The following is a 115,343-nucleotide window of genomic DNA, read 5'->3' on the forward strand; positions in this document are numbered from 1 at the left end:
TACAACAACCCTGAATACGATAAGCTAGTAGATATAGCTAAAAACGATCCAGATCCAAAGGCTCGTTTCGATGCCATGAGAAAAGCTGAAGTTATGATTATGGAAGATATGCCTATAGTGCCAGTTTATTTCTATACTCAACCATATGCTCAGAAATCCTATGTAACAGGAGTATATAAACCACTTGTAAACTATCCAAAGATGACTTATGCTGATATGAATAAATAAATTTAAAGGTGGGCAGGTATGGAAACCTGCCCTATTTAAAATAGTAAGGAGGGAAAAAATGAAAAAGTACCTTTTAAAAAGAATTATTATGTCCATTATTACTCTTTGGTCTATTGTTACTATTACCTTTTTTCTAATGCATTCCATACCTGGAAATCCCTTTAGAAAAGAAGGAAAAATGCCTGCTGTAGTCTATGAAAATCTTTTGAAAAAGTACGGATTAGACAAGCCAAAATCGGAGCAGTATGTAATCTATCTTAAAAACTTACTTAAAGGAGACTTTGGTGATTCCATGAAATCAAGAGTTGAAACTGTAAATGATATGATTAAACGTGGATTTCCAGTTTCAGCCTATTTAGGTCTAGAGGCCTTACTTATTGCCTTAATATTTGGACCTGCCCTAGGTGCTTTTGCTGCCTTATATCAAAATAAGTTTCCAGACTATATATCGATGATTATTGCCATTATAGGTATTTCTGTCCCTAGCTTTATAATGGGAACAATACTTATACAATTTGTAGCTAAAAATATATCTTGGCTTCCTATTGGCGGTTGGGGAGAATTTAAACATACTTTACTTCCTGCCTTAGCCCTATCTCTAATGCCCCTTGCATATATAGCAAGGCTTATGCGTTCCAGTATGTTAGAGATTTTAAATCAAGACTATATTAAGACTGCAAAATCTAAGGGATTATCTAAATCTATAGTTATATTAAAACACGCTGTTAGAAACGCCATACTTCCAATAGTATCCGTTCTAGGAACTTTAATATCTAATCTTTTAGTAGGTAGCTTTGTCATAGAAAAAATCTTTGGAATACCGGGTCTCGGAAAGTTTTTTGTTCAATCTATTAACAACAGAGACTATACCCTTATAATGGGTACAACTATTTTCTATGCTATTATACTAATAATCTTACTCCTATTTGTAGATATTGCCTATATGTTTATTGACCCACGTATTAAGCTTACTAAGGAGGGACGATAATGACAACTCAAAGTAATTCAACGAAAGATATTACTCCTAATATGTTTCAGCCTGCTTCCTATGAAGACAGAAATGCAGAAACAATTAGACGTCCAAGTATAAAATATTGGCCTGATGTATGGCGTAGATTGAAGCAGAATAAATTAGCCATTTTTGGTCTTATAATAATATTACTTTTAATCTTCATGTCTATTGTAGGACCACTTATAAATGGGTTTAAATATTTTGAACAGGATTACAATAAGATCAACTTACATCCTAATAGTACTCACTGGTTTGGCACTGACGAACTTGGCAGAGATCAGTTTACAAGAGTATGGTTTGGCACTAGATATTCCCTAATAATTGGAATTCTCGCTGCTGCTATTGACTTTATAATTGGCATTATATATGGAGGAATTTCTGGTATAGCCACAAGGCGTATAGATGCTATTATGATGAGAATTGCAGAGATTATCTATAGTATTCCTTACTTACTTATAGTAATTCTCTTATCAGTAGTCTTCTCCAGTGAAGGTTCTGGTACTTCCTTATTTGTCCTAATATTGGCAATGACTCTTACCGACTGGGTCCCTATGGCAATCTTAGTAAGAGGTCAAGTCCTTCAGCTTAAAGAATCGGAATACTCCTTAGCTGCTGAATCCCTAGGAGCTCCTAAGGAATGGATACTTAGAAAACATATAATTCCAAATACTCTAGGACCTATTTTAGTAAATATAACTCTTACTATTCCCAGAGCTATATTTGCTGAGGCCACTCTTAGCTTCTTAGGACTTGGACTTCAAGCACCAAGGTCAAGCCTTGGTTCTTTAGCAAATGACGGATTAGCAGGACTTGCTGTAGGTAACGCCTATCAAATAATTATACCAGCTATATTTATTTCCCTTATTATGTTTGGATTCAATGTACTAGGAGATGGCCTTCGTGATGCACTGGACCCAAGACTACGTAAATAGAGAGGTGGAAAAATGAAAAAACTATTGGAAGTAAAAAATCTATCGGTGTCCTTTAAAACTTTCTTTGGAGAAGTAGAAGCAGTTCGAGATATTAGTTTTAATGTAGGCAGATCTGAAACTGTTGCCATAGTCGGAGAATCAGGTTGCGGAAAAAGTGTTACAGCAAACTCTATAATGCAGCTACTCCCAATGCCACCTGCCTTCTTTAAAAGCGGAGAAATAATATTTAACGAAACAAATTTATTAGATAAATCAGATAAGGAAATGGAAATCGTTCGTGGAAATGAGATATCCATGATATTTCAAGATCCTATGACCTCTCTAAATCCCACTATGAAGGTTGGAAAACAGATTGTAGAAGGTCTAATAAGACATCAGAGATTATCTAAATCAGAAGCAAAAAAGAAAGCCGTAGAAATGTTAAACTTAGTGGCAGTACCTGAACCCGAAAAAAGAGCTCAACAATATCCACATGAGTTTTCAGGTGGTATGAGGCAAAGAGTTATGATAGCCTTGGCCATGGTATCTACCCCAAAGCTACTAATAGCCGATGAACCCACTACAGCCCTTGATGTCACTGTACAAGCACAAATACTAGAACTTATGAAGGAAATCCAAAATAAATTAGATATGGCAATTATTTTAATCACCCATGATCTAGGAGTTGTGGCAGATATGAGTGACAAGGTAATAGTCATGTATGCAGGACAAATTTTAGAAGAAGGTTTAACTGAAGAAATATTTAAAAGTCCTAGTCATCCATATACAAAGAAACTTCTTGCCTCAGTTCCAAGTTTAAACATGTCTAGAGATGAGCCGCTTCACTCCATAGATGGAACACCACCAGACCTTTATATTCCACCCCAAGGCTGCTCCTTCTATGATAGATGTGAAAATGCCATGAAAATATGTAAGGAATATATGCCTGAATTTCATGTCCATAGCCCAACACATAAAAGCCGTTGTTGGCTAGATCATCCCATGGCGAAAACTTCTGAAAGGAGTGACGACTAATGGTTGAACCATTAATCTCTGCAAGAAATATAAAAAAACACTTTGATGTAAAGGAAGGAAAACTTAAGGCTGTAGATGGACTTACCTTTGATATATATCCAGGTGAAACCTTTGGATTAGTTGGAGAGTCTGGCTGTGGAAAGTCTACTGCTGGTAGAACTATCATAAGATTGTATGACCCTACAGACGGACAATTAATATTTAATGGAAAAAATATATATGACCTTTCTAGAAGTGAAATGAGAGAAGTGAGAAAAAACTTCCAAATGATATTTCAGGACCCTTATGCATCCTTAAATCCTCGAATGACTGTGGAAGATATAGTAGCAGAACCTCTAGATATACACAAAGCCTATGAAAATAAGGAAGAACGTAGGGAAAGAGTAATAGAGTTGCTTAAATTAGTAGGACTAAATGAAGAACACGCCATGCGTTTTCCCCATGAATTCTCTGGAGGTCAAAGACAGAGAATAGGAATTGCAAGAGCCTTGGCATTGAATCCAAAATTCATAGTATGTGATGAGCCTATATCCGCCTTAGACGTATCTATTCAAGCACAGGTAGTCAATCTATTGAAGGAATTGCAAATACAATTTGGTCTTACTTATTTATTTATCGCCCATGACTTATCAATGGTAAGGTATATTTCAGATAGAGTTGGAGTAATGTACTTAGGCCATATGATGGAGGTTGCCAGTTCAGAAGAACTATATGAAAATCCACTACATCCTTATACAAGAGCTCTACTATCAGCCATACCAATACCAGATCCAGATATACAAAGAAACAGAAAAAGAATAATGCTCCATGGAGACGTACCAAGTCCAATCAATATAAAAGAAGGCTGTAGATTTGTAGATAGATGCGATTATGCTCTAGATATATGTAAAAAACAAACACCAAGTTTTGAAGAAAGAAGAAAAGGACATTTCGTAGCCTGCCATAATTTATAGTGAATAGTTATGGAAGCTTTGAATGAATTCAAAACTATCTAACAAAAGACCTTAAATCTTCGATTTAAGGTCTTTTAACTCTTCACTATTCACTATCTTTTAAATATCATTCCAAGTTCCTTTACCTTAAAGACTATACAAAGTCCAAAGTAAACTGCTGCTCCTATAGCTACAGATCCTAATAATAATCCCATTTGTATTATCTTTGTAGTTCCTATAATTGCTCCTAGCTTATAATATATTAAATACACTACTATTCCCATAACTAAAGAGGCTGCTAGAGTCTTTCCAAAGCATAATAAGTATTTAAATAATCCTATTGGTCCTATTTTGTTTCTCAAAGATATAAATAACATAATTGTAGTTACTGTAGCCGATATACTAGTTGCTAAGGCTAATCCTACATGACCCATTGGTTCTATAAGGATTAAGTTTAATACTAAATTTATGACTACTGCTATGACTCCATTTATCATAGGTGTTTTTGTATCCTGTAATGAATAATATACTCTATTTAACATTAGCCTAAGGGATGCACCTATAAGCCCTATGGAATAAAATATAAGAGCCTGACTTGTCATATAGGTTGCCAGCTCGTCAAAAGCATTCCTCTCAAAAAATAAATACACCATAGGCTCTGCTAATATAAACAATCCAATTGTTGCAGGAACAGTTACAATAAGTATAATATTGATTCCTTGTCCTAATATTTCCTTTACCTTTTCATTATTATTTTGTGAAAAGGCTTGAGATAGCATTGGAAATATTACTGTAGTTATGGCCATTATAAATACTGCTATGACCATATCGTTAATCTTTGAGGCATAGTTTAAGGCAGATATACTTCCTTCTATTAATCCTGATGCCAAAGTTTTGTCTATGATTATATTTATCTGCTGAACTGCCGATCCAATTAAAACTGGACCTATAAGTACCATTGCCCTTTTTAAATATCGATCTCTTAAATTTATATTTAAACTATACCTATATCCCATATGGTGAACTGCAGGTACTAGGATTAAAAACTGTAAAAGAGCTGCTATTACAGATACTATCATTAGAGTAACTATATTAGCTTCCTTTGCAAGGAAAAATAAGTAAAATAAAAATACGAAATTATATGGAAGTCCAGATATAGCAGGAGGTCCAAAGATTTGACTACTATTAAGCAGCCCTGAAAATACATAGTTAAGCCCTAAAAGTACTGCTATGGGAAGACCTATTCTATTTAATTTTACAGCTAAATCAAATTGTTCCCCTTCAAATCCACTAGCTAAAACTTTAATTATCAGTGGAGAAAATATATATCCAAATATTACTATAACTACGGTAATTATAAGGACTAGATTCAGTATATTATTTAAATATTTTAATTTACCTTTTCTACCATATTTCTCATCTATTTCAGAGAATATAGGTATTAATGTAGTGTTTAAAGCCGCTCCCAAAGTAGACATTATAATTACTGTAGCAGTCATAGCTACAAAATAAGTATCTGTTTCCTTACCAGAACCAAATTTATTAGCAATCATAACTTCCCTAATGAAGCCTAAACCCTTCGACATCAATGTAAATATGGAAATCATCAGTGCATTTCCTGCAATTTCTCGTTTTTTACTCATGGTTAGTCACCTTTTTATCGTTTAATAGTATTTCTTCAAATGATTTTGCTTCTAATGGTTCAGCTAAATAATACCCTTGACCATAATCACATCTTACTTCTGAAAGAATATGTCTCTGTTCTTCAGTTTCTATACCTTCCGCTGTTATTTTAAGCCCTAAGGTATGGGCCAATTCTATTATGGATTTAACTATTACCGCTTCTTCACTATGTCTCTCCATGGTTCTAATAAACTCTCTATCCATTTTTACATTGTGAATAGGAAGTCTTTTTAATTGAGCCAAGGAAGAATATCCTGTCCCAAAATCATCTAAGGATATTCCTATACCTAATTCTTCTAATTTAGTTAAAACCTTTATGGATCCATCTATATTATCCATAAAAGAAGTTTCTGTAATCTCCAATATTATTTCATCAGGTCTTAGATTATATTTCTCTAATAGTTCTTCTATTTCATCATCTATATTTCTATTTACTAAAGATTTACTTGAAATATTTAAAGATAATTTAATATGGGAATACCCCTTATTATTCCAAATCATCTTTTGACTAAGTCCCATTTTAAGAACTAAAGAAGTCACATCAAAAATTTGTCCTGTTTCCTCTATAAGTGGTATATATTCTAAGGGTGGTATATATCCTCTTTCTGGATGGAACCATCTAAGCAGAGCTTCTGCTCCATAAACAGTGTTTTTTTCTATATCTATAATAGGTTGATAGTAAAGGCTAAATTGCTCCTCCTCTATGGCTTTTCTTATTTGATTTACCATAAATGTATTTTCAACTATCCTTTTACCCATTTCATATTCATAGAAGGCATAACCATTTTTGCCCTTATTTTTCATATGATACATTGCCATATTGGAATATCTCATTAGTTGAGAAAAATTGTCTCCATCATTGGGATATATGGATATTCCTATACTTGCTGACACAATAAATTCCTCTTTATCAATTTGCCAAGGTTCTTGAATTTCTTGTAATATTTTCTCTGTTTTAAATTTTATATCTTCCCTATCCTTTATATCATATAGAATGATAGCATATTCATCTTCACTTAATTTATATAGATAGTTTTTATCTTCTTTAAATTCTCCAAGTACAGCCGATATATGAACTAACAGCTCGTCCCCTAGATCATGTCCCAAAGCGTCATTAATCTGTCTAAAATTATCTATATCTATATATAAAAGTGATAACTTTGCCTTATTGACCCTTGCTTCTTCCAGTAACCTTTCCCCTTCAGTTTTGAACATACTCTTATTTGGAAGCCCTGTTAAAGCGTCGAAATATGCTAAGTCCTTTAACTTCTTTACCAGTTTTTTCTGTTCTGTTATATCAGTACCAAAGGAAATTATTTGCACTACATTTTTATCATTATCATAGACAGGACAATCTGTCCATATAAACTCTAGAAGTTTTCCTTCCTTAGAAGTCCATCTATCTCCTATACTATTTTTAAGGGATTTCCCCGTTTTAATATATTTAATAAGCCCTTCAACTTTAGACTTATCTTCTTCAAATAAAAATAAATCTATCCAGCTCCTACCAATTAATTCTTCTTCCTTATATCCTGTGATTTCCTCTCCATAGGGATTAAAGCTTGTGATTCTTCCTTCTAAATCCCAAGTAAATATCACGATAGCAGAATTTTTCAATATATTATCAGATAGATTTTTTTCATCATTCAATTTTCCTTCTATCTCTATAAGTTCTCTCTTAGTTGTATCTAATTTCTCCATGTTTTTATGTAAAATAGTGGTTATATCTTTCATCTTATTTAATCTTTTATAGATTAAGAAGTATATTATAATAGTAGTTATAAATATGAAACCCAACCCATTATAAAACTGTATAGAATTATAGGTCTCCAACTTATTATTTCTATATAAAAACAAATGGGACAAATATATCCCCGCAGAGCCTAGGACTAAATATATAATAGAAATCCTTAGGGATTCTCTTTGGGGTGATAAATATTTTAAATCCAATAAGTCTTTTAAGTCTTTTTCATCTATTTCCACACTATACCCCCTATCTATATTGAAGTATATTAATTGTATCAAATTTTTTTCTTAGTGTCACTAATATTACCATTATATATGAAAGAAAAGCAATCTATATGCGAAATAGATTGCTTTCTAAACCAATTATATTGAAAATATATGGTGGAGTCATTAGTTTGTCCTTTGGAATCTCTATAGTCATAGTCTTATAAGTTATAACCTGAAGTTGCATCATTCCTTCTTTTGGTGGTTTAATATCTAAGTATATTTTATAGCCCTCTCTTCCATTGACTATTTTCCCAACATCAAGGGAGTATCCTGGAGTTGGGAACTCCTTGGTAATGGTGACTAGTACCTTATCATTGTCTTCCTTTACTATTACCGATTCCTGATTATTATAAGACTCAACTATGCCTGATACATTAAATGATACCTCTCTTATTCCTCTCATTTCTTCCAAGACTCCTTTCAGCCTTTGTAAGATTATTATGGATTCTATCTTTGTTAATTCTTTATCTGGCATAAATATAGTATCTGAAACACCATAGATAATCTTCAAATTAAATAGTACTCCTAATAATTCTATGCTTTCTTTATTCATTGTATTAATATCTTTGAAAGGAAGTTCTTCTTTTTTGTCTATTATATTCTCTAATTCAGTTAATCTTTTACCAATGATTTCTACTGCTTCTTTTCTAGTTAAAATTCCGTCTACTATGGTACTATTTGTAAATTCAAAATCATAATCCTTAAAAAGTGAAGCTACTGAAAGGGCAAAATCCTTTCTAGACATGTCTTCATCTGGTTCAAATTTGCTGAAGTTATCCTTAGCAAAATAGGGAAAATAATAAGAAATGAATTCCTTATCTACTAAATCCTTAGCCCAATGATTACTTAACCTATCCTCCATAGTAGCAAAAGATGTAGTACTAGTTAGAATAATAATTACTAATAGTAGTGAAGATATAATTCTTTTCATATACTTACCTCCTCTGTTTGAATTGACAATTTTTAGTTATTTATATTATACCCTAATAAAGTAAGAAAGAGGTTACATTACTATTACAAATGCAATAATTCCGATTTTTGAAGCCAGGCTTCAAAAATCGGAGTTATTCATTATTCACTGCCTAAATATGCTTCCTTCACCTTAGTATTATTTAGTAGTTCTTCTCCCTTTCCTTCTAGTACTAAAGATCCTGTTTCTAATACATAGGCATAGTCTGCTATTTCTAAAGCTTTCTTTGCATTTTGTTCTACTAATAGAATTGTATTTCCCTGACTGTGTATCTCCTTTATAATGTCAAATATATCTTTAACTAGCAGTGGTGCCAAACCTAAAGATGGTTCATCTAACATCAATACCTTTGGTCTTATCATCATGGCTCTTCCCACTGCTAACATTTGTTGTTCTCCACCAGATAAGGTTCCTGATTTTTGCCACGATCTTTCCTTAAGCCTTGGGAATAAATTGTATACTTTTTGTATATCTTCATTTATACCAACTTTATCCTTCCTTGTATATGCTCCTAGAATAAGGTTTTCTTCTACAGTAAGGTTGGCAAATACCCTTCTTCCCTCTGGAGATAAGACTATGCCCTTTTTAACTATTTCCATGGTTTTCAGATTAGTTAGATCCTCACTATCATACTCTACTATACCTTGCTCCTTCTTTACTAAATTCATAATCGCTCTAAGGGTAGAAGATTTTCCTGCTCCATTGGCACCTATTAGAGTAACTATTTTATTTTCTGATATATCAATATTAATTCCCCTCAAGGCCTTAATTCCACCATAGCTGACATGAAGGTTTTTTATACTTAGCATTAATCCACCCCCAGATATGCTTCTATAACTTTAGAATCATTTTGGATTTCTTCTGGACTTCCCTCTGCAATTAGAGTTCCATGATCTAGTACATATATTTTCTCACAGATTCCCATGACGACCTCCATATGATGTTCTATTAAAAATATGGTTAAATCAAATTCCTTCTTGATCTGAGAAATAAACTCCATTAATTCTTGGGTTTCCTGAGGGTTCATTCCTGCGGCGGGTTCATCTAAAAGTAATAGCTTAGGATCTGTAGCCAAAGCTCTAGCTATTTCAAGCCGTCTTTGTTTTCCATAGGGTAGAGAAAATGCCTTTTCGTTTCTTTCCTCATATAAACCTACCTTCTCAAGAAGATAATTGGATTTTTCCAACATCTCTTTTTCTTCTTTATTATAATTTGGTAGTCTTAGGACAGAAGAAAATATACCTGATTTTAACCTTAAATGTCCTCCTATAAATACATTGTCCAAAACAGACAATTCCTTAAACAATCGTATATTTTGAAAAGTTCTACATACTCCAAGATATGCTATTTCATCTGGTCTTAAGGTGGATATTAGTTTTTCATTAAATAAAACCTGTCCCTCTGTAGGCTTATATACTCCTGTAACTACGTTAAACACTGTGGTCTTTCCAGCACCATTAGGCCCTATTAAACCTACTATCTGCCCTTTATCTATATTTGCTGCGAAATTATTTACAGCCACTACTCCACCAAATTTCATAGTTACATTATTAATTTTTAGCATATCTACCCCTCACTTTCTCTAGGGCATTTTTCATAAATCCGTCCTTTTTAAATATAACCACCAACATCAAAATTAAAGAAAACACTACCATTCTAAGACCTGGCAACGCTGGTGTTATAGTAAATCCTAAGTTCATAGGCTCATCTAAGAATCTTAGAGCCTCCATGGCTACAGTTATAACTATGGCAGATACTACATTTCCGTTTATATTACCCATGCCACCTAATACTACCATCAATAGAATATTAAAAGTTAAGGCAAATTTAAATTGAGTTGGATCTATAGTTCCCAAAGAAGTAGCCAAAAGCCCTCCACCAATTCCTGCCAAAAATGAGCCTATGGTAAAGCTAAGTACCTTATGCTTAAATAGATTAATTCCCATGGATCTTGCTGCAATTTCATCTTCACGAATTGCTTTAAATGCCTTACCATAACTGCTTTTCATAAGGAACTTCATAAATACAATAACAAGTATGGCTATTCCCCATGACCACAAAAGATTAGGCTTTTGATTTATAGTAAGCTTTGGTATACCCTTAAGTCCAAGAGAACCATTAGTTATGGTTTGAAGATTGACTATTAAAATTCTAATTATCTCTGAAAAACCTAAAGTAGCAATGGCTAAATAGTCATCTGTTAATTTAAGCACTGGTGCACCAATTAAAAAACCAAATAATGCAGCAAATAATCCACCTATTATTAAAGCCAATATAAATGGAAGATTAAGATTTAATAAAAATGGCATCATTGGTTTCATATAAAAATTCATTTCCTTAGTGGCTACAGGCATAGTGAGAATTGCCACAGTATAAGCACCTATTGCCATAAATCCTGCATGACCTAAAGAAAATAGCCCTGTAAAACCATTGATTAAGTTCATACTTAAAGCTAGGACTACATAAATTCCACAAAGGTTTATAATGGTAACTTTATAATTATCTAGAAAGATATTCATAAAGACTAATACTACAAGAATTACTGCAATTAAGATTATATTAAAAATAGTATTTTTCTTCATGGCTACACCTTCTCCGCTATTTTTTCTCCCATTAAACCTGTTGGTTTCACCAGGAGTATAATAATAAGTAATACAAAGGCAAATGCATCTCTATATCCTGTTAAACTCGGTAAAAATGCTATAAGAAGTATTTCTCCAAGACCTAAAATAAATCCACCAAGAACAGCACCTGATATACTTCCTATTCCACCTATAACTGCTGCTATAAAGCATTTCAGTCCAGGCAATACACCCATATGTGGCATAAGTTGAGGGTATTTTATTCCCCACATAATACCACCTACTGCTGCTAAAAATGAACCTATAAAGAAAGTAATAGATATAGTATTGTTAATATCTATACCCATAAGACTTGCAGCTTCATAGTCCTTAGATAAAGCTCTCATTGCCATTCCTGTCCTTGTTTTTTGGATAAAAAAGTTTAAGACAACTAAAAGAATTACTGTAACTATTGGGATTATAAAATTGACTAAGGCCACAGAAACTTCTCCAATATTTATCACCTTATTGAATACTTCAGGAGTAGGGAAAGCCTTTGGCCTTCCCCCAAATAATAATACTCCTAAGTTTTGTAATAAAAATGATGCACCTATGGCAGATATAAGAACAGTAATCCTAGGTGAACCTCTTAAAGGTTTGTAAGCAAGTCTCTCTAAAATTACTCCCAAAATTCCAGTAATTATTGAAACAAGGATAAATACTATATACCAAGGTATGGAAGTGTATGTTAGACCATAAAAAGCTAAATAGGTACCAAGCATAAAAACATCTCCATGGGCAAAGTTAATAAGCCTTAATATCCCATAAACCATAGTATATCCAATGGCAATCAGAGCATAAAGACTCCCCAAAGAAATACCATTTGCCATATGTTGTAGGAATTCTTGTACGCTCATAGTTCTTCCTCCATAGTTTTATTTTATTGGTTCTACTGTAGTTAAATAAACAAATTTACCATTTTCAACTTTATTGATAACAGCTGATTTAACAGCATCACCATTTTCATCTAAAGAAATATTTCCTGTTGCCCCTACGAAACCATCAGTAGCTGCAATTTTATCTCTTATAAGAACTGGATTAGCTTCTCCTGCTTTTTCTATAGCTTCTATAATAACCATATATGCATCATAGCCTAAAGCTGCAAATGCATTGGCATCTTTATTATACTTCTTTGTATATTCTTCTAAGAAAGACTTAGAAACATCAGTAACTGGGGATTCTGCTGTAAAGTGAGTACTATATACTGCACCTTCTACTGCTTCTCCACCTATTTCTATAAATTCTGGGGCTTCCCAAGTATCTCCACCAAGAATTGGTACAGTAATACCTAGTTCTCTTGCTTGTTTAATTAGTAATGCTGACTCTCCATAGTTTCCTGGAGCAAATATTACATCTGGATTAAGGGATTTTATATTGGTAAGTTGGGCTGAGAAATCTTGATCTCCTGTATTATAGGATGATTCCCCTACTATGGAAGATTCTGAACCAGTTAATTCTATAAATGCCTTTTTAAAATATGAGGAAAGTCCAACTGAATAGTCTTGTTGTACGTCTTGGATTATGGCAGCTTTCTTCGCACTTAAATCATTAAATGCATAGTTAGCCATAACTGTACCTTGGAATGGATCTATGAAACATACTCTAAAATAATAATCATTGTTTAAAGTTACAAGAGGGTTAGTAGGTGAACAACCTACTGCTGGAACCTTTGCAGTCTTAACTATATCTCCTGCAGCCATGGATAATGAACTGCCATAACTACCTATAATGGCAACTACCTTATCCTTGTCTACAAGACGAGAAGCTGCATTGGCTGCCTCAACCTTGTCAGATTTATTGTCTACTATAACTAAATCTACTTTTTTGCCTAAAACTGTACTTACCTTTTCATTGGCAAGTTTGATACCTTCTACAGTCATTTCTCCGCCTGCTGCGTTAGCACCTGTCATAGGCTCAAATACACCTATTTTGATTACATTACTTGAATCTGGACTAGATGTTTCCTTAGTACTGCATCCTGATAAAACCGATAATACTAAAACTGCTGACAAAACAAATAACAATACCTTTTTCTTCATAAAAATTCCTCCTTTTTTAAATTAAAACCAATTAAAATTTTGTAGGAGTCATACTGTCAAAGTTTCATGGTAATAGTATACTACTGGAACTTCTTAAAGTCAATAAATTCTATATCTTCAAATAATTCCAAATAATTAAATCTCCCTTTAATAATTGTAATAACTATTATAATTATAATTATATTTAGAATTTTACGTTTTATGTGACTTTGTGGTAAATTTGGTATATAATTGTTTTAATACAATTTTATTCAGGGAGTGAGGAATTTGATTAAAAAAAAAGAGACAAGCAAAAGCATAAGTACTGCTTTAATAGTAACTGTTAGTTCAGTAATCATTGCTATTTCTGTTGCAGTAAGCAGCACAGCTTATATGATTGGAAAGAATTCCTTAATGAAAACTACCCACGAGTTATTACTTAATAAGGCAGTAGATTCAGCAAGCATTGTAAATGAGCGAATAAGGAATTATACTATTTCCATTGAACCCTTGGGCAATCTAGAGATTTTAGGAAACCCTGAAGTATCTTGGGAAGAAAAGCTTAGTCTCCTCAGGACAGAAAAAGATCGATTAAAACTTTCTGGCATTGGTATTGCTGATACAAGGGGAAATTTAATTTTAGATGATAATGTAGAATTAGATGTACATGATGCTGAGTATTTTAAGGCCTCAAATGGGGGTAATTCTTTTTTCTCAGAACCCTTTTATAGAAATGAATCAAAAAATGTAGATATCGCCATATCTGTACCCCTTAAATATGAAAAAACAATAGTAGGTTCAATCATTGCTTTTAAAGATGCAGATGAATTCTATAAAATTGCCAGCGACATACATATAGGAGAAAGTGGTTTTGCTTATATATTAGACAGAAATATAGATGTTATATCTCATCCCACCGTAGTGTCAGGTGCCACTATAGGAAATGGGTCCAGTATAAATTTTAGCTCTCTAATAGATAGAGTATCTATAGATTCCAGACCATCAGTGGAAAAAGTAATAGAAGATATATCTAAAAATAAAGTTGGTATAAGCAGCTACAATGAAAACGGTGAAACTATACATTTAGGCTATGCCCCTATTACTTCTAAGAATTGGAGTATTGTTGTAAATACTACAGAAAAGGATATATTAGAGGGGTTAAATTCATTAAAACATACTTTGTTGTTAATAGGAGCTGTATCCTTAGGTATTGGCCTTGTTTTATCCTATTTTTCCAGTAAAAAGATAACCAGTAGAATCATGGATATAAGTCAAAAGACTAAAAATCTATCTAATCTTGATTTAAGCTTTACCATAGACGATAAATCATTGAATAGGAAAGATGAAATTGGATTAATGGCTCGGTCTATTCAAAGGGTAATAGACAGTATCAAAACCTTTGCCTTAGAAACTCAAAACTCCTCAGAATCCTTAGCTGCATCATCAGAGGAATTGGCAGCTATTACACAGGAATCATCAGCTGTATCTACCTCTATATCTGAAACAGCCAATGAAATCTCTAACAAATCTCAAGTTCAATTGGAAGAAATGCTTAATATATCAAATATGATAGATAACATACAAGAACAATTTGGACTAGCACTAGATGAAAGTAATTCTGTAGAAGACCTTAATGAAAAGGCTTTGGTTAGTATAGAAGAAGGTAAAATCGTAGTAGATGAAGTAACACACCAAATGAGTAATATTAAATCTAGTACCTATAGGGTAAAATCCTCCCTAGAAAATATAAGCAACAGTTCTAAGCAAATGGATGATATTCTTGTAGTTATACAGGGTATAGCAGAACAGACTAATTTACTTGCTCTAAATGCGGCCATAGAAGCTGCAAGAGCAGGAGAAGCAGGTAGAGGTTTTTCAGTAGTTGCAGGTGAAATAAGAAAACTTGCAGAACAGACTAAAAACTCCACATCTGAAATAGGAGAAATCATTACACATAACCATGATTTAATCATAGGTGCAAATGAAAATATGGAGTTTAGCAATAAAGAAGTAGAAAAAGGTATAGATAAAGTCAATGATACAAAAAAAACCTTTGATTATATAGCAGAAGTCATAGGAGATATGAATTTAGCAATGTCAAAGGCAATAGATGCCATTGGTAATGTTTCCAATAGTGTAGAAGAAGCTGTTAGTTCCATAGAACAATCTGAGTCCATATCGAAGGAAGTAACAGAACAAATCCATAATATATCAAAAGCTACAGAAGAACAAATGACATCTATGGAACAAATCACCTCATCAACAGAGGAATTAGCAAGTCTAGCTGATTCTCTACAGGGAATCTTAAGAAATATAAAACTTTAATAAATAAATTAAATAACTCCGATTTTTGAAGCCTGGCTTCAAAAATCGGAGTTATTTATATCTCATATACTATTTTTCCACCAAGGATAGTCATATGAACATCTACATCTTTTATCTTATCTTCATCTATATGGAAAACATCCTCTGATAGTACAACCATATCTGCAAGCTTACCTACTTCCAATGATCCCTTTATATCTTCTTCAAAGGAAGCATATGCTCCTCCCATGGTATAACCATATACAGCTTCTTCTACTGTTAGGCTTTGCTCAGGCAGCCAGCCACCCTTAGGATTCCCATCTAAATCCTTCCTTGTGACAGCTTCATATATTCCCTTCATTACATTAAATATCTCCACAGGGCTATCGGACCCACAGGCTATGGATACTCCTTTATTTACCATGGTCCTCCAATTATATGAAGTCTTTTCTCTTTCTTCTCCAACTCTATCCTTTACAATCTTCCAATCATAATCTAAGAATATAGGTTGAATATAAGCAATAGCATTTAATTCTTCAAATTTATTTAATAGATATTCATCTGTTATTTGACAGTGGACTATTCCATGGCGATGATCGTCCTTTGGACTATTATTTAATGACTTCTCTATTGATTCAAATGCCATATACATGGCTTTATCACCTATGCCATGTATGGCTACTTGTATATTATTTCTATGAGCTAAATCCACTAAATCATCTAATTCTCCTTGAGTAGCTGTAGTAATCCCCCTAGTAGTAGGATCATCTGAATAGGGTTCTACTAATGCTGCAGTTCTAGCCCCTAGGGAGCCATCTATTAATAATTTTAATGGACCTATTTTAAATAAATTATCTCTCATGGAAGTTCTATAGCCCTTTTCTATGAATGTCTCTAATTTATCCAGACTTGGCAGCAAACATTGCTCATATATCCTAACATTTAATCTATCTTCATTTTTTAATTCTCCATATGCCTTCAAAATATTTTCATAATTTCTATCAGGTAATGCCTCAAAATCATCAGTACCCACAGAGGTAATACCTACTTTATTCATATCTTTTATTGCATTTATCATCATATTTTTTATTTCTTCCACCATAGGAGTCGGTAGATTATCATAAATTAGTCCAACAGCATTCTCTCTAAATACACCTGTAGGTTCCCCATTTTCGTCTAAATCGAAGTGTCCACCTTCCACTTGTTCAGTAGACTTCCCTATATTTAATAGCTTCAAAGCCTTAGTATTTACCGCTACTACATGACCGCAGGCCCTTGTGACTACTATAGGGTTTTCAGTAGATATTTTGTCTAAGTCATATCTGGTGGGAAACCTTTTTTCTCCTATGAAATAATCTTGATTCCACCCTCTGCCTCTTATCCATTTACCTTCTTCTATTTGATTTTCTTCAATAAATTTAACTACTCTTTCATTTAATTCTTCTAAGGTAGATGCACCGATTAAATTTACTTGAGTTAAGGCATAACCATAGTTTACTAAATGCATATGACTATCGTTAAAACCTGGCAATAGAGCTTTGCCATTTAAATCATGGATTATTGTATTATCTCTTTTTAACTTTAATATTTGTTCAGTACTGCCAATAGCCTTTATTATATTATTTTTTATGGCTATGGCTTCAGCTACAGTTCTATTTTCATCCATGGTATAGATTTTTCCATTGATTAAAATTAAGTCCATTAAACCCCCTCCTTATATAATTATATTATACTATAATAAAATAAAAAATAACTCCGATTTCTGGTGCCAGGCACCAGAAATCGGAGTTATTATTCAAATATAGTTCCTTTTCTAAATGGAGCAGCTTTCTTCATATTTTTCATTAGGAAATAATACAATAATCCTGTTGGTAATAAACTTGCATACCATGATATTTGAACAAAGAATAGGGATACTATTGAACCACCAATTATTGCTATAACTCCAGCCCAGTTTATTCCTTTAAAAGCTCCATCTGCATTATAATAATCATTTAAGTTTAATTTTCTCTTTCTAATGATAAAATAATCTACTACAAGTACTGCAAATATAGGTCCTAAGAACGCTGAATATATTTGAACGAATAATGACAATCCACCCGCTGATTCTGGTCTTACTAGCAACCATGGGAATGTACATATAGATAAAATTCCAACTAAAATCGCGGATTTCTTATAAGATATATGGAATGTATCCATAAGTACATAAACAGGAGGAACTATATTGTTTAGTACATTTGTTGTAACTTGTGCAAATGCAACAAATAGAAGTGTCATAATTGTTAGAAACTGATTATCCATAGCAGTTGAAAATACAGCTACTGGATCATTATTACCTGTTGCGCCCGAAACCATAAGTCCAATTAATCCCATAAATAATGTAGCTGGAAGAATAGACAACCAATAAAGGCTACCTGTCATAAATGGTTTAGTCTCTCTTTTTAACTCTCTAGAGTAGTCAGAACCATTTAAAATCATAGTAGAATAGATACCTAGAAAAGCTGTAGTTCCACCCCAGAATGGCAATCCCCATGTACCTTCAATATTAGTTATAGTAGCCGCTACTTCTACCCCATATTTTGTATATACAGTATAAAACATATATCCAAGAGTTCCTAATATAAAGAATACAGCTATATTTTCCAGCCATTTGATTCCGTGGAATCCATTTATAGCTAGAATAACTTGTAATGCAGTGAAAAGAACAAATACTACTGGTAAATTGTCAAATCCTGTTAAAGTTTTTAAACTTACGTTTATAGCACCGGCACCTACCCAAGATTGAAATCCAAACCAAACAATTGCAGGTATTCCTCTAAGAAAACCTGGAATCTTAACACCTTTAAAACCAAAAGAGCTTCTAGCTTGAACAGTAAAAGGTATCCCATATTTATGTCCAGCAGATCCTGATAATACAAGTGCAATAGCTATAACAGAGCATCCAATTGCCATAGCAAGAATTGCTTGAGTTAAATTTAAAACTCCAATCAAACTAGCTCCCATGGAAAAAGTTCCTATGGAAACACATCCTCCTAGGAAAGTTGCTAGATAAGAAAGATTATCCATTATTCTTTCTTTCGTTGGTAATAGTTCTGGCTTAGCCCTCTCCACATATTCCTGATTCAATTCACTCATCTCATGCTCGATTGTAGGCATTGTTTTCCCTCCATATTAGTTTTCTTTTTTTACTAACTGTCCATAACCCTTTTGACCAACTACATTATTTTCTTCTGCTACAACTTCTCCTCTTAAAATAGTACAAACTGGTAATCCTTTTCCTTTTAAACCTACAAATGCTGAAATCTTGTTGACATATTGTAAAGATTCAGAGGTAATCTCCCACTCCTTCTCTGGATCTAGAATTACAAGATCTGCATCAAAGCCTACTTCAATTGCACCTTTTCTTCCATATAGTCCAAAAGCCTTAGCTGGTCCTTCACTTAATGTGCGTGCTAATATGGTTGGAGAATATCCTCTCTTAGCAACTCCTTCGCTAAATGTAACCTGCATTACATTTTGAATACCACTGATTCCACCCCATGCACCAAATATGCCATGAGTATTTTCATCTTTTTCTTCAGGAGTACAAGGAGAATGGTCTGAACTAACACAGCTTAAAGTTCCATTGTCTACATATTCCCACATCTTTTCAACAGCCTCTGCCTCTCTTAGAGGTGGCGCACATTTGAACAAGCTACCATTCTTCACAACATCATCTCTATTAAAAGCTAAATAATGACTACAAGTCTCCCCAGTCACATCTACACCTTCTTGTTGTGCTTTTTGAATAACCTTTGCAACTGCAGGATGACTTACATGACAAATATGAACCTTTACTCCTATTTCTTTTGCTAAATCAATAATATTTTTAGTAGCCATTACTTCAGCTATTAGAGGACGGGAATTTAGAAAATCCTCCCATGTTTGTTTCTCTTTTTTCTTTGCTCTTCCTTCTTCCCATTTAATAATGGAATAGTCTTCGCAGTGGAATCCTGCTCTTGCATCAACAGTCTTTAATAGTTCCAGTGCTTCTCTTACTTGACCCATGGTTAAAGAAACATAGTCTGGTGATACAGGCCCAATAAAAGATTTAAATGCAACACATCCCTTTTTGTCCAACTCAATTAATGAATTTAAATTATAGTCTACTAACCCTCCCCAAAAACAATAGTCCACATAGGCATTTGGCGAAACAACCTTATATTTATCATCAAAAATCTTTCCGTCAGTTAATGCAGGTTCATTTTGTAAAGGCATATCTATAATAGTGGTAATACCTCCAACAGCAGCAGCTGATGTTCCATGTGAATAATCCTCCCTCCATGTATAACCTGGATCATTTAGATGGGCATGAGTGTCAATCCCTCCTGGAAATATGTATTTTCCATTAACATCGATAATCTTACTGGCAATTACATCATCTTCTGATGAGATTATTGCAGCTATTCTACCATCTTTTACACAAATGCTACCCTTATAAATTCTCTCTGAAGTAACTATAAGTCCATTTTTTACAGCTAAGTCAAACATTGGCATTCTTCCCTTCCATAAGTAATAGAGTGCTATTATTTTGAACCGTAAACATTAACTAAATCCTTTCCCCTTTTTTATTTTTATAAAAACCTATATTACTTATATGCTAAATAATATAGAGTCTCTATTAATGCATTGATTCCTTCTACTAAATCCTTAGTTTTTGTAAATTCATCGGGATTATGGCTTATACCTTTGTGACTTGGAACAAATATTAATGCTGTTGGATACCTTTTTGTAAATATTTGAGCATCGTGGCCTGCACCACTATACATTAATTTGTAGTTGAGTCCTTTATTTTTACATTGTTCCTCAATGATTTGTACCAGCTCACTGTCCATAGCTGAGGGTTTACAGCTCATATACATTTCTATGCTGGTCTTTAAATCCATTTTATTAGATACTTCTCTTACAATGTTCTCTATATCTTCTGTAAATTTAACTAGCATTTCTTCACATATATGTCTTACATCTAAGGAGAATATTGTTTTGCCAGGGACTACATTTACAGTATTAGGAACTAGTTTCATACTTCCTATTGTGGCTACTAAGGGCTCTCCATACTCTATGGATCTATCTAAAATTTGTTGTATCATTTTAGTTGAGCCATGAAGAGAATCTTTTCTATATTTCATAGGAGTAGTACCTGCATGGTTTGACTCTCCTACTACTTCTATTGTGAATCTTCTTTGTCCTACTATATGCTCCACTATACCAATAGATTTTCCTTCAATCTCCAATACTCCCCCTTGCTCTACATGGAGTTCTATAAACGCCTTTATATCATTTCTTCCTTGATCTTTTGCATCCTTGAAATCAAATCCTGCATTATGCATGGTATCTACAAAGCTTATACATTTCACATCTTTTAAATCCTTTACATCTTCTCGACTTACATTACCAATAATATTTCTCGAACCCCAGAATGTATATGGAAAACGACTTCCTTCCTCCTCTGCTATGGAAACTACCTCTATATTCCTAAGAGGTTCTCCATAGATGCTTCTTAAATACTCCATTGCAATAATTCCACCAATAATACCTAATTGACCATCAAATTTTCCTCCATTTACTACTGTATCTATATGAGAGCCTGTTAAAATAGTTTCGTCCTTATATGTTGTTCCTTCTAACCTTCCAAAAGTATTCCCTACTTCATCTTGATAAGCTTCAAAGCCTTTTTCTCTCAATAATTCTAATAATGAATTTTGAGTTTCTACCCACTCCTCTGTATATAATAGTCTTGAAATTCCTCCCTTATGGTCTTTACCATATTGGCTTATCCAATCTAATAAATTGACTATTTCAGTTTCCATATAACTTGAGTCAAGTTCCTTAATGCTCACCCGCTCCCCTCCTTCTTCATATATTTTTCTATTTAAATAGATTATATTATTTTTAACAAAGTTTTCCTTATCCTTTATGGATAAAAGAAATTTATCCTTTTATCTTGTTAATATAAAAACAATTATCTACAAAAAACACCTTATGCTTTTAAAGCATAAGGTGTTTTTTATTTATCTATTATCTTAAATTGTCTAGTAAAGTACCTACGCCTTTACCAACTTCAAAATCAATTCCACATCTTATTAATGTTCTCTCTATAGCTCCCATAACTGATATTAGATAATGTTCATCTATATTTCCCATATGTCCGAACCTAAACATCTTACCTGCATAAGCTCCAAGCCCACCTGCTACAACAGCACCTTCTTCTGCAAGTATTTTTCTAAACTCTGCATCATCTATACCATCCATATATAACACATTTGATAAAGTAACAGCTCTATATTCTTTATTTGCAAGAAGAGTGAATCCTAAAGATTCAAGACCTGCCTGTGTTGCCCTTGCAAATTTAATATGTCTATTATATCTATTTTCGATGCCTTCTTTTTTAATTATGTTCACTGATTCCTTAAGAGCCCAAATAAGGTTTACCGCTGGAGTTGCAAAATATTTTGATGGATCTTCCATTATTGGTATCCATTTTTCAAAGTCAATATAATAATCTGGAATGGTACCAAAGGACTTTCTTCTAGCTAAAGCCTTTTCACCTGCCCAAAGAATTGCCAATCCTGGACATACTCCAAAGGCTTTTTGTGATCCTGTTAGAAGAATATCTATATTCATAGAATTTAATTTTTCCGGTTCAGCTGCTGTTGCACATACTCCATCTACAATATATAAAGTATCAGGGAATTTTTTCATCATCTCACCTATTTCAGCTACTGGCGCAGCTACTCCCGTTGAAGTATCTACATGAGTCACTGTTATGGCATTATAATGCTTTTCTGATAACTTTTTTTCAATATCAGAAACTGACACTATCTCTCCCCACTTTGCCTCTATTACATCTACATTAATTCCTCTTCTTTCGCAGATTTCAATAAATCTATTTCCAAAAAATCCATTCGATATAATAAGTATATTATCTCCACTTCTCATGGTATTTGCTATGGACATTTCCATAGCCATAGTACCTGTACCAGCTATTACAAATACTTGCCCTGTTGCATCCCATAGCTCCATCATATCATTCAAAAGCTCTTTATAATCCTTTACGAAATTAGGATCTCCAAAGGCAACAATTTCTCTTCCCATTTCATCTTGAATACTTTTAACTACAGGTGTTGGACCTGGTATTGCTACTAATTTTTGTACCATAACTATACCTCCTAATATTTTATAATTTAACTATATAAAATTAACATAATATATTCTAAATCCTCTTCCCCCATTGATTCAATTGAATGTGCATCACCATCTCTACATATGGCTAAGTCTCCTGGTTCAAGAACTGTCTCTTCCCCATTATCATTATATAATGCCTTACCTCTTATTATAAAATATGCCTCTTGATCCCCTTCATGAGTATGATAGCCAATAGAGTTACCTGGTTTTATAATTGATTTTCCATATAACCTTCCCTTCCCTAAAAAGTCCTCATGTTCAAAGAAGTTGATTACAGTTACATATCCTTTCCCGCCTTTGAGTCCATCTATTACCTCTATATTATAATCATTAAAACGTCTTATCACCTTCTCGCCCCCTTATTTTATTGAGTAGGTTTGTTTCTATATATTAATTGTACATCTTAGTCAAATTAAATTAAGGATAAAAAGTTGTTTTATTTTTATCAATATTTGATAAAGCCTTTTATTAGTAATAAGTTTAATATTATACTTAGTAAGTATCAATAAATGTAATAAATATCGAAAGGAGAATTGATAATGGGTTATCGTAATGATTTATTAAGTAGTAGATCAATTATAAAACACGGCAGCTATGCCTTAATTACACCAGAAGGACTTGTTAATAATGTTATTCCATATTTTGAAAAATGTACGATTAGTATAGTGGCTTCTCCCAAATTAGGTGCAAGTTTCGTTCAGTATCTAGTAAAAATGGAAGCTGACGGAAAAACTACTAAAGGCTTTGGAGGCAATGGTATTGAAACCTTTGTATATGTAGTATCAGGAAATCTAACTGTTACTGTAGATGGAGTTAAGTATGAATTAGCTGAAGGGGGATATGTATATTCCCCACCGAATCTCAGTATGATCCTTGAAAACAATTCAAATAATACTACAGAGCTTGTACTTTATAAACAAAGATATATCCCTGTTGAAGGAATAAAAGAACCTTGGGTTGTATGTAATAATGTTAACAGCTTAGAAGCAATATTTTATGATGGAATGGAAGATGTTACAATGATAGATTTACTCCCCACAGACATATCCTTTGATATGAACTTCCACATACTTACATTTAAACCAGGAGGTTCACACCCATTTATTGAGACCCATGTTCAAGAACATGGAGCATATTTATTGTCAGGAGAAGGTATATACAACTTAGACAATAATTGGGTTGGAGTTAAAAAAGGTGACTTTATATGGATGGGACCTTATGTACAACAAGCCACTTATGCCGTTGGCTATGAACCTCTATCATATGTTTATTCTAAGGATTGCAACAGAGACCCAGAAATATAGTTTAATCCATAATAAATTAAAATGGCTTCCTCAATTTAGGAAGCCATTTTAATTTATTATACGAAGTATCTTTAGTCCTATTTCCATTTCAAGCATATTTGCCCTATCATCTATATCTAATTTTGTTAATTCCCTTATCCTATTTAATCTATATAACACAGTCTTATAGTGAACGTATAATTCCTCGGCAGTTTTTACTGCATTTAAATTACAAGATAAATATTTTTCCAGAGTATTCAAAAGCTCATTATTCTTATCTTTGTCATAGTCTCTAAGTACTAATAAAGAAGGATGAACAAACCGTCTTAATGCTTCTCTATCTTCATATCCACATAAAAGCTTGTATATTCCTAATTCATCAAATACCGTAATAGAATTAGTTCCTAGTATCTTGTGCCCATAATCTACTGCATCCTTAGCCTCAGAATAAGATTTACTTATTTCAATTGGATTGTTTGCTACCCCACCTATACCTATTGATATATTTACATTGCCTATTTCATTATGAATAACCTTTTTAAGCTCTAAACTAAAATCCTTAATTGTATCATAAGTTCCCTTTAAACTTATGTCATTTACCAAAGGCCATAACATAATTATATAATCCCCTTTATTAATAGAGATATAGTCCGTAACATAATAATAAGATACCCTCTCTATCCTTTTTTTTATCTTTTCCATTAAAGAATGGAGTCCTTCTGATGGAGTTTTCCTACAAGAAATATAGTTTTCGTATTCACTTATACCTATAATATTTACTATGAATTTTCTCTTTAGATTCCAACCTAATATATTTGCCCTATTAAAAATACTATCTTCAGATTCAAATCTACCATTGATTAAATCATCCATTAAATCCCCTTTATATTTTAATTCCACTTCTTTAACTGCTACGTCTTTTAACATCTCTAGCTTTAAAGTGGTTGCTGCAGTCTCTAAGGCAATAAAATCTAAATCCTCCATTATTCTATTTTTTTCCACTACCCCTAAATATCCATTTATTCCATTTAGCAATTGAATTGGCTCTATTATTACAGGGTGTACCTCATCATTTTCATCTAAAAATTTTATCCTTAGACTATAGATTGGATATTCTTTTTCTACTAAACCCTTGATCTCATCATCAAGTATTTCTATATTCCTATATTTATCATTATTCCATGCTATAGGATTGAATTCACTATTAAAAATCATTACTGGGTTCTCTACTAAATCACCAAGGGTCTTGGCCACAGAGGATATCCCTTTCATTTCAAGGGATAGCTTAGTAAACCTCTTATGACAATCCTTATAATAATTAAGCTTATTCACTTGATCATTAAATATTTCCCCCATTACAGGGTAGGTAATATCTATATACTTCGTATCTCCTGTTATTTCAATGATTGGAAAATCTAATTCATCTGCCAATTCAATTACTTCATTAGGTATAGAAGTTAAAAATCTAGACGTTTTAATTATTAGCGCGGCAGCTCCCTTTTCCGCTAGTTTTTGTACAAGACTTTTTTGCGTTTCTATATCCTTATCAATTGAATAAAAACTAGTTAATAGAAGTTCTCCCCCTTTAATCCAATTGACTATATCCGGCCTCTCTATTATTGTAATGCCTTCCACATAGATATTTTTATTTTCAACTGTTCCTGCCACTAATCTTGCATTCTTAAAACAAGACATCTTGATTAATCCACTAAGTAGTATGCCCATGGCGCACCTCTCTTTAATCTAGTAATCTCTTAATTGTTTCTTATTTAATGCCACCAAGTATCTTTCTTATTGCCCCGCCTGTAATATTTATATTTTTACTTATTTCCTCTGTGGTATATCCATGACTTAATGCTTCACAAGCATACTCTTGCTTATATTTTACTAAATATCTTTTTCTGGAACCTTCTTTAATTAATTTGTAATCTGATATTGTTTTACAAACTGATTTTAATATATCATCAAGAGAAATTTTTTTTTGGCGCTTATTCTCTTTATTTAATGCTTCCTTAAATTCTTCATTACCTATAAATTCTACTTGTTCAAACTCTTCTTTTAGTATTTTATAATCTTCTAGAGGTTGATCCATCAATTCCTCATACTTTTTTATAGCTTGTAGCCTATCTATTGAAAGCATCTCTAATAATTCTTCAATATTTATTAGATTACCTACATTCATTCTATAAAACACATCTGAGCTCCATTTATATTTGGTCATGGAATTACAGATACTATTATATACTGGGTTATTATGTATATATCTTATTAGTCCTATAAGATATGATTCATTTTGAACTAAAATACTTCTATATCTACCTTTAAAGGGAGAGCCTGTTCTTTCTTTTTTCCTATTATAATATTTAGCATATCTAGTATTTATCCTATGCATTATACGACTTATGGAAATGTTGTGGGTTTTTATGACAAAATGGTAGTGATTATCCATTATAGCATAGGCTAATAAATAAAAATCAAACATCTCCTTTACTTCACCCATGATCTTTAATAGTTCTATTTTATCTTCGTCTCCCTCAAAAATAAAAGCCTTATTATTACCCCTATGAATGATATGATATATTGCACCGTAATATTCTATCCTCGGCCTTCTTCCCACAATACTCCCTCCTACAATAAACACTACATTATATATTCAACAAAAATTTCTAAAATCCTCTATTTTTATTAATAAAATTTAAAATAAGTAACAAAAACGGTGCCAGGCACCGTTTTTGTTTTAAAACTATATTCTTACTCATCTCCATTATTGTATATCCATACCTTAAGGCTTTCTCTGAATATTTTTAAATAACTCCGATTTCTAAAGCCAGGCTTCAAAAATCGGAGTTATTTTTATAATCTATGGAACTAATATTACCTGATTTGGGAATATTAAGTTTGGATTTTTTAAGCTATTGAATTTTGCTAATTCTTCCCAAGTTGTGTTAAACTCTTTAGCTATTCTCCAAAGAACGTCTCCAGATTTTACTGTATATTTCTTTGCTTCTGGTTTAACTTCTGGAGCTGGTATTTGTTCTGATGCTTCTTCTTTTTCTTCTTCTACAGGCTCTACTACTTCTTGAGTCTCTTCCACAGGTTCTGCTTCAGTCGTCTCTAATGGTAAGCCTATTACTCTACCTTCTACTTCAGGTGCAATTTCACCTAATTCAGTTATATATTCTGCTATAACTTCTGATAATAGTCCGTATTGAGCTAATACTGGAGCACCTTCAAACATTGTATATCCGTCTCCACCTACTGACATAAAGTCATTAGTAACTACTTTGTATTTCTTATCTAAATCTAATTTTTCACCATTTACTAATAAATCTACTATTCTATTTCCAACTTCTTTATTTGGATCTATTTTATAAGTCATTCCAGCAACATGAGGGAATTTTCCTGCTACTTCTGGATATGCATCATTACCAAATTCTAAAGCTTCTAATAATGCTTTTCCTGTTACTTCTATAACTACTGGATAGTTAGAGAATGGGAATACAGTGTGAATATTATCAAGAGTAATATCACCTGCTTCTATTGAAGCTCTAATTCCACCACCATTGGTAATTGCCACATCTGCACCACTTAAATTAAGCATTGCATCTGTTAAAAGGTTTCCTAAGTTGGATTCATTTCCTCTAACTACTGTTCTTTCACCTTCTAATTTTACTGTTGTCTTTCCTATAACAGTTTCTAATACCTTCTTATTTTCTTCTTCAACTTTTTCTATTTCTGCTTTTATTTCTTCATTTGGTGTTACTTCTTTAGTTCCTTCATAATCTAATAGTTTTGCCGTCTTATTAACAACTTTACCATCTGCTATTTCAAGTTCAGCTATACCTATTCTTTTCATATGCTCATTAGCTTGAACTATTAGTGTATCTTCTACTAATTTACCTTCTGGTAATTCAGTATGGCTATGACCATCAACTATAACATCTATTCCCTTTACTTTTTCTGCCACATCTGAAGATAAAGTAGCACCAGCCTTCTTAGATTCTTCATCTAAGCCAAGGTGAGTTAAAGCAATTATTATATCTACCTTTTCATCTTGTAATTTTTTAACCATTTTTTCTGCTACTTCTACTGGAGAGCTAAATTCAATATCTTTGAAAAATGTTGGGTTAGCTTTATATACTGTTTCCTCTGTAGATAAACCAAAAATACCAACCTTTAGTCCTTCAAATTCTTTGATTACATATTCTTCAAACTCTGCTTTACTACCATCTTTTTTAACTATATTTGCTCCTAAGAAAGGAAATTTAGCTTTTTCTTTTAATTCTACTAATCTTTCAGTATTATAATCAAACTCATGATTACCTATAACTGAAGCATCAAACTTCAAAGCATTCATTAAGTTTATCATAACGTCACCTTTACTTAATGTTACTAAGTTAGTTCCATGGATCATATCTCCACCACCCAATAAAAGAACATTTGGGTTTTCAGCCTTTAAATTATCTACTACAGTCTTTAGTTTTGCAAATCCAATGATATTCTCTCCATCATCAGTTACATTACCATGTACGTCATTTACGTGTACAATAGTCAATTTCGTTGTACTTTCAGCTGATGCTGGTACTGCTCCTACCAATATACCTATTACAAGGGCCATTGATAAGAAGAAACTTAAAATTCTTTTGTTTTTAAAGTTCATAAATAAACCCCCTAAATTTATTAATTATTCAATTTATATCCATTATAACCTAAATCTAACAAACTTCCTACTCCTTTTCCGCAATAACTCCGATTTTTGAAGCCAGGCTTCAAAAATCGGAGTTATTATAATTTATGGAACTAATATTACCTGATTTGGGAATATTAGGTTTGGATTTTTTAAGCTATTAAACTTTGCTAATTCTTGCCAAGTTGTATTAAATTCTTTAGCTATTCTCCAAAGAACGTCTCCAGATTTTACTGTATATTTCTTTGGCTCTGGTTGTTCTTGTGTTTCTGTTGTTGTCTCTGTTGTTTTCGCTTTTTCTTCTTTTAATTTTTCTGTAGGCTCTACTACTTCTTTTACTACAATATTATGTTCTTTTAATACTTCTTCTGGAATTAATCCTTTTTTTATCATTTCTTCTGCATTTATTGCCTTTGCATTATAGCTTCTTCCATCTTCTGATACTGGAAGCTCTAAACTTCCTTTATTTATTTCACCTATTAAATAATCTCTTAGAGGATGGTTTAAGTCTATTCCTACTACTTCCCAGTTATTATCAATCTCTGGTATTATTTCTTTATTTTCTCTAATATATTCTGCTATATATGTTCTTAAAGCTTTTGGATCTGATTCAAAATATGGCTCTAAATCTTCATCTATAATACCCATACTCTTTAGTCCGCCATATCTATAATTATTTACAGCAAGTTTAAATATATCTGTATCTTTAACAAGTTCGCCATTAAATCTTAAATCAACTATTCTTTCTCCCTCTGGCTTAGATATATCTACTTTATAATCTACTCCTTGGAACATATCATAATTATATCCTCTAATATCAGGATTAAAGCTAATGTTTATATCTCCAGGTGTAAATGTATTATAATATTTTGCTGACCATTCCATATAGTTTTTTAATTGTTCTCCATTTATCTCTATACCTACTAAAGTATTAGGATATTTATAAATATCAAATATACTTGCATAAGTTAAGTTTCCAGCCTTTAAGTTTGAATCGGACTTAAATAAAGCAGCACCTGCTACATCTGCCCCTGTAGCTTCTAATTGTATATTATTAATTAAATCCATTACAGCTGTATCTCTTATTTGTGCCTCTGGAATTCCTTTTATTTCTGACTCTGGATGAAAATCTTCTTTAGCAGTACCTATTACTTCCTCTAAGAATTCTAAAGTTTTTTCATGGGCTTCTTTAGAATGTTCTACTAATTCCTTTGAAGCTTCATATTCTTTTACTTCTATGATTTCAACTTTATTATCGGCTAAAACCCAATTATCATTTTCTTTTTTAAGGTTTAGGTCAAATCTAACTACTTGTCTACCTTGATCTCTCGCTGCTCCTACTACTGTATTACCAAACTTCTCGTTTACTGTAACATGACCGTGTCCTACCATTAATGCAGCAATCTCAGGGAACTTTTCTATAATTGCCTTTGCACCATCATTTCCGTACTCTGTTTCAAATCCAGCATGGGCAGATGCAATTATAACATCAACTTTTTCTACTTCCTTTAATTCTTTTATATGCTTTTCAGCAGCAGTTGCCATATCTTCGAATTTTAATTCTGTTACCTTTGGTCCATCCCATTTTGGAATATTTGGGTTCGTAAAACCAAGGATTCCTACCTTAACTCCTGATACTTCCACTACAGTATAAGGCTTTACTAAATAGCTTCCATCTTCTTTATAAGTAGCATTTGCAGCTAAAAGTGGAAACTCTGCTTCTTTTTCTATTTTTTTAATCAAATCTATTCCAAAGTTAAACTCATGATTTCCTAGAATCATAGCATCATATTTCATAAAGTTCATAGCATCTATTACAGGATTAGCTAAGTCTTCTCTAGTATTATATAAATCATCAGAAAGTATTGTACCTTGAATAGTATCTCCATTATCTATAAGGATTGTATTAGGGTTTTCTTCTCTAATTTTTTGTATAACTGAGAAAACCTTTGTCATACCAATATCTTCACTTTCTACTCCATCTTCATAAGACCAATTATAAATATTGGCATGTAAATCTGTAGTTCCTAGAACTGTAATATTTATAGTTTCTCCATCGGCAAATGCAGTTCCTGGAACTATAATTCCAAACACCATAAATAGTGCCAATAATAAACTATAGATTTTTTTGTTTCTTAACATAGATACATCCTCCTCAAATTTTTCTATATTATATCTATATTCTACAAAGAATCAAAAACTCCTTCTTTAATTTGGTAAATTTTTCTAGATAATTAAAATATAACCAACTTATGGTCACTAAAGGTGGAAATTATATTTTATTTTTATGACTAATTTCTATATCTACCTTATCGCCCAGACTAAATTCACTATTGTCCTTCCCCGATAAATGAACTTCTAATATCTGTTGATTATTTTGGATTTTATATTCTGTATGTTGCCCCATAAAGACCTTTTCTTTAATAATATATTTTCCGTTAATACTTCTTTCCATTTTTATATCTTCAGGTCTTAAAATATAGTTCTTCTCATCTTCAATAAATAAATTAGATTTACCAATAAAAGATGCCACATATTCATTTGCTGGATAAAAATATATTTCTTTGGGAGAACCTATCTGTACTATATTTCCCTTCTCCATGACTACAATTTTATCTGATAGGGAAAGAGCCTCCGATTGATCGTGGGTTACAAATATCATTGTGATATTTAACCTTTTTTGAAGCTCCTTTAATTCCTCCCTCATTTTCACTCTAAGGCTTGCATCTAAATTACTAAGAGGTTCATCTAGAAGTAAAATTTTAGGATTAGTAGCCATGGATCTGGCTAAAGCAACTCTTTGCTGTTGTCCACCACTTAAATTTCCTACTTTACTTTTTTCATATCCTTCAAGTCCAACTATATTAATATAGTCTTTAGCTATTTCCATGGCTTTTCTCTTTTTTTCTTTCCTATAGAATCTAATCCCATAAGCAATATTTTCTATTACATTCATATGAGGAAATAGAGCATAGTTTTGGAAAACTGTAGATATAGGTCTTTTTTCTGGTGGAAATTTAGTGATATTTAATTCATCTAGTAAAATTTCTCCTTTATCAGGATATAGAAAACCGCCTAATAAGTTTAATGTAGTAGTTTTACCACAGCCTGAAGGTCCTAATATAGTTACAAATTCCCCTTCTTCTACTTTAAGATTAAATTCTCTTACTCCATTATCCTTATCAAATAGTTTAGTTAAGTCCTTCATCTCTAAAAACATTTTCTCACGCCCTTTCCTTACTAAGAAGTTTTATAGCAATTAGATTTACTGAAACTGTTATAACAATAAGTATACTTGCCATCACTGCTCCTAAACCATATTGTCCATTTGAAATATCTTTAAACATTACAATACTAGATACTACATTTCTAGGAGATACTAAAAATATAATAGCTCCTACAGTGGTCATACAAGCAGTAAATGTATTTATAAAGCTAGTAAGAAAAGTTGGCTTTAATAGAGGAAATATAATAGTCATAAGTATTCTAGTTCTTGATGCTCCTAAATCTCTAGCTGCATCTTCAATTTTACTATTCATAGTTGTAAAATAGGCATTGGCAGCTTTATTCGCAACTGAAATATGTCTAAAAGTATTATTCAATATTACAATTAAAGTAGTCCCTGTCAACAATAAGGGTTCATTATTAAATGCTACAATATATCCAAGTCCAAAAAATATTCCTGGAATAATATATGGTAAAGAAGATATAAATTCAATATATTTCATAAAGGGTAATTCTCTTCTATGTGTATAATAAGATAATAATATTCCTATTATGGAAGAGATAATCCCTGAACTTATGGCGAAAACTATACTTCTATATATACTAGGTAAATATCCGAATCTAACTTCTTTAAAATGTTTTAAGGTAAATTTAAGACTTCCAGAAGAATTAATAGATATTGCAGATAAAAATATATTTCCATATTTCAATATCATTAAAAGAAAAAATAATCCTGTTATAAATGACAATATACACCTAATTCCAAAAGGAAGATTAAAATCATAATTATCTCCTCCAACAGCCTTAGTCCCACTAGATAAATTATTTAGTTTCGTCATATTTTTTCTATAGAAATAAAAAGCAATTATTGCTGGTGGAATAAGGAGAACTGACATAGCCGCAGCCTTGCCTAAATCTCCAGAAGAAAAAATCTTCATATAGGCTTCAGTTGCCAATACTTTAAACCTTCCACCTATGATTATGGGAGTACCAAAGTCTGCTAGATTTATAGTAAACTGTAAAAATAAAACAGACATAATTCCTGGAAAACTGGCAGGTAAAATTACATTGATTAAAGTACTCATGGGAGATGCTCCCAAATCTCTAGATGCTAATATCTGTCTATTGTCTATGGAGTCTAAAGTCGAAATAAGCATCATGGAAGCAAGGGATACTTGTCCTAAAGTTTGAAGCAAAACTATCCCCTTCCAACCATAGGGGTTTACACTTAAACCCAATAGATTATAAGTTATAAGTCCTCTTCTTCCAAATAATAAAATCAATGCCAAGGCTGAAACAAAAGGTGGAGATATCATAGTAATCATCAATGATTTCAGGATTATCTTCTTTAACCTTTCTCTTTGCAAAAAAGTAAATAAACTTATGATTAATGCAAAAAAAGTCCCAAGTATTGAAGATAAAGTTGAGACAAATAAACTATTTTTTATTAATTTAATATTTTCATTTTTAAGTAAGTCCTTGTAGTTATCTAAGGTAAAAACACCTTTACTATAAAAACTTGTAGATATTACCATAATAATCGGATATAGAATAAACATAAGTAAACTTATTATAACTGTAAATAGAATTAATTTGTCTATAACATAGTCAAAAGAAAGAGCTGAAAAATCAACTCTTTCTTTTAATTTACTTCTATTTATCACCAACTAAATCCTTCCATCTTTCAAGGATACTATCTCTGTCTTTACCCATTAATTCTAAATCAAAGTCTATAAGTTTACTCTTATCTAATCCGCTCATTAATTCTGGTGCTTCCACATCATCTCTAGCCATTATTCTAGCATCTGCTTCTCTTAAAATAGTCTGACCTTCTTGAGATAAATACCAATCTATAAATACTTTTGCAGCATCTAAATTTTTAGTATTTTTAAATATAGCTATAGGTGCAGGAGTCCAAGGAATTAAGTCCTCTGGATAAACAACGCTAGTAGGGTTAGTCTCACCAATATTGAAAGTACCACCAGTAATAGCCACAACACCTATGGCAAACTCACCTGCTCCTACCTTTTCAAGTGGTTCTCCGCCACCTTTAGCATAGAATTCTATATTATCATCTAATCTATTAAAGTAATCCCAAGCCTTTTCTTCTCCCCATGCCTGAATAAGTCCACTTACTATGGCATAGTTAGTACCTGAAATAGCAGGATCAGCCATCATTACTTCTCCCTTATACTTTGGATCAGCTAAATCTTCCCAAGTTTTTGGAGCCTCAAGCCCCTTTTCCTTAAGAATATCATCGTTTACAATAAATCCAGCTGGAACTAAAGCTAATCCTGAGAAATTTCCATCTTTATCATTATATTGTGGATTTATAGCTTCAGCTTCTGGTGATTTATATGCCTCAAGATATCCCAAATCCCTAGCATTTAAATAGGAATCTACTCCACCCCCAAACCAAATATCAGCAGTAGTCTTTCCATCTTCTGCTTGCAACTTAGCAAGAGCAGCACCTGTTGACATACTTAACCACTCAATTTTAATTCCTGTCTTTTCAGTGAAAGCATCAAATGAATTTTCAGCTCCACCATAAGCAACTAAAACTTCTAAAGTCGTTCCTTCAAATGGCTTTTCCACAACCTCTGTCGTATCTGCATCTTGTCCAACTTCTGGATTTATAGATGGTTGTTCTGATTGTTCTTTCTTGGTACATCCTGTAAAAGTAAAAGCCATAATAATAATTAATAATAAGGCTACAAGTCTCTTCATATCATTTCCTCCTGTACAATTTTTAACCAATTCAGTTTAACATAGTAGTTTTTTGAAAGCAAATTAATTTTATCTATAACAGATTGTTAATTTATAGATAAAATTAATACTTCAATAATTCCAATTTTATTAAAATCACCTCCTTACCTATTCTATATATTAGGCGAGGAGGTGATAAAATGGCTATAACAACTATTAAAAAGAAAATATTCTTGAGGCTTGAGCTTTATAGTGGATCGGGGTTACTGATTAGAATCTTACTTGAGAAACTATTTCCTCTAATCTATCTGATATATATTTATTTCTTTCTATTATTTTACTTATATCATTTACTGCCTCTACAATATTCATATTCTTATCTGCAATATTTGTAGTAGCTAAAGTTGATTCTTCCACTGTAATAGATACTTCCTTAATTGCTATGGAAATTTCATTTATAGTTGCTGAAAGCTCTTCTGCTGTGGCACTTAAATCTGATATTACATTGTTTAAGTGGGAACCATCTTCTCTATATTGATTTACTGCATCTACCATCAGCTCATAATCTGTATATATATCTTTTTCTATGAAATCCATTACAAGAGATATACTTTTGATTAAATTTTCCACTGACTTTGTAATACCTTCAGTTACAGTTTGTATTTCTCCTATTGTTGAATTAGAATTCTCTGCTAGCTTTCTTATTTCATCTGCAACTACTGCAAAACCTCTACCAGACTCTCCTGCTCTAGCTGCCTCAATAGCTGCATTTAATGATAGTAAGGAAGTTTGTTCTGATATTTCCAGTATTGCATTGGATAATATATTTATTTTCTCCACTTCTTTAGATGAAACTATAGCATTATCTATTTCCTTTCTTGCATCAGAATATATATTCATAGTTTTATCTTTTGCAGTAATAAATTGATGACTTAGTTTATCTGCCTTTATACTTATTTCATTAGATGTGTTTGCACCTTCTTCTACCTTCTCTGCAAAGTCCGATAATGCTCTTTCTATCTCCTGTGAGGACTCGTTTATAGATATGGTAGTAGCTGAGGTTTCCTCCATACCTGCAGATAATTCTTCAGTTGTAGCAGAAGTATCCTCTGCCTCATTTAATAAATAATGAACTTTGTTTAAAGTTTCTTCACTTACTTCATTGCTTATATCTATAGACTCTTTCATATCCACCATAAAAGCCTTTAACTTTTCTATAATAAGATTGAAAGAACCATATATTTCTCCTAATTCATCTTTTCTATTTAAATCCTTTTCACTTATGGATTTAGATAAATCTAAATTGGATATATCTTCAGCAATTTTTACAGAATCCTTAATAGGGTTTGTTATGTTATTTGCCACATATAATACAAGTATTATGGATATAAGGATTACACCTATTGTAGCAGCTAGAGTAAGGAAAATAACCCTATTTATAGTACCCATTACATTATTATTTTCCACGGATACTCCTACTGTCCAATTACTTTCCTCCACAGGACCATAGAAAAACAATCTATCTACTCCATCAAAATCTTGTATCTTTCTATCTTTAAGCTTTAATCCAACCTTTCCGACTAACTCTGATACTTTTCCTAAATCATCTATTTTCTTAAAGCTGCCATCTTTATTAGGCTTATATTCATCATTCAAATGAGTCAGTATATTACCTTTATCATCTATTAAAAATGCGTAGGATCCTTCTCCATAATCAGCTTGAGCTATGAAGTCTACTAAATAATCAATAGATATATCAGTTCCCATTACACCATCTATACCACTTAATGTTTTAAACTTTTTAGATATGGTCATTACCATTTCATTAGTGACAGCATCTATATATGGTTCTGAAATAAAGAAGTCTTCAGTTGCCATTGCTCCTATATACCAGGGTCTAGTTGTAGCCTTAAATTCTTCTACACTTATACCTTCTGAAAAATAGGTATTGTCTCCATAGGAAATATAGTAAGTGTTGTCTGGATTTTCCTCTGTTAATTTAGTTACCAATCCTTTTATATAATCTTTTTCGTGGTTATCATTGTATATAATTCCATCTAATATTCCATTTATGAACTCCTTCTCACGAATCATCCACTGATTCACTTCTCTAGCAGTGGCATATGCCTCCAATGTAGTATTTTCATTAATCTTAGATTCAAGATTTTTGATTGCTAAGGTATAGTTAATAACTGAAATAAGTAAAATTGAAAAAATACAAATAAATGCAGTAAATACAAGTAACTTTGCCTTTAGTTTCAATTTTTCTCCCCCCCTTTTTTCTCTATATATACCCATATATAGACAAATAACTCCAATTTCTGAACCAAGGCTTCAAAAATTGGAGTTATTTAAATTTATTAGAATCACCCTAGTAACTTTATCTTACCTATTCTATATATTAGGCAAGGAGGTGATAAAATGGCTATAACAACTATTAAGGAAAAAACATCCTTGAGACTTGAGCTTGACGGTGGAATAGTTGACGGTAAACAAAAAATCCACCCAAAATCCTTTACACAAATTAAAACCACAGCAGAAGACCAAGACTTATACAATGCAGCCGCAGCTATTGCTGGCCTACAGGATAAGAATTTGTTAAAGGTACAAAGAGTGGAAACTACTACTCTTATTGAGTAATTAGGTTTCTCTAATAGAAAGGTGGTGATACAATGGAAAAAACTAAATTAGAAATGGAATTTATTGATGAAGCAAATAAAAAATTTGTCCTATCAATAGATGAGCCAAAGGCAGAGCTAGATTCTGAGGAGGTAAGATCTGCAATGGATACAATTCTTGCATCCAATATATTTATGTCCTCTACTGGAGAACTTGCAGATGTTTCAGAAGCTAGAATAGTATATACATCAGTAAGTAAATTTGATATTTAATAAAAGGGGACATTAAGTCCCCTTTAACCACATAAAAGGATGGTGATATAATGGAAGAAATATATTCTGGTATAGCTAATCTAGGATTTCCCATAGTTCTTTCCATATATTTATTAGTAAGAATAGAAGGCAAATTAAATCAGCTATCAGAAAGTATTATTGAGTTATCTAAAACCATAGGTAATCTATAATAACTCCGATTTTTGGTCACCAAAAATCGGAATTATTCTTTTTCAAACTTTAATATAGCTCCTGTTATGGCGTGGATTTCTATCTCATATTCATAATCATCGTTATACATTTCTATTTCATATTTTGGTGGATTATCATCTTTATCTAACTCCATCTCTTCCAAATCTGCATCTCTGCCTATTTTATCAAGGGCAATTTTTATGGCCTTATCTCTACTGATAAGATTTGTTTTTACCACTTCTTTTTCTTCTTTTTTGTGTTTTTTATCTGAATTTTTATTTCCCTCATGTTTATTTACTTTGTCTTTATTTACTTTATCTTTATCTTTATCTTTATCTTTATTATTTATAATTTTCTCCACATCTAAATCTTCTATTTTTCCAGTAACACCGTCAACTTTAATAGTAAATATCTTTGTAAGGTTTTTATTTAATACACTGGTTATTTCAACATTATAATGAGGATCCTCATAGCCAAGTAATGTTTCAACCTTAGTGACTTCTGATTTGTTTTTAGGTGCTTTTTTCATAGCTATGGCTTTCGCTTCTTCTTGAGAAATATATTCAACAGATTTCTTATTTGTTACTACACTTGAACTAACTCTAGGAATACTATATCTTATTCCATTAGCAGCCTCTGCTAATGTAGTAGGATTCACAGCAGATACTACCATAGTAACTGCTAAAGTTCCTATTAACATAGGTACTACTTTTTTAATCATTTTCTTTGTCATTAAAACCAACTCCTTTTGTTTTTCTTGATTTTATTTTATATGGTTTTATGACAATTAGAAAGTTTGAATACCATTAAAAACAAGTTTTTCAACATATCAAACATGTAGAATACTCTATGTTTGTTTTTTACATATCCAGTGTTTCCAATGGTTTAGTCCACTTCATCTTTCTCAAAATCAATCACTGCTCCAGTTATGGCATGGATTTCTATTTCATATTCATATTTACCTAAAATAATTTCTAATTCATATTTAGGTGGATTATCATCAAGATCAGATTGAATTTTTATTAATTCTGCTCCTTCTCCTACTTTACTAATTCCAATTTTTATTGCCTCATCTGAAGATATATAATTAGATTTGACAATTGATTTTTCTTCCTGTTTTTTGTTGTTCTTATTATTTTTGTTATTCTTGTTATCTTTATTATTTTTATTGTTTGTATTATTTTTATCTTTTTTATCTTTTTTATCTTTTTTGTCCTTATAATCCTTATTCTTTTCAGGATTTTTTTCTTGATTGTTTTTGCCCTTTACTTCTTCTATTTCAGGTTCCTCTACTTCTTCCTCTATGGGTTTTTCTATTGGTTCTTCTATTGGATTTTCCACAGGCTTTTCTATCACATTTTCTATGGGCTTTTCTACAATAGGTGTTTCCTTCTGGTTTTCTACAATATTTCCTGAATTGTTTTGCACTAGGTTGGAAGTAGTATTAAGTTTAATTACAGTAGTAATTAGTCCAACAGATAAAACTACTATAATCAATATAAGTATCTTTACTAACTTATTGCTTTTCATAATACTCCTCCCTTCCCTGTTTTCTAAATTCTTCTGTAGTCATACCAACTTTTTTCTTAAATATAGTATAAAAATATCTATTATCATAATAACCTACAGCTTCTGAAATATCTTTGGCAGTATCTTCAGTATTTATAAGAAGCTCCTTTGCCCTTTGAATTCTGCAATTAATTATATAATCATTAAGAGTAATACCCTTTTCTTCTCTAAATATCTGTCTAATATATCCTAAAGATAAGCCTATATCCTTAGATATTTCATCTGCTGCGAAACCTTGTCTAGTAAAGTTATTATTAATATATTCCTCTACCTTGTCTGCTATGGAATCCTTATTGGCACTGGCAGCCGCTTTAGTATCTTCTATTTCATTATATAAGATTATTTGATTTTCACCTATGGATAAGGCATATTGAGCAGCTAATAGAGAATATCTATGACTTAATCTAATACTTTCCATAGTATTTACTACAGTTCCAATTCCTATGGAAACTGTCACATCTAATTTATCCGCTATAATGTCTTGAATATTTATTAAATCCTCCATTATCTTTTCCATCATATTATCCTGGAAATTATCTTCATTTATAATTCCGCCCATAGAATTAGAAGAAGTTATGGCCCATACCCATTCAGTATTATCTTCAAAGATATTGATAAGCTCCTCCAGTAAATTTGAAGAAGAATTTTCATCATTCATAATCCCTAAGGTTAAAAACTTCTCCTTAGAAAATCCTAAAGCTTCCCTAGATAAGTCATTATAATTTCCATTGAATATCCTAGCAGTATAGGACCTTCTATTTTTTATAATAAGACTCTTATAGACATCACCTAAGAAAGTATATTCATCTACCTCCATGGAGTTTCCAAGGGAAGGTTCTTCCTTTATATCCTTTATTAAATCATTTAAGGGTCCATAAATTCTTTTAATTGAAATTATACTAACTATTAAACTAATAAACATCGCAATAATAAAAAGCAAAGCTATAACTCTATTAATTCCAGCAGTCTCTTCTCCTATGACCCAATAGGGAATTATACTAATAAATGCAAAACCAATATTCCCAGCCTTTTTAAATGTAATAAAGGATTTCTCTCCTAAATAATCTCCTATAAAACTATCCTCTTCCTTAGGATTATTAGCTATACCATTGTAGAGTTCTCCCCTAGGTAAGCCCTTGCCGAAACTTCCTCCCTTAGAATCCGATATAATTTCTCCACCACTATTAACAATAATCATGGTTCCTTCTTTATTTTCTATATTAACTAATTTTGATAGTTTGTTCTGATCAATATTAACTATTATTCCAGATTCGATATTGCCAAATTTATCATTGGAAGCATATACAATGGATATATAGTCCTTCTTATAATCAGTACCATTAGTATTGTAGTGAACCTTTCTAGGAAAGAATACTTCATTTTTATATGAGTCATAATTCTTCTCGAAATCCTTAAATAATTTTATGGCTGATCTATCATAAAAATTCTCAATAGTCTCCGGTGGATAAATATTAGATAAAACTAAATCTGTCTTTTCATTTATTATATATACAGAATCCACTAGATCATCTCTAAAGGCAGCACTATCTATAATATCTGAAGCAGTTTTAATATCCTCACTTGTTATCTTTCCTTCTCCTAGCACCTTTTCTATATCCTTATTCCTAGACCATAAAGCATAAAAGTCTCCATATATATTGGTTAAAGCATAATAAACAGTATTATAGGACTGTTTCATTATATCCTGCTCAGATTCAGTAATCCTTTCCTTAGTCCTAGAGGATACAAAATAGGATACTAGACCCATTAATATACTAGTGAGCAATATGGAAGTTATTAAATATAAAATTACCAATCTAACTAATAGCTTATTATTTGTAAAAATCTTTCTCAAATTCATCTAATCATCCCTAAAATTCTTCATTTATTTTAGTATAACATCTATTTATTTGTTTTAAAATAAGCTTTTGTTGTTTTCCCGGAAGATATGTAGAAAAAAATCGCTGTAACACTGTTGTTTTACAGGTTTTTCGACCATGACTTTGAGAAAGTCCCTGTAATTTCCTTTTCTATTGATTTGAAACTTACGTTCTGATATTATGGTCTTAATATGGAACGCCCGTTTGACTTATGAAGGAGGTAGAAAACTTATGGAGAGATTATTTAGAGAGGAACTCATGGCAGTATTACCAGAATATATAAGGTCAAAAGGAAACTGCACTGTGGTATATTTAGAAAAGATGGAACCATTCGTAATTGAAAGATCTATTAAAACAGTGATTAAAGCATTGGAGAAACACTACAAAGTAACCCCTAGGGAAGTTAAGAGAAAATATCAACACCTTATATCATCATCTAATCTAATACCTATGCCCCTTAGTGAAGAGAATATCTTTGTTCCCATTAAAACTAGAACCCCTATCTGTAAGAATGATGGAGCTTTTAGCTATATAAATATAAAACATATTTATATAGTGACAGATAAAAAAGATCATAGAGAAGTCTGTCTTAGTGATGGAAAAATAATTAAATCAATATCAACCTTGCCTACATTACAAAATCATATAAGAAATGGCTACATAATAAAGAGTTTCCATAAGGATTATTCTATAAATGTAGCGGAAAATGAGGGAGATTATGTGGGATAAATTAGTTAGTAAAGCCAAAGAAGGAAATAAGTTCTCTATGGAAGAAATCATCGAAAGACTAAGACCCCTATTGATTAGTTCCATTAGGAGATACTATAACAAACCCAATGAATATGATGACTTAATTCAAGATGGAGTTATTTGCATATTAGAGTCCATAAAGGACTTCGACGAATCTAAGGAAGTCCATTTCTTAGGATATATACAATCAAAACTTAAATACCTATATCTAAACAAACATAAAGTAAAATTTCACCTATCCCTTAATGAGCCCATCGGAGATAATGACGGAGAGATTATGGATTTTTTAGTATCAGATAGTAAAGACACCATTGAATTGATTATAGAAGATGAAACCAATAACTTAATTAAAGAATCCCTAGATAAATTAACAGAAAGACAAAGAGAGATTATACTTCTCTTTTATATGGAAAATATGAGTATGTATGAAATAGCAGATAAATTAGGCATAAGCTATAGGACTGTAGTTAATCTAAAAACTACGGCAGTGAACAATCTAAAAAAATGGATTAGGTGAATTTAAATCCTATAATTAGATGAAGCAAATGAAAATAAGCCCAGGGGGCTAACTCCTTGAGCTTATTTTTTTATTTATTTTGATGATTTTGAGAACGTTTTTTATATTCTCTTTTTCAATCCATTAAAACTAAGGTATTAATATTTCTTGTCCTGGATAAATTCTATGTGGATTTTTAATCTTATTATATTCTGCTAGTTTTTGCCATGTTGTTTCAAATTCTAAAGCTATTCTATATAAAACATCTCCAGATTTTACAGTATATATTGTTTGTTCCTCTGGAGCAGGTTTTTCTTCAGGCTTTTCTACCAATTCTTCCACTGGTTCCTCTACTAGCTCTTCTGTTGGTTCTTCTATTATCTCTTCTACGATTTCTTTTCTGGAAGCATTAAGTTTTTCATAGAACTCTCCCTTATTTTCTATTCCTTTAAATAGACTTGGGTCAAGACCTACTTTTTCTGATAAAGTATTTATTTCTTCCTCTGTTACTGGTTCTTGAATATTTATAGATGCAATATTTGTATATTTACCGTCTTCAGTTTTTGGCACTTCTAAGATTCCTTCATTTATTAGTTCTACTATATCTTTTCTCACTGGAGCATCTGTATCTACTCCAACTATCTTCCAAGTATTATTTAACTTTCCTTCATATACTCCATTCTTAACATCTTGAATATATCTAGCCGCTAAATTACGAATTCTTCCTTCAATTTCACCATAGGCAGCTTCGTCTTGAGTTGAATATATTTGTTCAAATTCTCTATCTTCTAAAGGACCACCTTTACCTATAAGTGCCTTCATCCTATAAGCATTTAGACCTAGTTTAATTTCGTCTTCTGGGTTTATAGCTGTATCGTCCAAATGTCTTAGATTTACGATTCTATTTCCATAGTCCTTGCTTAAATCTATCTCATATTTTACTCCACCAAATATATCATTAGTGCTATACTTTGAAGCACGACGTTCTTTATTAAAGCTAACTGTTACATCACCTGGTTTTGATGTATTAAAATAGTCTACTGACCATTCCATATAATCCTTAAGATCTTTACCAGTTACTTTATATACAGTTACTTCTCCACCAGCATATTGGTAATTATATGAAATATCTTTTTTCTTTATAGGTCCAACATTTAGACCTGCTTTGTCGTTATCAATTTGATGGGCAACTACATCTGCACCATTACTATAGTGAAGCATAACCTCGCTAAAGAAATTTGTAAGAGGTGTTTCTTGAATCTGTACAGTGGGAATTCCTTTTATTTCATCTTCTGCTACAAAATCCATTGTTTGTAACTCTCCAATTATAGTGTTAGCATCATCTCTAGCAATTTCATGGAAAGGGTTAAGAACTTTTTCTAACTCTGGATCTACATCATATTCCCCTACTTTTATAGCAGAACCTTTTTTATCCTTTAGTATAAATTTATCATTTTCTTTTACAAATGTTAAATCTACTCTAGATATATCTGTAGCATATTTATTTGGTTCAACTATTAATACTCCATTTACCATGTCTTCTTCGTGTAGTTTGTGCATATGCCCTGCAAAAATAGCAGCAATTTCTGGACAGGCATTAGCAAGGTCTGCAACTCCTGTATCTGGGTTATTGTTTTCATTGTCCATTCCCATATGCATAAGTCCAACTATAACATCTACTTTTCCTTCTAATTCTTTTATTACTTCTTTAGTTTCTTCCACTGCATTTCTAACTTCTTTTCCTTCAAAAGTATCCGTATCTTCTTTAAATTCTACTACCATTGGAGTAGTCATTCCTATTATACCTACTTTAATTCCTTCTCTTTCAACAATGGTGTAGGCATCAAAATAACGTGCTCCATTATCTTTATAAACATTTCCTCCTAGAACAGCACCATTGAATTGTTTAGTAATATTATCAAGTATATCAAATCCATAATCAAATTCATGATTTCCCATGGTCCATGCATCATATCCCATAGTATTCATAGCTAACATAGCAGGATGCTTGTCCATTTCCTTAAATAATTCGGCAGAATTGTCCTGAATAGTATCTCCTGCATCTAATAAAATTGTATTTGGATTTTCCTTGCGAACTTCCTTAACTGCTGTGCTAATTTGAGCAAAGCTTCCACTAGGATTAGAACCATCTATTGCATAATCCCAAGGCATATACCTTCCATGTACATCTGAAGTTGATAATAATGTAATTGTAATTTCTTCATTTGCTTCTGCATATGCAGGAACAAAGTTTGATACTAGCATGGTTAATACCATTGCTACAACTAAAACTATACTAAAATGTCTCTTACTTTGATACCTTTTCATTTAATTTCCCCTTTCTTTAAATCCATATAGATACGCACATTTTGTCGAATTGTCGAATCCGGCAACTAAAATATACCATTTATGGACATTCTTTGCAATAGCACTACATAGTATATTAGCAAAATCAAGGCAAGCTCAGAGAAAAGCTATCTATATTAGTTCCTTCTTCATGAATATGGAAAATCTTATAAATCTTTAATTATGTTTGATATATTCATAGTGAATAATTAGAAGAGATAGTTAAGGTAATGCTATGGATAGTAATGATTTAAATCATTGAAAATAGCATGTATATAATATATAATATTAATGTCGAAAATAAAGAGAAATTAGGTGAAATCATGCTTTTTAATTCTTTACAATACTTAATATTTTTCCCCTTAGTAGTAGGTGGATATTTTTTGATTCCATATAGGTTTAGATGGGTTCTACTACTTATGGCTAGTTATTATTTCTATATGGCATGGAAACCAGTTTATATTGTCCTTATTGTAATCTCTACATTAATTAATTATTTTGCAGGATTAGTGATGGGAAAAACAGAAGATCAGAAAAAACGAAAGAAATACCTTATACTCTCTCTAGTATCTAACCTGTCTTTGTTGTTCCTATTTAAGTATTTTAATTTCTTTAATGCTTCAGCTAAAACTGTATTGGAATATTTAAATATTCCTTTCTATCTTCCACAATTTAAGCTATTGCTACCTATGGGTATATCATTTTATACATTCCAAACAATGAGTTATTCCATTGATGTGTACAGGGGTGTCATAGAACCAGAAAAACATCTTGGAATATTTGCATTATATGTGACATTCTTTCCACAATTAGTAGCAGGACCTATTGAAAGATCAGAAAACTTGTTGCCTCAGTTTAGAGAAAAGCATGACTTTGATTATGATTTAGTTACCAATGGTCTAAAGCTTATAGCTTGGGGATTATTTAAAAAAGTAGTTATAGCTGATAGAACAGCTATATTAGTCAATACAGTATATAATAATGTCCATGACTACACAGGATTTCCACTTATATTTGCTACCCTATTATTTGCGTTTCAAATATACTGTGACTTCTCAGGATATTCAGATATAGCCATTGGTTCAGCACAAGCCATGGGATATAGATTGATGGAAAACTTTAGAAGACCTTACTTTTCAAAGTCCATATCGGAATTTTGGAGAAGATGGCATATATCACTATCTACTTGGTTTAAGGATTATATCTATATACCACTAGGTGGAAATAGAGTATCTAAATGGAGATGGCAGCTAAATTTACTTGTTGTATTTTTAGTATCAGGACTATGGCATGGAGCTAGCTGGACCTTTGTTGCCTGGGGAGCAATCCATGGATTTTATCAGATGTTTTCCATATGGACATCTAATATAAGAAAGAGAATAGTAAAATTAACTGGATTAAATAAGATTCCTTTAATACACAAGATTTTACAAATAATTATAACATTTATATTAATATGTTTCGGATGGATATTCTTTAGAGCAAATAGTATGTCAGATGCAATCTATGTTATAAAAAATATGTTTACAGATATAGGTAATTCAGTACCAATAGATCAATTAGGATTAGATAGTTTCCAACTTAATGTAGCCTTTTTATCCATAGGACTAATGGAATTAGTTCATTTAATACAAGAAAAGAAAAGTGTTAGAGAAATCATATCTACTAAGCCAATTTGGATAAGATGGACCTTATACTATGTCTTAGTATTATGGATAATCCTTCTAGGCAGCTTTGGTTCTCAGGAATTTATCTATTTCCAATTTTAGAGGTGATTAGATGCTTCGATTTATAAAGAAAAGTATAGTATTTTTACTAGTCCTTTCTATAATGGTGGGATATGTAAATGCTAGATATAAACAAACAAATATATATAAGTCTATAAATGGAACAGACAAGTTTTATTATGTTCCACAAAATATAGACATAGGTAACCTTGGTACATCTCATGCCCAGTATGCCTTTGTATATGAGGACTTAGACCTAGTAGGCTTTAACTTTGCCCTACCTGCCCAGAGAGTTTACTATGATGAAAAGATTTTTGAAAAATATATAGAAAACTTTAAAGAAGGTTCTACAGTTATTATTCCCATATCCTATATATCCTTTTATTTAGGATATGATAATGAAAACTTTGAAGATTTTAATAAAATGTATTATCCATTTTTAAGTATTAAAGATATTAAGAAACCAAAGCTTAACGAATACTTAAAATATAAGGCATTACCTATAATTACAGCAGAATCAAATATTAAATATGCCTTTATAAAGGAAGAAAAGGCATATGAACCAAAACCAACCTATAGAGTCTCTACAATGCCTATAGATAAGATGAAAGAAGAAAGCAATGACACTGCTGGAAGGCATTTAGAGTTTATAGAAGAAGGTAGAAAAGACAAAGATAAATTTGTAGCCATTGTAGATGATATATTAGCTACAGCCATAAAAAATAATATAAAACCAGTAATTACAACTACACCCTTTACTATATACTATAATGAACATTTTTCAGAGGATTTCTATAAGGAATTTGAAGAAACAATAGATAAATTACTAGAGAAATATCCAGATGTAAAATACCTAGACTATTCCCATGACCCTAGGTTTGAAAATAGTCCAGAATATTTCTTTGACTCAAGCCATTTAAATTTAGAGGGTGGTAAGTTGTTTACAAAGATTATCCTTGAGGATATTAGATAATTTATGTAATTAATACAAACCGAAGGCTTAGGAACAGATAGGTTCCTAAGCCTTTTATATTGCAAGATTTATATATTTTTTTAAATATTACTTAATCTGGTCTATATATGGTTAGTACAAATTCTTCTCCTATTTCTTTTAACTCTGGTTCCCTTGCGCCAAGATTCTTCATGTTCTTTATAATCATTGGTATACCTCTACCTAATTGGTCAATATATCTTAGATTTTCCATATATTTTACTAAGAATGGATTTCTAGAATAGGATACTCCTATTTTCATCTTATCAATTGTAACAGTATTAGGTAATTTACCTGGACTATGAAACTCTATTCTATCTGAAAACATCAATACTCTTATTTTAGAACCAATTATACTGTAATTTCTGTGCACAACTGCATTAACTAAAGCTTCTCTAAGTACTAGAATTGGATATATTTCTTTTTCTTCTCTTACTGCACCTACAATAGTCGAAGGCGTTTTTATATTATTTTTTATTATTACTAAAGCTTGTTCTACTATATCTGGTAAATTTCCTACTATTTGTTTTTTATCTATTAGTTCTTCTGCTATGTCATTTCCTCTAAAATGTGCAAAACTAATACCACTTTGTGGTAGCTTATCTTCTACTCTTCTACCGAATATAAGTAATCCACCAACTGTGCATTCTTTAGTATTTATTCCTTCTTTTAATATATCTGCATTTACAAGAATTCTATCTACAGCTTCCTCAGTTTCTTCATATAAGTCAAACATATTATATTTTAAAAAATAATCTCTTATTAAATCCATGCTAATATCTTTTTTGGTAGTACCTTCAACCGGTGATATATCAAAATGTACTGCTCCACTAGCTTGAAATAGTCGCATTAATTCTTCTCTTGAAGCGATTCTCTTAGTTGTACCTACTCTAATATAATATTTGTTATCAACAGTATAATATGGTTTATTGATTCCCTTTGGAATTGTAAGAGCAACAACTTTCAATCCATTTATACTTATTTCTTTATATATTGGAATTATATTTGGTATACAGTTATTTCTACAAATATTCATTATTTTTTCTTCTATATCTTCAGTCAAAACACCTTTTATTATTCCATCATCTGATACACCAATTATTATTGTGCCACCTTCCATATTTGCAAATGAAACAATTTCTCCAGCGAGATCATTAGATTTTATTTTCTCCTCTTTGAATTCTATATAGGGATTTTCGCCTTTACTTATTATATCTATTAAATCTTGTTGGCTTAACATTTCATCGCCCCTTCTCAACTTTTTATTTATATATATTATATCACTAAATTAAATTTTTTAGTAATTCTTTCAAGTATAATCTCCTCTATACTTGAAAGTTCAAACTAATATAATTAGGTAATTTATGTAATTTTCCTTCCTTTTATTGAATATAAAGTTAAAAAATGATATTATTATAGTAAGACACTATATTAAATTAGGAGGGAGATTAATGTTTAGAAACAAAAAAACACAAAAGATCGTTTTAAGTACTTTGTTAGTATTTACGTTATTGAGTACAGTGGCTTTTGCAGCTAGTGGAGTATTTGATAAAAAGATTACTGCTACTCATGGTCGAATCAAATTAAGTTACCAAGGTGAAGATATTACTAAAGCAGTTGAAGAAAAGTATGGTACTCCAGCTTTTACTGTAAAAGAATATGATGGCAGAGCTTATGTGCCTGTTAGAGCTTTAGCTGATATTATGGGAGTAAGTGTTACATATGATAACTCAACTCATACAGCAAACTTTGTAGACTCTGAAAAGCTGGTAATGCAAAAACAACTTGAGTTAAAAGATCAAGAAATAGCAGCATTACAAGCAGAAAACAACAAGTTAAAAAATCAATCTAAAGAAGAAGAAAAAAAGGAAACTAAAACTGATATTAAAGAATTAGAAAAGAAACTAAATAAAGATTACGGAGTAGTAGATGATGTTAATTTTGATATATCTTTAAAAGAAACTAGCAGTAGAATTACAGCTACTATAACTATAGATACTAGAGATTACTATGAAAGCAATGCTTGGAGAAAAATGAGAGTAGCTGACAAAAAATCCTTAATGGAAGATATAGCTGAAGACATTAGCAAAGTATTTAAGAACCATAAGGTAGAAGGTAGTATCTACGATAATTATCAAAGATATACATTATATACCTTTACTACGAATAACAATGGTAAAGTTTCAGTTAGTGATAGGGATTATGGCTATGACTCTGACTATGGTTATGGGGACTATAGAGATGTAGAACGATATTTACAAGAGGACTTAGATTATGCAGGTTTCCGTAATGCAACCGTAAGAGCTAGTAACGAAAGTAGTTCAACTGTATATGTTAGAATCACTCTTGGTTATAGTCCTAGTAGTGAGGATAGACGTGATATAAGTGATATAATATCTAGAATTGAAAGAGAACTAAATATCCGTATTGATGCTGATATATCTTATTAAAAAGTCGGTCTGACAGGAAATATATAGATAATTTATAAAAGTGAATAAAATAAATTTCAGCGACCATTTTGGTCGCTGTTTTTATATGGATGATAGGAATCATCAACTATATTTCAGACTTAGCCAATTTCTTATCATCATTATGATTTTCTTCATTATTCTCCCTATAGTTAGGCACTATTGTTTTAACATAATTTTTTATATCTTCATCTGTGCCTATCTTTATAATTCTATTAGCTGATTCCAATAGCCTTAAGAGCAATTTGTAGTCGGTAAAGGTTGGTTTCCCTATAAATATCTTATCGTGCTTAGTGGCAGATAGTCCTTCCTCATCGAGCAGTAACTCTTCAAATAATTTCTCTCCAGGTCTAAGGCCTGTGATCACAATAGGTATATCTACATCTGGCTCAAATCCAGATAGCCTAATAAGGTCTTTAGCTAAATCTATTATCCTTACAGGCTCTCCCATATCCAGTATAAAAATCTCACCACCATTGGCCATAGCCCCAGCCTGAATAACTAATTGTACTGCCTCTGGAATAGTCATAAAATATCTAATTACATCTTTATGAGTAACAGTAACAGGTCCACCTTCAGCAATTTGCTTTTTAAATAAAGGAATTACACTGCCATTGCTACCTAATACATTACCAAATCTTACAGCTACAAAATCTGTCTTGCTAACACTATTCATAGATTGAATAATCATTTCGCACATTCTTTTACTAGCACCCATAATATTTGTAGGATTTACAGCCTTATCTGTTGATATCATAACAAACTTGTCCACACCAGCTTTATCGGCAGCTTGGGCTAAATTTAATGTACCAAATACATTGTTTTTGATTGCTTCCTTTGGGCTATCTTCCATCAAAGGTACATGCTTGTGGGCCGCAGCATGAAATACAACCTGTGGCTTCTCATTGTTCATCAATTCAACTATCCTATCCTTGTCTCTTATGGAAGCAATAACTGTCCTTAAATTTAAATCTTTATGCTTTCTTAGGAGTTCATTTTGTATATCATAAGCATTGTTTTCATATATATCTAGGATAACTAATTTCTTTGGACTAAAGTTTGCAATCTGCCTACAGAGTTCAGACCCAATAGAACCTCCTCCACCTGTTACTAATACAGTCTTGTTAGTTATGTAAGAGCTAATTTCCTTTAAATCAGTTTTTATTTCTTCCCTACCTAAAAGATCTTCAATATCTACTTCTCTAATATTCTTGATACTAACCTTACCATCTATTAATTCAAACATACCAGGTACAATTTTTAGCTTAGCCTTTGTAGTCTTTGAAATTTCAACTATATCTCTTATTTCTTTCTTAGATGCAGAAGGCATAGCAATTATAATTTCATCAATTTTAAGCTTTTCAGCCACTGTTGGAATATCTATTCTTTTCCCAACTACTTGGACTCCATTTATCATCTGCCCCTGTTTCTTTTCACTATCATCAATAATGGCAACTGGTTTACTGTTTAGCTGAGTATGATTCTTGTATTCCCTAATAACCATAGCTCCAGCATCTCCCCCACCAATTATCATTATTTTCTTTTGATTATCTCTATTAAGTATTCCACCACCAATGCTATTTACTGCTCTGGAACTAAATCTAATTCCTCCTATGAGAACCATATCAAGTAAAGTTGCTAATATGTAAATACTTCTAGGCAAATTAGATTGCATAATAAACATATAGCTAAGTATGGCAGCATTAGATACTATGCTAGCTACTACAATATTTATCAATTCCTCAATACTAGCATATTTCCATACAGATTTATATAATTTGAAATATAGAAATATAACTAGTTTAATTACTGTAATATAAATAAAATGCTCCTTATATTTTGTAAAATATTCTAGGAACTGAGTCCCTACTATATCTCCTTCAAATCTAATATATAAAGATAAGATATATGATATGTTTATAAGTATAGTGTCTAGAATAAATAATATGAAAGATCTTTTTTTTCCCATAACGTTTCCCCTTTTTTGCAAAATATATATTGCTTCTTTTACTTTATTATAACAAAACTGGGATAATATTGCCATAACAAACTCCTATGTCTTTTCAACTATCCAGTAATGGAAAAGCATCGAACTTTCTAGCACCAATGCTTTCATATAGCTAGATCATTTGTTAAACCCCAACACTCTTTTACAGTTCCGCAGATAACAAGAATTGCCTCACCTATTTATTATTTGAAGTGAAAATTACTAAGATAAAAAACTGTAGTTATAGGAATCCTTTTTTCCTAACCACAGCTCTTTTATAGTAAACGTATTTATTCATAAACCTAGTTTTACTTTTTTTCTTGCATAGTATTTTGGGCTGATTCTTTATTCTTATTTATCATCTTATATGCAATAATTCCGGTGATAGATCCAGCACTATCAATAAATACATCCTTAACTTGCCCACCTCTTCCAGGAACAAATAGTTGATGTACCTCATCACTTATAGCATATAATACACATACAAGTATTCCTAATCCTATACTCTTAAGCCCAGTTATACCACTACTTTTTAATCCATTTATCACCAATATTCCTAAGATCAGATATGCAAAAAAATGAGCATTCTTTCTTATAATATGATTAACTCGTCCTAAATTAAAATCCTTATCAGAATCTATCCTTTCTACTACTTCTATTAATTTTTCTGTTATTCCTGTACTTAATTTATTTGATTTCGCAACTGGTTGATGTGATAAATAAAATATCAAAGTCATCCACAATATTACCAGTAGCCAAGAAATCTTTTTTCTCGCATTTATCATCTGTCCACCCACCAATCACATTATCTAGAATAGTCTAAACCTTTCTCTAATCCTATCCACCATATCCCTTACCTCATCAATCCTAAATAAATAACACAATACTCCATAGACTATCACTGCAAGCCCTACTGCAACTAATAATGACACTAAATTATATAATTTAGATGCTCCTAAAATACCATATAATACATAATATACTATATATGCCACTAATCCCATTATTACAGAGGCTAGTCCAGTTTTGAGGAATGTTATCATATATTCCTTAGTACCTAATGAACCTATTTTCTTTTTTAAGCCATATAATAGCATAATAGTAGCTATTGTTATAGCTATACTTGTAGCCAATGCTAATCCTGCGTGAGCCATATATTTAACTAATATAAGGTTTAAAACTATATTAAATCCTACAGAAATAGCACCATTAATCATTGGAGTTTTTGTATCTTGTAAGGAATAGTATACCCTAGTTACAAGTAACCTCAATGCTGAAGCCACAAGTCCTATGGAATAAAATATAAGGGCCTGTGAAGTCATTAAAGTAGCTGTAGCATCAAATTCTCCTCTTTGAAAAGCAATTTCAACTATTGGTTTAGCTAATACAATCATTCCTACTGTGGCAGGTACGGTAATTAATAATATAAGATTAATCCCATAACCCATGGTACTTTTAACCCCATCTATATTCTCATTATTGGCCTCCTTGGACAGTACTGGAAATATTACAGTAGTTATAGCTGATATAAATACACCTAGCACAAGTCCGTTTAGCTTATTGGCATAGTTTAGGGCTGATATACTGCCTAAAACTAGACTAGATGCTAATGTTCTATCAACTATAGCATTTAAGTCATTGATGGCTACACCTATTAATATTGGTAAACTAAGATATAGGGCTTTCCTTATATATTTATCTTTTATATCAAATATAAATTTATACCTAAATCCAGATGCTCTAGCCTCTGGAATCTGCACTAACAGTTGCGAAAACACAGCAACTACTCGAGTAACCATTAATCCCTTTATTCCAAATATGGAAGATAAGAATAAAAGAAAAAATATATTTACAAAGTTGTATGGAAACCCTATAATAGCAGTAGCATTAAATTTTTGCTCTGATTGAAGATATCCTGTCATTACACCTATAACTCCACTAAATAAAATCATGGGTAAACCTATTCTAGTTAATTTAACAGCTAAATCAAACTGTTCATCTTCAAAGCCAGAAGCTAATAATTTCACTAACATCGGAGTGCCTAATAAAGCTACTACTGTTAAGATTAAAGATACAAAAAATATAATATTAATCATATTATTTGTATGCTCTATCTTACCTTTTTTCCCCTCTTTAGATTCAACTTCTGAAATAACAGGAATGAATGTTGTATTTATAGCATTTTGTAAAAATCCCCCTATAAGTGCAGAAGCGGATAAAGCAATAAAAAAGGTATCTGTTTCCATACCAGAACCAAACTTTGCTGCTATAAGAACTTCTCGAATAAACCCTAGGAATTTACTTCCTAGGGAAAATATTATTATTATTAATGCAGATTTTGCTGTTTTATTTGATTTATTCATACTTATACTCCTACTTATTTATACTATGGTCTTTTTTATAAATTGTACCCTAACTCTTCCTTAATTTTTGTAGTAGATATTTCAGGAGTTCTAGATAAATATATTACTTCACAATGATCTTTTAAAAAATCAAATTTTCCTTCCCAATCATCACCTATAACGAAAGTATCTACTTTAAATTCTACGATATCGTCTACTTTTTGGTCCCATGAGTTTTCTGGTATAACCAAATCAACATATCTTATTGACTCAACAAGTTTTTTTCTTTCTTCGTATGAAAAATAACACTTCTTACCTTTTATTTCATTAAATTCATTTGTAGATATAGCTACCATTAAGTAATCTCCTAATTCTTTTGCTCGTTTTAATAAGTTTATATGCCCATAATGTAATAAATCAAAAGTTCCATAAGTAATTATTTTCTTCATTGCCTCCACCTCTATTCAGATTAAAATTTCCAATTAAATTACATTCCTAAGAACTCAATAATTCTTTTAGTACTATTACCATCTTTATATTTATTAGCTAAATCATTTATAGCCTTTCTTTCAGTATAGAACTTGTCTCTGTTTTCTTTTATGCCAGTTATAAATATAATTAGTTCTTCTAAGTTAGTAATTTTGTCTCCTGGCATAATCTCTAAAGGACTGTCTACGACAAACCCACGCTTGTCTCTATAACAATCAAAATCATCTATTGTGAATCCTATAGGTTTCATAGTTAATAAAAAATCAAAATATACAGATGAATAATCAGTTAATAATGCATCCACTTCAGTAAATAATTGATAAAACTCTATTTTATTTTGCTGTAAATCATGATTCTTAATAATTTTAATATTACTATGTATACCATGAAATATTTCTAAATCTAATTGAAATGGATGTGGCTTAATAATCAGCAAAATATTAGCATTCAAAAGGTAATCATTTAATAATCCAATATTGTCTAAATCTAATATTGGGAATTCCTTGTTAGATTCATTATTTTTTTCACCATTTATACTCTCTCTCCAAGTAGGTACCCATAAAATAATCTTAGAATATTCCCCTTTCATTATATTAATACTATCTAAAGTATTTTCTTCTTTAAATATAATATCATTTCTTGGATAACCTAGCACTATACATTGTTCTTCATTTGCTCCAAAAGATTTCTTAACAATTTCTTTAAAAAAATCTGAAACACACAGAATAAAATCAAAAGAATCTTCATATTTCCATAACTTATTAAATCTAGATTTGCTAGCTAAATATCCAATATTCTTTAGTGGAGAACCATGCATTGTATCCACAATAATCTGGTCTCTGGCAGACTTGAAAATCTTAATCCCATCACCCCTATAAGAATAGAATATATATTTAGACCTCATTTGTTTCCACAGTGCAAATATTGGGTTTTTTATAAAAATAATATTGCTATAAGATTCATTAACTGTGTCAGTATAATAATAAATGTTGTATCTTTTACCATTATCATTATGGGCTAAATAATCTGAAATAGCCCATACATTATCTTTTTTAAATTTTTTATCAAATATAAAAATATATTCTTTGTTTTTGGGAATTACATAATTGAAAAATGTTAATATGTAATATTGAAATCTCATAAAAATAAACCTACAAATTTTAGAAATCATTTTCAATACTCCTTCTTTTAAAGTTAATCCTATCTCTATTATTAAGATATCTAATAATTGGTTATAATTATTTTTACAACTTTATATATACATTTATTTCAATTATTTTTATAAAATTTAGCTTTATATTGATAACTCAAATAAAAGTATTCTTAGATTATCTTTCCTAGAAGACAAATTCAAAATAAATTAATTATATTTTTAAACAATTCATATTATTAAATCCAAATTTAAAGATATTATAGACCTCCTATCTATTCTCTCCTATAATAATTCTACTAATATAGGTTTCTATCCCTATAATATTATTGGAGAATAAATATAAGTTTAAAAATATTTGAAGATATTAATTTATATTTAAATGCTTTTATAAAATAAAGTATAAGGTATATATGCTTTTTGTCCAATATTTATAGTATAAAAAAACATAAAAATACATAACAAATAAAATAAAAATTTAAGTATAATTCTAATCTGTTTATATTTAAATAAATTTATAATATCTGGTAAAAGAATTAATGAATATATTGTTCCATATAAAGATAATCTATGTCCCATAGTACCTTGTTTATAAAAAGTTAGGTAAACACATAAACCAATAAAATAACTATTAAAATACATATTACTTGCATTTGATTTACTAGTAATTTGGTTTTTAAATATAATTGAAACTATCCCTATAAACACCAAGAGTATTATAGCTTTGGTACCTGCCTGTGAACTTGCTAAATCTGTATAAACTGCATATTTGGGAACAAACTTGAGAATTAATTGATTTAATATATTGCTAAATAATGGTGCTAACATTAAAATCAAGAAATAAGCACTTTTTTTAAAATTTATATTTTTAAAAAAATAAAATGGTAGTGCAATAATAGCAGATTTATGAAATAAACTTGCTATTATAACCATCAAAATATATCTTATGAGTTTCTTATTTTCTATATATTTAAAACCATAAAATGTTATTGCAATAGCAGTATAATTTCTAATTACACTTAATGAATTTAAAAAGAATAAAGGAAAAGTAACAAATAAAAAAAAGCTAATCCAGTAATCTTTACTGTATCTTTTTATGGTTGACATTATTAAACATATAGATATTATTGAATTAATTATAAAATAAATTTGTGGGATGTTAAAATTTCTTGCTAGATTTATTAAAAATATCGTCAAATATTCTTGATTTAACATTATATTTGTAATTCTTCCAAATGCTATAGTTTCATAATATGCCATGTAATCCCAACCAACGTCATATCTTAGAGAAGATAAAAGGATTAATAATAATATAGCAAAATTTAAAGAAATACTAAACTTTCGCCGAATAAGGCTAATGTTATTATCTGGTTTATTTATAATTATACTGTTTACTCTTAGTTGATTAATTTCATATGTACTCATAAGTAAAATCAATATAATTATAAATATAATATATACTGTCATAAAAATCATCCTAGTTCTAATATTTTTTCTTCCAGCTTTTTGTTTATATATTTTAATAATAAATGCAATACATATTGTAATAGCATATTACAATTTATTCCAATTAGTTGATGAGAAAATCTGTGAATTTTTCAATAAATGTCATATTTTCTTTCAAAACCTTATTTAAAAATATTATTCTGCCTTTATTATATTCATCAATGTTAATTCTCGATAAATAATTCAACAATTTTTGCTCCATGCTATCATACGAGTTAATTACTAGTCCTAAGTTATACATATTTATTACTTCAGATATATGTGTTCCTGATATTGCCACCATAGGTCTACCATATAATGCTGAATTGTAAAGTCTGTTAGATAAACAAGTTTTATCATTAATATTTTTATTATATAAAATCATATTTATTAAATCAGCTTGAATATAAAGTTCTGATTCCTCTGATTTCTCATATCTATCATAAATCTCCACATTGCCAATATTGTATTCCTTAATATATTCTTCTAACTTATTGTTGATAGTCCCTTGACCATGAAATTTTAATAAAAATTTACTCGACCCTTTTAAAGAATTAATAAAATCCCTATTTTCTTGGAAATTTGCTAATGCTCCTATGTATGATATGCTAATCTCTTTCTTGTTATAAATTTTCGGTTCAATTAATCTATCTATACTTCTTATATTTGTATTATGATTTACTATGTATTTGTCTGATATTGGCAGCCATTCTTTATATGCAGGAGATGATATTGTAACAAATGATGATGTTTCGATAGTTTTTATAGGATTGAATATCTTTAAAATCTTATTATAGTCTCTAATATCTATAATATAATTCCCTATAAATTTTTTTTGTAATATCTCCTTTAAAAAAAAAGATAGTTGAATACCGAAGACAATTATTTTGTCATATTTTACAGAATTTAAATGCTTAATAATAAATTTTTTATACTTATAGTAGTCGAAGAAATTTCTTTGATGTCCAACCTTATTATCTCTATAGCTAAATTCTGATATTTCTTCAATTCCAAATCGGTCCCAATTAATAATATTATAATCTATATCTCTTTCCTTTAAAAGGGGTTCATAATTCTTTACATAGGGCATATATAACATATTAGATGGACAGATTAAAACTATCTTCATCTTACTCACCCCAAATCACTCTATTCACATAATCAGTATAAGATAGAATTATTCTTAGCACCTTATCCGATACATTTGGCATACTATAATCTCCAACTAATCTTAAAATATCTTTTTCTTGAGTTTCTAAAACTTCAAGTCCTTGAAGTATTCTTTCTTTTTTAAGTCCTACCATCATTACAGATGCTTCTTCCATTGCTTCTGGTCTCTCGTGAGCTTGTCTAATATTTAATGCTCTAAATCGAAGGATTGATGATTCTTCACTGATTGTTCCACTATCACTAAGTACTGCTTTTGCTTTTGTCTGAAGTTTTACATAATCATTAAATCCTAATGGCTTTAGAGTTTGTATTAATGGATTAAATTCTATTCCTTTAGCTTCTATCATCTTTCTTGTTCTTGGATGTGTACTTACTATAATTGGTAGCTGATATTTTTCTGCTACAGCGTTCAGACTATCTACTAAGTCTAAAAAATTCTCTTCTGAATTTATATTCTCCTCTCTATGGGCTGACACAACAAAGTATTTTCCTTCTTCTAAATTTAATCTTTCTAGTACACCTGATTTCTCAATATCATCTCTTCTTGAATCAAGAACTTCAAACATAGGGCTTCCTGTTTTAATGATTCTATCTGCTGATAGCCCTTCTTTTAATAAATATTCTCTTGCAATATCACTATAAGTTAAATTAATATCTGCTATATGATCTACTATTTTTCTATTAGTTTCTTCTGGTACTCTTTGATCAAAGCATCTATTTCCAGCTTCCATATGGAATATTGGTATATGTTTTCTCTTAGCTGCTATGGTACAAAGGCAGCTATTGGTATCTCCAAGTACTAAAAACGCATCTGGCTTTACTTCATCTAATATTGGATCTATTTTTACTAGGATATTCCCTATGGTTTCTACTGCTGTTCCTACAGCTGCATTAAGAAAGTAATCAGGTTTCTTTAATTTAAAGTCATTGAAGAATACTTCATTTAGTTCATAATCATAGTTTTGACCTGTATGTACTAATACATGGTCTATTGCTTCTGATTCTTCTAATTTATTTATTACAGCTGACAGTCTTATAATCTCTGGTCTAGTGCCTACTACCGTCATCACTTTTAGTCTTTTCATTATTAATTAAACCTCCAAGTAATAAGTATCTGATTTTTCAGGATTATAGCACTCGTTAGCCCACATTATTGTTACCATATCTGTATCTCCTATATTAACTATTGAATGGGTATATCCTGTTGGTATATCTACTACTTCCAATTTTTTTCCACTAACTCTATACTCAATTATTTCTTTTGAATCTATTTTTCTAAATCTAATTAATCCTTCTCCACTAACCACTAAAAATTTCTCATTCTTTGTATGGTGCCAGTGATTGCCTTTTGTGATTCCAGGTTTAGATACATTTACTGATACTTGCCCTCTTTCAGTTGTTCTTATAAATTCTGTAAAAGACCCCCTATTATCCATATTCATTTTTAATGGATAGGAAAACTTATCTTCTGGTAAATAGCTTAGATATGTACTATATAGTTTTTTAGTAAAGGGTTCTTCCATACTAGGGATGCTCAAATCCTTTCTACTTTCCTTAAAGCTTTGAATTAATTCTGCTAATTTACCAAGTTTTACTTCATGTACAGTAGGCACTGTACAAAATTCTCTATCTATTGTAGGATTTTGTACTAAGACGCTTATGAATTCATCTAATACATCATCTATATAACAAAGATTAAGTTCCACCTCTGGATCGTTTACTTGAATCTCTAAGTCTCTGGCGATATTATGACAAAAAGTAGATACTACAGAATTATAGTTTGGCTTGCTCCATTTTCCAAATAAATTTGGTAAACGATAGATATAAACTTTAGTTCCAGTTTCTTTACCATATTTAAATAATAATTCTTCTCCTGCTTTTTTACTTATTCCATAAGAATTCTCTATTTCAGCTTGAATAGAGGAAGTAATTAAAATAGATGACTTATTATTATTCTTTTTTAGTGATTCTAGCAGTTCGTAAGTAAATCTAAAATTACCTTCCATAAATTCTTTTTCATCTTTAGGTCTATTAACTCCTGCTAGATGAAATATGAAATCACATTCTTTAGTATATTCATCTAATTGAGCTTTAGTAGTTTCTCTAGTACACATGAATATTTCACTATATCCTCTATTTTTAAGTTCAGCTATTAAATTTTTACCTACGAATCCATTAGCACCTGTTACCAATATCTTCATTACTTACTCCAACCTTTCAGCTCTTCTTTTATGTATTCTAGGCTTAAAAGTTTTTCTTTTATTTGTTCTATATTTAAAATTTCTGTATTATTTGAGTTATATTCTTCCTGTAGCACTAGTTCTTTTTTACCTTCTGTAAAGTATTTATCATAGTTAAGATCTCTTTTATCAGATGGCACTCTATAAAACCCACCCATATCTTCTGCTACCATAGATTCCTCTTTTGTAAGTAGAGTTTCATATTGTTTTTCTCCGTGACGAGTTCCTATTATGTTGATTTCATTATCTACACTAAATAGTTCTTTTATTGCCTGAGCTAAATCTCCCACAGTAGATGCTGGAGATTTCTGCACCATAACATCTCCTGACTTTGCATTTTCAAAAGCAAATACAACTAATTCTACTGCTTCTTCTAAACTCATTAAAAATCTTGTCATACTGGGCTCTGTTATTGTTAATGGTTGTCCATTTTTTATTTGTTCTACAAATAGCGGTATTACTGAACCCCTAGATGCCATTACATTTCCATACCTAGTTCCACAAATCACTGTCCTATCAGAAGATACAGTTTTAGATTTTGCAACAAATACTTTCTCCATCATAGCTTTTGATATTCCCATAGCATTGATTGGATAAGCTGCTTTATCTGTAGAAAGGCAAATAACTTTTTTTACTCCACAGCTAATTGCCGCAGTAAGTACATTTTCCGTACCTAGTATATTGGTTTTAACTGCTTCAATAGGAAAAAATTCACATGACGGCACTTGTTTTAAAGCTGCTGCATGAAATACATAATCCACATCATACATTGCATTTTTAATACTTTGTATATTTCGTACATCACCAATATAAAACTTAACCTTATCATTTTTATATTGTTTTCTCATGTCATCTTGTTTCTTTTCATCACGAGAAAATATACGAATTTCTTTTATATCTGTATCTAGAAATCTATTTAGTACAGCATTTCCAAAGGAGCCTGTCCCTCCAGTTATTAGTAGTATTTTATTCTTAAACATTTTGAGCATCTCCTTCTAATAAATGATTCAGTAATATATCAACCGTTTTTCTTATATCATAATTATCTTCTAGATACTTTCTACCACTTAGCCCCATATTTTCTCTAAGTTCTTTTTCACTAGATAGCTTCTGGGCATGTTTAATAAATTTATTTTCATCTGTACTTTCACACCAAAGACCACTTTTTGATTCTAGCAATACATCCTTTATATCTGTATTTTTATCTGTAGCAGCTAATATAGGCAATGAATTTTCCATATAAGAAGTAAGCCTCGAAGGAAAGTTTGGTATTGTAAATCTATAATCTAAAAAAATCAGTCCAACATCTGCACAACCTATTAATTTATCGTATTCTTCTTTTGGCAGTCTTTCAAAAATACTTACTCCCAAAGGTTTGCTATTTTCTATATGTGTGTTTATCTTATTAAACTCGGTTCCACTACCTACTATTAGTAAATGTCCGTTTTCAACTTTATAAAATTCATCAACTATCTTAATCACAAAATCAATACCTTGTGGTTTACCTAAATTTCCACCATATACAAATAAAGTTGTATCTTCTGGAATCTTATATTTGTCTAGAATTTGTTTGTCTTTACTTGTTTTTTGTTTTTTTTCTATTGGTTCTATAGCGTTTGGAAATATCTCCAACTTATTTTTAGTTACATAGTTATTGTGTTGTAAAATATAATCTAAATTTCCATAAGACATACACCCTATAAAATCCGAATTGTTATATAAACTTATTTCCTTCTTTCTAAACATGTTGTATAGAATTCCATCCTTTTTCATTAAGCCTATATCCACTGCATTTTGTGGAAATATATCTTTAAGAATTAGATATGTCTTACTATTATGATGTTTCTTATAATATTTTATAATTTTATTAAATGTTATAGGTGGGGTTGAATACATTATCATGTCAAATTTAATATCTTTAAAATTGTCTTTTATAGCTTTGAGGTACTGATATTCAATCATAAGAGTTGAAATACCTTTCTCTATAAATGATTTTGTTGCTGTTATATTTCCTGTTTTAACTTTCAATACCTTTATATTGCCTTCTTTAGATAGTTCTGTTGGAAGGTTTTCTCTTTTTTGTCTTGGAGATACTATATATACATTAACCCCTCTTGAACTTAGTTCTCTTACTAAATCTGTATATATACCTCTTTGCCTTATATCTTCCATTTTTGATAATGTTAGAAATAATATATTCATATCTTCATCTACTTTCTTAAATGTCAATCACTGGTTTTTCCAAAATAATTCTAATATAAACAACCATAATACCTGAAAGTTTTTAATCGAAAATATATTTTCCAATATAGATTTCTTAGAAAACAAATTATTACTAAGTATACAATTCTAACCTCTATAAATAGGGAAAAATTGTCCATCTTCGTCAAAACCTTCTTCATTCTTCCGCATCTCAACTAATTTTTTATACTTTTCAACATCAAAAATCTTTCTTCCAATATCAAAATCATTTTCTAAATCTTTATTAAAAGCCTTTTTAAACTTATATAAACTATCTTCTTTACTCCCAAGACCCCCACCTAAATGTAAAGTATCATATCCATTATTTGCACCCCAACAAGCAGCTTCGTATAATAATAGATTGGTAGGTGCATAGGTTAAATACTCTCTAATAGAAGCTGATAAATGATAATGCATTTGATTATTGGAGAATAAAATCATTGACATAGCAATAATCTTTTTTTCATGCACAGCATAAAACATAAGAAAATTATATTTCAAATCATTTAAAATGCTATTATAGAAGTCTTCTTTAAAATAATAATATTCATCAGCATTGTCCTTGTACATGGTGGCATTATACATATCAATAAATTCATCTATTAATTCCCGGTTGCGTCCCCAATATATTTCAATTCCAGATTTTTTAGCTTTTCTAATTACATTTCTATTTTTACTAGTTAAATTATCCCAAATATATTCCTTCGATTTCAGCTTTATTGATACTGTCTTTCCTAATGCTTTTATATCATATGTGAACTCCATCCCTTTACTATTGTTTAAGATAGGATGAAATCGAACAAATTCACTAATTATACCATTATTTTTACAATATGAATTATATTCAAGAAAGATATTTTTAAGGCTATCTTCCTGTACCTTCCCTTCTATCAAAAATCCTCCATAACCATAAGGCGTAGTTAAATCAAAATGAGTATTTAAGGGTATCTTGCCTTCAAATTTTGGATTATTACCAATATCTCTTTTCATTACAACATTTATAGCTCTTACATATTCATCTTCATAGTAAAAAAGTGTTGGTTCACCATCTCCATGAATCTTAAATGCCCGTGTATAGTTAGAAAGATAGTATACATCATATTCTTTGAAACTTCTAACTATTTCATCCCATTTGTTTGATTCATCTATTGAAACAACCGATAACATTTATCCACTTCCTTAATATTCATTAATTTCTTCCTCGTATTGTAAGTTTTCCAATACTGATAGGATTCTTTTCATATCATCATCTTCATATCTCTGATCACATGGTATTGATAGAATCTTATTATATATACCTAGGCTCTTATTATTTATTTGTCTTGGTATAGGCCAGTGTATAGGACAATAAATTTTATTTTTAATAAGCTCTTGTCGCACATGCTCCCTATTAGCATTAACGTATATTGGATAATACATTGGACATATATCTTCTACTAATTCATGAAAAAGTGGTTCTACATAGTTTATATTCTTAATTCCATCAGACAATATTTGAAAATTACTTCTCCTTTTATAAATTAATTTACCTGCATCTATAGTATTTATAAGGCCTCTAGATAAATCATCTATACAATATGGTGATAAATCTTTATCTAAAATCTCCTCTGCTTCAGCAAATAGATTAAGAAAGAAGTGCTTTAAACCCTGTTCATTAGTTTTTATATATTCATTTTTCTTAAGTAATGCTTCTAATCTTAATTTCGAAAATTCCTCACAAATTAAATTAGTACCTTCCACTTTCACTTTAGATGAGGCTAAGAGACCACCACTTGGCAATCCAAACCATTTTCTTATGCTACCTATATAAAAGTCATTTTCTAAATTTCTTTGATAGCTAGAAAACATTGTATGTGTTATATCTTCAACTATTACTGTTGAATTTAATTTGAGTTGTTTTACCAAATCTACTAAGTTAGAGTTTGTTGCAAAACCATAATATCCAATATGAACAAATACTCCAATATCTTTATATAGCTTTATACTTTCAATTTCTACTGATAAATCATCGTTAATATTATAAAAGTAACAATCATATCCTTGTTCAATAAATGGTAATGTTACTGATTCACAAATATATGATGGCAAAAGAACTGTTTTAAATCTTGGATTAATTTGCTTTAATAGCAAAGTAATAGCTCCTCTACCCGATGAAGTTAACGCTATATCTCCAAATTTCGACAGCCATTCATTTCTTTTGTTTACATTTTCTAGGAGGATGTCTTCAATCCAAAATTCACTTCCTATATCAGTAATCATATTAATTACTCCAATAATTATTTAATTTAATTAACTCTTCATATTCTTCTTTTAAAATACCAACTATTAATTCATCATGATAATCATTTTGTTTGAAAACAGATTTTCTTTTTATCCCTTCTACTTTCCAACTACATTTATCACAATATAATTTTCTTGAAGGTTCATTGTATTTGATAATTGTTCCATCTAAACGATTCAGCTGTAATTCCTCAAAGGCATATCTCATAACTGCCATTACTGTATCAGTTCCTATTCCCCTCGATCTAAACTTTTTATTTGCAATCTTTATACCATGAAATGCAGATCTATTTTTCCAATCGATGTTCACAATATTAGCAAATCCTACTGCTCCATCTTCTTCAGTTTCGATTATTAATCGTATATTATTTTGATTATTGACATTATTATTAAACCAATTGTTTTGTTGAGATTTGGAAATGGGAAAAGAATACCCACCTACCATTTTTTCTATATCAGGATCATTCACCATTTCTCTTAACAATTCTTGATCTTCTTCTTCCATTGCTCTCAATGTAACAAATTTTCCTCTAATATTCATTTGAATATCCCTCAATTCATTATATATTCTGCCTATATTTATCAAAATCTTGTGGAGAGTCTAATCCACGTTCACCTATGTTTTCCCTTTTAATAGTTTTATTAATAGTCTTAAAAATAATTTCTAAATCTCCTAAAAAAGAAATATTATTTACATATTCTATGTCATAACGAAATCTCTGTTCCCATGTTGCTAAATTCCTTCCATTTATTTGGGCAAGTCCAGACAATCCAGGTCTTACAGAGTGTCTAATTCTTTCGATTTTGGTATAATAAGGTAAGTACTGAACCGCTAGAGGTCTAGGCCCAACAATACTCATATCACCTTTCAGTATATTAAATAATTCTGGTAATTCATCTAAAGATGTACTTCTCAAAATTCTACCAAATTTAGTCAATCTAACACTGTCAGGCATCAACTCACCATTTTTATCCTCCTCATCTGTCATTGTCCTAAACTTATACATAGTGAATATTTTTTCATTTAAACCTGGTCTTTCTTGTTTAAAGATTACAGGACTACCAAGCTTAATTCTCACAAGTATAGCTACTATAAGAATCACAGGTGATAATACAATAAGTGCAATTAATGATAATACAATATCCATTAGTCTTTTAAAGTATTTTTTATACATTTCTACTTACTCCCACAATCCTTTTATTATATTTACTACATTACTCAAATCCTCATCGCTCATCTTAGTATCACTAGGCAAACAAACTCCATTCTCAAACAAACTTTCTGCCATATCCTCACCAACAAAATCATATTTTTCAAAGAAAGGCTGCATATGCATAGGCTTCCATATAGGTCTGCTCTCAATATTTTCCTTCTCTAAAGCTTCCATTACATCTAATGGTCTAACTTTCCCACTCAATATTATACAAGATAACCAACAATTAGGATTATTCCATTCATTTATAGGCATAAACTCTATTCCTTCAAGGTCACCTAATTCTATTTTATAATACTCAAAGATATATCTTTTCTTGGCTACTCTTTGATTTAATACTTTAAGCTGTCCTCTACCAATCCCGGCTACAATGTTACTCATTCTATAGTTATATCCTAGTTCACTATGCTGATAGTGTCTTGCCTGGTCTCTAGCTTGAGTTGACCAGAATCTGACTTTGGCAATTTTGTCTTCATCATTAGAAACTAACATTCCACCACCTGATGTGGTGATTATCTTGTTTCCGTTGAAACTAAATATTCCATAATCTCCAAAAGTTCCAGTATGTTTACCTTTATATGTAGTACCCAGACTTTCAGCTGCATCCTCTATTAAAGTTACATCATATTTCTCACAAAGCTCTACTATCTTATCCATATCAGCAGATAGTCCGTATAGATGAACTACTATTACTGCCTTTACATTGGGATATTTTTTAAATGCTTCTTCTAGTGCCTTTGGACTCATATTCCATGTTTCATAGTCACTATCTATAAATACTGGTATAGCTTTTTCGTAGATAATTGGATTTGCTGTTGCTGAAAAGGTTAAGGATTGACAAAACACTAAGTCTCCTTCTCCAACTCCTGCTGCTTTTAGAGCCATATGTATTGCAGATGTTCCAGATACTAAAGCTGCAGCATATCCACTACCTACCTTGATAGCTAGTTCTTTTTCAAATTCATTTACATTTGTACCAAGTGGTGCTATCCAATTAGTATCAAATGCTTCTTGTATATATTCCATTTCGTATCCTTCATCACTCATATGCGGTGAAGCCAAAAATATACGCTTATCCATTATTATCAACCTCCATATATCAAGAGTTATATTATCTACTACCCTTGAAAAAACTTAACAACTTTACCATGATCATATCCTACTTCTTCAAGTCTCTTTCTTATGCTGTCTTCATATGTATAGCTAGTTATAACTATGGCATCATGATTATATTCTTCTACCTCTTTTAACGAAATAATTTTATATCCCATTAGCATCTTATCTTGTAGAAATAAATCGTCATCTATTAGTCCTACTATACTTATACTTAGTGTCTCTTTATCTCTTATTACGCTAAGTATAGTCTCAGCTACTTCTCCTGCTCCATATAGCAATATGTTTTTATATCCGTTCTCTTCCAAGTTGCAAAGAAATCTTTCAATATTTTCCTTAGCTAATTTATATAATTTCATCAATTCATGTAGGTAAGTAATTAATAAAAAATTTTTTCTCCTAACTCCATCTGATGTTATTTTATACTTCACTATCTTTAAAGATATATATTCTCGTACAATATATCCTTTTTCTTCATAATCATTGATATATACATTTATCATAGAAGGTGCTGCGTTAACAATTTCAGCCAATTCCTTTTGTGTAGTATCTTCATTTTCTTCCAAATGCTGAAGTATAATAAGTTCTTTTAGTTCTATTGTTGGTGTAAGAAATTTTGTATCTTTTAATAAGTTAATTGTTTTCACCTTCTTTTATATATTCGTTCGTTGATTGAATAATGTTATTGTATCATAGATAAATATTTTAAACAACAAAAAATGGTATAATAATAAAAACTTTTATTATTATACCATTGATTTTACCTAACTAATTCCTTGTCATTAGATTTTAAATTATAGTTAATTGCTATTCCTGTTCCAAGCAAAATCCAAAACACCGGTGCTACTGCAACAGTACTATCATTAAAAATACCTGCTACTAAATAACTAAGTACTGCTATAAATATTCCAAGTCCTACTATTTCTATTTCATCTTCTAAGTTATTTTTAAAATACATTCTAATACTTTGAATCAAATACATAATAACTGTTGCTAAGAACCCTATTAAAGATATGGCACCTGTATTTATTCCTATTTGTAGATACAGATTATGAGGTTTATCTACTAATGCTCCATATGGGACTGATTTAGTATTGAATCTACCTATAAAGTCTTCTTGTGGAAAATATATTGCATATGTATCTGGTCCATTTCCAAGAATTATATTTTCCTTTAATATGGGTAAAGATCTTGACCAAATATATCCTCTACCTGACCCTAAAGTTTCTTTTCCTTTAAATCCATAGGATTTTGGTTCTTTTATTTCCTTTGTTAAACCATTTCCTTGATAGTACTTGAATAAATTATCCTCTACTGTAAATCTAGTCTTATATCCACCTATATATAGTTCTAAGTAATTTACTATACCATCAGATATTAGTTTCAGAACATAGTGATTATATCTTTCATCTAATATTTTGATTACACCGTCTTCACTATTAAATTCTATGTCCAAATGATTATCTCCATCATAAAATAGATAATAGTCATCTTCAACTACTACTTTTAAACTTTCAGCTGTTGTAACTATATTTAGCACATTATCTTCAGCAAATATTTGCTTTATTTTATATTCATTTGGATCTTCCGCTGCTTCTTCCTTAGAAACTAGTTTTACTATATCAGCTTTCAGCCTGGTTATCTGTAGTGAAAGTCTTCCTTCACTTATTTTATCTATATATTTTCCGCCTAATAGCAATATGATTAAGCCTATGATTATTATCTTATAATGCTTTAATATTTCTTTTCGAATCATAACCATAAGTACCAATATTCCCATTGCTGTACCTAACATTCCACCACGAGAGTTACTTCCAACCAGGTTTAAAAACATCAATAATGTAATAGGTGCTAGAATAAGTTTTTTCCTTCTATCTTTTATGAGTATCAACATAGTAAGTGCAATTGAAAATATCATTGCCATATAGCTTCCTACATAGTTTGTATTATAGAGTGTAGAGTATATGGCATTCTTACCAAAGTTAAACTTTAGCTGCTCTGCCATACTTTTATATTTACTTGGCAATATTAGTGACTTTCCAAAGCTAGTTTGAAAAAGGTCATATCCTAAATATTGAAATGCTCCTATAGCTCCTAGAACTATTGCCGATATTAATAGGGGGTATAGTATAAACTTTATTGACTTTTTATCTTTTATTAGATTTATGGTTATAAACATTATGATTATGTATGAAAGAAGTGAAAACATACCTTCATATTTATCTACAAATCCCCAAAGAGCTACTTTTTTATATTCTGCTGTTAAAGTAGATAATATTATAAAAAGTGCATATATACCCATTGGTATATAAAAATATGTTTTTTTAATTTTAGTATTTTCTTTTTTAAGATACAAATATGTAGCAATCATACCCAGCACGGTAAATACAATTAATATCGCCATTTTATAATATGCGAAAAAATCAGCATTTACCTTGTCACCTTTCCAATATGCAATCTCTATAGGTGTTAGCTCCTTAACTTTTAATAATACTATAAGTGGCACTAAAAATATTATTATGGCTATTGGAAAAAAATAAACCCAATTTTTTGTTTTCTGTTTGTTAACTAATTTATTCAAATTCTTTCCGTTATTGAAAACTTATAAAAATCAACATTTATGCTCTACTCCTTATTCATTATGTTAAATAATTAAATGTTTCATTGTTGATTTTCCGTTTTATAAAATACTATTTGTTTTCTTATAACGGTTTCCCTCCTTTCCTTTATACACTTATTCGATACTTTTTCTAAATCTTTTTATTTCTTAATTGTATTATACTATACTTATTATTTATAGTAAAATACAATTGACAATAGATTATATCTTTATGAATATTTCTTAAAGAATTTTGAAATTAAAATACTTCTACTATTGATTTTAATACCATATTAGTATAGAATTACCTATGGGATCAATTATATAAATCGGAGGAATAATAAATGGAGGAAATAAGCCTTAGAGAGCTGATAGAGATACTTATTAAAAGAAAAAATATCATAATTTACATAACATTGTTTGCAATGCTAGCTTCTGGAGTTGTTAGTTTCTTTATTTTAGACCCTGTGTATGAAGCAAGTGTATTACTTATGGCATCAAGTGATAACCAGCAAGTATCAGCACCAGTAGGTAATGGAAATGTGGAAAAAATGTTAGACAACATATCTCAGTACCCAGATATGGATATTGAAACATATCGCCAACAAATTAAAAGACCTGGAGTTATGAATAAGACAATAGAAGACTTAAATCTACAAGATGAATATACTATAGAAACATTAGCAGATAAGATAATTTTAGAGACATCTAAAGATACAAAACTTATTACAATAAAAATGAAGTCTAAAGATCCAGAAGAAGCTGCAAATATAGTAAATAAAGTTGGAGAAAACTTTATTTCTGTAGCTACATCTAAGGAAAAGGAAAGAATTACAAAAACTTCAGAGTATGTAAAATCACAGTTGCAAATAGAAAGGGACAAATATGATGAATATCTATTAGAACAAAAGAAGATACTATCAGAACCAAGAGGAGCAGCCGAAGTGGAGTTAGAGCTAGAGGCTAAATTGGAACAGATAACTAGCTTTAAAACTCAATTAAATGAGTTAGAAGTAAAAAAGAAATCTTTAGAAGAAGCAATATCCATGCTGTCTACTATCGGTAGTACAAACACCACTAGGGTTAAAGCTAATTCTACTAACTCTAGTAATGATAACGAAACTTCCTCATATTTAAACTCTATGAATATAGTTTCAGGAGATTCAGGTAAGCTATTAAAGGTGGAGTTAGCAGAAGTTGAAGGAATGGCAAATAGTATCAGAGATAAAGTAAAGGAAATGCAAACTAATATAGAAGAATTACAGATAGAACTTCAAGAAAAAGGCTATAAGGAATCTATTGTAAATCAAAAAGTAGATATAGCAAAACAAACTTATGAAGCTTTTGTTAAAAAATATGAAGAACTAAGAGTTACAGAATCATCTAAAATAGGAGAAGCAAGTATTACAATAATTTCTAAGGCTCATCCTTCCTCAAGACCTATAGGTCCAAGAAAAGCATTAAATGTAGCCATATCTTTAGTATTAGGTGGAATGATAGGAGTATTCCTTGCGTTCTTTATAGAATACTGGGAAACTTCTGAGAAGGAAAAGTTTAAAAATGCAGTATTAGATGAATAAATATAATTTTCTATAATATTTGGTGCTGGTGATTAAAACCAGCACCTCTTTTTATAATCCTAAATCTTAAACGCCATAACTAACGCTGCTAAAGAAGAAGCCAGCAGATAAAGTAATAATTAGTAAAAATTAACAAGTCTAAGAGCAATAGCTCTTAGACTTGTTTTTATGATTCTATGTTTGTATTATGCAGCAGTTTCTTCAGTTATTTCATCTAAGTTTAATGCTTCTATAGCACTATTAATATTTTGAACAGCTTCCTTTACTTCTTCTAATGCAGCATTAGGTTTTTCATTTAATTCTTTTGCCTCTTCTATAGCTTTCTCTAATGCTTGTACAAGTTCTTCTGGTTTATCAGTTGTATCTATTTTTTCAGCTTCCTCTATAGCTTCAACTAAAATTAAATATTCAAGTTTTATATTAGGATTTCCATCAAAAGCTTTACTTCCAATAGTTTCAATATTTACAATGTCTACAGGCATAGTTACTACACTAAGGTTATTATTTTGAAATGCACTTGTACCTATGTCATTTATTTTAGATGGAATATTAATTGTTTCAAGTTGGTTATCCATAAAAGCTTGTCTAGCTATGCTTGTAACACTTTCAGGAATTTCTATGGATGTTAATTGATTATCTCTAAAGGAAGCAGTAGATATTACTGTCAGACCATCGTTTATCTTTACAGATGTTAATTTGTTTTGAAAGAATGCCATATTTCCCGTTTCAGTCAATTCTTTAGGAAGCCCTACTTCTGTAAGTTCATTTTGTGCAAATGCAGCCGTCCCTATAGTCTTTACACCATTAGGTATTTGTACAGATGTTAGACCCTTACCTTTAAATGCGTTATCTCCAATAGCAACTACCGTTTGTCCATTAATTGTTTCCGGAATTATTATATCTGTTTCGGTTCCAGTATATCCAGTAATTTTACCATCAGAAAACTCGAACTCAGACTTTTCCGCTAATGTCTCTCTCACTCTAACCTTAGCTGTAATTTCTGGTTTTTCTCCTGTCATTCCTTCTGGTAAATCATATGAACCTATGAAAGTGTATTCTCCAGCCTTTTTGGCATCATAGTCATTACTTACCCATTCTACATTTACTTCTTTTGTATCTCCATTGTTTAATTTTAATGTTATCTCTTTAGGTAAGTCTATATTCTCTCTTATAGTTCCAGAGTCAACTTCTATTGTTTGTATTTCTTTTATAGATTCTATAGATAACATAGTTATTCTATGATAGCTTGAGTTTTGAAATAGACCGTTATTTTCTGGGTCTACTTTAGCTAAAAATATATGAACTTTATTATTATCATTTTCATATCCTTCGTTAGATTTGAAAGCTTCTTCGTGAATCTTATTTACTTCCATTAGTATAGTTATAGATGTTAGTTTATTATTATAAAATGACAGACTATCTAAACATAGTTTTTCATTGCCTTCAGGAAATATAAGGGATATTAACTCATTATGAGCAAATCCTTGGTTGCCTACTTTTTGTAAGGTTCCTGGGAAATCTACATATCTTAAGTTGTTTTTGTAAAATGCGAAAGTTAATATTTCTCTTACACCTTCAGGAATTATTACTTTATTTAATTGGTTTTCTTTAAATGCACTTGCTTCTATTACTAGACCATTTAAGCCCTCTGAAATTATAAGACTAGTTAATCCCTTATTTGCAAATGCTCCCTCTCCAATATGAGTTATGTTTTCTCCTTGTGGATTTGTCTTAGGTAAGATTAAATCTTTATTAGTTTCTAATTTTTCCATTCCACTTTCAGAAAATCCTGTTATAGTTGTTTCTTCATAAGTAAAATCTTCCACTGTCCAAACACCATCTTGTGTATCTTCAGAATTTTCTTTTACTATTATGTTTGTTGTTACTTCAAGCTTTATTTCAGGATTTGATTGAACCATTCCCTGTGGTAATTCAAATGTACCTACTGCTGTATAATTACCTGCTATTTCCCCATTATAATTGTCAAGTACCCAATTTAGTACTGCTTCATGTTCCTTGTTATTAGAATCAATTATAAAGGTTTTCTTAGCCAATCTATCCATCGCCACATCTTTAGATGTTCCAAAGTTTACTGCAATTGAACCTACTTTTCCTATAGATTTAATAGTAACTTCTTCTACCATATCTTTCTCCTTACATTGAATAGTTAATATATTCTCTTTATGATCTAAATCTATAGATATTGGATTTGTATCACTTGGCTCATATTGATTATCGCTATATTGAGGAATTATTTCTATATTTTTATCTCCAATGTGTAAATATTCACCTGTTGATGGATTCTTAAATGTAGGTTCCTCTTTCAAAATATTATCCTCAAATACGTATTTTATAATCAATTTTGCAGGATTAATTACATGGTATTTAGATTCTTGTAACTCATTGGTATTCTCATAATTTGGTGCGAATAAGTGAACTAAACCATTATATCCTAAGTTTTTGAAAAAACTATTACCATTTAGTTCTTTTAAACTACTTGGAATTTCTACATCTTTTAATTGATTATTTGCAAAAGCAGAGTCATCTATTTTTTCAACACCCTCTTCAATAATTACTGAATTTAGAAGTTGATCATGCCATGTATTATTAAATGCTCTTTTCCCTATGATTTTAACATTTCCTGGTATGGTTACTGATGTTAACTTGTTACTAGCAAATGCATGAGAGCCTAATTCCTCTACACTTTCAGGAATTGTTATACTTCTAAATTCATTGTTATTAAATCCAGATAAATATTTTAATGTACTAGGTAATTTAACTTCAACTAATTCGTTGTCACTAAAAGCCTTATCATCTATTCTAGTTACTCCCTCTGGTATTTCTATATATTTTAACTTGTTAAAAGCAAAAGCTGGTGATATAACTGTAAGTCCACTAGAAAGCTTTAACTCCGATATTTCATTAAGAGTAAATGCCCCACCTTCTAATTCTGTTACACTGTCTGGTAAAACTAAGAATTGAAGTCTATTTCCATTAAAAGCTGACATTTTAATAGATGTTACACTGTCTGGAATATCTATAGATGTTAAAGCATTGTAGTGAAATGCTTGTTTTCCTATGATTTTAATAGTACTTGGTAACTTTACAGAGTTTATACCTACTTTGGGATCTGCTTTATTGCTATAATCTGCTATTGAAAATGCACCATCTCCGATTGATGTTATTACTTCTCCTAATTCGTTTAATGAAGGTAATATTAGATTTTTATTAGTCTTAAATTTTTCTTTTCCAACTTCAGAAAAACCAGTTATAGATGTTCCTGAATAGGTAAAATCTTTTATTTCCCATGCAGAATCTTCTTCACCATTCCTTACCTATCCTAAAGGATTTCGGTAGGTCTACACCGTACGTGCAACTTTCATTGCATACGGCGTTCCATCGATAATATATGTTTAGTCGTCCCCCAACAACTAGGTTTCCCACAATATACAATAACATAATTATGCTTTTCTGTTAAATTAAATTAATCTATCTATAGGAACGGTGATATTTGTTAATTTTATAATAATAAATTTAAACACAGAAATCACCATGTCTGGGGGGACATGGTGATTACAATTTATCTATTTATTCAATTATTCACATATATCACCGACTAGGCTCCTTCGCTCCCATATGTTTTATCCTCTTCATATGTTACCATATAGAATACAAACGGCATATGATCCACACTACTACGAACCTGCTGACTTCCTATATAGATCAATGGAGTTACTCCCCCTACTTATATAGGACCTCAAACGTTCCATACATACCATCCCTATTTTTGATGACCTTAGGTCTCCACTAGCCAATTATGAAAATCAGATTTAATAGCCAATTGTATCTGATTCTAATATATCATTTCAAATATATAGGTCTATAATAAGCTGAAGGTACTTTGATATTATATACTAACATAATCCACATCATCATGGATTCATCGACTTAACCATAGTCATCTTTTAAGGAACCCCGCATAGGACTTCTACCTATTACGACTTCACCTGGCTTCATATTGTCAAGAGAGTAACCTCGATAATATGCAGGAGGATTAGGCTCTATGTTTATAAAGCTATTACATAGATTAGGAATTTCACCTAATGATTGGTAATGTATAGTTAGGAAAATGCCCTATACCTTAACGGCACAGGGCATCATTCCCACTCTTTTCATTTATATTTCTATAAGTTTATAGAGTAACGTTTCGCACTTTTATTATTCAGCGTCTTCTTGAGCAGCTTTATTAATTATTACCTTAATATTTTCTTTTATTAACTCTTTTGATTCTGTGCCTTTAGCTTCTTTTACTACAAATACTGCTGATACTACGTTTCTATCGCTAATAGTTAAATCTCCAACTACTTTGAAGTTATTAGCTGTTACTTTGTAGTCTTCGCCAGCTTTTTCAGTAAGATATGCTTCTAATGCTGCTTTTACATCTGCTTCTTTAATGTCTTTATCTTCAGTAACTTTTAATTCAATAGCTACACCAGTAGTAACTGCTTTTTCTACATTAGTTACCGCAGCTTCTAAGTTTGCTTTTGCATCTACTTTAGTTACTTTTTTTCCATCTGCGTCTACTACTACTAATACATCTTTATTAAGTTTTGACTCTTCACCATTAATTTTCACTGTAACATCTTTGTTTGGAGTGATTTTCATGTCTGCTGTAATTCCTTTTACACTTACTAGTTTATCTGTTGATAAAACTAAGTGTTTTACTCTACCCTTAATAGTTAGTGTCTCACCTTTTATAGCTTCTATAACTACTTCTTCGATAGTATCTAGTACTTCTACGTCGGCATTTGGAGCATTTATAGTTAATTTATCAAGGTTACCTTTTACTACAAATGTTTCTCTTGCATCTGTTTTTAATGTTATTTCTTTTACATCATCTTTTTTAGCTTCTATTAAAAAAGTTCCGTCAGCTTGTTTAGTTATAGTATAGTTTGCATTGTTGCTAATAGTTCCAGCTACAAAATTATATACTGTTTCTGTGTTTAATCTGTTTCCGTCTATATCTTTTAATACATCTAAGATTCTTAATTCTTTGTAGTCTGCTACTTTGAAGTCTGGTATTATTAAAGTAACTTCATAACCATTTTTCTCAGTTACTATTCTACCTTTTAAGTCTTTAACATCTTTTCTAGCATTTTTTGTATTTGTGAAGATATAGTTTGTTTCATCTTCTGCTATATTTCTATCTACTTTTTTCGTGAATTCCATAGTTACATGAGTTTCATTTCTTCTTTCATCTACAGTTACTTCTTTAACGCTGAATCCTGTTGATTGTCTAAATTTAAACTCATAGTAATCTCTGTACATTTCATTTCTTCCTGATGCGAATCTTTCTACTTCTAATACATAATCCATTTCATTTTCATAGTAGTTGTCACGATCAGTATTTCTAGCTTTCCATTCTTTTAGGGAATGAAGTTCAATAATTATAGTATCTTTTACAAGTTTACCATTTTTATCAACGTCATATTTAACTGCATCTACATGGTCTTTTGATACATCATTTCTTCTTAGTACATCTCTTTCATATAGACCAATGTGTTTTGTGTAGTCAAACTTAACATCATCATTTTTATCCATAAAACCTGTAACATCTTTATCAAATCTTAATGTTATCTTAGCTTCGCCTTTAGCAAAGTTTGTTACTTCTATTTTCTTTTCAATTATTTCTGGCTCTACATTGTCTAGAATTTCTCTAGCTACCATATTAGTTTTTTCCATTGCAACTTTTGAATGGTTTGTAACGTCTACTATAGTAAAATCTGTTCTTGTTCTTAAGAATTCTTCATTGAATTCATAACGAACTCTGTTTGTATCTATTTTTGTAGCTTTATCTGCAAAAATTGTATGTCTTCCAGATAAATAAGAGATATTTCCTACATTACTTCTATTATCATATGCTTCTACTGAATCAATATAAATGTCTTTATCAAATACTACTTCTACTACTTTGTCGTTTCTTAATATAACGTCTTCTACTTTTGGAGCAACATCATCTTTAACTACTTCAAGATCAAAGTCTTCTTTTCCTGTTTTGAATCCTGCAAAGTCAGTTAAACCTGTAATAGTTAATGTTTTAGCATCTTTGAAAGTTTCTTTAGAATATGGTGTTAAGATTGTTTCTCTACCATATGATTCAACATTCATAGCTACGTTTTTACCATCTACTACGAAGTTTCTACCTCTATCTGTACCTTCATATATGTCTATTGGTTCATTTGTTATAACTTTGATACCATATTCACCTAGAACTACTACGTCTTCTACTTTTGGTAAAGTATTATCTCTAGCTATGAACTTGTATTCTTTGTTTACAGCTTTATCTATACTTCTTACTCTTAATTTGTATTCTCTACCATCTAATAAAGCTTTTTCTAATAAGATGATAACATTGTCACCTTCTACTGTAGCTTTTACAACATTGTTATCTACTACTTTGTAGTTGTTAGTATTTACTAATTTGTCTTCATCTACTAATTTAGCGTTTGATAATTCTAATACTACTTCTTTTAAGTTTTCTGTATCATTTACTTCTGCTGTTAATTCTTTAGCTGCTGGTGCTTCTGGCATTTCAATTCCTAATTTTTCAGCTAAAGTTTCTTTTGAATCTTTCATTGTAAGTCCTAGAGCGTTAAATGTCATTAATGCCATTTGTCCTCTAGTGATTTCTGTAGTTTGTGCTAATTCTAAACCTTTTAAGATTCCTTCTTCGTTAGCTTTATCAAATACTACTGAGTATTTGATGTCTGATGCGTCTGTAGTATCTACTTTGTATCCTAAAGCTTCGAAAAGAACTCTTGAATATTGTTGAGCTGTTAAGTTCTCACCAAATCCAAATACTTTTTCACTGTGTCCTACGAAAAGACCATTGTCTTGTGCCCATGCTAATGGTGCATTGTAGAACTTGATTTTAACGTCTTCATAAGTTGGTAATTTTGAGAAGTTTTTAGCTGCCTCAATTTCACCTCTTAATTGTGCTACTAATATTACTGCGTCTTGTCTTGACAGTTTGTTGCCAAGGTTTAAGTTTCCGTTTTCGTCACCTACTAATACTTTAACAGAATTTAGGAATGCTCCTGCTTCTGCTTCAGTTGTTACAGTATCAGCTGCGAAAACTGTACCGAATGTTCCTAGTACCATAACCATTGCAAGTACTAAGGATAAAATTCTTTTACTCATAGTCTATTGACCTCCTTTAAAATTATAAATATTCTGCAAAATTGTTTAATTTTGCATTCTATTCTAGATTATAGCATTTATGGATTGTAAAATCAATCTCAAAATGCTAATGTAACAAATTTGTAATATTACTATCAAATCCGTTACTTAAATTACTTATGGTATTAGTATATACTAATATCCGCTGTAATACAATTACAGTTATATTACAGTTGTGTTACAAAGGGGGACCCCTTCAAATTTATATATTAGAATTCTATTATATTGTCTCTATAGTCCTTTTGTAGATCCTTTTCTAAGAATTCTAGGAATCTTACTATTAGGCTTGATGCTTCGGCTCTTGTCAGTGTGCTGTTTGGGCTTATTCTATTTCCCTTGTCTCCATCAAGTAAGTTCAGTTCCTTTGCCATGTATATACTATCCTTTGCCCAGTTAGGTATATCTCTATCATCGGAGAAGGATGTTATATATCCTGGGTTTGGTGCTCTGTTTTCAAATCCTAAGGCACGTACTAGTATTGTAATGGCTTCTGACCTTTTCAGAGATTTATTTGGTCCAAATAGATCCTTTGATATTCCAGAAACTATATTTTTCTCTACTGCTGATTTTACATATTTGTAGTCTTCGTTTGAAATAGGTATATCTTTAAAGTATGGCACTTCTTCTGGTTGATTTCTTTTTCTACGGGTTTTCTTTGTTTCTTCCATTGACGTCCTTATATCTGACGCTTTCATAATTGCCTTTGTAAAGTCTAGTCTTGTCATTGGTGCATCTGGAGCAAAGGTGCTACTATTGCCTTCAAATACATCTAGGGAATATAGTTTTTTTATATTTTCTTCTGCCCAATGACCGTTTACGTCTCTAAACTTTGGTACTATTAATCTTTCTAGCTTTGGTACCATATCTTGACTTAAGGATATAGTTCCATGTTTCTTTGATAGTCTATAATCATATTTAGATACTACGTTGTTCTCTGTAATTCTAATATGTCCTCCATGAAAGCTTGAGTAGTTTGGATCATTTTCAGAATATCTCAAACTCTTTGTCATACTATCTGATACTTGGTGAGTGTATGAGCCTTGGAATGAATCTTTTCCCAAATCAGCTGTAATTATATGATCTATGATTTGAGTTTCTGTGCTACCCCAAAAGTTTTCATAGCCTACATTTCCACCTGTTATATCTATGGTTATGTTACCTTGACCTCTGTTGTAATCATAATACTTTCTTCCCTTTATATTGCCTGAATAAAAATCAGAAGCTGCCCGCTCATCTATTATATCTGATTTTGAAAATTGATAATCTGTAAGGTCATAGGTGTCATTTCCAACTCTTATGGTTTCCTTATATTTAGATACCGTAGTCTGTCCTATGGTTTGTCCTACGCCTGTATGTTTTGACAAACTAGTTGTATATGTTACTGTTCTATCTAGCTTTCCTAGAACTTTAGGGTCTTCTGATTGCAATTTAAATTTATAGGTTACGGATTCTTCCTCATTTTTTATCTTCCCTGATACACTATAGCTTCCTATAAATTTTATAGGTTGTCCTGTAATAAATACTATTTCCTCATACTGATGCTCGTTCTGTACTCCACCTACAAATTCTAGAGGTGTTGCCATGGATGTATATGGTGTTAATAAACAGATGATCAGTAGTATTAAAGTTGTTTTTATTTTCATATTCCACCTCATTTTATGATAATTACCTTTGCCATATTGTCATCTCTTACCATGTAAAGTCTGTCTCCTGCCTTTACATCATTTACAGTAATTCTTTGTCCATTCTTTATAATCATGGCTTCCCTTAGATATATATTAAGAGTTGAATTTTTTTCCATCCACTGGTCATTGATTGTACTCCAATCCTTCCCATCTCTTAACTTTAGGAACCATCCCATATTATTATCTTCCACTGGATTAGATTCCACTATGCCTATGGTAGTTCTTTGCTTTAAAAGGGAGTCCATGGACCTTTTTATAAAGGCTGCTGAAATTCTATCTCCATCCGTATATAAATATCCATACCAATCTCTAGTTCTATTTCTCCTATTGTTTTCATCTGCGGAGTAGTTCCATGAGAAGAATTCTTTAGGTGAGACTTCTTTATTTTTTTCCATATCATATATAAATGTATCGTCATCATAGAAGAACTCTTTTTCATCATTAAAAGATTCCCAGTCGTTCTTATCTAATAGGAAGAAGTCTTTTAGGTATACTATATCTTCTAGTATTGTGTTTAATCTTCCTGCATATAGTTGATCTTGTCCTATATTGGAGTTATTTATATTTTCATTATATATATATACTAAGTCTGCCGTTAAATCTTTTCCTCTTCCATCTGCTATAATAAGCCCATCAGATCCTGAGTTTAAATTATATACATCTACTAATCTATTGTTTTTAACTACTATGGTTCCATCGTGGAAGTTAATATTTCTATTGTTTCCTAATTCCAGCTGACTGCTAAACCAATTGATTTCTTTTATTTTTTCAGAGAAATTATTTTCATATTGTGCCTTTACTACCATTCTTTCTGCTTTTTCTTTTCCAAAGTAGTCCTTCATTGCCATGTAAACTGTCTTACCTTTATAGTGTTTTAGATTTTTTGTATCTATCTTTTGACCCCCTATATATATAGGAAGGTTTCCGTCATAGGGTACTTTTATATTTTTCCCTAAGGACATCCATCTACCATTTCTAAATACTTCTGCTTTCTCTAAGGCTATTATATCTTGCAATGAATCTGATACTGTTAACTGTCCTTTATATATATCTTTAATAAGAATGGAATCTCCTTGAATACTTATTCTACTTATATAAGATGTATCTATTTCATCAAAGAAAAGCTTTACTCTATCTCCTACGTATAGCTGGCTTAAGTTCGTGTTTTCCTTATTCCTCAAGACTACAGTAGCAGGGGAAGTAAAATATACTTCCCTTTTCCCTGTAGGTAGTTGGATTTCTAGTTGGTCTCTATCTATTTTTAGAACAGTACCTACTCTTACTTTTTCTCCTGGCTGAATATAGGCTGGATTATCTACTGAATAGGCATCCATATATTTTATGCTTCTGCCTTGTAGCTCTATATATACTTCCATTCCCCTTTTGAAGTCTGATGTCTTTACAGGTCTTCCATCTATTTGTAATACTACATTTTTAATCATGGGAATGGTATATATTGTACCACCGTATTCTTCTACTTTTATTTTATTATCTATGGCTTCTATGAAGTATCCTTCTAGAATCCCTTCTTTGTAAATATTGGTTCCTTGTACATTAGCTAAAGAAGCATTTGTAAATAGTAATACTATTAATAATATAATGCTTATTTTTTTCATATTATCGCCTACTTCCTATTACAGTGTATATTCCTAACCTACTGATTCCTTGAACCCTTATCCATAACTTCCCACTATAGTCGTATCTTACTAATTGAATATTATTCAATCTACGGCTTTGTACTTTTAGAATATCATGGTCTAGCGAAAACATAATGTTTCCATTTAGATGCTCTATATTTGAGCTATTTTTTCCTATATATATGCTTCCTTCTAATAAATAGGTAGTTCCTAAAATTGTGCTTCCTGCTTTAGCATCTATACTTCCCTTGTAAGTTAAAATCTTAAATACTACACCTGCATTTGAATTATCCTTATTATTTATTATGTCGGAGTTTTTAAATACACTTGGATTAAAGTTCATGTTATAGTCTTTACCAAGAACCGTTATTTTTCCAGTGGAGCTTGCTATAATACTGGCTGGAATCCTAATGGATATATCCTTCACTCCTTGCAAACTTCCTCTAGTTAAGTCTATGGTCATTCCCTTAGATGTGAAATCTTTAGATCCTATGACTATACTAGCTTCGCTTCCATTTCTATTTATTACAGTATTTTCTCCTAGTTTACCATCATTGTCTATTGGACCTACATCTCTTCCTGTAGTGATTATATTACTTTGTGATTCTTTTATTGGCTTAGATGTACCATATTTTCCTATGGCTCTTACTAAAACCTGATACCTAGTATTTGGCTTTATTTTCTGAACTGCGTAGGATGTTAATTCTGTTGAACCTATGAATTCAAATTTTCCACCATCTTCACTTATATATATCTCATATTCAAAGGCTTCTTTAACTCCTGTCCAAAATACTCTAATAAATTGATCAAATACTACTTCTATCCTTACATCTAAAGGAGCCCCTGTTTCTGGTATACCATAGATTATATTGTATATATTAGTAGCACTTTTATCTGGATTTATAACTATAACTCCTTTATCTCCTAGTTTTCCTGGAGGAGTTGTGACTAATATAGTTTGTCCATCTACTACTTCTACTTCTGCACCATCAGCTCCACCTTCTATTACATATCTGTCTGCTCCTATGGTAATATAGTCTGTTGCCTCTTCTTTATCTGTTAGTTGTCTCAAATTCGGTACAAATACTACTCTTGCACCTTCCATGAAGTCACTTCCTAAGATTTTTATTCTTTCTCCACCTTCTATGGATATGGTTTCTATAATCCTTCTATCATCTTCAGGACTAACTACGGAGCTTATCTTTGGATTACTTACATAGGTAAAGGCATCCTTTAACTCTGCCATTCCCCCATCTGGGTTTTCCACTTTTATTCCCACTTTTCCTGCTTCATAGGCTGGAGTTCTTAGAACTATTTTATCTATACTTATGGAAATTATATCTTCTTTTGGTACTCTTATTTGTTTATTTCCCTTAGTTATATATACTTTTAGTTCTCCTCTGTTATCTATCTTTTCCCTAAAGTCTTTACCTTCTATGGTGATTACTGTTCCACCTGAAGTTGGTCCAAAGCTTGGAGTTACTTTTGTTATTTGTAGTCCTGTAACTTCTGGCATGATAAATCTAATTTCTATATTTCCTGAATCACAAGTTCCACCATCTTCATTTATTACTTTTAGTTTATGATAGGTATTTATATACCTACTATCTACTGCTGGCATAGTAAATCTTAAGGTATTTGATATGGCTTCATCTGGTTCGTATTCTATAGGTACATTTATTTTTATATCTCCTATTTCTATTTTTACAGGCTTCCTAAAATCTCTACCTTGGATTTCTATAATATTTCCACCGAGATAGTTTACTTCTATTATGGTTCTTCCATCTTCTACTTGATAGCCTGGTTCTTCATCCTTTAGTATATTTGTGATTTCAGGGTTACTATCTGGGTTCTTATATTCAAATTCTCCCCTGGCTTCTCCTCCATCTGGATTTATAACTGTTATTGGAACTTTGCCTACAGTATAGTAATTTGGAGTGATTACATTTATATGTCCTTGATTTCTTAATGTAGCATTTGGAGAAAATCCTCTATCTATTCTAAGTCTAGAAGTGGTACTTGCTCCTGGTAGTCTTTCTACTTTTATACGAACTAGTTCGTTTCCATTATAGGAATTTCCATCTGAGTCTTTTAGTAGATTTATTGGAAGGAATATTTCTTCTCGGTCATAATCAAAGGTGTTTTTATATTCTACCTTTGCATCTCCTACTCCTTCTGTAATGATAACCATTAGCTTTCCATTTTCATATTTTATAGTAAGATTTCCTATTTCAATATCTTTTGTTCTGTTTTCTGAAAAATTTCCTGTGTTTTTATCATCTGTGCTAGTTATACTTTTATTGGATACAGATTTATTGTTATTGTCTCCAAATTGTACTAGCTGTATAGTTTTTCTTCCAGTAGGTATATTAGTTGAATTATATACTCTGATATTACTTATAGTAAATCCTTCTCCTAAGATTTCTACCTTATCCCCACCTTGTTTTCTGCCTATACTCGGGCTTACATTTGTTATTTTGGGTGAAGAAGCTTTATAGGTGTATATTACCTTATTTGATATACCTTGGTCATTATTTACTAGATATACATCTACCGCCCCTGCTTGTCCCTTTGGAGTTTTTACTTCTATCATTGTAGATGTAAAACTTACAATAGTAGCAAGTTCTCCGCCGAAGTAAATTTTAGGAAGGATCTTTTTATCTCCTTCAGATAACTCTTCCATTTTCTTACCTCTTAAATCTGTCCACTTCCCATCTCCATTTAGTTCTGTATAAGGTTCCCCATTATCATATTCCAGATTGTTGTTCAAGTCCTTATATGGCTCATAGAATCTAAACTCTGAACCTTCTACATATACTGTTATATCTCCTGCTGCACTTCCTTCTTTTTCTATTACATTATTTATTTTAGGGTAACTTATGGGAAGTATATAGGTAAATCCATCTTCTTTTTTCCCACTACCTCCATCTGGGTTTACTACTACTACCGGAACTGTTTTCCTATCCATTTCAGTTTCTGTAGATAAATCCCCTGGATATTTTGGCACTTTCACTATTATACTTTTACGGTCTATGGATATTTCCACATCTTTTGAATCTACTTTTACCCCACCTATGAATACAAATGTTTTATTGTCTCCTCCATTATCTATAAATTTTTTGCTTTCACTTCCAGTGATTGTTATATAATATCCTCCATCAACTGACCCTTCGTTTGGTTTTATACTTACAATATCCAAATTATATTCTGGCTGAAAAGCATAATAAAACCCATTATTTCCAGTTTTAGAGTCTCTAGTTGTATCTGGATTGACAATAGTTACATCATAATATCCTTCTCTACCCATTGGTGGTACTGTAAATTGTAATTCACTGTTATTTATTACCTTTACTTTATTTCCTGTGATTTTACCACCTGTTACAGCATAAGGAGTCATTATTTTTAAGATTTTTCCATCGATTTCAATGGAGTCATTATTTACTGTTAAATCATATTCTTTTCCATCTCTAAATCCTACTATTCCACTACCTCTTCCTCTTAATATATATATTCCTCTATCTCCATCTGTTAGTTTCACTTGTCCTGTTTTAGTATCGAAATAGATTGTATAGTATATAGGATCCGTAGTACCTTGTTTTAGGATTACACTGTAATAGTAATCCGATAGTACTATATTTCCGCTTTCATTTTTGATTATATCTTCTGTTGTTTTATACTCCTGTAATTCTATTTGTCCTGTTTGCGAGTTTCTATTGTATTCATTTATATCTTTTCCACCTAAGAAAACTTTGGTTCCTATAAGTTTATCTACTCCATTTCCACTTAAATCTTTAACCAATGGATTTGGAAGAACTAAATTCTCACCTTTTATAGTTACTAAAGTATCTACTGTACCTTTTTTAGGGTTAAAGTCTATGAATCTAGGTCTTGTATATGTCTTTACATAGGAAAATGGATAGTGTACAGCTGCTCCACCTTCTTCATTTTGTACTATTATCTGTACAAATCCCTCTGGTTTTGCTGGTGCATCAAAGGTTATTTCTGTACCTAATTCATTTCTCTTGGCATTTTTGATTTCTTCTCCATCCATATATACTTTTACTCCGGGGAAGAATTTTTGTCCTGTTATAACTACTCCTTTTTGTCCTTCTATGGTAACTACATTTGGTGTAACGGAAGTTATAGTTGGAATTTTATCTTCTTCTTGATAAGTAAATTGTATCTGCCCAGGGTTACTTGTATATCCAAGTTCTGTCGAGTTATCATTTCTATTAGGGTTTACCACCCATACATCAGTATTTGATCCTAAAAATCCTCCATCTAGTCCACTATTTGGAAGGTCTTTAGGTATAGTTATAAGAATTTTAACTCCTAGATCATTTCCGAGAGAACCATCAACCTCATTACCATTACTATCAAATACCTTTATCTCTACATTATTGTCTATATTTTTATTTAGCTTTATTTGGTTACCTATATTTATTTCTGGATACTTTTGTCTAACTATACCATTTTCTACATATCTATAAACTGAAAAATTCTTTCCATATATGGCTATCTTCATACCCTCTATAGATGTCTTATAGCTGTTATCTCCCACTTTATCTACTGGTATCTTGTTAGGTGTTATGGTTGTTATTTCTGGTCTATAGCTTAATTGCTCAAAGGTAAATGCTCTTTTCTTCTCTACATCTTCATTTAAGGTTATTTCTTCTGTTATTTCAGCCCCATTTTCATCTTTATATCTATATCTTATTTTAGTTTCCATTTCTAGAGTTACATCTTTTATTGGATCTGTTTCTTCATCTGTGACCTGTGGCACTCTAACTTCTATACTATCAGTACCCTTTGGATTAAGTGCGGAACCTCTCCTAAAACTCAAATTATTACCTACTACTCCTGTGACTTTCCTTTCCAAGAAGAGTACCTCTACAGGCTCATTGTTCTTTCCTTTTCTTATGGCGTTGTACCTACCAATTACTTGTGTTCCATCTCCATAAGTAATTGTAAGAGCATCCTTAATTGTCTTATCATTTTCATCTATCGTTTCTTCAGGATTAAGAACAGGCACTACACCTTCGTTTAAGGTAAATATATTAGGACTTATACTTCCTAGAAATCTTCCTTTAATAGTCGCATCTGTTCCTGTAGCCGGCCCTTTATTTGGAAGTATCTCTGTGATTGAAGGCTTATTTGCATCTGATATTATTATAAATATATTGCCGGCAAAGGTCTTAGAGCTGCTTACCACCTTATTAGGGTCTTCATTTTTATTTACCTTATTGGTCAAGACCACCTCATAGGAACCTTGAGGCAAATTAGGGACTTTAAATATATATTTATCTTTTGTACCTTCTGCATCTTTTTTATATGAAACAAATTCTCCCATACTCTTAATTTCATATAAATCATCAATATTCTTCTTGAAAAACACACTCATTTCTTCAATAAGTTCATCTGCCAGTATGGATACTAATGTTTCTGGTGCTCCTTGATTTGGAGTCATGGTTATTTCATCAGATATATTTAAATCTCCATATACTGAAAATACATCTAAATAATAATGTTCTCTTTTTACTTTTACTCCTGCAACTAATTCATTATGCTCAAATACTACATCATACTTTCCAACTTCAGTTCCCATCTCTTTAACTATTTTTTTATCCTTAATATCACCTGCAACTATACTTATAGGAGTACCTGCTGGTTTAAAGTAGGCTGTGATACTACCCTTTCCTATTTCATCAAGTCTATCTCCTGTTATAGTTATTGTTTCACCAGTTTTTACTATTCCATTGGCTGGAGAGGTATCCTTTACAGTTGGCATTGTAAGGTCACCTATATCATATCTCTTTGTGCCATTTATATCATCTGATACTATGATTTCTTTACCTATTCCACCTAGTTTATCTATTTCTTCACCTGTTAGTACATACTGCCTAAAGGTTTCTGTACTGTTATTATCTGCCACTAAAATCTTACTCATATTTCCCCCTAAGTCTATATGAACAGTGGCTTTTCCTAAATTTCTTCCTATTAATTTTACTATGATTTTATCTATTCTTTTATCTTTACGAAAGTTTTTTATAATATCTACTTCTGTAACTTCCGACTTCTCATCCTCTGCCCATACTACTAAATCATTTATAGGAATTGCCCCTAATATTATTGCAAAGGCTAAAATAAAACTTAATACTCTTTTCAAACTTCTCCCTCCTATTCTACTACTACAAAGATGCCAGGTTTATTTGTTATTCCCTTTACTTTTCCATCTATAAATTCCGTTATAGCTATTGTTTCTTCAAATTTCCTTAATTCCTCATCATATCTTAGGATTTTCAACCCTCTACCATCTGATTCAAAGTATGGTATTTCTATGGTTAAACTGGTGAAATCAAAATTACTTCCTGATACTTCTATGAAATTAGATTTGATATTTTCGCCTATTAACTTTCTCATCAAAATTTCTGCTATGCTTTTTTCTACTCTACCTACTCGTAATTCTATGTTTTTTTCATCTGCATCTCCATGAAGCTTCAAACTTCTTATGGATACATTGGTCCATTTAGATTTCAATACTAGTTCACCTAAGTTATCACTCCATGATACAGGGTATTCTATGCTTCTCACCCATGTATCACTACCCATTAATTCGTCTAAATCTATCTCTAAATAGTATTTATCTATATGTCTAGATCGTAGCTCCAATATGGTCTTACTTGAGTTTAAGTCTTCCTTTACTATACCAAGATTAGTATATTCATTTACTCTATATTCTTCATTTGGTATATGATCTCCTTCTTCTACCACCGAAAACACTCCATATACCATAGATGTGTCATAGCCCCTGCCGTTGCTTATTATTATATCGTATAGCCCTACTGGTAATCCCCTTCGTGGTAGATATATATGTAGTTCACCATCGTATACATTTACTCTATCTGGACTATAGATTCTGCCTGTATTAGCTTTAAATTCTACATAGGTGTTCTCATGAAACATGGAACCTTCTATAACTATTGGATAACGCCAGTCATAGGATTCTACTATGGATCCTTCATAAAGCCTTTCTGCCTTTGGAAAGTAATTTGTAGTAAAAGACCATCTATATTCTGTGTTTCCAGTTTTTTCTATATCACCAGTGATATTTCCAATTATCTTTTCTGGAATATATCCATTGTATGTTTGATTGTCTTTTAGTTTTTCTCTTAAAGGTATATTTAGTGTCAGCTGTTTTTTATCTTTATCTTCTTTTATTTTCATTTCTTTGGTGCTGTCCACTATATTCTCACTTTCGCCTTTTATATTTAAAGTAATTCCTTGTGGGTAATTACTTAGAGGTTTTATCCCATTTTCTATATTATCAAATACCACTGTGAGATAATATCCTTCTATATATTCTCCAGCTGTCTCTGTGGGAAATCTTTGAAATAAATGTTCTGGATTAAGATACTTTTCTTTATCCCTTGGTACAGTATTTATAACTTTGGGTCTAGACCTTTCTGTGTTCTGTGTACTTGCTCTTACATCCAATGGAAAAGTTCCTATGGCTAAAACAATTGCTAAAATTATACTAAATATTTTTCTCATCTTGATTCCCCCTAACAATCATAATTCCTCATATATATCTATCGACAAAATATGGTAAACCTTAAGGCAAAACAAAAATAAGGCAAGGAAAAATTCCTTGCCTATTTTAAAATCTCTATTGCCTTATTTAACTGTAAATCTTTGTCTGTATTCTCTACTTTTATATCTGGATCTATTCCCTTCTGGTGAATAGATGTTTTATTTGGTGTTAGATATTCTGCTGTAGTCATTTTTATTATACTTCCATCATCTACAGGCATTAGAGTTTGTACTATTCCTTTACCAAAGGTTTTTGTACCTATTAATGTTCCTGCTTTTCTATCCTTTATGGCTCCTGCTACGATTTCTGATGCTGAGGCTGAGTTCTCGTTTATTAATACTGCCAGCTTATATTTAGATTTTTCTAAGGTGGATATATGGGTTAATAAAGGCTTATTTCTTTCTTTTATATGGACTACATCTCCCTTTGGTACAAACAAGTTAGATATAGTTACTGCTTCACCAAGCTGTCCACCTGGATTATCTCTAAGATCTAGTATTACTTTTTTGATACCTTTGTTATCAAATTCATTTAAGACTTTTTTTGTTTCTGTAGTGGTGTGAGAATTAAATTCTTCTATTTTTATATATCCTATTTTATTTTCTAGAATTTCTGATTTTACTGGATTTACCAGTATAGTATCCCTCTCTACATTAAAAGTTAAAACTTCTGTATTTCTCTTAATTCCAAGTTTTACTGTTGTTCCTTTTTGTCCTTGAATCATAGTAGATGCTTTTTCTAACCCTATGTCCTTTGTATCTATATCGTCTATAGATACAATAATATCATTCTCCTTTATTCCTGCCTTTTCTGCCGGTTGATCTTTTAATGTATTTTTTATATTTATATATCCTTCTTTTTCCTCTATGGTTATACCTATACCACCAAAGGTACCGTATAGATTTTTATATATAGTTGTGGCTTCTTCCGGAGTATAGTAGTCGCTATAGGGATCTATAGATTGAAGCACTCCCTTTAGGGCACCTTCCATTAATCTGTTTTGGTCAATGTCAAAGGGGTAATTTTCCTCTATATAATCTAATACTTGTACAAAGAAAAGTAAGTTAGCTTCTTTTTCATCATATACATCTTGTGCTTCTGCTAATGTAATACTTGGTACCATCAGCGTTAAAATAAGTATAAATATTATGGTTTTTTTCATATATACCCTCCTCAAATTAATAATCTATTTTATAAAGCCCCCAAATATTCCCTTTCTTTGTATTTTTTTAAGTTCCCTTTCATTTGTTATATTGTCTAAATAAGAATTGACTCCCAGTTCACTAATCTTTTTCACCAAATCCGATTGTAATTGGAATTCAGCTATTGTCACACCAAAGTGAGGGTATCTATTTAAGAAGTCTATGATTTCATTTTCATTATAATTTTCACTTCTTATATCCAATATTACATTCTTAAAGCCCATATATGATACAGGTATATAGTGATAAAAATATTTTATTTCTGGTATAAATCTGTATCTAAATTCTTCATATTCTTCTTTTAATTTTACAAATATATCTTCATCTTCTTCCATAGTTCTTAGTACTATATATACATCTTCTTTTTCCCTAGCCCATTTTGCTAAATCAGCTATTGTCATTTTAGATATATTGTTTTTTATTATTATCTTCTGTTCATCTTCCCATTCTAAGGTAACAGCTAAAAGCCTATATCCCTTATTATAATCTTCCTCTAGATCCTCAATAGATCCATAATCACCTGTTTTTATAAACTCCTTATTTTCTATCTGAACATCTTCCAGTTGACTTAGATTTATCTGCCCCTGATTTTCCATATAGATTCCTAGTACATCTTTCTTTAAAATAAATTCCGATTTATTTATTTCTTCTGTTGCTCTTTCATATTGCTCTCTAAACTGTTCAACTTCTAATTCTTCTCCAGTTTTAATATTTATAGCTCTGCTATGTTCAAATATACCGTCTCTAGATACGACAAATAATGTGTCTTTATCTATGAAAGACCCTTTTAACATATATGTCTGTGGAGCTACAAAATTATTCCCTGTATAATTTGTCAAATCCCTGCCGAATATCAATCCCTTTTCATTTTTATATCCCATAATGTTCATAATAGTAGGGTAAAAATCTAAGGGGCTGCCTACTGTGGATATGGTCTCTTTAATTGTTTCTCCTGGTATATTGATAATCAATGGTACATTCATCATACTATCAAAATCATAGGGCTGTCCTAGAAATTGTGACATCATATCTTGTACTTCTTTTTGAGTACTGGATATGGCAAAATGGTCACCATACAATGCTATTACGCTTTCTTCATATATTCCCATTTCTTTCAAATTCTCGATAAATTCTCCTATATATTTATCTGTATAATGTATGGCTTGTAGATAGTTACCTAATAAAGTATCACTATGTTCCTCATTTAAATTTAATCCATGATACTCTTCAGACATTTTATATGGGGCATGGGAGGTTAAAGTTATTAAAAAGGCATAAAAAGGATTCTCATCTATACTATCTAGTTCTTTTATATATTCTGTTGATTGTTTTAAAAAGTCTTCATCTCTTAGTCCAAAACCAATTGTATCTTCAAATTGGTAATCTTCTTCAGATACGAATCTTTGAAACCCCTGTGCAACATATGCCTTTTCTCTATTCCAAAATTCCTTCTTATATCCATGCATAGCCCACGTAGTATATCCATTGTCTCGAAGCATCCAAGGCAAGCCATGGAATTTATTGTTCTCATATTGTACATAGCTTGGCTCTTCCATGGAAGGATATATGGAGTTATGTGATACGAACTCTGCATCAGATGTATTTCCTCTTCCTATTAATTGATAATATTTGTCATAATAGACGGAGGAACTATCGTTTATAAGTTTGTTTAAGTTTGGTGTGACTTCTTGTCCTTCATATTCCATATTAATTACAAAGTTTTGTAAAGATTCCACTTGTAGTACTATTAAGTTTCTGTCTTTTCCTAGGCTAGATAATTTTCCTTCTTGTATTTCTGTTCTATTTTTCAACTCATTAATGTCTTCTTCAGTTAATCTGGTATTTACCTCTTTTGAAAAGACTTTATTAATGTTATTCGCCACATCTATAGCATGAAAAGAATAAAACTCTTGTGCCTTTACAGATTGATTTTGATCTGTGACATTTACATATATTACAGTCAATGCTAAAATTCCTAATATTATATAGCTTCTTACCTTTTTTGATATAGAGAATTTTATCTTATCTGCCTTATATAAAAGTATAAGTATCAATATAGGTATATCTAGTATTAATAATAAGTTTTTTATATCTACTAAGTACTTTATACTGTCTCCTACTGCGGTCAATTGCTTGGTTTGACTTAGCATGGCCACTGATGGCAAAGATGCAAACTGCATATAATATATTACATCAACAAACATTATAAAAGATACTAAACTATAAAATACTATTATAATTCCATTTTTATACTTAAATCTAGATTGGTCTATTAAAGATATAATTAGTAAGGTAATCATGCATGTAATCAAAAATATTGCTAATTGATTGAATTCCACCTTAGTAATGTTCATATATAAAATTGTTTTTAATATAAATAAAATTGATAATATCATTTTTACCTCCTGATAAACAAGATGTTAAAAGGGAAATCCCTTTTAACATCCTATTTCTTAAAATCCTGACTATGGTAATACTCTTTATTTTTAAAGTCTTCCCAAAGATCCTTATTTTCCTCTGATAATTCTTTTTTATATTCTCCATTTTCTTTAAAGAAAAGTTGATGAACTACATCTATGTTTTCTTTTAGATTTACTAGTTCCTGCATATATTCATTTCCTTCCCATCCTAGATACTGGAATAGTTCTGCCATTAGGAAGTTTGGACTTATATCGTTTCCTCTACCTTGAAAGTCTTTTTGTAAAACTTCCTTTGCACTATTATTTCCCCATATTAGGTAAGGGGTCTCGTAATAGTTTTTAAACCCTTCTACAGTGGATAAATCTAAGTTTATATCCATCATAGTATATCCTGAGTTTTCTTTCCCAAGCCAAGGGTTATGGTCTCCAAATAAAATGATTATAGTTGGTTCTTCTTCTTTTCTAAAGTAATCAACTAAGTCTTTCAAAGCCTCGTCTGTTTTATTTATTCCTACAAAATAATTGTTTATTATATTATATAGTTTTTCGTCATATTTATCTTTTCTCTTTAAATATTCCTTATCTGTATTTGGCTCTTCTGGATAAGGTCCATGGTTTTGATATGTTACTGAAAAGTTGAAATAAGGTGATTTTCCCTTATTTTTCTCATAACCTTCTATTATATATTTAAAGAAATCTTCATCCCTTAAATAATCTGGTGATATATCTTTATATCTATTATCCATATGTTCAAAATAATCAAATCCTAGATACTCATTTGCATTTTGTCGATTATAGAATTGTCCTGTAATTGGATGCATGGCTTCTGTTCTATAGCCTTGTTCCTTTAGATACCATACAAAGGAATTGGTTTGTTTATAGTATTTAGGTTGGTTGTGAAACCCGGTTAAAAATCCTCTCTCAGTTTTTATGGTATCTCCTGCAAATATATTCGTTACTAAATTCCCATGAATAGATTCCTTTTGGATATCATGAAGATTTTTATATATATCTATATTTAATTCTGCACCTGGAAATTTAGAGAAATCATTATATGATTCTAGCATAATGGCTATTATATTTACTTTTTCTTCTTCTCTTATATCTGTAGGGTCCATGGAATTAAAAGCAGCTACTGCCTCTGCCTTATTATATCCTTCAGGTTTTTTCTCTACTGCATCAAGAGAACTGTAAAGAAACGGATATACAAATCCTCTTACTTGAAACTGTTGGGTCTTTATCCATATATTTATATTGGACTTGTCTCCTACTCGTTCATATATTTCAGGACTAAAGTAAAATTCCTTAGATATTATTGTAGTTCCAATTATGAATATAGTTAAAAGTACTACCCTGATTTTAGAAGAATCAATCTTATAATTAAAAAGAAATTTAAGAGCAATGGAAATACCTATAAATAAAAGTATCATCATTATTATTTCTTTACTTAAACCAACTTCATATTTTTTAGCCATAGTTAAGGATTCTCCAAAGAGTTTTAAGTCTATAAATGTAAATGGATCATCTCTATAACTTAGTTTTAATTTATTTATTATGGATAAAGTAATAAATAATAAACTAGTAAGTGAAAAACTTGCCCAAAGCCTATTAAATATTAAATAGGCAAATACCATAAATAAAAATATAGGTATGAAATTCATTAAAATCAATAACTTATCTTTAAAATAGGTATTTAGTAAATTAACATCTGCCACAGCCCTTGAGAATAATAGAGTTACTGTCATTATGGATAAACTCAATATAATCATAAGAAATATGGCGATTATAGTTTGTAGTGTTTTATTTTTCATTTTGTCATCTCCCATATATATTATTTTATAATATTCAGGGTCTTAGGTCAACTAAAGCAATAACTCCGATTTTTGAAGCCAGGCTTCAAAAATCGGAGTTATTGGAAATTATTGGATTTATTTTATACTGCTGATTTCATTGCTTTCATGGCTGCTATATCTTGAGCATTTTTATATGTCACTTGTTCTATCATACGGAAATCTTGTTTAAGTTCTTTTAATTCATCATATACTGATTGAATTTCTGTCTTTAGTTCTTCTGACACAAGTTCTAATTCTTCTTTTGTTACCATGGTGTCTTTTATTTGTTGTACATCTAATTTTAATTCCTTTACTTCTAATTTTAATCCATGCACTTCCGTCCTTACTTCTTGGATCTCTGTCTTTAACTCTACTTTCATTTCTTGTACTTCAAGATACAACTTTTCCAATAGATCATAAACTTTATCATCCATGGTACCACGCTCCTATTATATATTAAATAGATTATACCATTTAATGATTAACTTATACAACCTACATCTTATACTAATCCTCTATTTACCATTTCTGTAACTACAAAGGTAGCCACGTCTTCGGCATAGCTTCCTGTACCAAATCCTGCATCATATCCTAGTTCCTTTGCTAGTTCATGGCTTATTCTTGGTCCTCCACAGCATAGGACTATTTTATCTCTCATACCTTCTGCTTCAAGAAGTTCTACTAATTCTGTTAGATTCGGTATGTGTACATCCTTTTGAGTAACTACTTGTGATACTAAAATTCCATCTGCATTTACTTCTATTGCCTTTGCTACCAATTCTTCATTTGGAACTTGAGAGCCTAGGTTATATGCATCTACTCCTTCATATCTCTCTAATCCAAAATGCCCTGCGTAGCCTTTCATATTCATTATGGCATCTATACCTACTGTATGGGCATCTGTACCTGTACAAGCCCCTACTATAACTACATTTCTTTTTATGTTTTCCTTTATATACTTTTCTACTTCTTCTTTAGATAGTACATCTACATCTACTTTTGGCACTTCTATTTTTGTAAAATCTACTGTATGAGTAGATTTGCCATATACTACAAAATAAGTATATCCTACACCTAAGTCTTTTGAATATACCACAGATGGTTCATCAAAACCCATTTTTCTTGCTAATTGTCTTGCAGCCTCTGATGCTTCGTCTCCTTGAGGTACTGGAAGGGTGAATCCCATTTGTACCATTCCATCATTTAATGTATCTCCATAGGGTTTTATTTTTGTTAGATCTACTTTTTGAACTTCAGCCATTACGCTCTACCTCCTAGCATTAGTTCTATAAATGGATTAAAGTACCCGGAGTCTTTTTTAGCTACTCCATCTAGTCCTTTTCCACCTGTAGGAGTTCTCTTTACTCCACCAAACTTTCCTTCTTCGATAGTTTTAAATAGTCCATCTTTTTCTATTTGAGTTAAAAGTTTCTCTGCATTTTTTAAGACTTCCTGTGCTCTTTTTTGAATTATACCATCTTTTTTAAATTCTATTTCCTCTCCAAGACTTCTTGCATTATTAAATATATATTTTGCATTCTCTATGGATAAATATCTATCCTGCAAATGTGGTGTGTGTATTGCTTCTGTTAGCATACCTAGTAATTGAATACCTTGATTGGTCATAATAGACACCATATTAAACATTGCATTCTGTACATGGCCTTTAAATATATTTCCTGTCATAAACTTTGTAGGCGGCATATATTTCAGTGGTGCATTGGGAAATATCTCCCTTGCCATTTGTGCCTGTGCCAATTCTAACAAGAATCCATTTTCCACATCAGGATCCATTTCAAAAGCATGACCTAATCCCATTTGTTCTTCTGGTATTCCTGCTTTAAGTGCAAATTGTTCGTTTATAAATTGTGATGCCAATACTGTATGGGCTGCCTCCACAGCATCATCTGTAGTTAAGTAATTGTCTTCACCTGTATTTATAATAATGCCTGCAAAACCATTTATCATTCTGGAGAAATATTGATCTACTAATGTTCTTTGCATATTTATATCTCTAAATAAAATACCGTACAATGCATCATTTAGCATCATATCTAGTCTTTCAGTAGCTCCCATGGCTGCAATTTCTGGCATACAAAGTCCTGAACAGTAGTTACACAACCTTATATATCTTCCTACCTCTTCTCCTACTTCATCTAATGCCTCTCTCATTAGTCTAAAATTTTCTTGAGTTGCATAAGTTCCACCAAAGCCTTCTGTAGTTGGTCCATAGGGTACATAGTCAAGCAGTGATTGACCTGTAGTCCTAATAACTGCAACAACATCTGCTCCCTGTCGAGCAGCAGCCTTAGCTTGGACTATATCTTCATATATATTTCCTGTGGCTACTATTACATATAGGTATGGCTTCTTTCCTTCTCCTATGGTGTTTAAGTAATTTTCTCTTTTATTTCTATTTTCTTTAATTCTAGATACAGTTTCTTCTGCTATTTTATATATAACTTCTTTTATCTTTTCTTCATCCTGTGCTGGCAATCTTGTTATATCTATTTCTCCCATGGCTACTTTTTCTGCCACTTCTTGAGGTGTAAGTCCTGTTTGTACTATTGCATTTCCTATCCAATAAGCCGCTCCTCTTTCCAGTCCTCCACCTTCTTTTATATTATCTACTAAAACATTTGGTAATGGCTTTTGAATTTCATCTACTCCATCTATTCCAAGTAGTCTAGTAATAGTCCTTTCTGTTGCCGTTGTAGTATGTTCATCTATGAATTTCTGTACTTCATTTGCTATATTCTTAGCTGCATTTCGAGAGCTCTCTATTAAGTTTTTATCAAGATTAAGTTTGCCCATAAAATCACTCCTTAGAAGTTTTAATTGATAATTATCAATTAAAACTTAATATTTATTTGATTATAATTCAATTTCCCTTACTTATTTCAAGGCAATATCCATTTTTAGAAAGTATTTATATAGTCCTGCCATATCAATTGTCTATTAAGTAGCCTTCTGCTAATTTAAGTATTTCCTCATCAATTCCCATTATCTTTGCAATATTTAAGGCATCCCTTGGAACTAAGGTGTTTTTTTCTACTATTTTTAATCTATAATCCATATATTTGTTTATAATGTCCATCTTATCTTCCTTAGACATTTCCAGTAATAAACTATCAAAGTTTATCTTAGACAGTCCTATTACCTGAAGATGAACTACATTATCTAGATTTGCTATATTATCATAATGTGTAGTTAATAAATTTATGGAGGTTTTGTCTTTTAAGTAGCTAACTATTGCCTTTGATATGGCGTAGCCTTCTTCTGGATTTGTTCCTCTTGCTAATTCATCTATTAAGATTATTCCTCTTTCATCTGCTGACTTTATCGCTTCACTGACTATTTTTATTTCTCCACCAAAGGTAGATAGTCCTGAATCTGTAGATTGCATATCTCCTATTGACGTTTTTATAAATTTATTTAATCCATATTTCATCCTTTTTGCAGGCACAAATAATCCGTACTGTGCCATGGCAGACAATAGTCCAACAAGTTTTAAGCTAATGGTTTTGCCGCCCATATTAGCTCCTGTAATACAGGTTACCCCTTCTTTTAATCCTATAGATACGGGAGTAAATTTTAAGTCCTTTTCCCTTAGAAAGTCTGATACTTTAGGGTGAATTCCTTCTTCTATTTCTATTTTGTGTTCTTTTATTATTTCTGGTTTTACTCCATTTATATCTAAGGCAAATTTAGCCTTTCCTAGGATTAAATCTAGTCTGCCTATATTTGCCATATTTTTAAATATTTCTTTTCTTCTTTTCTTTATTTCCTTAGATAGATATTCTCTTATTCTTAATTCTTCTTTTTCTTCCTTCCCTTTTAAAATAAGGACTTCTTGTTCTAGTTTATTTATATCATCTGTTGGTTTTATAGTAAATTTTATATTTATATATGTTTCTGATGTATAAATAAGGTATGGATAGTTCTGAATTTTTTCTATTAATTCCTTATTACTCTTTGGTATAGATAGTGACAAATCCGGTTGAAGTCGTAATTTAAAATCTTCCTCTATTTTTTCTTTAATATGTTTTTTCTCTAATTTGATTTCCTTATCTAGGCTTCTTTTTCTCTCTCTAATGGACTTTAATTCCTCAGAATAATTGTCATAAATATAGAAAGTAGAAACTCCTGTATTTTCAGGATCTAGGGTTTGTTCTAAAGATTTTATTGGTATGATTTCTGTATCTTTATATACTTTAATCTTATATTTTTTTATTATCTTATCTAAATCTCTAATTAAAAAAAGAAATATCTTTATTTCAAATAATTCTACTTCTGTGAGAATGAAGCCATCCATAGTACGTTTGATCGAAGTCCTTAAATCTTTTATATGGGAAAAAACATTGTTTATTTCCCTTCTTATATCATTGTTTTGTATAAATAATAAGTAATTCTCTATTTTATCTAATTCATCTATTAATTCCCTTTCTTCTCCTACTTCAAAGGCTTTTAATCTATTTTTATATATTTTTCCATAGGGAGTAAGGGTAGCTATATTATTAAAAATGTATCTAAAATCTAAGGCTTCTATGGTGTTTTCGTTCATAAATTCCATTTATTCACCACCTAATACTAAATCCATCACTGGTATTTTAGTTATGTAAGATTTCATTTTTAATAGAAATTCACTTGGTTCAAAATAATATCCTGCCGGAGCATAGGGGTTTAGTGTAATACCTATTAAATTTATGGGTTCTAGCACCTTCACTTTTATACCTTGATTAAGAAACTGTAACCAATCTCTAGAATTTATAAATATTTTAGTTCCATCACGAATCACTATATCTATATTTTTATATTTTCTTGTAGTTCTAGTTAAATCTTCTATGGTCTTTTTCACTAAAGATCCTGGAATCACTAAATATCTTGAGTCATCTCTCAAATAATCTCCTATAATATGTCCTCCGTTTAAAGCAGTTTTTAAAGGAATATTTGTTACTTTATTATTTTCATCTATTGTTGCAATTTCATTATTGTCTATTAATTCTCTTATGATATTTCTAACTTCCTCATCTTCTACCATGGGAAGACTTAGGGTATTTACTACATGGATTGTTTCTTCTATTACTTTATTTATATCACGAGATAATACTGCTCCTGTAGATAATATGGTGGCTTCTGATATAGACGGTGCTGCCTGAGATAGTCTATCTAATGCTCCATCTATAATAACAAAGTTTGCCCCAAGACTTATCATCATATCTGCTACATTTTTTATTTCAGATAAAAGCTGAGGGCCTGCTATTTCAACATAGCCCTCATCTTTTACTCTACATATAACTATTTCACCTAGAGGTGTTCTATATTCCGTTACCTTGATTATTTCCATATTGGCATCTCCCAAGGGCAACATTCCTGTAGCTGTGGCAATCAACGTTCCTTCTTCCACATAGATACGTGGCTTTTCTGTTTCTGTAACTATATCTAAGGATTCACCATCACGTCCGATAGATGTAATGCCTATGATTACTCCCTCCTCCATGGCTTCTCCTATTAAATGGTTCAAAGCCACAGTCTTGCCGCTATTTTTAGCCATTCCTACTATGGATATTGTTTTATATCTACCCTGTATAAGCTCTAACATAAAAAACCTCCGAGTTAATTCAATTGACAATTAGACTTTCTATTGATCAGTTGCTAGACTATGTCTATTATGTCTTTCCAAATCGCTTGGTTCCATGGATTTTACTTCTGCTCCTTGTAATAGTGATGCTACTCCTGTGATTTTCCCTTCTCTTTCACCTTTACACACTGAACAATTGCATGGTTCTTCTATCATCTGTGGTTCTGTGTATGTTGTAATAATTCCTTCATAGTTTCTTAGAACTACTTTAGTTGGTGATTGAGAGATTACATATTGAGGCATTACTGGAGTTTTTCCTCCGCCACCAGGTGCATCTACTACAAATGTAGGCACTGCATAGCCTGATGTATGACCTCTTAAAGCTTCTATTATTTCTATACCCTTAGATACTTTCGTTCTGAAATGTTCAATTCCCATGGAAAGATCACATTGATAGATATAATAAGGTCTTACTCTCATTTTAACTAATCCATGTACTAAATCCTTCATTATATGTGGACAATCATTGATACCCCTAAGTAGTACAGATTGATTTCCTAAAGGAATACCTGCATTTGCCAGTCTTTCACAAGCATCCTTTGATTCAGAAGTTATTTCCTTCGGATGGTTGAAGTGAGTGTTTAACCACACTGGATGGTATTTCTTTAACATATTTACTAAATCATCAGTAATTCTCTGTGGCAGTACTACTGGCGTACGACTTCCCAGTCTTACTATTTCCACATGAGGAATTTCTCTCAGTCTTGAGATAATATATTCTAAAACATCATCAGATACTAATAAACAATCTCCGCCTGATAATAATACATCTCTCACTTGAGGGGTATTTCTTATATATTCTATACAGGCATCTATTCTATCTCTAGGTACTCCCATGTCATTTTGTCCTGCAAATCTTCTTCTAGTACAATGTCTGCAATACATTGAACACTGGTCTGTAATTAAAAATAAGACTCTGTCTGGATACCTGTGAGTTAATCCTGGTACTGGTGAATCTTCGTCTTCATGTAGTGGGTCTTCTAGGTCTGAGTCGCTAATGTGTGTTTCCATTATTGTTGGCACTGCTTGCATTCTTACTGGACAATGAGGATCATCTGGATCCATCAATGAAGCATAATATGGTGTAATCCCTACCCTAAATCTTTCGAGTACTGCACCTATATTTCTTTCCTCTTCTTCTGTCATATTGATTACTCTTTTTAAGGTATTTACATCAGAAATTCTATTTCTAACTTGCCAATGCCAGTCATTCCATTCTTCCTCAGTAACATCTTTCCAAAGCTCAATTTCATTATACTTTCTCAAGATAAGTCCCCCTTATTTTTAGTTAATAACTAATAGATAGTGAATAGTTTTAAAGACTTTGTTTACTGGTTTTAATTATCCACTCTTCACTGACTCTACGCATACAGATCTGTAAATATTTTTCTTAATTCCTTTGATTCTCTCATTATATCTAAAGTTATTTCTGCATGTCCTTTTGTATATCCATTTCCCATTACCATTGTTACGTCTTTTCCTACTCCTTCTGCCCCTAAGGCTGCTTTTGTAAAACTTGTTGCCATACTAAAGAAATAAACTGTTCCTTCATCTTTTGTAATTAGTATAGATGACATTTCTGTATTTGGAACGTTTACAATATTGATTACTATATCAGCCATTTTACCATCTGTGGCCTCTCCAATTTTTTGCATCATTTCTACTGCATCTTGAGCATTTGCTTTAATTGTTATATCTGCTAAATTAGCATCTTTTACTCTCTTTAATGCTTCATCATTAATATCTACAGCAATAACTTTACCTGTTACTCCTGCTCTTTTCTTTGCTTCATATAGACAAAGCATACCTGCTTTACCAGTTCCGCCTATCATTACTACTGTATCACTAGGTTTAACTAACTTAGCTGTTTGAGCCGGTGCTCCAGCTACGTCTAGTATTGATAATACTAAGTTTTCTGGCATATCTGATGGAAGAACTGCATAGATTCCTGATTCAAATAATATTGCCTTACCTACTATATCAACTTGGTCTTTTTCCACTCTTACTTCTTTAATTTCGTCTATATGTAGTGGTGTTAAAGATAATGATACTAGTGTAGCAATTTTATCTCCTACTTTAAGGTCTGTTTTTCCTTCTAATGCTGGTCCTATTTTTTCTACTGTACCTATTAACATTCCACCTGATCCTGTAACTGGATTTTGATGTTTTCCTCTATGGGCTACTATGCCTTTCATTATCTTCTTGATTTCTTCTATGTCACCATTGGCCTGTTCTTTTATCTGTGTAAAGCTTGCTGAGTCCACGTTCAATGTTTGAACGTCTATAAGTATTTCGTTGTCATAAATCTCCATGTCGTTGTCAATTTTTAATGCTGGTTGTGGTAAAACTCCCTTTGGTTCAATAACTCTATGAGTGCCGTATGGACATCCTTTCTTCATTTTACATTCCTCCCAGTATATTGTTAAAAATTTGCTTATGATTATATAATGCAATATGTATGCCAAGGAATTCAGAAATGTATTTTTTGCTTATGAATTTTGAATTATGGGTTAATTTCAGGGATATAGATAGATTTATTGACTTAATTTGTATTATTCCTAGGAGTTTTTTAGTAGATTAATGGAATCGATGCCGAAAATTCGGCATGAATTCCATTATAAATTGGAGATTATTGAGATTAGAGTTTTAGATTTAATTTCTGTAATCGATATTGTAAGGTCTGTCTTGGAATTCCAAGTATCTCTGCTGCTTTAGTTATATTGTTGTCTACTTTCATTAAGGCTTCTTTTATTATTTCTTTTTCTGTGGTTTCTAGGATTTCTGTAAGTGATAGGTCATTTATTGTTTCTTTTTTATATTTCTTGAATTTATATGGTAGGTCTTCTACTTTTATGGTCTTTATATCAGATATGCTAATTATGCCTTCTATTAAATGTTCTAGTTCTCGTACATTTCCATCCCAGCCATAATTATTAAATATATTTAAAACTTCTTCAGATATATTTTCTACTTTTTTTCCAAACCTTTCATTAAACTTATTTATAAAATGGTTTACTAAAATTGGGATATCTCCCTTTCTCTCCTTTAATGGCGGAATTTCAAGGGATAACACATTTAATCTATAATATAGGTCTTTCCTTATTTGTCTTTTCTCTACAGCCTCTTCCGGTGGAATATTAGTTGCTGCTATTATTCTAACATCAACTTTTGTAGTATTTGTAGCTCCAACCCGTCTTATATTTCCATCTTGTAATACTCTTAATAGCTTTGATTGAAGCTCTAGGGGCATGGAATTAATCTCATCTAGGAAAAGTGTTCCCCCATGGGCTAATTCAAATAATCCCGGTCTATCTTCTGCACCTGTAAATCCACCTTTTATAGTTCCAAATAAGATTCCCTCTAGAAGGTTTTCAGGTAATGCTGCACAGTTTTGTGTAATAAAAGGCTTAGTTTTCCTATGGCTTACATTGTGTATGGAATGAACAAATAATTCTTTTCCTGTTCCTGTGTCTCCCGATACTAATACTGATATATCCGATTCTCCAGCCTTTAGTACAAGAGATTTTAACCTTAAAATTTCTTTATCTTCCCCTATAATATCTAATAATGTATATTCTGCTGATTCATTTGTTTTCTTTGTGGAAGATTTCTGTTTCTTATTATATAGCTTATCTTGAAGTTCTACTATTTTTTCTGACATCTGTCTAACTGTGGTTATATCCTTAGATATTTCTAAGGCGCCTATTATTTTATTCTTGGATTTAATTGGTATAGACGTATTTATAGTAGTGATTTTCTCTCCTTTGTAATTGATAAAAGTTTGCTCCTTTTTGTACATAGATTCTCCAGTACGAATCACCGTAAGTAAAGTACTGGTTTCATTAGTTAGAGACGGATATACTTCAAGTAAATGTCTTCCTATGACTTTTTCTCTTTCTATACCATCTATTCCTTGAGCAAATTTATTATAATATACTATTATCCCGTTTTTATCTATAATATGTAATCCTTCCTCTAAGTAGTCTAATATCTCCAATACATTTTCTCTAAAAAATAGATCCTTCATAGAACCTCTCCTCCAATGCTTAATTTTCGGCACCAATCGCCAATTTTTAGGCACTAACGTGCCTTAAATTGGTGATGAATAACTATTCATTAACTTTAACTGCCTCAATATCCACTTTTTCTACTAAGTCTATTTCCCTATTAATAATATTTCCACCTATTCTCTGGAATTTAATTGGAGCATCACTTACATAATATTCATAAGTCCCACCATCTATTTTATCGTTTAGTAATCCTTCTTCTTTCAATACATTTTTAGTTAGCTTCGCTGTTTCATAGGCTGGATTTACCAAAGTCACTTTTTCTCCTAATATTTTTCCTATTGTATATCTTAGGGCAGGATAGTGAGTACATCCTAGCACTAAAGTGTCTATATTATGTTCCTGTAAATCCAATAAGTACTTTCTTGCTGCTAATTCAGCCACATCTGAATTTTCCCATCCTTCTTCTACTATAGGCACAAATAACGGACAAGCTACTCCTATAATCTCTGCTCCAGGCAATATCTTTCTTATCCTTCTTTGATAAGCACTAGAATTTATAGTTCCTTCTGTACCTATTATACCTATGGTATTATTTTTACTACAGGATGCAGCTGCCTTAGCTCCTGGCTCGATTACTCCTATAATCGGTATATCAAATTCCTTCTGTGCTGCTTCCATTGCTAAAGCCGAAGCTGTATTACAAGCTATGACGATTGCCTTTATATCTTTAGTCATTAAAAAATCAAATGATTCAATTACATATTTTATTACTGTTTCCTTTGATCTAGATCCATAGGGAATCCTTGCTGTATCCCCAAAATATACTATATCTTCACCGGGTAACTGTTCCATTATTTCCTTAAGTACAGTAAGTCCACCAATTCCAGAGTCAAATACTCCGATTGGTCTATTATCCATAAAAACACTCCCTTACCTATCTTCTATCTCTATTATACTTATTTTTCAACAAAAAGAGAACATATTAAATATGTTCTCTAGTTTTTTTATGGTAATTGTGGTTGTAATGATTGTGGTTGTAATGATTGGATTTGATTCATTTGATTTCCCATTAATTCCATAAAGTTAATGGAGTTATCTTTATTTAAAGTTGGCATTTCTATTTTAATATCTTGGTTTATATTATAGCTCTTTGAGTTATAATTGATTCCTAAGTTTATTATACCTTTTACTTCTTCTTCGCCTATAGCTTTAGATATATTCTCTAGGTCAATTCTTAAATCGATATTTCCTTTTTCATGAACTATATATCCTTTGTTGTCGATTCCATATTCAATCTTTATTCCATTTTGTCCTAGTATCTTAATATCTTTGTAGTCTTCCATAAACTTATTAAACTGTGTTTTGAATTCTGGTAATTTCTTTTCTAGCTCTTCCATTACTGACTTTATTTCTTTTTCTCCATCTGCTCTTTCATTTTCTGGCATATTTGCTAATGCTACTTTTGTTACTTGATTCATATACTCTTTTATAAAGTTCACAGCTACTTCTGAATCTAGACTATAGTTTACTACATATTTTACTAATTCTTTTAGAGTATCATCATTTAATTTTAATTCATATATATCTAGTTTCTTTCCATCAATTTCTCTTTTTCCTTTTTCTTTAACTAGCTCTATACTAGGCTTGAAATCTTTTTCCATTGACTTCATAAATTCAGTTAATTTAGGTTGAAATTCTTTTATAAAGTTTACTAACTCAGTAAAGTTTAAAGTATCTTCTTGATTTAGAATATCTCCTATATCATATACTACATATTCCTTTGGTGTACCATCTGTAGCCATAGATGCCATTAACATTTGAGGCATTTTTATTATTTCTACAACTTTAGGTTCATCCTTGGACATATCTACATCAACCCAAACCTTAGTGTTCATACCCATTCCGCCAAAGTTCATATCTGTATTCATTTCTGCTTTGGCAACTGTCTTGTCTTTATTTTGAGTTGATTTTTGATGAATCTTAACGCTTGAATCATTGAACATAGCAGACATTTGGTCAAATACTACTTGTTCTTCCTCTGAAAAACCTTCACCTTTGAAAGTGAAATTCATTTCTGTTTCAGTCTCTATTGACGTTATATCCTGCATCTTGTTAAACCCATTATAGACCTTCAATTCTCCGCCTGCACAAGCTGTCAATGATATTGTAAGTGCAAGTAACAATGATAATAATGATAATTTTTTCATACCTATCCCTCCTAAATTTATATATATCTATATATATGTATATATATTTAAACCATATCCTAATTATATGATTTTCAAACAAAAATTGCAAGAAAATATAAAACACAAGGCTTCGGAGAACTCTCCAAAGCCCAGTTTTTCACTAAAATGTTAGTGTACCATTTTCATTTTTTATTATTTGTAGAATTTGTTCTTCTCTACCATCTAAGGCATTTATATATACTATAAAATCTGAGTCATTATATTTTCCCTTAAACTCATAACATAAAACTTCATTTGAGCCATTTGGTATTATAGCTAATCTAGCAGAATCTATATTAAAATCGGTTTTTATCTTAGCTCTTGCCTCTTCCTCAGTTAAATGTGGAGATGTTATATTTCTTTCTTGGTGGTTCATATAATATGCAGATGCATTAAATCCTACTATTTCCCCTGTATCTAATGCTACTTTTACTTTAACTAAATCGGGATAAATAGTTACATCATCTTGAGTGTTGGCAAAGTTAAATAATATGCTTCCATTATATTTTAGCGAATAGTTTGGTTCCATATTTTGAAAACCTTTTTCCTTTAAATACTTTAATGCCTTTTCCTCTGCATTTTTTACAGATAATTTTGCATTAGATACTGGTCTTGGGTTTTCCATCCAAACTACTTTACCACCTTTTCTAGATACCCCCATATATACTGCTAAGTCTTTTGCTTGGTTATTAGGATATAGATGGAATGTATAAGCTGGAAGCCTTGATTCATTTATATGCTCACCTTCTTCAAAGGCCTCAATACTCCTTACCCTATCTCTTCCAAAAAAATCCTGTGCTGCTTTTTTTGCGTCATTTAAAGATACATCATTCTTCGGTAATCCTACAGCCTTTTTATTTACCATTTGATCTGAGAAAGGTCCATCATATATTAACTCTGGCATCTTTCCCATTTGTTTATCCATTGTCACCAAAGATGTTTGAAATACTTGGCTATTACCTTCCTCCACATTCTTTCTCTGCTGATGGCTCATGGCACCTAATGTAAAGTTGGAATCCACCAGGCTGTCATGTAATTTTGACAATTCTTGGTTAAATGCTTGAGAATTTGATTGAAGATTGTTTAATGTTTCTCTTTGATCCTGGGTTATATCTTCTCCCTGCATATGCTTCCTTATTAAATAGGAAGCATAATCTGCTGTTTGTGTTAAAAATTTTTCTGTTTTTGCAGTTTCTGCATGGGTTATTGGCATTTGACTCAATTTTTCTTTAGCAAAAAATGCCTCATTCATAATCTGTGAAAATAATACTACATTTTGCTCTTTGGAGCTGGCTACTAATGCCTTAGATAAGTTTACCTGAACATTTTCTACGTGTTTCTTAATATCGAAGAATAATCTCTGATAGGTATTTTCTAAAGCAGTTTCATAACTAATCCTACTTTGATTTTGATTATACCCCCACACTAATGCTGCAACAAGTAGAAGACTTAGTAAGGCTGGGGCAATTATATGTCGTCGCTTATCCATTTTTACCTCCCTTTCGGTATTGATTTACAATTCCTATACTCCAAACCAGTGTTTACCTATTTTTAGCATTACTTTCCTTGACCATATCCACTTAGATGTTGCTGTAACTGGGTTCCAATAATATAAACATCCATAGGTTGGGTCCCATCCATTTAGGGCATCTCTTGCTGCATTTATGGAATCTTTATTTGGAGTTAGATTTATTTGTCCATCAGCAACTGCGGTAAATGCAAGAGGCTGGTATATTACACTGGCTACTGTATTTGGGAAAGAAGAGCTTCTAGTTCTATTAAGTATAACTGCTGCTACTGCTACCTTTCCTACATAAGGTTCCCCTCTGGCTTCACCATGTATAGCCCTTGCCAATAGATATTCATCGGTTTTTCTATCTACTCCTGCTGTTGAAGTAGTAGTAGTAGTTGCTGCTGTTGTCATACCCAACGCCTTAGCTGTAGATGTTCCTACTACGCCATCAACTGTAAGACCATTTTTAGCTTGAAACTTTCTTACAGCTCTATAAGTTCTTGCGGCATATACTCCATCTACTCGACCATCATAATATCCCCACCTAAGCAGCTTATCTTGAACTGTCCTTACATCTTGACCTTGAGATCCCCAGTAAAGAATTCTTGGGGCATAAAAACCAATCTGCGTACTTGCATGAGGTTCGTAGAACGAAAATACTGATAGCAAAACCATTGATAAAACAGTGGTAATTATAATAAATTTTTTCAAGATTGTTTACTCCTTTCATAGTTTTACTTATTTTAAGTAAAATCCCAGATTTTATTCATGAAAGTTTTAATAAAGTAAATAACTCCGATTTTTCATGCCTATGAAAAATCGGAGTTATCTACTTTTTATTTTTCTCTTTTATACTTTTTACCACATCTACTACTTTCCATTTTAATTTTAGCTTTGGTTCTTTCTCTACTTCCTCCTCTACTTCTATTTCCTTTTCTATATTATAAGCTACTGAATGGCTTATATCTACAAAGCATAGTGGTGGAAACATGACACACCACCAATTTTGCCCTTTCCCTTCTCCTAAAGTAATAAGCAAAGTCTCATATTCTCCTGCCGGTAATACTAGATTCCCATATTTTCTTGTGGGAAATTCATCTTGTCCAAGACTTATATTTACCTCATAATTCTTTCCCTCTTTTTTAATTACATCTTCTGTAATCGATTTCATCTCCATCATATTGGCTTCTATTATTTCTCTACTTTCTTCTATAGTTTCAGTATCTTTAAATTTCATTTTCATTTCCTTCAATATCTCGTCTCTTATTTTAAGCTTTAGTGCCTGATCTTCTTCCATATCACTATTGGCTCTTATATGAAACCTTATTAATTCATTTTTAAATCCTTCCTTCACTTCATTTTCAATATACGGATATACTATGTAAGTAAATGTAAGAATAAATAATGATAATAGCAAAATAATTTTTTTATATTTCATAGACTTGTCCCCCTTCGTATTATCATTGTTACCAAGGTAGTTTTTTTTATACATAGATTCTAAAAGAATAGTGAATAGTTTTCACTATTCACTATTGAACCAGTCCCCTTCTTCTAATCTTAACATCTATTTCCACTTCTATATCCATGTCAGCAAAAACCTCATCCCAATCATTCCCTACCTCTTTCCATACTCTAGGATGGAATTTCGATATATATTCACCTATTCCTATGGCATCTGATTTATATTCTTTTTGCAGTATCTCCAATACCTGACTGGTTTCTTTAGTAAGTTCTTTTTCTATTGATTCTTCCATCTTTCTTATTAATTCTGTGTTGTTAAGTGTTGGGTTCTCTCTATGGATATATTCTTGTAATGCACCTTCTACTTGAATTTCCAGTCTTACTTTTAGTTCCTCATTATTTTTTATAAACTTTCTTTTCAGCTTAGAGCCAGTAGATATATAAGAAATAGTCATATCCTCAAATGCAGCTACTACTAAATCACTTTTCCATTCTCCTTTTAAAATAGTCAATGCTCTATTCTGTACTTCATCTAAATTCCCTATAAGCTTATAGTCTTTAAATATAGCCCCTCCAAAAAATTTTATATCTTCCACGCCTGTTGCAGCTCTAGGAGCAATGGCTACTCCACTTAAATCTATATCTCTAATAAAATCTGTAAGTGTTATTGGTGTATACCTAAAAGTACTCCTTTTACCACTTAACATACTAAAAAGTGTTCCTTCTATTACTTCCTGTCTTTTAGCATTTGGTATAGAAAATAGTAAATCCTTGGCACTTTCTTCTGCTTGTAATATCCTTACTTTTTTACTTATACTAAAATCTCTGCTCATTCCATCTACAATTTCCTTAACAGTACCTGCATCACTTGTTATATTTTTTCCCAATACTAAAACCCTCAACATCTTAAAATTAAAAGGATATTGTAATCTAGTGGACAGTTGTTTTGACCCTTCAAATACTGACGATGCAACAGTAGATACTATATGTATTCTTTCTTCTTGAGTTGCATTTTTCCCTATGGCATTTATATTAGGATATGTTATGGTAATAACATATTTATCTCCTTCTTCCTCATTTAAATCTATTCCTATGGAATATGGAAATAAAATTTGATTAATTTCCTGCATATCCCAGCACCCTGTCATAAATAGGCTTAATATAGTTATAATCAATAGATATATTATTTTTTTATTCATCTACTTGCCTCCTTACTTTAAAGAGACCTATAAGATAGATTAAAGTAGGCAGAATAACCACACTTATAATTCCAAGGTAATTAATCATTGTTCCTAGTATTTTTTCTATTTGCAACGCATCTTGAGGAACCAGTGAAAAAATATATATAATTGGTATCATTGGAAATATAAAAAAACCATGTTCCCTTACTGCAAATAAATTCGATAATATTTTTCCTGCTGAATAATAGGTTGGAGCCATTGTTGCAAATATAACCAGTGTCCAAATGGCCATGGCTATTCCATCTAGATTTTCAATAAAAAATCCTGGTAAATCAATCTCTTTAATAAGGGATAGAGTGGGGAATACCTGCCTTTGTAGGCTATGCAATCCATATTGTGATAGTGTTAGCAAAAATACTACTGAATATATAATAGTTATTATAATTATTGCTGAAATACTGGTTCTTACAATTTTAGACTTATTATTCTTATCTTCTGCAAAGGGAATTGCAAATAAAAGTATTTCAAAACCTATAAAGCTGAAGTAGGAATCCAACACAGCCTTTGGCAATTTCTTTATATCAAACTGAAATACTGGCAGTGCATTGGTATAATCTATACTTGGTAAAGAAAAGATAATCAAAATTATTATACTTACTATTATAATAGGATATATATGGTACCCTAATCTTCCAATTATTTGTATTTCTGATCTTGCAATATATGTTGTGGCAAGTATAAAGGTAATTATCAGAACTTCTGGAGGAGTGGTTTCTAGTAAAAATGCTTTTACTAGTTCTGCAAGATTCCTAGATAAAGAAGCCATAAGCGCCATATTATATATAAAAAAAATAAAAACAAAAAAATTAAATACCCATTTTCCTAAGACTTCTCTCCCTATTTCAAAAAAATCTTTATTGGGATAAAGCTGAAATATTTTATTTATAATAAGTACAGTTATAATTGAAAATATTCCTCCAAGTATTATGGGTATCCATCCGTCATTTCCTATGGCTATTGCCATTTTATTAGGCAGAGATAATATTCCTGCGCCAATTACTGTGGAAACAATCAATCCTCTTATTTGAACACTTGATATTTCATTAGTCTCTCTCATCTTTCCAATTTCTCCTCATTCTTACTTTATTTCTTGGCTTGGTAAAAGTTGGTCTTTCTTCTAAATACTGAATTGGTGATTTAAATAATGTATCCTTTAACTCTCCTTTACTTATACCTAAACCAGAATATGGAGATGTAAATGGTATACCAAAGCTATTTAGTTTAATTAAATGAGTAATAAGTACTATAAGCCCTAGCATTACTCCATATAATCCTAAAACTGCGGCAAATATAATAAGTAAGAACCTCCAAACCCTAAGTCCTGATGCAAATTCGTAACTTGGTATAGCAAATGAAGATATAGTAGTTACAGCTACTATAATTATTAAAATAGAGCTGACTATTCCTGCCTCTACTGCTGCTTGACCTATTATAAGACCTCCTACTATTCCTATGGTAGTACCTATAGGCCCCGAAATCCTTGTACCTGATTCCCTTATTAGCTCTATTGTTATTTCCATTAAAAAGGTTTCTATCACCGCCGGAAAAGGTACATTTATTCTACTGGCTGCCAAATAGTAAGTCAACTTTGTAGGCAATATTCCTGGATGATATGAAATAATGGATATATAAAGTGCAGGAGACAATACACATAGAAAAAATGCCACTAGTCTTAGACTTCTTAGAATTTGAGACTCTGTCCATCTATTATAATAGTCTTCTGATGACTGAAAAAGTGTACCTATTGTGGCAGGTACTATCAATACAAAAGGTGAGTTATCTACTACAATTGCTATCCTACCTTCACATAATGCTGCTGCTACTGAATCTGGCCTTTCTGTGTTCTCTATTTGCGGAAATGCAGATAAATAATTATCTTCTATTAAGTTTTCCAACATTGAACTATCTTGTATAGAATCTATATCTATGGCTCTTATTCTTTCATTGACCTCTTGTAATATACCCTTATCCACTATATCATCCATATACATTATGGCTACATTAGTCTTTGATCTTCTACCTACTTGTTTTACAGTTATTTTTAGGTTAGTATCCTTTATCCTTCTTCTAATTAGAGTCGTATTTGTCTTTAATCCCTCACTAAATCCTTCTCTAGGCCCTCTAACTACTGTTTCTGTCTGTGGTTCACTAATCCCTCTTGTAGCCCATCCCTTTGAACCTATTATAATAGCCTTTTCCATACCATCTATGAGAAGTACTGTATCTCCCGATAAAATAGTATCTATAATTTTTTCCATATGATTTTCTTCTTTAAGTTCAGAACTATATAATATTTCCTTATATATAACATCTATTAATTTAGTCTTAAATCCTTTTAAAGAAAAAGATTTTGCCTCTTCTTCTGCTAGCAAAGCACCGATGGTATATTCTGATATATGATCCTTGTCCACTAGCCCATCTATATATATAACTGCCATTTTGACCCTATATACATCTCCTACCTCAAGCCTTCTGACGATTATATCGTAACAGTCTTCAAATAGTTCCTCTATTGCCTCTACATTTTTTTCTATATCTTTAAGAAGTATTCTTTGCATAATTATCTCCTCACATTACCAATAATAAAATATACATTAGTCCGCCAATCACTATATAGGAGTAGGATATGATTTTCAATATCTTTAGCTCTCTTATATATCCCTTTTGTTTAAATTTTCTATCGTCTAGCAATAAGGTAAATACGCCTACTATTACTGTCATTAAAATAGTCGTGTAATTGTTTAATCCCCTTAAAATCCGCAGTAACTCAGAATACAAAAAACCCACCTCCTGTAACTAATATAGTTTACAAAAGATGGGTATTATATACATTATTAAATTGTCTTTGTTGCTATTACTATTGCATTAGTATATTTTTCTTCCATTTTTTTCTTGCAATAATCTAATCTATCCTTATGCTCAAAAAATCCAAATACTGTAGGACCGCTGCCACTCATCAATGGCGTCAATGAACCAAATCTTACTAGATCATCTTTAATCTCTCCTATTATAGGATTTTTTTCTATGACTACTTCTTCCATTATATTTATCATATTATCTGATAAATTCTTTATATCATTATTCTCTATGGACGAAATTATCCTATCAGTGTCCAAAGTCTTTTTTCCTTTAAGTCTTAGACTCTTATATACTTCCACAGTGGAAACCTCTAATCCAGGGTTGATTAAAAGTAATTGGTGATCCTTAAAAGACTTTAATTTAGTCAATTTTTCCCCTATACCCTTTGCAAGGGCTGTTCCCCCCATAATGCAAAAAGGTACATCTGCACCTATTTCTACACCGATTTTCCTTAACTCCTCTTCATTTAAGTTCAGCTCCCACAGGTCATTGAGAGCCTTTAAGGCAGCAGCAGCATTAGTACTTCCACCTGCCAATCCTGCTGCTACTGGTATTCTCTTATTTATGTTTATATGGATTCCTCTATCTATTCCAGTTTTTTTCTTAAGTATTTCCCAAGATTTATATACTATGTTCGTAGAATCTAGAGGTAAATTTTTATAGTTGCTTTCTAGCTTTATGCCTTTTTTCATATCTTTTATGGTCAATATATCGCTTAAGTCTATTTCCTGC

88 protein-coding genes (2 of these 88 only partly in view) are annotated in these 115,343 nt (G+C 31.2%); 16 read left to right on the forward strand and 72 right to left on the reverse strand.

The genetic code is table 11. The features are described 5' to 3' along the window. The 5 genes in view from RBU61_RS15280 to RBU61_RS15300 are tightly spaced (at most 58 nt apart) and all read left to right on the forward strand, a layout consistent with a single transcriptional unit that may run on beyond the window. On the forward strand, nt 1-228 hold the final stretch of the coding sequence (locus RBU61_RS15280) for a peptide ABC transporter substrate-binding protein (RefSeq protein WP_308876497.1). Its footprint begins 1,455 nt before the window's first position; the window shows 228 of its 1,683 coding nt (coding positions 1,456-1,683); its start codon lies beyond the left edge, outside the window; the stop codon is at nt 226-228. Nucleotides 229-286: 58 nt separating this feature from the next. Then, complete coding sequence (locus RBU61_RS15285) at nt 287-1,216, forward strand: ABC transporter permease (protein ID WP_308876499.1); 930 nt, start codon at nt 287-289, stop codon at nt 1,214-1,216. Continuing rightward, nucleotides 1,216-2,172 (forward strand): ABC transporter permease, encoded by a 957-nt coding sequence (locus tag RBU61_RS15290; protein WP_308876501.1) that lies wholly within the window; start codon nt 1,216-1,218, stop codon nt 2,170-2,172. The genes RBU61_RS15285 and RBU61_RS15290 overlap by 1 nt, the downstream gene beginning before the upstream one ends. 12 nt (nt 2,173-2,184) lie before the next feature. Beyond that, nucleotides 2,185-3,186, forward strand: a complete 1,002-nt coding sequence (locus tag RBU61_RS15295) for an ABC transporter ATP-binding protein (RefSeq protein ID WP_308876503.1) — start codon at nt 2,185-2,187, stop codon at nt 3,184-3,186. Further along, on the forward strand, nt 3,186-4,139 hold the full coding sequence (locus RBU61_RS15300; RefSeq protein ID WP_308876504.1) for an oligopeptide/dipeptide ABC transporter ATP-binding protein: 954 nt from the start codon (nt 3,186-3,188) through the stop codon (nt 4,137-4,139). Before RBU61_RS15295 ends, RBU61_RS15300 begins: the two co-directional genes overlap by 1 nt. 92 nt (nt 4,140-4,231) lie before the next feature. On the opposite strand, the gene murJ (RBU61_RS15305) is transcribed toward RBU61_RS15300, so the two are convergent. From murJ (RBU61_RS15305) to RBU61_RS15340, 8 genes are all read right to left on the reverse strand, one after another. Further along, nucleotides 4,232-5,761, reverse strand: coding sequence for a murein biosynthesis integral membrane protein MurJ (gene murJ, locus RBU61_RS15305; RefSeq protein ID WP_308876505.1), 1,530 nt, complete (start codon nt 5,759-5,761; stop codon nt 4,232-4,234). Beyond that, nucleotides 5,754-7,784 carry an EAL domain-containing protein gene (locus RBU61_RS15310; protein WP_308876506.1) on the reverse strand — a complete coding sequence of 677 codons (2,031 nt, stop codon included), beginning with the start codon at nt 7,782-7,784 and terminating at the stop codon, nt 5,754-5,756. Before RBU61_RS15310 ends, murJ (RBU61_RS15305) begins: the two co-directional genes overlap by 8 nt. Nucleotides 7,785-7,878: 94 nt before the next feature. Then, a complete protein-coding gene (locus RBU61_RS15315; protein ID WP_308876507.1) occupies nt 7,879-8,745 on the reverse strand; it encodes a protease complex subunit PrcB family protein in 867 nt (288 codons plus the stop codon). A gap of 140 nt (nt 8,746-8,885) precedes the next feature. After that, nucleotides 8,886-9,593, reverse strand: a complete 708-nt coding sequence (locus tag RBU61_RS15320) for an ABC transporter ATP-binding protein (RefSeq protein WP_308876508.1) — start codon at nt 9,591-9,593, stop codon at nt 8,886-8,888. After that, on the reverse strand, nt 9,593-10,348 hold the full coding sequence (locus RBU61_RS15325) for an ABC transporter ATP-binding protein (RefSeq protein ID WP_308876509.1): 756 nt from the start codon (nt 10,346-10,348) through the stop codon (nt 9,593-9,595). Before RBU61_RS15325 ends, RBU61_RS15320 begins: the two co-directional genes overlap by 1 nt. Further along, on the reverse strand, nt 10,335-11,366 hold the full coding sequence (locus tag RBU61_RS15330; RefSeq protein ID WP_308876510.1) for a branched-chain amino acid ABC transporter permease: 1,032 nt from the start codon (nt 11,364-11,366) through the stop codon (nt 10,335-10,337). The genes RBU61_RS15325 and RBU61_RS15330 overlap by 14 nt, the downstream gene beginning before the upstream one ends. A 2-nt stretch (nt 11,367-11,368) precedes the next feature. Further along, the gene (locus tag RBU61_RS15335; protein ID WP_308876511.1) at nt 11,369-12,262 is read right to left on the reverse strand and encodes a branched-chain amino acid ABC transporter permease; all 894 of its coding nucleotides are present in this window, start codon (nt 12,260-12,262) and stop codon (nt 11,369-11,371) included. Nucleotides 12,263-12,280: 18 nt separating this feature from the next. Then, a complete protein-coding gene (locus RBU61_RS15340; protein WP_308876512.1) occupies nt 12,281-13,444 on the reverse strand; it encodes an ABC transporter substrate-binding protein in 1,164 nt (387 codons plus the stop codon). A gap of 267 nt (nt 13,445-13,711) precedes the next feature. Between RBU61_RS15340 and RBU61_RS15345 the strand changes: the two genes are divergently transcribed. Beyond that, entirely contained in the window at nt 13,712-15,748 is a 2,037-nt protein-coding gene (locus RBU61_RS15345; RefSeq protein WP_308876513.1) for a methyl-accepting chemotaxis protein, read from the forward strand. Nucleotides 15,749-15,803: 55 nt separating this feature from the next. Here the strand turns inward: RBU61_RS15345 and RBU61_RS15350 are convergent, their stop codons facing one another. From RBU61_RS15350 to RBU61_RS15375, 6 genes are all read right to left on the reverse strand, one after another. Further along, nucleotides 15,804-17,429 carry an amidohydrolase gene (locus RBU61_RS15350; RefSeq protein WP_308876514.1) on the reverse strand — a complete coding sequence of 542 codons (1,626 nt, stop codon included), beginning with the start codon at nt 17,427-17,429 and terminating at the stop codon, nt 15,804-15,806. Between the two features lie 89 nt (nt 17,430-17,518). Further along, nucleotides 17,519-18,883, reverse strand: a complete 1,365-nt coding sequence (locus RBU61_RS15355) for an NCS1 family transporter (RefSeq protein ID WP_308876515.1) — start codon at nt 18,881-18,883, stop codon at nt 17,519-17,521. Between the two features lie 15 nt (nt 18,884-18,898). Beyond that, the gene (gene allB, locus RBU61_RS15360) at nt 18,899-20,257 is read right to left on the reverse strand and encodes an allantoinase AllB (protein ID WP_308876516.1); all 1,359 of its coding nucleotides are present in this window, start codon (nt 20,255-20,257) and stop codon (nt 18,899-18,901) included. 98 nt (nt 20,258-20,355) lie between these two features. Then, nucleotides 20,356-21,606 carry an allantoate deiminase gene (gene allC, locus RBU61_RS15365; protein WP_308876517.1) on the reverse strand — a complete coding sequence of 417 codons (1,251 nt, stop codon included), beginning with the start codon at nt 21,604-21,606 and terminating at the stop codon, nt 20,356-20,358. A gap of 178 nt (nt 21,607-21,784) precedes the next feature. After that, entirely contained in the window at nt 21,785-22,924 is a 1,140-nt protein-coding gene (locus RBU61_RS15370; RefSeq protein WP_308876518.1) for an alanine--glyoxylate aminotransferase family protein, read from the reverse strand. A 26-nt stretch (nt 22,925-22,950) separates the two neighbouring features. After that, nucleotides 22,951-23,298, reverse strand: coding sequence for a cupin domain-containing protein (locus RBU61_RS15375; protein ID WP_308876519.1), 348 nt, complete (start codon nt 23,296-23,298; stop codon nt 22,951-22,953). Nucleotides 23,299-23,490: 192 nt separating this feature from the next. Between RBU61_RS15375 and allE the strand changes: the two genes are divergently transcribed. Further along, entirely contained in the window at nt 23,491-24,255 is a 765-nt protein-coding gene (gene allE, locus RBU61_RS15380; protein ID WP_308876520.1) for a (S)-ureidoglycine aminohydrolase, read from the forward strand. Nucleotides 24,256-24,303: 48 nt separating this feature from the next. Here allE and RBU61_RS15385 read toward each other — a convergent pair whose 3' ends face one another. From RBU61_RS15385 to RBU61_RS15420, 8 genes are all read right to left on the reverse strand, one after another. Then, a complete protein-coding gene (locus RBU61_RS15385; protein ID WP_308876521.1) occupies nt 24,304-25,959 on the reverse strand; it encodes a PucR family transcriptional regulator ligand-binding domain-containing protein in 1,656 nt (551 codons plus the stop codon). Nucleotides 25,960-25,999: 40 nt separating this feature from the next. Further along, nucleotides 26,000-26,851, reverse strand: a complete 852-nt coding sequence (locus tag RBU61_RS15390) for a transposase (RefSeq protein ID WP_308876522.1) — start codon at nt 26,849-26,851, stop codon at nt 26,000-26,002. A 243-nt stretch (nt 26,852-27,094) separates the two neighbouring features. Further along, nucleotides 27,095-28,894: a 5'-nucleotidase C-terminal domain-containing protein gene (locus RBU61_RS15395; RefSeq protein ID WP_308876523.1), complete on the reverse strand. Its 1,800-nt coding sequence runs from the start codon at nt 28,892-28,894 to the stop codon at nt 27,095-27,097. A 132-nt stretch (nt 28,895-29,026) separates the two neighbouring features. Continuing rightward, a complete protein-coding gene (locus tag RBU61_RS15400) occupies nt 29,027-31,063 on the reverse strand; it encodes a 5'-nucleotidase C-terminal domain-containing protein (RefSeq protein WP_308876524.1) in 2,037 nt (678 codons plus the stop codon). Nucleotides 31,064-31,193: 130 nt separating this feature from the next. Next, a complete protein-coding gene (locus RBU61_RS15405; RefSeq protein ID WP_308876525.1) occupies nt 31,194-32,141 on the reverse strand; it encodes an ABC transporter ATP-binding protein in 948 nt (315 codons plus the stop codon). A 4-nt stretch (nt 32,142-32,145) separates the two neighbouring features. After that, nucleotides 32,146-33,810, reverse strand: a complete 1,665-nt coding sequence (locus RBU61_RS15410; RefSeq protein ID WP_308879834.1) for an iron ABC transporter permease — start codon at nt 33,808-33,810, stop codon at nt 32,146-32,148. Continuing rightward, a complete protein-coding gene (locus RBU61_RS15415; RefSeq protein ID WP_308876526.1) occupies nt 33,800-34,873 on the reverse strand; it encodes an ABC transporter substrate-binding protein in 1,074 nt (357 codons plus the stop codon). The genes RBU61_RS15410 and RBU61_RS15415 overlap by 11 nt, the downstream gene beginning before the upstream one ends. A gap of 249 nt (nt 34,874-35,122) precedes the next feature. Continuing rightward, entirely contained in the window at nt 35,123-37,114 is a 1,992-nt protein-coding gene (locus RBU61_RS15420; RefSeq protein WP_308876527.1) for a methyl-accepting chemotaxis protein, read from the reverse strand. Between the two features lie 159 nt (nt 37,115-37,273). Here RBU61_RS15420 and RBU61_RS15425 point away from each other — a divergent pair, with 159 nt between their 5' ends. The 3 genes from RBU61_RS15425 to RBU61_RS15435 are packed head-to-tail and all read left to right on the forward strand — an operon-like array spanning nt 37,274 to nt 37,934. After that, the gene (locus RBU61_RS15425; protein WP_308876528.1) at nt 37,274-37,492 is read left to right on the forward strand and encodes a DUF1659 domain-containing protein; all 219 of its coding nucleotides are present in this window, start codon (nt 37,274-37,276) and stop codon (nt 37,490-37,492) included. A gap of 32 nt (nt 37,493-37,524) precedes the next feature. Then, the gene (locus RBU61_RS15430; RefSeq protein ID WP_308876529.1) at nt 37,525-37,743 is read left to right on the forward strand and encodes a DUF2922 domain-containing protein; all 219 of its coding nucleotides are present in this window, start codon (nt 37,525-37,527) and stop codon (nt 37,741-37,743) included. 50 nt (nt 37,744-37,793) lie between these two features. Further along, the gene (locus RBU61_RS15435) at nt 37,794-37,934 is read left to right on the forward strand and encodes a YvrJ family protein (protein WP_308876530.1); all 141 of its coding nucleotides are present in this window, start codon (nt 37,794-37,796) and stop codon (nt 37,932-37,934) included. A gap of 32 nt (nt 37,935-37,966) precedes the next feature. On the opposite strand, the gene RBU61_RS15440 is transcribed toward RBU61_RS15435, so the two are convergent. The 3 genes from RBU61_RS15440 to RBU61_RS15450 form a co-directional block, all read right to left on the reverse strand. Then, entirely contained in the window at nt 37,967-38,668 is a 702-nt protein-coding gene (locus RBU61_RS15440; protein WP_308876531.1) for a PepSY domain-containing protein, read from the reverse strand. 152 nt (nt 38,669-38,820) lie between these two features. After that, entirely contained in the window at nt 38,821-39,465 is a 645-nt protein-coding gene (locus RBU61_RS15445) for a hypothetical protein (protein WP_308876532.1), read from the reverse strand. After that, nucleotides 39,452-41,365 (reverse strand): AraC family transcriptional regulator, encoded by a 1,914-nt coding sequence (locus RBU61_RS15450; RefSeq protein WP_308876533.1) that lies wholly within the window; start codon nt 41,363-41,365, stop codon nt 39,452-39,454. The genes RBU61_RS15445 and RBU61_RS15450 overlap by 14 nt, the downstream gene beginning before the upstream one ends. 250 nt (nt 41,366-41,615) lie before the next feature. Between RBU61_RS15450 and RBU61_RS15455 the strand changes: the two genes are divergently transcribed. Both RBU61_RS15455 and RBU61_RS15460 read left to right on the forward strand, forming a co-directional pair. Then, on the forward strand, nt 41,616-42,113 hold the full coding sequence (locus tag RBU61_RS15455) for a hypothetical protein (protein ID WP_308876534.1): 498 nt from the start codon (nt 41,616-41,618) through the stop codon (nt 42,111-42,113). Then, a complete protein-coding gene (locus RBU61_RS15460; protein ID WP_308876535.1) occupies nt 42,103-42,651 on the forward strand; it encodes a sigma-70 family RNA polymerase sigma factor in 549 nt (182 codons plus the stop codon). The genes RBU61_RS15455 and RBU61_RS15460 overlap by 11 nt, the downstream gene beginning before the upstream one ends. Nucleotides 42,652-42,780: 129 nt before the next feature. On the opposite strand, the gene RBU61_RS15465 is transcribed toward RBU61_RS15460, so the two are convergent. Beyond that, nucleotides 42,781-44,958 carry a 5'-nucleotidase C-terminal domain-containing protein gene (locus RBU61_RS15465; protein ID WP_308876536.1) on the reverse strand — a complete coding sequence of 726 codons (2,178 nt, stop codon included), beginning with the start codon at nt 44,956-44,958 and terminating at the stop codon, nt 42,781-42,783. A 401-nt stretch (nt 44,959-45,359) separates the two neighbouring features. Between RBU61_RS15465 and RBU61_RS15470 the strand changes: the two genes are divergently transcribed. Both RBU61_RS15470 and RBU61_RS15475 read left to right on the forward strand, forming a co-directional pair. Continuing rightward, nucleotides 45,360-46,745 (forward strand): MBOAT family O-acyltransferase, encoded by a 1,386-nt coding sequence (locus RBU61_RS15470; RefSeq protein WP_308876537.1) that lies wholly within the window; start codon nt 45,360-45,362, stop codon nt 46,743-46,745. A 10-nt stretch (nt 46,746-46,755) separates the two neighbouring features. Then, nucleotides 46,756-47,676 carry an SGNH/GDSL hydrolase family protein gene (locus tag RBU61_RS15475; RefSeq protein WP_308876538.1) on the forward strand — a complete coding sequence of 307 codons (921 nt, stop codon included), beginning with the start codon at nt 46,756-46,758 and terminating at the stop codon, nt 47,674-47,676. Between the two features lie 91 nt (nt 47,677-47,767). Here RBU61_RS15475 and RBU61_RS15480 read toward each other — a convergent pair whose 3' ends face one another. After that, nucleotides 47,768-48,934 (reverse strand): ATP-binding protein, encoded by a 1,167-nt coding sequence (locus tag RBU61_RS15480; RefSeq protein WP_308876539.1) that lies wholly within the window; start codon nt 48,932-48,934, stop codon nt 47,768-47,770. 211 nt (nt 48,935-49,145) lie between these two features. Here RBU61_RS15480 and RBU61_RS15485 point away from each other — a divergent pair, with 211 nt between their 5' ends. Then, the gene (locus tag RBU61_RS15485; RefSeq protein ID WP_308876540.1) at nt 49,146-50,144 is read left to right on the forward strand and encodes a stalk domain-containing protein; all 999 of its coding nucleotides are present in this window, start codon (nt 49,146-49,148) and stop codon (nt 50,142-50,144) included. Nucleotides 50,145-50,250: 106 nt separating this feature from the next. On the opposite strand, the gene RBU61_RS15490 is transcribed toward RBU61_RS15485, so the two are convergent. The 18 genes from RBU61_RS15490 to RBU61_RS15575 all read right to left on the reverse strand — a co-directional run bounded on the left by RBU61_RS15490 (nt 50,251) and on the right by RBU61_RS15575 (nt 70,454). Continuing rightward, nucleotides 50,251-52,131, reverse strand: coding sequence for a nucleoside-diphosphate sugar epimerase/dehydratase (locus RBU61_RS15490; protein WP_308876541.1), 1,881 nt, complete (start codon nt 52,129-52,131; stop codon nt 50,251-50,253). Nucleotides 52,132-52,457: 326 nt separating this feature from the next. Continuing rightward, nucleotides 52,458-52,934, reverse strand: a complete 477-nt coding sequence (locus RBU61_RS15495; protein ID WP_308876542.1) for a VanZ family protein — start codon at nt 52,932-52,934, stop codon at nt 52,458-52,460. 24 nt (nt 52,935-52,958) lie between these two features. Beyond that, nucleotides 52,959-54,512 carry a murein biosynthesis integral membrane protein MurJ gene (gene murJ / locus RBU61_RS15500; protein WP_308876543.1) on the reverse strand — a complete coding sequence of 518 codons (1,554 nt, stop codon included), beginning with the start codon at nt 54,510-54,512 and terminating at the stop codon, nt 52,959-52,961. Between the two features lie 35 nt (nt 54,513-54,547). Then, entirely contained in the window at nt 54,548-54,940 is a 393-nt protein-coding gene (tagD, locus tag RBU61_RS15505) for a glycerol-3-phosphate cytidylyltransferase (RefSeq protein ID WP_308876544.1), read from the reverse strand. A gap of 38 nt (nt 54,941-54,978) precedes the next feature. Then, nucleotides 54,979-56,151 carry a CDP-glycerol glycerophosphotransferase family protein gene (locus tag RBU61_RS15510; RefSeq protein ID WP_308876545.1) on the reverse strand — a complete coding sequence of 391 codons (1,173 nt, stop codon included), beginning with the start codon at nt 56,149-56,151 and terminating at the stop codon, nt 54,979-54,981. Nucleotides 56,152-56,508: 357 nt separating this feature from the next. After that, a complete protein-coding gene (locus tag RBU61_RS15515; RefSeq protein WP_308876546.1) occupies nt 56,509-57,597 on the reverse strand; it encodes an EpsG family protein in 1,089 nt (362 codons plus the stop codon). 103 nt (nt 57,598-57,700) lie between these two features. Beyond that, nucleotides 57,701-58,744: a hypothetical protein gene (locus tag RBU61_RS15520; protein WP_308876547.1), complete on the reverse strand. Its 1,044-nt coding sequence runs from the start codon at nt 58,742-58,744 to the stop codon at nt 57,701-57,703. Nucleotide 58,745: 1 nt separating this feature from the next. Further along, a complete protein-coding gene (gene wecB, locus RBU61_RS15525) occupies nt 58,746-59,870 on the reverse strand; it encodes a non-hydrolyzing UDP-N-acetylglucosamine 2-epimerase (protein ID WP_308876548.1) in 1,125 nt (374 codons plus the stop codon). A gap of 6 nt (nt 59,871-59,876) precedes the next feature. After that, nucleotides 59,877-60,986: a capsular polysaccharide biosynthesis protein CapF gene (locus RBU61_RS15530; protein ID WP_308876549.1), complete on the reverse strand. Its 1,110-nt coding sequence runs from the start codon at nt 60,984-60,986 to the stop codon at nt 59,877-59,879. Then, a complete protein-coding gene (locus RBU61_RS15535) occupies nt 60,986-62,005 on the reverse strand; it encodes a polysaccharide biosynthesis protein (protein ID WP_308876550.1) in 1,020 nt (339 codons plus the stop codon). The genes RBU61_RS15530 and RBU61_RS15535 overlap by 1 nt, the downstream gene beginning before the upstream one ends. Beyond that, nucleotides 61,998-63,254, reverse strand: a complete 1,257-nt coding sequence (locus tag RBU61_RS15540; protein WP_308876551.1) for a glycosyltransferase family 4 protein — start codon at nt 63,252-63,254, stop codon at nt 61,998-62,000. The genes RBU61_RS15535 and RBU61_RS15540 overlap by 8 nt, the downstream gene beginning before the upstream one ends. A 120-nt stretch (nt 63,255-63,374) precedes the next feature. Then, nucleotides 63,375-64,433 (reverse strand): GNAT family N-acetyltransferase, encoded by a 1,059-nt coding sequence (locus RBU61_RS15545; RefSeq protein WP_308876552.1) that lies wholly within the window; start codon nt 64,431-64,433, stop codon nt 63,375-63,377. Nucleotides 64,434-64,445: 12 nt separating this feature from the next. Then, on the reverse strand, nt 64,446-65,525 hold the full coding sequence (locus RBU61_RS15550) for a hypothetical protein (protein ID WP_308876553.1): 1,080 nt from the start codon (nt 65,523-65,525) through the stop codon (nt 64,446-64,448). Nucleotide 65,526: 1 nt separating this feature from the next. After that, nucleotides 65,527-66,087, reverse strand: coding sequence for a GNAT family protein (locus RBU61_RS15555; RefSeq protein ID WP_308876554.1), 561 nt, complete (start codon nt 66,085-66,087; stop codon nt 65,527-65,529). Nucleotides 66,088-66,106: 19 nt separating this feature from the next. Then, the gene (locus tag RBU61_RS15560) at nt 66,107-66,721 is read right to left on the reverse strand and encodes a sugar transferase (protein WP_308876555.1); all 615 of its coding nucleotides are present in this window, start codon (nt 66,719-66,721) and stop codon (nt 66,107-66,109) included. A gap of 6 nt (nt 66,722-66,727) precedes the next feature. After that, entirely contained in the window at nt 66,728-67,840 is a 1,113-nt protein-coding gene (locus RBU61_RS15565) for a DegT/DnrJ/EryC1/StrS family aminotransferase (RefSeq protein WP_308876556.1), read from the reverse strand. Between the two features lie 38 nt (nt 67,841-67,878). After that, nucleotides 67,879-68,520, reverse strand: coding sequence for a winged helix-turn-helix transcriptional regulator (locus RBU61_RS15570; protein ID WP_308876557.1), 642 nt, complete (start codon nt 68,518-68,520; stop codon nt 67,879-67,881). 113 nt (nt 68,521-68,633) lie between these two features. Next, on the reverse strand, nt 68,634-70,454 hold the full coding sequence (locus RBU61_RS15575; RefSeq protein WP_308876558.1) for an O-antigen ligase family protein: 1,821 nt from the start codon (nt 70,452-70,454) through the stop codon (nt 68,634-68,636). Nucleotides 70,455-70,816: 362 nt separating this feature from the next. Here RBU61_RS15575 and RBU61_RS15580 point away from each other — a divergent pair, with 362 nt between their 5' ends. After that, entirely contained in the window at nt 70,817-72,052 is a 1,236-nt protein-coding gene (locus RBU61_RS15580) for a Wzz/FepE/Etk N-terminal domain-containing protein (protein WP_308876559.1), read from the forward strand. A 185-nt stretch (nt 72,053-72,237) separates the two neighbouring features. Here RBU61_RS15580 and RBU61_RS15585 read toward each other — a convergent pair whose 3' ends face one another. The 27 genes from RBU61_RS15585 to ispE all read right to left on the reverse strand — a co-directional run. After that, nucleotides 72,238-75,354, reverse strand: a complete 3,117-nt coding sequence (locus tag RBU61_RS15585) for a leucine-rich repeat protein (protein WP_308879835.1) — start codon at nt 75,352-75,354, stop codon at nt 72,238-72,240. A 916-nt stretch (nt 75,355-76,270) separates the two neighbouring features. Next, nucleotides 76,271-79,252, reverse strand: a complete 2,982-nt coding sequence (locus RBU61_RS15590; RefSeq protein ID WP_308876560.1) for a hypothetical protein — start codon at nt 79,250-79,252, stop codon at nt 76,271-76,273. A gap of 248 nt (nt 79,253-79,500) precedes the next feature. Continuing rightward, nucleotides 79,501-80,934 (reverse strand): S-layer homology domain-containing protein, encoded by a 1,434-nt coding sequence (locus RBU61_RS15595; RefSeq protein ID WP_308876561.1) that lies wholly within the window; start codon nt 80,932-80,934, stop codon nt 79,501-79,503. 8 nt (nt 80,935-80,942) lie between these two features. After that, complete coding sequence (locus RBU61_RS15600) at nt 80,943-82,592, reverse strand: hypothetical protein (protein WP_308876562.1); 1,650 nt, start codon at nt 82,590-82,592, stop codon at nt 80,943-80,945. Between the two features lies 1 nt (nt 82,593). Further along, nucleotides 82,594-88,779, reverse strand: a complete 6,186-nt coding sequence (locus tag RBU61_RS15605; protein WP_308876563.1) for an IPT/TIG domain-containing protein — start codon at nt 88,777-88,779, stop codon at nt 82,594-82,596. Nucleotides 88,780-88,790: 11 nt separating this feature from the next. Next, nucleotides 88,791-90,164, reverse strand: a complete 1,374-nt coding sequence (locus RBU61_RS15610; protein WP_308876564.1) for a hypothetical protein — start codon at nt 90,162-90,164, stop codon at nt 88,791-88,793. Between the two features lie 101 nt (nt 90,165-90,265). Further along, nucleotides 90,266-91,366, reverse strand: a complete 1,101-nt coding sequence (locus RBU61_RS15615; protein WP_308876565.1) for a S41 family peptidase — start codon at nt 91,364-91,366, stop codon at nt 90,266-90,268. Between the two features lie 24 nt (nt 91,367-91,390). Further along, complete coding sequence (locus tag RBU61_RS15620; RefSeq protein ID WP_308876566.1) at nt 91,391-93,802, reverse strand: sulfatase-like hydrolase/transferase; 2,412 nt, start codon at nt 93,800-93,802, stop codon at nt 91,391-91,393. Nucleotides 93,803-93,852: 50 nt separating this feature from the next. Beyond that, complete coding sequence (locus RBU61_RS15625) at nt 93,853-95,637, reverse strand: sulfatase-like hydrolase/transferase (RefSeq protein WP_308876567.1); 1,785 nt, start codon at nt 95,635-95,637, stop codon at nt 93,853-93,855. 122 nt (nt 95,638-95,759) lie between these two features. Further along, nucleotides 95,760-96,092 (reverse strand): hypothetical protein, encoded by a 333-nt coding sequence (locus RBU61_RS15630; RefSeq protein ID WP_308876568.1) that lies wholly within the window; start codon nt 96,090-96,092, stop codon nt 95,760-95,762. Nucleotides 96,093-96,160: 68 nt separating this feature from the next. After that, on the reverse strand, nt 96,161-96,919 hold the full coding sequence (locus RBU61_RS15635) for an OAM dimerization domain-containing protein (RefSeq protein ID WP_308876569.1): 759 nt from the start codon (nt 96,917-96,919) through the stop codon (nt 96,161-96,163). Further along, nucleotides 96,919-98,472, reverse strand: a complete 1,554-nt coding sequence (locus RBU61_RS15640; protein WP_308876570.1) for a lysine 5,6-aminomutase subunit alpha — start codon at nt 98,470-98,472, stop codon at nt 96,919-96,921. The genes RBU61_RS15635 and RBU61_RS15640 overlap by 1 nt, the downstream gene beginning before the upstream one ends. A gap of 133 nt (nt 98,473-98,605) precedes the next feature. Next, on the reverse strand, nt 98,606-100,231 hold the full coding sequence (locus tag RBU61_RS15645) for a DNA mismatch repair protein MutS (protein WP_308876571.1): 1,626 nt from the start codon (nt 100,229-100,231) through the stop codon (nt 98,606-98,608). After that, on the reverse strand, nt 100,232-101,260 hold the full coding sequence (locus tag RBU61_RS15650) for a hypothetical protein (RefSeq protein WP_308876572.1): 1,029 nt from the start codon (nt 101,258-101,260) through the stop codon (nt 100,232-100,234). A 39-nt stretch (nt 101,261-101,299) separates the two neighbouring features. Then, nucleotides 101,300-102,565 (reverse strand): lysine 2,3-aminomutase, encoded by a 1,266-nt coding sequence (ablA, locus tag RBU61_RS15655; RefSeq protein WP_308876573.1) that lies wholly within the window; start codon nt 102,563-102,565, stop codon nt 101,300-101,302. 95 nt (nt 102,566-102,660) lie between these two features. Continuing rightward, the gene (locus RBU61_RS15660) at nt 102,661-103,698 is read right to left on the reverse strand and encodes a zinc-binding dehydrogenase (protein WP_308876574.1); all 1,038 of its coding nucleotides are present in this window, start codon (nt 103,696-103,698) and stop codon (nt 102,661-102,663) included. Between the two features lie 239 nt (nt 103,699-103,937). Beyond that, nucleotides 103,938-105,326 (reverse strand): sigma 54-interacting transcriptional regulator, encoded by a 1,389-nt coding sequence (locus RBU61_RS15665; protein WP_308876575.1) that lies wholly within the window; start codon nt 105,324-105,326, stop codon nt 103,938-103,940. Between the two features lie 82 nt (nt 105,327-105,408). Beyond that, nucleotides 105,409-106,227 (reverse strand): glutamate racemase, encoded by an 819-nt coding sequence (gene murI / locus RBU61_RS15670; protein ID WP_308876576.1) that lies wholly within the window; start codon nt 106,225-106,227, stop codon nt 105,409-105,411. Between the two features lie 86 nt (nt 106,228-106,313). Then, nucleotides 106,314-107,516 (reverse strand): hypothetical protein, encoded by a 1,203-nt coding sequence (locus RBU61_RS15675; RefSeq protein WP_308876577.1) that lies wholly within the window; start codon nt 107,514-107,516, stop codon nt 106,314-106,316. A gap of 142 nt (nt 107,517-107,658) precedes the next feature. Then, a complete protein-coding gene (ypeB, locus tag RBU61_RS15680) occupies nt 107,659-109,026 on the reverse strand; it encodes a germination protein YpeB (RefSeq protein WP_308876578.1) in 1,368 nt (455 codons plus the stop codon). 33 nt (nt 109,027-109,059) lie between these two features. Next, nucleotides 109,060-109,761: a spore cortex-lytic enzyme gene (gene sleB, locus RBU61_RS15685; RefSeq protein WP_308876579.1), complete on the reverse strand. Its 702-nt coding sequence runs from the start codon at nt 109,759-109,761 to the stop codon at nt 109,060-109,062. 118 nt (nt 109,762-109,879) lie between these two features. Next, on the reverse strand, nt 109,880-110,488 hold the full coding sequence (spoIIR, locus tag RBU61_RS15690; RefSeq protein ID WP_308876580.1) for a stage II sporulation protein R: 609 nt from the start codon (nt 110,486-110,488) through the stop codon (nt 109,880-109,882). A gap of 91 nt (nt 110,489-110,579) precedes the next feature. Continuing rightward, nucleotides 110,580-111,710, reverse strand: coding sequence for a Ger(x)C family spore germination protein (locus RBU61_RS15695; RefSeq protein WP_308876581.1), 1,131 nt, complete (start codon nt 111,708-111,710; stop codon nt 110,580-110,582). Then, complete coding sequence (locus RBU61_RS15700; protein ID WP_308876582.1) at nt 111,703-112,809, reverse strand: endospore germination permease; 1,107 nt, start codon at nt 112,807-112,809, stop codon at nt 111,703-111,705. Before RBU61_RS15700 ends, RBU61_RS15695 begins: the two co-directional genes overlap by 8 nt. Beyond that, nucleotides 112,796-114,310 (reverse strand): spore germination protein, encoded by a 1,515-nt coding sequence (locus RBU61_RS15705; RefSeq protein WP_308876583.1) that lies wholly within the window; start codon nt 114,308-114,310, stop codon nt 112,796-112,798. The genes RBU61_RS15700 and RBU61_RS15705 overlap by 14 nt, the downstream gene beginning before the upstream one ends. 10 nt (nt 114,311-114,320) lie before the next feature. After that, entirely contained in the window at nt 114,321-114,530 is a 210-nt protein-coding gene (locus tag RBU61_RS15710; protein WP_308876584.1) for a CLC_0170 family protein, read from the reverse strand. 56 nt (nt 114,531-114,586) lie between these two features. Continuing rightward, nucleotides 114,587-115,343: the 3' portion of a 4-(cytidine 5'-diphospho)-2-C-methyl-D-erythritol kinase gene (ispE, locus tag RBU61_RS15715; RefSeq protein ID WP_308876585.1), read on the reverse strand. 98 nt of this gene lie beyond the right edge of the window; the window shows 757 of its 855 coding nt (coding positions 99-855); its start codon lies off the right edge, out of view; the stop codon is at nt 114,587-114,589.

Origin of the sequence: Tissierella sp. MB52-C2, from assembly GCF_030931715.1 — a bacterium.
GTDB lineage: Bacteria > Bacillota > Clostridia > Tissierellales > Tissierellaceae > Tissierella.

Bases quoted from the DNA above. Each gene is read 5' to 3' on its own strand.
- RBU61_RS15510 (WP_308876545.1), bottom strand. From the start codon at position 56,151: ATGATTTCTAAAATTTGTAGGTTTATTTTTATGAGATTTCAATATTAC.
- RBU61_RS15385 (WP_308876521.1), bottom strand. From the start codon at position 25,959: ATGGGCATACTACTTAGTGGATTAATCAAGATGTCTTGTTTTAAGAAT.
- RBU61_RS15455 (WP_308876534.1), top strand. From the start codon at position 41,616: ATGGAGAGATTATTTAGAGAGGAACTCATGGCAGTATTACCAGAATAT.
- murI (WP_308876576.1), bottom strand. From the start codon at position 106,227: ATGGATAATAGACCAATCGGAGTATTTGACTCTGGAATTGGTGGACTT.
- RBU61_RS15560 (WP_308876555.1), bottom strand. From the start codon at position 66,721: ATGTATAAAAAATACTTTAAAAGACTAATGGATATTGTATTATCATTA.
- RBU61_RS15480 (WP_308876539.1), bottom strand. From the start codon at position 48,934: ATGTTAAGCCAACAAGATTTAATAGATATAATAAGTAAAGGCGAAAAT.
- RBU61_RS15675 (WP_308876577.1), bottom strand. From the start codon at position 107,516: ATGAAAAAATTATCATTATTATCATTGTTACTTGCACTTACAATATCA.
- RBU61_RS15515 (WP_308876546.1), bottom strand. From the start codon at position 57,597: ATGACAGTATATATTATATTTATAATTATATTGATTTTACTTATGAGT.
- ypeB (WP_308876578.1), bottom strand. From the start codon at position 109,026: ATGGATAAGCGACGACATATAATTGCCCCAGCCTTACTAAGTCTTCTA.
- RBU61_RS15350 (WP_308876514.1), bottom strand. From the start codon at position 17,429: ATGGACTTAATTTTAATCAATGGAAAAATCTATACCATGGATGAAAAT.
- RBU61_RS15595 (WP_308876561.1), bottom strand. From the start codon at position 80,934: ATGAAAATAAAAACAACTTTAATACTACTGATCATCTGTTTATTAACA.
- RBU61_RS15665 (WP_308876575.1), bottom strand. From the start codon at position 105,326: ATGAAGGATCTATTTTTTAGAGAAAATGTATTGGAGATATTAGACTAC.
- RBU61_RS15335 (WP_308876511.1), bottom strand. From the start codon at position 12,262: ATGAGCGTACAAGAATTCCTACAACATATGGCAAATGGTATTTCTTTG.
- spoIIR (WP_308876580.1), bottom strand. From the start codon at position 110,488: ATGAAATATAAAAAAATTATTTTGCTATTATCATTATTTATTCTTACA.
- RBU61_RS15440 (WP_308876531.1), bottom strand. From the start codon at position 38,668: ATGACAAAGAAAATGATTAAAAAAGTAGTACCTATGTTAATAGGAACT.
- RBU61_RS15425 (WP_308876528.1), top strand. From the start codon at position 37,274: ATGGCTATAACAACTATTAAGGAAAAAACATCCTTGAGACTTGAGCTT.
- RBU61_RS15285 (WP_308876499.1), top strand. From the start codon at position 287: ATGAAAAAGTACCTTTTAAAAAGAATTATTATGTCCATTATTACTCTT.
- RBU61_RS15300 (WP_308876504.1), top strand. From the start codon at position 3,186: ATGGTTGAACCATTAATCTCTGCAAGAAATATAAAAAAACACTTTGAT.
- RBU61_RS15700 (WP_308876582.1), bottom strand. From the start codon at position 112,809: ATGAGAGAGACTAATGAAATATCAAGTGTTCAAATAAGAGGATTGATT.
- RBU61_RS15450 (WP_308876533.1), bottom strand. From the start codon at position 41,365: ATGAATTTGAGAAAGATTTTTACAAATAATAAGCTATTAGTTAGATTG.
- RBU61_RS15325 (WP_308876509.1), bottom strand. From the start codon at position 10,348: ATGCTAAAAATTAATAATGTAACTATGAAATTTGGTGGAGTAGTGGCT.
- RBU61_RS15400 (WP_308876524.1), bottom strand. From the start codon at position 31,063: ATGTTAAGAAACAAAAAAATCTATAGTTTATTATTGGCACTATTTATG.
- allB (WP_308876516.1), bottom strand. From the start codon at position 20,257: ATGTTTGACTTAGCTGTAAAAAATGGACTTATAGTTACTTCAGAGAGA.
- RBU61_RS15320 (WP_308876508.1), bottom strand. From the start codon at position 9,593: ATGCTAAGTATAAAAAACCTTCATGTCAGCTATGGTGGAATTAAGGCC.
- RBU61_RS15535 (WP_308876550.1), bottom strand. From the start codon at position 62,005: ATGTTTAAGAATAAAATACTACTAATAACTGGAGGGACAGGCTCCTTT.
- RBU61_RS15330 (WP_308876510.1), bottom strand. From the start codon at position 11,366: ATGAAGAAAAATACTATTTTTAATATAATCTTAATTGCAGTAATTCTT.
- RBU61_RS15545 (WP_308876552.1), bottom strand. From the start codon at position 64,433: ATGTTATCGGTTGTTTCAATAGATGAATCAAACAAATGGGATGAAATA.
- RBU61_RS15355 (WP_308876515.1), bottom strand. From the start codon at position 18,883: ATGCCTACAATCGAGCATGAGATGAGTGAATTGAATCAGGAATATGTG.
- RBU61_RS15415 (WP_308876526.1), bottom strand. From the start codon at position 34,873: ATGAAGAGACTTGTAGCCTTATTATTAATTATTATTATGGCTTTTACT.
- RBU61_RS15555 (WP_308876554.1), bottom strand. From the start codon at position 66,087: ATGAATATTAGAGGAAAATTTGTTACATTGAGAGCAATGGAAGAAGAA.
- RBU61_RS15370 (WP_308876518.1), bottom strand. From the start codon at position 22,924: ATGGTACAAAAATTAGTAGCAATACCAGGTCCAACACCTGTAGTTAAA.
- RBU61_RS15650 (WP_308876572.1), bottom strand. From the start codon at position 101,260: ATGTTAGAGCTTATACAGGGTAGATATAAAACAATATCCATAGTAGGA.
- RBU61_RS15660 (WP_308876574.1), bottom strand. From the start codon at position 103,698: ATGAAGAAAGGATGTCCATACGGCACTCATAGAGTTATTGAACCAAAG.
- RBU61_RS15295 (WP_308876503.1), top strand. From the start codon at position 2,185: ATGAAAAAACTATTGGAAGTAAAAAATCTATCGGTGTCCTTTAAAACT.
- RBU61_RS15475 (WP_308876538.1), top strand. From the start codon at position 46,756: ATGCTTCGATTTATAAAGAAAAGTATAGTATTTTTACTAGTCCTTTCT.
- RBU61_RS15465 (WP_308876536.1), bottom strand. From the start codon at position 44,958: ATGAAAAGGTATCAAAGTAAGAGACATTTTAGTATAGTTTTAGTTGTA.
- RBU61_RS15290 (WP_308876501.1), top strand. From the start codon at position 1,216: ATGACAACTCAAAGTAATTCAACGAAAGATATTACTCCTAATATGTTT.
- RBU61_RS15580 (WP_308876559.1), top strand. From the start codon at position 70,817: ATGGAGGAAATAAGCCTTAGAGAGCTGATAGAGATACTTATTAAAAGA.
- RBU61_RS15495 (WP_308876542.1), bottom strand. From the start codon at position 52,934: ATGATAAATGCGAGAAAAAAGATTTCTTGGCTACTGGTAATATTGTGG.
- RBU61_RS15405 (WP_308876525.1), bottom strand. From the start codon at position 32,141: ATGTTTTTAGAGATGAAGGACTTAACTAAACTATTTGATAAGGATAAT.
- RBU61_RS15485 (WP_308876540.1), top strand. From the start codon at position 49,146: ATGTTTAGAAACAAAAAAACACAAAAGATCGTTTTAAGTACTTTGTTA.
- RBU61_RS15395 (WP_308876523.1), bottom strand. From the start codon at position 28,894: ATGAACTTTAAAAACAAAAGAATTTTAAGTTTCTTCTTATCAATGGCC.
- RBU61_RS15565 (WP_308876556.1), bottom strand. From the start codon at position 67,840: ATGGATAAGCGTATATTTTTGGCTTCACCGCATATGAGTGATGAAGGA.
- RBU61_RS15620 (WP_308876566.1), bottom strand. From the start codon at position 93,802: ATGATATTATCAATTTTATTTATATTAAAAACAATTTTATATATGAAC.
- RBU61_RS15340 (WP_308876512.1), bottom strand. From the start codon at position 13,444: ATGAAGAAAAAGGTATTGTTATTTGTTTTGTCAGCAGTTTTAGTATTA.
- wecB (WP_308876548.1), bottom strand. From the start codon at position 59,870: ATGAAAAGACTAAAAGTGATGACGGTAGTAGGCACTAGACCAGAGATT.
- RBU61_RS15520 (WP_308876547.1), bottom strand. From the start codon at position 58,744: ATGAAGATAGTTTTAATCTGTCCATCTAATATGTTATATATGCCCTAT.
- RBU61_RS15695 (WP_308876581.1), bottom strand. From the start codon at position 111,710: ATGAATAAAAAAATAATATATCTATTGATTATAACTATATTAAGCCTA.
- allE (WP_308876520.1), top strand. From the start codon at position 23,491: ATGGGTTATCGTAATGATTTATTAAGTAGTAGATCAATTATAAAACAC.
- RBU61_RS15630 (WP_308876568.1), bottom strand. From the start codon at position 96,092: ATGGATGATAAAGTTTATGATCTATTGGAAAAGTTGTATCTTGAAGTA.
- RBU61_RS15550 (WP_308876553.1), bottom strand. From the start codon at position 65,525: ATGATTACTGATATAGGAAGTGAATTTTGGATTGAAGACATCCTCCTA.
- RBU61_RS15610 (WP_308876564.1), bottom strand. From the start codon at position 90,164: ATGAGAAAAATATTTAGTATAATTTTAGCAATTGTTTTAGCCATAGGA.
- RBU61_RS15625 (WP_308876567.1), bottom strand. From the start codon at position 95,637: ATGAAAAATAAAACACTACAAACTATAATCGCCATATTTCTTATGATT.
- RBU61_RS15435 (WP_308876530.1), top strand. From the start codon at position 37,794: ATGGAAGAAATATATTCTGGTATAGCTAATCTAGGATTTCCCATAGTT.
- RBU61_RS15530 (WP_308876549.1), bottom strand. From the start codon at position 60,986: ATGAAGATATTGGTAACAGGTGCTAATGGATTCGTAGGTAAAAATTTA.
- RBU61_RS15315 (WP_308876507.1), bottom strand. From the start codon at position 8,745: ATGAAAAGAATTATATCTTCACTACTATTAGTAATTATTATTCTAACT.
- RBU61_RS15600 (WP_308876562.1), bottom strand. From the start codon at position 82,592: ATGAAAAAAATAAGCATTATATTATTAATAGTATTACTATTTACAAAT.
- RBU61_RS15490 (WP_308876541.1), bottom strand. From the start codon at position 52,131: ATGGGAAAAAAAAGATCTTTCATATTATTTATTCTAGACACTATACTT.
- RBU61_RS15445 (WP_308876532.1), bottom strand. From the start codon at position 39,465: ATGAAAAGCAATAAGTTAGTAAAGATACTTATATTGATTATAGTAGTT.
- RBU61_RS15430 (WP_308876529.1), top strand. From the start codon at position 37,525: ATGGAAAAAACTAAATTAGAAATGGAATTTATTGATGAAGCAAATAAA.
- RBU61_RS15645 (WP_308876571.1), bottom strand. From the start codon at position 100,231: ATGGAATTTATGAACGAAAACACCATAGAAGCCTTAGATTTTAGATAC.
- murJ (WP_308876505.1), bottom strand. From the start codon at position 5,761: ATGAGTAAAAAACGAGAAATTGCAGGAAATGCACTGATGATTTCCATA.
- RBU61_RS15615 (WP_308876565.1), bottom strand. From the start codon at position 91,366: ATGAAAAAAACCATAATATTTATACTTATTTTAACGCTGATGGTACCA.
- RBU61_RS15590 (WP_308876560.1), bottom strand. From the start codon at position 79,252: ATGAGTAAAAGAATTTTATCCTTAGTACTTGCAATGGTTATGGTACTA.
- RBU61_RS15640 (WP_308876570.1), bottom strand. From the start codon at position 98,472: ATGGGCAAACTTAATCTTGATAAAAACTTAATAGAGAGCTCTCGAAAT.
- RBU61_RS15635 (WP_308876569.1), bottom strand. From the start codon at position 96,919: ATGGCTGAAGTTCAAAAAGTAGATCTAACAAAAATAAAACCCTATGGA.
- RBU61_RS15705 (WP_308876583.1), bottom strand. From the start codon at position 114,310: ATGCAAAGAATACTTCTTAAAGATATAGAAAAAAATGTAGAGGCAATA.
- tagD (WP_308876544.1), bottom strand. From the start codon at position 54,940: ATGAAGAAAATAATTACTTATGGAACTTTTGATTTATTACATTATGGG.
- RBU61_RS15460 (WP_308876535.1), top strand. From the start codon at position 42,103: ATGTGGGATAAATTAGTTAGTAAAGCCAAAGAAGGAAATAAGTTCTCT.
- murJ (WP_308876543.1), bottom strand. From the start codon at position 54,512: ATGAATAAATCAAATAAAACAGCAAAATCTGCATTAATAATAATAATA.